The sequence below is a fragment of the Clostridium sp. N3C genome, from assembly GCF_900095445.1.
In the GTDB taxonomy this organism is placed as follows: domain Bacteria; phylum Bacillota; class Clostridia; order Clostridiales; family Clostridiaceae; genus Clostridium_AU.
This window is the reverse complement of sequence record NZ_FMJL01000002.1, coordinates 57,672-173,014: the sequence shown is the minus strand read 5'-3', so window position 1 is coordinate 173,014 and position 115,343 is coordinate 57,672. Positions and strand designations below refer to the sequence as shown.

General features: G+C 32.1%; 111 protein-coding genes, 5 tRNA genes, 4 pseudogenes and 1 other annotated feature (2 of these 121 cut by a window edge). Of the genes and pseudogenes, 16 read left to right on the top strand and 104 right to left on the bottom strand.

Annotated features, from left to right (window positions below):
- From fabF to glyA, 9 genes are all read right to left on the bottom strand, one after another.
- Positions 1-1,150, bottom strand: partial view of a beta-ketoacyl-ACP synthase II gene (gene fabF, locus N3C_RS01605; RefSeq protein ID WP_074364320.1) — the 5' portion only. The gene continues 89 nt to the left of window position 1, outside the view; only the first 1,150 of its 1,239 coding nucleotides appear in the window; it begins with the start codon at positions 1,148-1,150; the stop codon falls past the left edge of the window.
- Positions 1,151-1,165: 15 nt separating this feature from the next.
- Positions 1,166-1,906: a 3-oxoacyl-[acyl-carrier-protein] reductase gene (gene fabG / locus N3C_RS01600; RefSeq protein ID WP_074364319.1), complete on the bottom strand. Its 741-nt coding sequence runs from the start codon at positions 1,904-1,906 to the stop codon at positions 1,166-1,168.
- Between the two features lie 21 nt (positions 1,907-1,927).
- Positions 1,928-2,869, bottom strand: a complete 942-nt coding sequence (gene fabD / locus N3C_RS01595) for an ACP S-malonyltransferase (protein WP_074364318.1) — start codon at positions 2,867-2,869, stop codon at positions 1,928-1,930.
- Entirely contained in the window at positions 2,857-3,813 is a 957-nt protein-coding gene (gene fabK, locus N3C_RS01590; protein WP_074364317.1) for an enoyl-[acyl-carrier-protein] reductase FabK, read from the bottom strand. Before fabK ends, fabD begins: the two co-directional genes overlap by 13 nt.
- A 53-nt stretch (positions 3,814-3,866) precedes the next feature.
- Complete coding sequence (gene acpP / locus N3C_RS01585) at positions 3,867-4,085, bottom strand: acyl carrier protein (protein WP_074364339.1); 219 nt, start codon at positions 4,083-4,085, stop codon at positions 3,867-3,869.
- 17 nt (positions 4,086-4,102) lie between these two features.
- A complete protein-coding gene (locus N3C_RS01580; protein WP_074364316.1) occupies positions 4,103-5,086 on the bottom strand; it encodes a beta-ketoacyl-ACP synthase III in 984 nt (327 codons plus the stop codon).
- Between the two features lies 1 nt (position 5,087).
- Positions 5,088-5,555, bottom strand: coding sequence for a MarR family winged helix-turn-helix transcriptional regulator (locus N3C_RS01575; RefSeq protein WP_074364315.1), 468 nt, complete (start codon positions 5,553-5,555; stop codon positions 5,088-5,090).
- A 165-nt stretch (positions 5,556-5,720) separates the two neighbouring features.
- Positions 5,721-6,224, bottom strand: coding sequence for a flavin reductase family protein (locus N3C_RS01570; RefSeq protein ID WP_074364314.1), 504 nt, complete (start codon positions 6,222-6,224; stop codon positions 5,721-5,723).
- 24 nt (positions 6,225-6,248) lie between these two features.
- Positions 6,249-7,484: a serine hydroxymethyltransferase gene (gene glyA / locus N3C_RS01565; protein ID WP_074364313.1), complete on the bottom strand. Its 1,236-nt coding sequence runs from the start codon at positions 7,482-7,484 to the stop codon at positions 6,249-6,251.
- A gap of 210 nt (positions 7,485-7,694) precedes the next feature.
- Between glyA and N3C_RS01560 the strand changes: the two genes are divergently transcribed.
- Complete coding sequence (locus N3C_RS01560) at positions 7,695-8,474, top strand: threonine/serine exporter family protein (protein ID WP_074364312.1); 780 nt, start codon at positions 7,695-7,697, stop codon at positions 8,472-8,474.
- A complete protein-coding gene (locus N3C_RS01555) occupies positions 8,474-8,914 on the top strand; it encodes a threonine/serine exporter family protein (RefSeq protein WP_074364311.1) in 441 nt (146 codons plus the stop codon). Before N3C_RS01560 ends, N3C_RS01555 begins: the two co-directional genes overlap by 1 nt.
- A 69-nt stretch (positions 8,915-8,983) precedes the next feature.
- Here N3C_RS01555 and N3C_RS01550 read toward each other — a convergent pair whose 3' ends face one another.
- The 15 genes and pseudogenes from N3C_RS01550 to N3C_RS01485 form a co-directional block, all read right to left on the bottom strand.
- The gene (locus N3C_RS01550; protein ID WP_074364338.1) at positions 8,984-9,295 is read right to left on the bottom strand and encodes a Dabb family protein; all 312 of its coding nucleotides are present in this window, start codon (positions 9,293-9,295) and stop codon (positions 8,984-8,986) included.
- 402 nt (positions 9,296-9,697) lie between these two features.
- Entirely contained in the window at positions 9,698-10,807 is a 1,110-nt protein-coding gene (locus N3C_RS01545; RefSeq protein WP_074364310.1) for a Ger(x)C family spore germination protein, read from the bottom strand.
- Positions 10,794-11,894: a GerAB/ArcD/ProY family transporter gene (locus tag N3C_RS01540; RefSeq protein ID WP_074364309.1), complete on the bottom strand. Its 1,101-nt coding sequence runs from the start codon at positions 11,892-11,894 to the stop codon at positions 10,794-10,796. Before N3C_RS01540 ends, N3C_RS01545 begins: the two co-directional genes overlap by 14 nt.
- Positions 11,891-13,384, bottom strand: coding sequence for a spore germination protein (locus N3C_RS01535; RefSeq protein WP_074364308.1), 1,494 nt, complete (start codon positions 13,382-13,384; stop codon positions 11,891-11,893). Before N3C_RS01535 ends, N3C_RS01540 begins: the two co-directional genes overlap by 4 nt.
- A 155-nt stretch (positions 13,385-13,539) precedes the next feature.
- A complete protein-coding gene (locus N3C_RS01530) occupies positions 13,540-15,249 on the bottom strand; it encodes a methyl-accepting chemotaxis protein (RefSeq protein WP_074364307.1) in 1,710 nt (569 codons plus the stop codon).
- A 303-nt stretch (positions 15,250-15,552) separates the two neighbouring features.
- Positions 15,553-17,298: a methyl-accepting chemotaxis protein gene (locus N3C_RS01525; RefSeq protein ID WP_074364306.1), complete on the bottom strand. Its 1,746-nt coding sequence runs from the start codon at positions 17,296-17,298 to the stop codon at positions 15,553-15,555.
- 157 nt (positions 17,299-17,455) lie between these two features.
- Positions 17,456-17,614, bottom strand: coding sequence for a GNAT family N-acetyltransferase (locus tag N3C_RS15200; RefSeq protein ID WP_207648602.1), 159 nt, complete (start codon positions 17,612-17,614; stop codon positions 17,456-17,458).
- A gap of 9 nt (positions 17,615-17,623) precedes the next feature.
- Positions 17,624-17,839 carry a GNAT family N-acetyltransferase gene (locus N3C_RS15195; protein ID WP_278280996.1) on the bottom strand — a complete coding sequence of 72 codons (216 nt, stop codon included), beginning with the start codon at positions 17,837-17,839 and terminating at the stop codon, positions 17,624-17,626.
- 267 nt (positions 17,840-18,106) lie between these two features.
- Positions 18,107-18,673 carry a GNAT family N-acetyltransferase gene (locus N3C_RS01515; protein WP_074364305.1) on the bottom strand — a complete coding sequence of 189 codons (567 nt, stop codon included), beginning with the start codon at positions 18,671-18,673 and terminating at the stop codon, positions 18,107-18,109.
- An 80-nt stretch (positions 18,674-18,753) separates the two neighbouring features.
- Positions 18,754-20,145 carry a DUF6179 domain-containing protein gene (locus N3C_RS01510; protein WP_242944024.1) on the bottom strand — a complete coding sequence of 464 codons (1,392 nt, stop codon included), beginning with the start codon at positions 20,143-20,145 and terminating at the stop codon, positions 18,754-18,756.
- Positions 20,105-20,596 carry a DUF6323 family protein gene (locus N3C_RS01505; protein WP_143312569.1) on the bottom strand — a complete coding sequence of 164 codons (492 nt, stop codon included), beginning with the start codon at positions 20,594-20,596 and terminating at the stop codon, positions 20,105-20,107. Before N3C_RS01505 ends, N3C_RS01510 begins: the two co-directional genes overlap by 41 nt.
- A gap of 228 nt (positions 20,597-20,824) precedes the next feature.
- On the bottom strand, positions 20,825-21,718 hold the full coding sequence (locus N3C_RS01500; RefSeq protein ID WP_074364303.1) for an AraC family transcriptional regulator: 894 nt from the start codon (positions 21,716-21,718) through the stop codon (positions 20,825-20,827).
- 131 nt (positions 21,719-21,849) lie between these two features.
- Positions 21,850-22,176, bottom strand: a pseudogene (locus N3C_RS01495) (YjdF family protein); the annotation flags it as partial.
- Between the two features lie 12 nt (positions 22,177-22,188).
- Positions 22,189-22,824, bottom strand: coding sequence for a GyrI-like domain-containing protein (locus N3C_RS01490; RefSeq protein WP_074364301.1), 636 nt, complete (start codon positions 22,822-22,824; stop codon positions 22,189-22,191).
- A 93-nt stretch (positions 22,825-22,917) separates the two neighbouring features.
- Entirely contained in the window at positions 22,918-23,226 is a 309-nt protein-coding gene (locus tag N3C_RS01485; RefSeq protein WP_278280995.1) for a CPBP family glutamic-type intramembrane protease, read from the bottom strand.
- 345 nt (positions 23,227-23,571) lie between these two features.
- On the opposite strand from N3C_RS01485, the gene N3C_RS01480 reads away from it, so the two are divergent.
- Positions 23,572-24,672 (top strand): ABC transporter ATP-binding protein, encoded by a 1,101-nt coding sequence (locus N3C_RS01480; RefSeq protein ID WP_074364299.1) that lies wholly within the window; start codon positions 23,572-23,574, stop codon positions 24,670-24,672.
- The gene (locus N3C_RS01475) at positions 24,641-25,579 is read left to right on the top strand and encodes an ABC transporter ATP-binding protein (RefSeq protein ID WP_074364298.1); all 939 of its coding nucleotides are present in this window, start codon (positions 24,641-24,643) and stop codon (positions 25,577-25,579) included. The genes N3C_RS01480 and N3C_RS01475 overlap by 32 nt, the downstream gene beginning before the upstream one ends.
- Before the next feature lie 41 nt (positions 25,580-25,620).
- On the opposite strand, the gene N3C_RS01470 is transcribed toward N3C_RS01475, so the two are convergent.
- The 6 genes from N3C_RS01470 to N3C_RS01445 form a co-directional block, all read right to left on the bottom strand.
- Complete coding sequence (locus N3C_RS01470) at positions 25,621-26,322, bottom strand: Crp/Fnr family transcriptional regulator (protein ID WP_074364297.1); 702 nt, start codon at positions 26,320-26,322, stop codon at positions 25,621-25,623.
- 244 nt (positions 26,323-26,566) lie between these two features.
- Positions 26,567-26,908, bottom strand: coding sequence for a hypothetical protein (locus N3C_RS01465; protein ID WP_074364296.1), 342 nt, complete (start codon positions 26,906-26,908; stop codon positions 26,567-26,569).
- A gap of 506 nt (positions 26,909-27,414) precedes the next feature.
- Entirely contained in the window at positions 27,415-27,807 is a 393-nt protein-coding gene (locus N3C_RS01460) for a hypothetical protein (RefSeq protein ID WP_074364295.1), read from the bottom strand.
- A 354-nt stretch (positions 27,808-28,161) separates the two neighbouring features.
- Positions 28,162-28,611, bottom strand: coding sequence for a hypothetical protein (locus tag N3C_RS01455; RefSeq protein WP_074364294.1), 450 nt, complete (start codon positions 28,609-28,611; stop codon positions 28,162-28,164).
- Between the two features lie 12 nt (positions 28,612-28,623).
- Positions 28,624-30,243: a thiamine pyrophosphate-binding protein gene (locus N3C_RS01450; RefSeq protein ID WP_074364293.1), complete on the bottom strand. Its 1,620-nt coding sequence runs from the start codon at positions 30,241-30,243 to the stop codon at positions 28,624-28,626.
- A gap of 470 nt (positions 30,244-30,713) precedes the next feature.
- On the bottom strand, positions 30,714-31,106 hold the full coding sequence (locus N3C_RS01445) for a hypothetical protein (RefSeq protein ID WP_074364292.1): 393 nt from the start codon (positions 31,104-31,106) through the stop codon (positions 30,714-30,716).
- 382 nt (positions 31,107-31,488) lie between these two features.
- On the opposite strand from N3C_RS01445, the gene N3C_RS01440 reads away from it, so the two are divergent.
- Positions 31,489-32,241, top strand: a complete 753-nt coding sequence (locus N3C_RS01440; protein WP_074364291.1) for a glucose 1-dehydrogenase — start codon at positions 31,489-31,491, stop codon at positions 32,239-32,241.
- 93 nt (positions 32,242-32,334) lie between these two features.
- On the opposite strand, the pseudogene N3C_RS15375 reads toward N3C_RS01440, so the two are convergent.
- The 3 genes and pseudogenes from N3C_RS15375 to hisJ all read right to left on the bottom strand — a co-directional run.
- Positions 32,335-32,598: pseudogene (locus N3C_RS15375) on the bottom strand (metal-sensitive transcriptional regulator); the annotation flags it as partial.
- 27 nt (positions 32,599-32,625) lie between these two features.
- Positions 32,626-32,889 (bottom strand): annotated as a pseudogene (locus tag N3C_RS15230) (metal-sensitive transcriptional regulator); the annotation flags it as partial.
- 66 nt (positions 32,890-32,955) lie between these two features.
- Positions 32,956-33,765, bottom strand: coding sequence for a histidinol-phosphatase HisJ (gene hisJ, locus N3C_RS01425; RefSeq protein ID WP_074364290.1), 810 nt, complete (start codon positions 33,763-33,765; stop codon positions 32,956-32,958).
- A gap of 157 nt (positions 33,766-33,922) precedes the next feature.
- On the opposite strand from hisJ, the gene N3C_RS01420 reads away from it, so the two are divergent.
- Positions 33,923-34,339, top strand: a complete 417-nt coding sequence (locus N3C_RS01420) for a hypothetical protein (RefSeq protein WP_074364289.1) — start codon at positions 33,923-33,925, stop codon at positions 34,337-34,339.
- A 372-nt stretch (positions 34,340-34,711) separates the two neighbouring features.
- Here N3C_RS01420 and aspS read toward each other — a convergent pair whose 3' ends face one another.
- The 24 genes and pseudogenes from aspS to hflX all read right to left on the bottom strand — a co-directional run bounded on the left by aspS (position 34,712) and on the right by hflX (position 59,122).
- A complete protein-coding gene (gene aspS / locus N3C_RS01415; protein WP_074364288.1) occupies positions 34,712-36,493 on the bottom strand; it encodes an aspartate--tRNA ligase in 1,782 nt (593 codons plus the stop codon).
- 19 nt (positions 36,494-36,512) lie between these two features.
- A complete protein-coding gene (gene hisS / locus N3C_RS01410; RefSeq protein WP_074364287.1) occupies positions 36,513-37,760 on the bottom strand; it encodes a histidine--tRNA ligase in 1,248 nt (415 codons plus the stop codon).
- Positions 37,761-37,772: 12 nt separating this feature from the next.
- Positions 37,773-39,206 carry a coproporphyrinogen III oxidase gene (locus N3C_RS01405; protein ID WP_074364286.1) on the bottom strand — a complete coding sequence of 478 codons (1,434 nt, stop codon included), beginning with the start codon at positions 39,204-39,206 and terminating at the stop codon, positions 37,773-37,775.
- A gap of 20 nt (positions 39,207-39,226) precedes the next feature.
- The gene (locus N3C_RS01400; protein ID WP_074364285.1) at positions 39,227-39,835 is read right to left on the bottom strand and encodes an MBL fold metallo-hydrolase; all 609 of its coding nucleotides are present in this window, start codon (positions 39,833-39,835) and stop codon (positions 39,227-39,229) included.
- 9 nt (positions 39,836-39,844) lie between these two features.
- Positions 39,845-40,294, bottom strand: a complete 450-nt coding sequence (gene dtd / locus N3C_RS01395; RefSeq protein ID WP_074364284.1) for a D-aminoacyl-tRNA deacylase — start codon at positions 40,292-40,294, stop codon at positions 39,845-39,847.
- Positions 40,295-40,304: 10 nt separating this feature from the next.
- Positions 40,305-42,491: a RelA/SpoT family protein gene (locus N3C_RS01390; RefSeq protein ID WP_074364283.1), complete on the bottom strand. Its 2,187-nt coding sequence runs from the start codon at positions 42,489-42,491 to the stop codon at positions 40,305-40,307.
- A 110-nt stretch (positions 42,492-42,601) separates the two neighbouring features.
- Positions 42,602-43,120 (bottom strand): adenine phosphoribosyltransferase, encoded by a 519-nt coding sequence (locus tag N3C_RS01385; protein ID WP_074364282.1) that lies wholly within the window; start codon positions 43,118-43,120, stop codon positions 42,602-42,604.
- 74 nt (positions 43,121-43,194) lie between these two features.
- The gene (locus N3C_RS01380; RefSeq protein ID WP_074364281.1) at positions 43,195-44,064 is read right to left on the bottom strand and encodes a DHH family phosphoesterase; all 870 of its coding nucleotides are present in this window, start codon (positions 44,062-44,064) and stop codon (positions 43,195-43,197) included.
- A gap of 127 nt (positions 44,065-44,191) precedes the next feature.
- Positions 44,192-45,076: a protein translocase subunit SecF gene (gene secF / locus N3C_RS01375; protein WP_074364280.1), complete on the bottom strand. Its 885-nt coding sequence runs from the start codon at positions 45,074-45,076 to the stop codon at positions 44,192-44,194.
- Between the two features lie 5 nt (positions 45,077-45,081).
- Complete coding sequence (gene secD / locus N3C_RS01370; protein WP_074364279.1) at positions 45,082-46,341, bottom strand: protein translocase subunit SecD; 1,260 nt, start codon at positions 46,339-46,341, stop codon at positions 45,082-45,084.
- A 67-nt stretch (positions 46,342-46,408) separates the two neighbouring features.
- Positions 46,409-47,779, bottom strand: a complete 1,371-nt coding sequence (gene scfB / locus N3C_RS01365; RefSeq protein ID WP_074364278.1) for a thioether cross-link-forming SCIFF peptide maturase — start codon at positions 47,777-47,779, stop codon at positions 46,409-46,411.
- A 161-nt stretch (positions 47,780-47,940) separates the two neighbouring features.
- Complete coding sequence (gene scfA / locus N3C_RS01360) at positions 47,941-48,078, bottom strand: six-cysteine ranthipeptide SCIFF (protein ID WP_074364277.1); 138 nt, start codon at positions 48,076-48,078, stop codon at positions 47,941-47,943.
- 71 nt (positions 48,079-48,149) lie between these two features.
- A complete protein-coding gene (locus N3C_RS01355; RefSeq protein WP_074364276.1) occupies positions 48,150-48,518 on the bottom strand; it encodes a TIGR04086 family membrane protein in 369 nt (122 codons plus the stop codon).
- Positions 48,519-48,583: 65 nt separating this feature from the next.
- Positions 48,584-48,907 (bottom strand): preprotein translocase subunit YajC, encoded by a 324-nt coding sequence (gene yajC / locus N3C_RS01350; RefSeq protein WP_074364275.1) that lies wholly within the window; start codon positions 48,905-48,907, stop codon positions 48,584-48,586.
- A 41-nt stretch (positions 48,908-48,948) separates the two neighbouring features.
- Positions 48,949-50,079, bottom strand: a complete 1,131-nt coding sequence (tgt, locus tag N3C_RS01345) for a tRNA guanosine(34) transglycosylase Tgt (protein WP_074364274.1) — start codon at positions 50,077-50,079, stop codon at positions 48,949-48,951.
- A gap of 45 nt (positions 50,080-50,124) precedes the next feature.
- Positions 50,125-51,150: a tRNA preQ1(34) S-adenosylmethionine ribosyltransferase-isomerase QueA gene (gene queA / locus N3C_RS01340; RefSeq protein WP_074364273.1), complete on the bottom strand. Its 1,026-nt coding sequence runs from the start codon at positions 51,148-51,150 to the stop codon at positions 50,125-50,127.
- A gap of 20 nt (positions 51,151-51,170) precedes the next feature.
- Positions 51,171-52,205, bottom strand: coding sequence for a Holliday junction branch migration DNA helicase RuvB (gene ruvB / locus N3C_RS01335; RefSeq protein ID WP_074364272.1), 1,035 nt, complete (start codon positions 52,203-52,205; stop codon positions 51,171-51,173).
- A 13-nt stretch (positions 52,206-52,218) separates the two neighbouring features.
- On the bottom strand, positions 52,219-52,812 hold the full coding sequence (ruvA, locus tag N3C_RS01330; protein ID WP_074364271.1) for a Holliday junction branch migration protein RuvA: 594 nt from the start codon (positions 52,810-52,812) through the stop codon (positions 52,219-52,221).
- A gap of 103 nt (positions 52,813-52,915) precedes the next feature.
- Positions 52,916-53,515: a hypothetical protein gene (locus tag N3C_RS01325; protein ID WP_074364270.1), complete on the bottom strand. Its 600-nt coding sequence runs from the start codon at positions 53,513-53,515 to the stop codon at positions 52,916-52,918.
- Between the two features lie 446 nt (positions 53,516-53,961).
- Positions 53,962-54,703: pseudogene (locus tag N3C_RS01320) on the bottom strand (YebC/PmpR family DNA-binding transcriptional regulator).
- Between the two features lie 161 nt (positions 54,704-54,864).
- Positions 54,865-55,512: a YigZ family protein gene (locus tag N3C_RS01315; RefSeq protein WP_074364269.1), complete on the bottom strand. Its 648-nt coding sequence runs from the start codon at positions 55,510-55,512 to the stop codon at positions 54,865-54,867.
- Positions 55,513-55,521: 9 nt separating this feature from the next.
- Positions 55,522-56,940: a MocR-like pyridoxine biosynthesis transcription factor PdxR gene (gene pdxR, locus N3C_RS01310; RefSeq protein WP_074364268.1), complete on the bottom strand. Its 1,419-nt coding sequence runs from the start codon at positions 56,938-56,940 to the stop codon at positions 55,522-55,524.
- 69 nt (positions 56,941-57,009) lie between these two features.
- Positions 57,010-57,225 carry a hypothetical protein gene (locus N3C_RS01305; RefSeq protein ID WP_083604382.1) on the bottom strand — a complete coding sequence of 72 codons (216 nt, stop codon included), beginning with the start codon at positions 57,223-57,225 and terminating at the stop codon, positions 57,010-57,012.
- A 100-nt stretch (positions 57,226-57,325) separates the two neighbouring features.
- A complete protein-coding gene (gene hflX / locus N3C_RS01300) occupies positions 57,326-59,122 on the bottom strand; it encodes a GTPase HflX (RefSeq protein ID WP_074364266.1) in 1,797 nt (598 codons plus the stop codon).
- Between the two features lie 121 nt (positions 59,123-59,243).
- On the opposite strand from hflX, the gene hpt reads away from it, so the two are divergent.
- Positions 59,244-59,771, top strand: a complete 528-nt coding sequence (gene hpt / locus N3C_RS01295) for a hypoxanthine phosphoribosyltransferase (RefSeq protein ID WP_074364265.1) — start codon at positions 59,244-59,246, stop codon at positions 59,769-59,771.
- A 63-nt stretch (positions 59,772-59,834) separates the two neighbouring features.
- Here hpt and yunB read toward each other — a convergent pair whose 3' ends face one another.
- On the bottom strand, positions 59,835-60,482 hold the full coding sequence (gene yunB / locus N3C_RS01290) for a sporulation protein YunB (RefSeq protein ID WP_074364264.1): 648 nt from the start codon (positions 60,480-60,482) through the stop codon (positions 59,835-59,837).
- Positions 60,483-60,804: 322 nt separating this feature from the next.
- Here yunB and N3C_RS01285 point away from each other — a divergent pair, with 322 nt between their 5' ends.
- On the top strand, positions 60,805-63,414 hold the full coding sequence (locus tag N3C_RS01285) for a transglycosylase domain-containing protein (protein WP_074364263.1): 2,610 nt from the start codon (positions 60,805-60,807) through the stop codon (positions 63,412-63,414).
- Positions 63,415-63,495: 81 nt separating this feature from the next.
- Here the strand turns inward: N3C_RS01285 and sigF are convergent, their stop codons facing one another.
- The 3 genes from sigF to spoIIAA are packed head-to-tail and all read right to left on the bottom strand — an operon-like array spanning position 63,496 to position 65,041.
- Positions 63,496-64,251, bottom strand: a complete 756-nt coding sequence (gene sigF, locus N3C_RS01280) for an RNA polymerase sporulation sigma factor SigF (protein WP_074364262.1) — start codon at positions 64,249-64,251, stop codon at positions 63,496-63,498.
- A 10-nt stretch (positions 64,252-64,261) separates the two neighbouring features.
- Positions 64,262-64,690: an anti-sigma F factor gene (gene spoIIAB / locus N3C_RS01275; RefSeq protein ID WP_074364261.1), complete on the bottom strand. Its 429-nt coding sequence runs from the start codon at positions 64,688-64,690 to the stop codon at positions 64,262-64,264.
- Between the two features lie 15 nt (positions 64,691-64,705).
- Complete coding sequence (gene spoIIAA, locus N3C_RS01270; protein ID WP_074364260.1) at positions 64,706-65,041, bottom strand: anti-sigma F factor antagonist; 336 nt, start codon at positions 65,039-65,041, stop codon at positions 64,706-64,708.
- A 314-nt stretch (positions 65,042-65,355) separates the two neighbouring features.
- Here spoIIAA and speE point away from each other — a divergent pair, with 314 nt between their 5' ends.
- Entirely contained in the window at positions 65,356-66,183 is an 828-nt protein-coding gene (gene speE / locus N3C_RS01265) for a polyamine aminopropyltransferase (protein ID WP_074364259.1), read from the top strand.
- Positions 66,184-66,280: 97 nt separating this feature from the next.
- On the opposite strand, the gene N3C_RS01260 is transcribed toward speE, so the two are convergent.
- The gene (locus tag N3C_RS01260) at positions 66,281-67,987 is read right to left on the bottom strand and encodes an Eco57I restriction-modification methylase domain-containing protein (RefSeq protein ID WP_074364258.1); all 1,707 of its coding nucleotides are present in this window, start codon (positions 67,985-67,987) and stop codon (positions 66,281-66,283) included.
- Between the two features lie 75 nt (positions 67,988-68,062).
- On the opposite strand from N3C_RS01260, the gene pdaA reads away from it, so the two are divergent.
- Complete coding sequence (gene pdaA / locus N3C_RS01255) at positions 68,063-69,004, top strand: delta-lactam-biosynthetic de-N-acetylase (protein WP_074364257.1); 942 nt, start codon at positions 68,063-68,065, stop codon at positions 69,002-69,004.
- Between the two features lie 70 nt (positions 69,005-69,074).
- On the opposite strand, the gene N3C_RS01250 is transcribed toward pdaA, so the two are convergent.
- The 11 genes from N3C_RS01250 to N3C_RS01200 all read right to left on the bottom strand — a co-directional run bounded on the left by N3C_RS01250 (position 69,075) and on the right by N3C_RS01200 (position 80,345).
- A complete protein-coding gene (locus N3C_RS01250; RefSeq protein WP_074364256.1) occupies positions 69,075-69,728 on the bottom strand; it encodes a cyclodeaminase/cyclohydrolase family protein in 654 nt (217 codons plus the stop codon).
- Positions 69,729-69,769: 41 nt separating this feature from the next.
- The gene (murJ, locus tag N3C_RS01245) at positions 69,770-71,266 is read right to left on the bottom strand and encodes a murein biosynthesis integral membrane protein MurJ (protein WP_074364255.1); all 1,497 of its coding nucleotides are present in this window, start codon (positions 71,264-71,266) and stop codon (positions 69,770-69,772) included.
- Complete coding sequence (locus N3C_RS01240) at positions 71,263-72,459, bottom strand: O-antigen ligase family protein (protein ID WP_074364254.1); 1,197 nt, start codon at positions 72,457-72,459, stop codon at positions 71,263-71,265. The genes murJ and N3C_RS01240 overlap by 4 nt, the downstream gene beginning before the upstream one ends.
- Positions 72,460-72,500: 41 nt before the next feature.
- Positions 72,501-73,523: an LCP family protein gene (locus tag N3C_RS01235; RefSeq protein ID WP_074364253.1), complete on the bottom strand. Its 1,023-nt coding sequence runs from the start codon at positions 73,521-73,523 to the stop codon at positions 72,501-72,503.
- 101 nt (positions 73,524-73,624) lie between these two features.
- The gene (gene galU / locus N3C_RS01230; RefSeq protein WP_074364252.1) at positions 73,625-74,533 is read right to left on the bottom strand and encodes a UTP--glucose-1-phosphate uridylyltransferase GalU; all 909 of its coding nucleotides are present in this window, start codon (positions 74,531-74,533) and stop codon (positions 73,625-73,627) included.
- 26 nt (positions 74,534-74,559) lie between these two features.
- Entirely contained in the window at positions 74,560-75,321 is a 762-nt protein-coding gene (locus N3C_RS01225) for a tyrosine-protein phosphatase (RefSeq protein WP_074364251.1), read from the bottom strand.
- Between the two features lie 19 nt (positions 75,322-75,340).
- The gene (locus tag N3C_RS01220; protein WP_074364250.1) at positions 75,341-76,030 is read right to left on the bottom strand and encodes a CpsD/CapB family tyrosine-protein kinase; all 690 of its coding nucleotides are present in this window, start codon (positions 76,028-76,030) and stop codon (positions 75,341-75,343) included.
- Positions 76,031-76,040: 10 nt separating this feature from the next.
- Positions 76,041-76,712 (bottom strand): YveK family protein, encoded by a 672-nt coding sequence (locus N3C_RS01215; RefSeq protein ID WP_083604381.1) that lies wholly within the window; start codon positions 76,710-76,712, stop codon positions 76,041-76,043.
- On the bottom strand, positions 76,712-77,785 hold the full coding sequence (locus tag N3C_RS01210) for a tetratricopeptide repeat protein (RefSeq protein ID WP_074364249.1): 1,074 nt from the start codon (positions 77,783-77,785) through the stop codon (positions 76,712-76,714). The genes N3C_RS01215 and N3C_RS01210 overlap by 1 nt, the downstream gene beginning before the upstream one ends.
- A 107-nt stretch (positions 77,786-77,892) precedes the next feature.
- A complete protein-coding gene (locus tag N3C_RS01205) occupies positions 77,893-79,626 on the bottom strand; it encodes a phospho-sugar mutase (RefSeq protein ID WP_074364248.1) in 1,734 nt (577 codons plus the stop codon).
- Between the two features lie 110 nt (positions 79,627-79,736).
- Complete coding sequence (locus N3C_RS01200) at positions 79,737-80,345, bottom strand: 50S ribosomal protein L25 (protein WP_074364247.1); 609 nt, start codon at positions 80,343-80,345, stop codon at positions 79,737-79,739.
- A gap of 190 nt (positions 80,346-80,535) precedes the next feature.
- Here N3C_RS01200 and N3C_RS01195 point away from each other — a divergent pair, with 190 nt between their 5' ends.
- A complete protein-coding gene (locus tag N3C_RS01195) occupies positions 80,536-81,996 on the top strand; it encodes an aminotransferase class I/II-fold pyridoxal phosphate-dependent enzyme (protein WP_074364246.1) in 1,461 nt (486 codons plus the stop codon).
- 80 nt (positions 81,997-82,076) lie between these two features.
- On the opposite strand, the gene N3C_RS01190 is transcribed toward N3C_RS01195, so the two are convergent.
- The 13 genes from N3C_RS01190 to ytxC form a co-directional block, all read right to left on the bottom strand.
- The gene (locus N3C_RS01190; protein ID WP_074364245.1) at positions 82,077-84,440 is read right to left on the bottom strand and encodes an endonuclease MutS2; all 2,364 of its coding nucleotides are present in this window, start codon (positions 84,438-84,440) and stop codon (positions 82,077-82,079) included.
- 24 nt (positions 84,441-84,464) lie between these two features.
- Entirely contained in the window at positions 84,465-86,828 is a 2,364-nt protein-coding gene (locus tag N3C_RS01185) for a U32 family peptidase (RefSeq protein WP_242944022.1), read from the bottom strand.
- A gap of 91 nt (positions 86,829-86,919) precedes the next feature.
- Positions 86,920-87,906, bottom strand: coding sequence for a glycosyltransferase family 4 protein (locus N3C_RS01180; RefSeq protein ID WP_074364244.1), 987 nt, complete (start codon positions 87,904-87,906; stop codon positions 86,920-86,922).
- A gap of 215 nt (positions 87,907-88,121) precedes the next feature.
- A complete protein-coding gene (locus N3C_RS01175) occupies positions 88,122-88,724 on the bottom strand; it encodes a cell division protein ZapA (RefSeq protein ID WP_074364243.1) in 603 nt (200 codons plus the stop codon).
- A 129-nt stretch (positions 88,725-88,853) separates the two neighbouring features.
- A complete protein-coding gene (gene pheT, locus N3C_RS01170) occupies positions 88,854-91,229 on the bottom strand; it encodes a phenylalanine--tRNA ligase subunit beta (RefSeq protein ID WP_074364242.1) in 2,376 nt (791 codons plus the stop codon).
- Between the two features lie 28 nt (positions 91,230-91,257).
- On the bottom strand, positions 91,258-92,277 hold the full coding sequence (gene pheS / locus N3C_RS01165) for a phenylalanine--tRNA ligase subunit alpha (RefSeq protein ID WP_074364241.1): 1,020 nt from the start codon (positions 92,275-92,277) through the stop codon (positions 91,258-91,260).
- Positions 92,278-92,324: 47 nt separating this feature from the next.
- Positions 92,325-92,554, bottom strand: a binding site (T-box leader).
- Positions 92,555-92,614: 60 nt separating this feature from the next.
- A complete protein-coding gene (locus N3C_RS01160; RefSeq protein WP_074364240.1) occupies positions 92,615-93,394 on the bottom strand; it encodes a TrmH family RNA methyltransferase in 780 nt (259 codons plus the stop codon).
- A gap of 6 nt (positions 93,395-93,400) precedes the next feature.
- Complete coding sequence (locus tag N3C_RS01155) at positions 93,401-94,072, bottom strand: potassium channel family protein (RefSeq protein ID WP_074364239.1); 672 nt, start codon at positions 94,070-94,072, stop codon at positions 93,401-93,403.
- Between the two features lie 12 nt (positions 94,073-94,084).
- Positions 94,085-95,449, bottom strand: a complete 1,365-nt coding sequence (locus N3C_RS01150; RefSeq protein ID WP_074364238.1) for a TrkH family potassium uptake protein — start codon at positions 95,447-95,449, stop codon at positions 94,085-94,087.
- Between the two features lie 151 nt (positions 95,450-95,600).
- Positions 95,601-95,960 carry a 50S ribosomal protein L20 gene (rplT, locus tag N3C_RS01145; protein ID WP_074364237.1) on the bottom strand — a complete coding sequence of 120 codons (360 nt, stop codon included), beginning with the start codon at positions 95,958-95,960 and terminating at the stop codon, positions 95,601-95,603.
- A 31-nt stretch (positions 95,961-95,991) separates the two neighbouring features.
- A complete protein-coding gene (gene rpmI, locus N3C_RS01140; RefSeq protein WP_074364235.1) occupies positions 95,992-96,189 on the bottom strand; it encodes a 50S ribosomal protein L35 in 198 nt (65 codons plus the stop codon).
- A 20-nt stretch (positions 96,190-96,209) separates the two neighbouring features.
- Positions 96,210-96,731: a translation initiation factor IF-3 gene (infC, locus tag N3C_RS01135; protein ID WP_074364234.1), complete on the bottom strand. Its 522-nt coding sequence runs from the start codon at positions 96,729-96,731 to the stop codon at positions 96,210-96,212.
- Positions 96,732-96,921: 190 nt separating this feature from the next.
- The gene (gene ytxC, locus N3C_RS01130) at positions 96,922-97,815 is read right to left on the bottom strand and encodes a putative sporulation protein YtxC (protein WP_074364232.1); all 894 of its coding nucleotides are present in this window, start codon (positions 97,813-97,815) and stop codon (positions 96,922-96,924) included.
- Positions 97,816-97,987: 172 nt separating this feature from the next.
- Here ytxC and N3C_RS01125 point away from each other — a divergent pair, with 172 nt between their 5' ends.
- Positions 97,988-98,689, top strand: coding sequence for a DUF6873 family GME fold protein (locus N3C_RS01125; protein ID WP_074364226.1), 702 nt, complete (start codon positions 97,988-97,990; stop codon positions 98,687-98,689).
- Between the two features lie 48 nt (positions 98,690-98,737).
- Here N3C_RS01125 and N3C_RS01120 read toward each other — a convergent pair.
- The 8 genes from N3C_RS01120 to N3C_RS01085 form a co-directional block, all read right to left on the bottom strand.
- A tRNA-Cys gene (locus N3C_RS01120) sits at positions 98,738-98,811 on the bottom strand.
- 11 nt (positions 98,812-98,822) lie between these two features.
- Positions 98,823-98,897 (bottom strand) — tRNA-Gly (locus tag N3C_RS01115).
- Positions 98,898-98,902: 5 nt separating this feature from the next.
- Positions 98,903-98,978 (bottom strand) — tRNA-Phe (locus N3C_RS01110).
- A 4-nt stretch (positions 98,979-98,982) separates the two neighbouring features.
- A tRNA-Asp gene (locus N3C_RS01105) sits at positions 98,983-99,059 on the bottom strand.
- Positions 99,060-99,069: 10 nt separating this feature from the next.
- A tRNA-Val gene (locus N3C_RS01100) sits at positions 99,070-99,145 on the bottom strand.
- Between the two features lie 76 nt (positions 99,146-99,221).
- Entirely contained in the window at positions 99,222-100,100 is an 879-nt protein-coding gene (gene hslO, locus N3C_RS01095) for an Hsp33 family molecular chaperone HslO (RefSeq protein WP_074364221.1), read from the bottom strand.
- A gap of 14 nt (positions 100,101-100,114) precedes the next feature.
- The gene (locus N3C_RS01090) at positions 100,115-100,861 is read right to left on the bottom strand and encodes a class I SAM-dependent DNA methyltransferase (RefSeq protein ID WP_074364219.1); all 747 of its coding nucleotides are present in this window, start codon (positions 100,859-100,861) and stop codon (positions 100,115-100,117) included.
- A gap of 65 nt (positions 100,862-100,926) precedes the next feature.
- Positions 100,927-101,181: an alpha/beta-type small acid-soluble spore protein gene (locus N3C_RS01085; RefSeq protein WP_074364217.1), complete on the bottom strand. Its 255-nt coding sequence runs from the start codon at positions 101,179-101,181 to the stop codon at positions 100,927-100,929.
- Positions 101,182-101,527: 346 nt separating this feature from the next.
- On the opposite strand from N3C_RS01085, the gene dapA reads away from it, so the two are divergent.
- A complete protein-coding gene (gene dapA / locus N3C_RS01080) occupies positions 101,528-102,406 on the top strand; it encodes a 4-hydroxy-tetrahydrodipicolinate synthase (protein ID WP_074364216.1) in 879 nt (292 codons plus the stop codon).
- 11 nt (positions 102,407-102,417) lie between these two features.
- The gene (gene dapB / locus N3C_RS01075; RefSeq protein ID WP_074364215.1) at positions 102,418-103,173 is read left to right on the top strand and encodes a 4-hydroxy-tetrahydrodipicolinate reductase; all 756 of its coding nucleotides are present in this window, start codon (positions 102,418-102,420) and stop codon (positions 103,171-103,173) included.
- Between the two features lie 53 nt (positions 103,174-103,226).
- Here the strand turns inward: dapB and N3C_RS01070 are convergent, their stop codons facing one another.
- From N3C_RS01070 to N3C_RS01050, 5 genes are all read right to left on the bottom strand, one after another.
- A complete protein-coding gene (locus tag N3C_RS01070; protein WP_074364214.1) occupies positions 103,227-104,186 on the bottom strand; it encodes an ABC transporter ATP-binding protein in 960 nt (319 codons plus the stop codon).
- Positions 104,179-105,204, bottom strand: a complete 1,026-nt coding sequence (locus N3C_RS01065; protein WP_074364213.1) for an ABC transporter ATP-binding protein — start codon at positions 105,202-105,204, stop codon at positions 104,179-104,181. Before N3C_RS01065 ends, N3C_RS01070 begins: the two co-directional genes overlap by 8 nt.
- 23 nt (positions 105,205-105,227) lie before the next feature.
- Positions 105,228-106,145, bottom strand: coding sequence for an ABC transporter permease (locus N3C_RS01060; RefSeq protein WP_074364212.1), 918 nt, complete (start codon positions 106,143-106,145; stop codon positions 105,228-105,230).
- A gap of 10 nt (positions 106,146-106,155) precedes the next feature.
- Positions 106,156-107,121 (bottom strand): ABC transporter permease, encoded by a 966-nt coding sequence (locus N3C_RS01055; protein ID WP_074364211.1) that lies wholly within the window; start codon positions 107,119-107,121, stop codon positions 106,156-106,158.
- Between the two features lie 280 nt (positions 107,122-107,401).
- Positions 107,402-109,057, bottom strand: a complete 1,656-nt coding sequence (locus tag N3C_RS01050) for a peptide ABC transporter substrate-binding protein (RefSeq protein WP_074364210.1) — start codon at positions 109,055-109,057, stop codon at positions 107,402-107,404.
- A 522-nt stretch (positions 109,058-109,579) separates the two neighbouring features.
- Here N3C_RS01050 and dapD point away from each other — a divergent pair.
- Entirely contained in the window at positions 109,580-110,290 is a 711-nt protein-coding gene (dapD, locus tag N3C_RS01045) for a 2,3,4,5-tetrahydropyridine-2,6-dicarboxylate N-acetyltransferase (RefSeq protein ID WP_074364209.1), read from the top strand.
- Positions 110,291-110,345: 55 nt separating this feature from the next.
- Here dapD and N3C_RS01040 read toward each other — a convergent pair whose 3' ends face one another.
- Both N3C_RS01040 and N3C_RS01035 read right to left on the bottom strand, forming a co-directional pair.
- Positions 110,346-111,017 carry a single-stranded DNA-binding protein gene (locus N3C_RS01040; RefSeq protein WP_074364208.1) on the bottom strand — a complete coding sequence of 224 codons (672 nt, stop codon included), beginning with the start codon at positions 111,015-111,017 and terminating at the stop codon, positions 110,346-110,348.
- Positions 111,018-111,185: 168 nt separating this feature from the next.
- Positions 111,186-111,953: a polysaccharide deacetylase family protein gene (locus tag N3C_RS01035; RefSeq protein ID WP_074364207.1), complete on the bottom strand. Its 768-nt coding sequence runs from the start codon at positions 111,951-111,953 to the stop codon at positions 111,186-111,188.
- A 158-nt stretch (positions 111,954-112,111) separates the two neighbouring features.
- Between N3C_RS01035 and N3C_RS01030 the strand changes: the two genes are divergently transcribed.
- Positions 112,112-112,639 carry a DUF4364 family protein gene (locus N3C_RS01030; protein WP_074364206.1) on the top strand — a complete coding sequence of 176 codons (528 nt, stop codon included), beginning with the start codon at positions 112,112-112,114 and terminating at the stop codon, positions 112,637-112,639.
- Here the strand turns inward: N3C_RS01030 and N3C_RS01025 are convergent.
- The 3 genes from N3C_RS01025 to N3C_RS01015 form a co-directional block, all read right to left on the bottom strand.
- Positions 112,636-113,517 (bottom strand): YncE family protein, encoded by an 882-nt coding sequence (locus N3C_RS01025; RefSeq protein ID WP_074364205.1) that lies wholly within the window; start codon positions 113,515-113,517, stop codon positions 112,636-112,638. The two genes, N3C_RS01030 and N3C_RS01025, sit on opposite strands and share 4 nt — an antisense overlap.
- A 132-nt stretch (positions 113,518-113,649) precedes the next feature.
- Complete coding sequence (locus N3C_RS01020; protein ID WP_074364204.1) at positions 113,650-114,939, bottom strand: bifunctional folylpolyglutamate synthase/dihydrofolate synthase; 1,290 nt, start codon at positions 114,937-114,939, stop codon at positions 113,650-113,652.
- A 7-nt stretch (positions 114,940-114,946) separates the two neighbouring features.
- Positions 114,947-115,343: the 3' portion of a valine--tRNA ligase gene (locus N3C_RS01015; protein ID WP_074364203.1), read on the bottom strand. Its footprint extends 2,249 nt past the window's final position; the window shows 397 of its 2,646 coding nt (coding positions 2,250-2,646); its start codon lies beyond the right edge, outside the window; its stop codon occupies positions 114,947-114,949.

Sequence of the window (115,343 nt, the reverse complement as noted above, 5' to 3'; positions counted from 1 at the left end):
GGCCCACATTAGGTACGTAGTCTAAATCACATTCTTCATCCCTTACCTTTAAACCTATGGTGGGAGGAATAAAATCATCCATAATAGCATTGATGCAAACAATAGCTTCAACAGCACCAGCGGCCCCTAATAAATGACCAGTCATAGATTTTGTAGAGCTAATTGGTATCTTATAAGCCAAGGCTCCAAATACTTTCTTTATAGCTATAGTTTCAAATTTATCGTTATAAGGAGTACTGGTACCATGAGCATTTATGTATGATACTTCATCCTTGCTAACTCCTGCATCCACTAAAGCTAATTCCATAGACCTAGCAGCTCCTTCCCCCTCAGGATCTGGAGAAGTCATATGGTAAGCATCACAGGTTGATGCGTATCCTACAATCTCACATAAAATCTTTGCTCCTCTTTTTAAGGCATGATCCAAGGTTTCCATAACTACTATACCAGCACCTTCTCCAATAACGAAACCATCTCTCTCCTTATCAAAAGGTATAGAAGATCTCTCCAAATCATTCTTGGTACTAAGGGCAGTTAAAGATGTAAAACCTGCTACACCTAAAGGAGTGATGGAAGCCTCTGCACCACCGGCTATCATAACATCTGCAGTACCTTTTTGAAGTATATTAAAAGCTTCACCTATAGCGTTAGTTCCGCTAGCACAGGCAGTAACAACACTGGTGCAAACACCCTTAGCTCCATATCTTATGGCTACATTTCCAGAAGCCATATTAGATATTGCCGTGGGTATAAACAGAGGGGACACTCTTGAAGGCCCCTTGTCAAAAAGCTTTTTGCATTCCTGTTCAATAGTTCCTAGACCTCCAATACCAGAACCTATAAGTACACCGAATTTATATCTATCTACAGTATCTAAATTTAGGTCACTTTGCCTTATAGCTTGTTCAGTAGCCGCTATTGCATATTGACAAAATTTATCCATTCTTTTGCATTCTTTTTTAGCTATATACTGTTCAGGATTAAAGTCTTTTACCTCTGCTGCAATTTTCACCTTAAAATCAGTGGTATCAAAGCCTTTAATGTAATCAATCCCAGATATACCATTTTTGCAATTTTCCCAAAAGCTCTTTACATCATTTCCAATTGGGGTAACAGCCCCCATTCCTGTTATAACCACTCTATTTAACATCCTATCAACCTCTCTTTATACTACCATTCCACCATCTACATGTATTACCTGACCTGTTATATAGGAGGCCTTGTCAGAGGCAAGAAATGCTACTAAATTTGCTACATCATCCGTATTTCCCATTCTCCTTAAAGGAATATTATCCAATATACTTTCCTTAACTTTCTGCGATAATGCTTCTGTCATATCTGTATCTATATATCCTGGTGCCACTGCATTAACAGTAATTCCTCTGGAGCCTAATTCTTTTGCCATAGACTTAGTAAGCCCTATCACTCCTGCTTTTGATGCAGCATAATTAGCCTGACCAACATTCCCTACTACTCCTACTACGGAAGAAATATTAATTATTTTACCACTTTTTTGTTTAAGCATTATTGCGGAAACATGCTTCATACAATTAAAACAACCTTTTAAGTTAGTAGCTATAACACTGTCAAAATCTTCCTCCTTCATTCGTAACATTAAATTATCCTTTGTTATACCTGCATTATTTACTAGTATATCTACGGAGCCAAAGGTATTCTTGGCTGCATTTAAAAGGTATTCTGCCTCATCAAATTTGCTAACATCTGCCTTTACTGCTAAGGCTTTGCCCCCTCTACTTTCTATAATAGATACCAACTCTTGTGCTTCCTTTTCACTACTTCTGTAATTTATTACAATGTTAGCACCTTCTTCTGCCAACTTTAATGCTATAGCCTTCCCAATTCCCCTTCCAGCTCCAGTAACAACAGCACATTTTCCACTTAACATAATTTCCTCCTTAATCAGATACTAGCCATTTATCTTGCTTAATACTTCCAAAGTATTATTAAGAGACTTTATATCCTGTACATTTAAAGCTGTAACTTTTCTATTTATTTTCTTCATAAAACCAGTAAGAGTTTTACCGGGCCCTAATTCTATAAAAACATCAACACCATCTTCTATCATTTTATTTATAATATCTTCCCAAAGCACTGGACTCATTGCTTGTTTCACAAGTAGATCCCTTATTTCGCTCTTATCCTTTATATAATTTCCATGTACATTAGTTAGTACAGGAACTTCCATATCCTTTATATTTACTCCTATTAGCTCTTCTTTTAAATTCTCTGCTGCCTTCTTTAGTAGAGAACTATGAAAAGGCGCACTTACAGGTAAAGGTATGCATTTACCACCTAAATTTGTTAATATCTCAGTAGCCTTAAGCAAAGCATCCTTTTCACCGGCTATAACCACTTGACCAGGGCAATTAAAATTCACTGCTTCAACAACTCCAGCATCGGAGGCGACTTTACAGCTGTCAATTATTTTCTGCCTATCTAATCCAAGTACCGCTGTCATTCCACCTTTTTCAAGGGGTACAGCTTCCTGCATAAACCTGCCTCTTTTTCTAACTAAGGCTACCGCTTCACTAAATTCTAAGACTCCGCTGCAAACTAAAGATGAATATTCACCAAGGCTAAATCCTGCCGTTACATGAGGCCTTACACCATTATGTATTAAAGCTTTCATTGCAGCTATACTTACTGTAAGCACTGCAGGCTGAGTTATTTCTGTAACACTTAATTGTTCTTCACTTCCTTCAAAGCATATTTTAGCCAAATCAAAACCTAAGACCTTATTTGCATTAATAAAAACCTCTTTGCAATCTATAAAATTATCATATAATTCCTTACCCATTCCAGGGTATTGAGAACCCTGTCCTGAAAATATAAATGCTACTTTTGACATAGGCCACCTCTTGCAGCAAATTTACTTATAACTAACTCAGCTTCAGAAAAAATTTCCTCTACAATTTCTCTAGCACTTTGCTCCTTGTTTACTAAGCCTGCAATTTGCCCTGCCATTACAGATCCCATATCTATATCTCCTTCTTTAACTGCTCTTGGTAAAGCTCCTTTACCTAATTCTTCATATTCTTCTAAAGCAACACATTGCCTTTCTAACATTTGAAATTTTCTTGCTAGCTTATTTTTTATCACTCTTACCGGATGGCCTGTAGGTCTTCCAGTAACTACAGTGTCAATATCCTTGGCAGCTAATACTTTTTGCTTATAGTTACTATGAACTGTACATTCTTTAGCCACTAAAAATCTAGTTCCTATTTGTACTCCTTCAGCCCCTAGCATAAAGGCAGCAGCAATTCCTCTACCATCTCCAATGCCTCCTGCAGCTATTACAGGAATATTCACCCCGTTTACTACCTGAGGAACTAAAGCCATAGTGGTAAGTTCACCTATATGACCTCCTGCCTCGCATCCCTCAGCTATTACTGCATCAGCACCGGTTCTCTCCATTCTTATTGCTAATGCTACAGAGGCTACCACTGGAATAACGGTAATACCATTTTCCTTCCACTTGCTAATATACTTACCAGGATTTCCTGCTCCGGTAGTTACAACTTTGACCCCTTCATCACAAACTAATTTAGCCACTTCATCAGCATTGTTACTTAAAAGCATAATATTAACTCCAAAAGGTTTATCTGTTAACTCCTTAGTTTTCCTAATCTCCTGCCTAACCCAATCTACAGGAGCATTGGCTGCTGCAATAATTCCCAAACCTCCAGCATTACTTACCGCCGCTGCTAAGGAACTATCCGCAACCCAAGCCATGCCCCCTTGAAATATAGGGTATTTTATACCTAGAATTTCACATATCTTTGTATGAAACATAACATTCCTCCTACATTCTATGAAGGGCCAATTATTTATCTGACCATATCAATCTACTTCTGGGCTTCAATAAATTCTACAGCATCTTTTACACTCTTTATATCCTCAGCATTTTCTATCTTAATGTTAAAGCTTTCCTCAATTTCAATAACTATTTGAAACAAGTCTAAAGAATCTACTCCTAAATCTTCAAAGGTGGTTTCCAAGGTTATTTCCTCCTCATCAACCCCTAATTGATCAACAATAATCTCCTTAACTTTTTCAAACACCATTTTACATACCTCCATTTTTATTTTTGCCATTTTACAAGGGCAGCCCCAAAGGTTAATCCACCTCCAAAGCCTACCATTATTACATTGTCATTCTTATTTAAAAGACCTTTTTTGTTAAGTTCATCCAGAGCTATCGGTATACTAGCACTAGATGTATTACCATACTTATCTAAATTCACATAGAATTTATTAATATCCACATCTAATTTTTTTGCAGCATAATCAATTATTCTAAAATTAGCTTGGTGAGGAACAATATATTTTACTTCTGATATGTTTATTTCTTCCCTTTGAAGTAATTTTTCTATACTGTCAACCATAACCCCAGTAGCAAATTTAAAAACCTCTCTCCCATCCATAGCAACATAATGATTTTTATCTTGTAAATCATTAGTTTTTATAAAAGGGTTGATTACCGGCAGAGCATGGCTTTGCAAAACTTCACCTTTCTGTCCATCAGATCCTAAAATTATAGTACCTACACCTTTTTTCATGGAAGCACTTAAAACAATAGCACCGGCACCATCACCAAACAATACACAGGTGTTTCTATCCTTCCAATTTACAATCTTGGATAATGTTTCCGCCCCTATAACCAAAATGTGTTTGTAGGGTCCGCTTTTTAAAAGATGAGTCGCTACATTCAGCGCATATATAAAACCTGTGCATGCTGCATTAATGTCAAAGGCCGCAGCCTTTGCAGCACCTAGATTACTTTGAACCAAGCAAGCTGCCGATGGAGTAAAATTATCCGGTGTAGTAGTTGCAACAATTATAAAATCTAATTCTTCAGCACTTATTCCCGCATTTTCTAAAGCTAACTTAGCAGCATAAGTAGCCATTAAGGAAGTATCTTCACCGCTGCTTATTCTTCTTTCTTTTATACCTGTTCTTGTAGTTATCCACTCATCACTAGTATCCACTATCTTTGCCAAATCATCATTAGTTACTATATTTTCTGGAAGGTACTTTCCGGTGCCACTTATATACACTTCTTTCATATCACTTCTCCTCACTGCTACCATTCAAATTATATTTACTCTTAAAAAAGTTATTAAGTTGCTCTAAGGCACTAATTAGAATCTTTTCTTCATCCTCACTTAAACCTTCTATTGTAGCTTTAATCATGTCCTTATGAAACTTCTCATGAAGTCTATAAGCTAATTTTCCACTTTTAGTGAGTTTAACTAAAACAACTCTTCTATCTTCCTCAATTCTCTGTCGCTCTACATAACCTTTTTTTATCAACTTGTTTATTGCTGTAGTTAAGGTTCCCACAGTAATCTTTAAATCTGCAGCTACCTCTGACATACTTCTTGGTTCGTACATTCCAATGGCGTCTATAGTATGTATCTCTGTCACAGAAAGGTCATTAATTTTTCCCTGCTTTAATGCATTCTGTTCAATTTGAAGAATGTCATTAAAAAGCTCTACCAATAATTCATTCAAAACATTAAAACTTTTTTCCATAGTTATAGTAAATTTTCACCTCATCCTGCTTGTTTATCAAATATTTTGAGAATCAAAATATTTATTTTGATATTCAAAGTATATTACAAATCAATACTATTGTCAACCTAGAAAATAAATAAAAAATTCAACCTTGAGGTTGAATTTTTTATTTAAGGATTATATTTACTTTCCTTGATAACAACTAACTATTTCACCATAATAAATAGTATGATAGTCATCATCAATATAAGAGGTATTTACAATATCTTTTCTTAAAAATTCTGGAGACATATCTTGCTTGTAAATAACCTTACATTCAAAATACATACCGCAGTCTGCAATTACTGGTGTATTTACTTCCTTTCCTTCTATAGTAGATATATTAGCTTCTTCAAACTTATTTACATCTCTACCTGATTTAGATCCACATATAGCTAAAGCGTTTTTTAATGTATCTTTCATAGGTATGCTTACTGTAAACTCTCCGCTTTCTTCTATTATATGGTGGGTATGTCTTGACTTTCTAACGAATACTGTAAATATTGGCTTACCCCAAACAAATCCTACATTACCCCAGCTTATTGTCATAGTATTAAGCTCGTCTTTGTTTTTAGTGGTTAAAAAGGCCCCTCTTTTATGAAAGTATTCTATTATATTATCTAAATTTTTTGTGAAATCTACTGACATTAGTACCCTCCTAACTACTTACTTTTATGAATATATAGGAAAATCTCTACATAGTTTTTGAACTTCTTCTTTAATATTGCTTAAATCCTTATCCTTATTCTCAATTACATAATTAATAAAGTAAGCTATCTTCTTCATTTCCTCTTCTTTAAAGCCTCTTGTAGTTACTGAAGGAGTGCCTATTCTTATTCCGCTAGTTACAAAAGGACTTAAGGTTTCAAAAGGAATTGTGTTTTTATTTACAGTTATTCCAACAGAATCTAGAAGCTTTTCTGCATCTTTTCCTGTAATCCCCTTGTTAGTTAAATCTACTAACATCAAATGATTATCTGTACCACCAGATATTAATTTGAAGCCATAGCCTATTAGTTCCTCTGCTAGAACCTTAGCGTTTTTAACTACCTGTTGCATATAGTTCCTATATTCATCACTCATAGCTTCCTTAAAGCAAACTGCCTTTGCTGCAATAGTATGCATTAAAGGTCCTCCCTGCATACCAGGAAATATGGTTTTATCCAAATCCTTTGCATACTTTTCCTTACACAAAATAGCCCCACCTCTAGGACCTCTCAAGGTTTTGTGGGTAGTAGTAGTTACAAAATCTGCATAAGGTACTGGATTAGGATGAAGTCCTGCTGCTACAAGACCAGCAATATGAGCCATATCTACCATAAAATAAGCCCCTACTTCATCAGCAATACTGCGGAACTTTTCAAAGTCTATTATTCTAGGATAAGCACTAGCTCCTGCTACTATCATCTTTGGCTTATGCTGCAATGCAAGCTCTCTTACTGCATCATAATTTATTGTCTCTGTTTCCTTATCTACTTCATAGGAGACGAAATTAAATAATCTTCCAGAAAAATTAACGGGACTTCCATGGGTAAGATGTCCTCCATGGCTTAAATTCATTCCTAACACTGTATCTCCAGGATTTAGCACTGAAAAATACACTGCCATATTAGCCTGGGAACCTGAATGAGGCTGAACATTAGCATGCTCTGCTCCAAAAAGTTCCTTTAATCTTTCCCTTGCTATATCTTCTACTTTATCAACAACTTCACAACCACCATAGTATCTTTTTCCAGGATAACCTTCCGCATATTTATTGGTTAGTGGAGATCCCATTGCTTCCATCACTGCTTTGCTTGTAAAATTTTCAGAAGCAATAAGCTCTATATTATCTTCTTGCCTTTTAGTTTCAGACTGTATTAACTCCAAAATTTCTGAATCTATGGCTTCAATATGCTTATAATTCATTTTTACACTCCTCCTTATCAATTACAAATCATAATTCAATTATAAATATCAATCTATCATTTATCAACAAGTTTTTCCATACAAATTATTAAAAAGCTCTTATTTACATAATAAGTAATTATGCTATACTTAATAAGTTGGAGAATTAGACATTTTAATATTACATATATAAGTTGAAATTATATCATAAATATATAAATAGGTGATGATATGAATAATAAAGATATTAATGCTGTTGTACATATTGCTGTGGAGGCAGGCCGAATCATATTAGAAAACGGCGGTGAAACTTATAGAGTAGAGGATACTATCAATAGAATTTGCACAGCTTTCGGTGTAAGACGGGCAGAGAGCTTTGTTACCCCTACCGGTATTATGATGTCAGTAACAACTATTGATGGAAATACAATTTCCATGGTAAAAAGAATTCAAGTCAGAACTGTAAACTTAGAAAAAATATGCAAAGTCAACGAACTATCAAGAAATATATCTAAATATGTAGACTCTATAGAGGAAATAAATAAAATATTAGAAGAAATAGATTATACCCCAAGATATAGTAACAAAAAGACCATTTTTTATTCTGCCTTAGCTGCCGGTTTCTTTACATTAATCATGGGTGGATCCTTTCAAGATTTTTTCATGGCCTTAATTACAGGCTTTTTTATTAAATCCGCTAGTATATATCTAAAGAATTTACAAATAAGTGAATTTTTCATTAATATAGTTGGTGGCGCTCTTGCCATGTTAATATCTTTAATATTAAATCAAATTGGTCTGGTAGCAAACTTTAACGAATTAGTTATTGGTTCTATTATGCTTCTGGTTCCAGGCTTAGCAATAACCAACGCTATAAGAGATACTATTGCTGGAGATTTAGTGTCCGGTTTAGCTAGAGCCATAGAAGCCTTTTTAGTGGCCATAGGTATTGCTATTGGCAGTGGTATGATACTTGGATTTTGGATTTCTACTTTTGGAGGGGTAAGCTAATGTTACTAGAAACTTTATATTCTATGTTGGCCACTTTAGGTTTTGCAATTATTTTTAATATTAGAGGAAAAAACATACTATTTGCTGCCCTAGGCGGAGGTATAGCTTGGTTTTCTTATTTATTCTTTCAAAAAATAAATTTTAGCATTACCGCAGCAAATTTCATGGCTTCTATTATAATTGCTATCTATTCGGAAGTCATGGCCAGAGTAAATAAAGCTCCAGTTACCGTTTATGTGATATGTTCTCTAATTCCTTTAGTACCAGGCGGTGGTATGTACTATACTATGTTTGAATCTATAACAGGAAGTTTAGACAAGGCCCTAAAACTTGGAGTGGAAACCTTAAGCAGCGCTGGTGCTTTAGCTACAGGAGTCTTACTTATTTCATCTATATCTAGGTTGATTACACAAGCTAAGCAAAAAAGAAAAAGTTGCTAACCTTTCTATCAGCAACTTGAAGTAAAAAATAAAATAATAGAAAAGTAAAGCTCACTTAGTGGGCTTTTATTATTTTATGTTAGTCTCATAATCTGTAACTATTCTTGCGTCTACAACTTTCCTAATAAATCCTGCAACCTTTAAATGCTCTTCATGATTTTGGTATGTATTTAAATCTTTTATACTGTTAAACTCTGAATATAAAACTACATCGTAGGCCTGTTCAGATTCATTAATATTTATACCAACCTCAATATATTTAAGCTCTCTAATTTTATCTTTCAAAGCCTCTAAATCTCTCTTTATTATTTGAGCATTTTCAAGTTTATTTTTCCCTTCTGAAAAATCTTTTAATTTCCACATTACAATATGTTTAATCAAAATTTTCACCTTCCTTTTGCTGTCATTTTCATTATTTGCAACGCTTTCTGTTTTATTTTCCTCCTTACCTTCAACATTGTTATTAGAGACTTTAACAGTTTTCTCTACAGTTTTTTTAGATGTATCAGTAACTTTAACCTCTTTATTTTTAGAACATCCAGCCAAACTTGTGAAAACAAATGCAGTTATAAATAATTTGATAAAAGTTTTTTCATAGCAAATTCTCCTTTTTATGCAATAAATCAATTTTTTTAATAAATTATATTATATAAAAAATTAAATAAAAGTAAATAAATTTATTTTTGTCCCTTCATTCGTCGGAATTCTTTTTTATAAAAAAGGCCGTTGCACAATCAACAAAATCAGTTAATTGTGCAACAGCCCTCTCTTTGTGAATTTATATTATAAGTCTCCCCTTCCAAACCTGTTTATTCTAAAAGAAACATTAACCTTTATTTCTGAATTCATTACCACTTCATTCCAATCCACTCCAGTATCTCTTCCATACTTGGCCGCTGCTATTCTGCCAAGCTCTAGTGCATCAACTTTATGTTCTGTTTTTAATTCCTTTATAAATCCTTCTAATTCCTTCTTCAAATTTTTTGCTATTTTAGCTTCTATTTCCTTCTTTTTTCCTGGTTTATCAATCATCAATAGTTCATAATCATTGGCCACAATTTGGCCAGATAGATTTAGATTTATTATGAACTTATATTTGTCATTTTCCTTATAACATTTAACTTTTCTTTTACTTATAGCAAAAAGACCAATATGCTTATCAGAATCCTTCTGTAAAGTAATAATGCCACTTACATTAGTTTCTCTTAATAAATTAAGATACTTAAGCTTTGGACTGGGTATTACAGTAATCATCTTATCATCCTTAAAAACAGCCATACCTGATATCTCAAATATATTATCCTTAGCTGTAATATATGGAAGCACTAAATTGCGTCCTTCTTCTTCTAATCTAACATAAGCATCAATCAACATATAGTTTTCAGTAAAAAAGTTCATTTCATTTGCATACCTAAGAAGACCTTCGATATAATCCCCTGCAGAAGGATATCCTTCTACTTGAATTTTCAAAATATCCTCTGCTTTACCTTCACATACACATAACAGCGTTGCATCTCTAACATCAGGATTTCTAAAATAGACATCCAAAAGGTCTCTTATTCCATGCTTAGCATAGTTTTCACCTATAACATAGACCTTTTCTAGTCCAAGCAAAATCTTTTTATCCATCCTTCTTTGTCTTTCTTCCCTTAGTTTAGGAATGGTTTCTCCTCTGGTTGTAACATTTATAGACTTTACTTGCTTCTCCGTTACCAAGTACCTAGAAGCAGTAGAAGAACGAATTTCTATTCCTTCTACACTTTTCTCTAGGTCATAGCCTATAGCCGAATCTATGGCTAACTGTTCCACCGCATATCTTTTAACACCTGAAATAAAAAAGGAAAAAGTAAAAATTACAACTACCAAATAAATATATAGCTTATAAATTTTCATTCTTGTCACCTTTTTTAAAGTATATAATTATAGTAATTATGGTTACATATATAAGATTATATACTAAAGTATAGTTTATGGTTTTATTTAAAAATGCTCTCCTGGCTGCTTCATCATGAACTATACTGATTGCAAAGATCATAAGGAAAAACAATAGTAAGCATATCTTTCTAATATCTAGTTTTTTAGAAAAATTACTTATAATATAACTACAACTATAATAATTAGTAATAATGGTTTTAAAAACAATCATAATCCAAATAAACATAAAGAAAAATCTAAAGCTGTTTATAAAAGGGAGATTTATTGCTTCATTTAACAACATAACTGCAAAGTAAGATCTTGTAACTATAGTAGGTCCTACAAAATATATTGTTAGAAAAGTAAAATAAGTGTATATAACAATCATAACAAATACAGATTTTAATGTAGCTTTATTTATAAATACTTTATCTTTATCTTTTACATTAGGATAAAATAGCAACATAACTTCTACGCCAGAATAAGCAAATATTGATCTTACACTTCCATCTATAATTTTCTTTATTCCCGAGCCAAAAATTGGAGATACATTTAGCATTGACCCATCTTTTAAAGCTACTAAAGGTATAAGCAGTAAAATAAACTTTAAATAATACATAAACTCATTTACTCTTCCAATTACTTTTAAACCTAACAATGATCCATAAACAGCTAAAATAAGTACAACTATGGAAATTTTAAAAACACTTAAAAAACTTACTATATATAATATAGATAAACTCATTGCCCCTGTAGTAATACCAATTAGATTTACGAAGAAATGTGCTGAGAATAAAAGGTTTAAAATAGAACCAAAAAAATTACCAAATACCTTCTTACTTATAGACAAAATATTGTCATTTGGAAACTTTTTTGTTATTAAAATTGTTAATAGTGCTATATACAAGGGATAAATTCCCCCAACTGCAGCGGAAATCCATGCATCCTGTCTTGATACTTCAGCTAATCGATTTGGAAGGGCTAAAATTCCTACTCCGAAGATAGCTCCAACTATGATATATGTATATTCCTGATACGTAATTTCATCCTTTCCTACTGTTTTCATTTTTTCTTTCCCCACTTCCAGGACCTATTGCTTTGTTGCCTTATATCGTCCTTATGTGGAACTGAATCCGGTCTATTATTCATTTTCCAAAAAGGAGATCTTACAATACTATCCTTCAAATCTCTATATTTATTTATTGCAAAATAAGGCACTCCAAAGCTTTCTAAGGAAAACAAATGTATAAGCAGAAAAAACCATCCTAAGGCTATTCCAAGAACACCCAGTGTATTTGCAAGAATTAACATTGGAAACCTTATAAATCTCACTGAAAGAGACATTTCATAGTTTGGTGTTACAAAGGAGGCTACAACTGAGATACAAATTATAAATAAGGTTGTAGGACTTACAAACTTTGACTCAACTGCCATGTCACCTACGATAATACCCCCAACTACACTTAAAGTTTGTGCAATTTTACTTGGTAGTCTTAATCCTCCTTCACGTAGAAATTCAATTATAAGCTCCATCAAAAATATCTCAAGAAAAGGGGTAAGAGCTATATCCATTCTCGATTGAATTATAGGTATTAAAAAATTTACTGGTATTAGCTCTGTATTAAACTTAATAATAACTAAATAAGCTGGTGCTGAGGTTATAACTATAAATATGGCTATAAATCTAATTATTCTAAAGGCATTTGTAACGACAAATCTGTCATAATAATCTTCTACTGAATGAAAAAACTCCATAAAGGTGGCTGGCGCCGTTAAAGCCATAGGTGTACCATTAATAAGTATTCCTACTCTTCCTTCCAATATCCTTGATACAACTTTGTCTACTCTCTCTGTTGAGTAAATTTGAGGAAATACTGAATAGGTATTATCCTCTATAAACTTTTCAACAATTCCAGAGCTATTAGCCCTATCCGCATTTACTGATTTTAATCTTTCTCTTACATTATTTACAACATCATCATCAGCTACATCCTTTAAATATACAAGGACTATATCCGACTGAGTTCTTTGACCTAAAGTTATTCTTTCAAAGACTAAATTTTTATCTCTAATAGATCGTCTTATCATACTTATATTTGTACTAATATTTTCAACAAAACTTTCTTTAGGTGCCCTTGCAGCTATTTCAACTGTTGATTCCTCTATCGCTCTATATTCTCCACCTTTTGTATCTACTATAATAAAATTCGGCTGATTATTAACAAATATTATGGAATTACCTCTTTTTACATTAATAATTGCCTCATTGATATCTGACATGATTGTAGTATTACTCATAGCTATATATCTTTTGGCAAGATAATCAGCTAAATTCTCTTTACCATTTATTTCTTCGTCTATATGAAGCATAAGGGGATGCAAAATATCTCTGTCAACTATGTCTTTATTCACTAATCCATCAACATATATAAGAGCTAAATCTACAGGTTCTCCCTTACCTGAAAGAATATGTTTAATAACTAAAAGACTTTCAGCACCTACTTCTCTATTCATAATCTCTATATAACTTTTCAAACTATATTCACTACTAGTCAAAGATAGTCACCTCCCCTATATCTTAGTAGTTTGTATTTACAATTTTTTTATGCAAAAAATAAATACTTTCAAATTTAATCTATCAATTATCACTTCTATTTTTAATTGTATTATGATTGCAATATCCATTAAAAAAATAAAGCCTAGCATTTACGCTAGACTTTAAAAACTTGAGCTAATTCATATAGTTTTTGAGCCAAATCTGCTTGTACTTGTGCTGCGCGGCTTATTTGCTCCATGCCAGTTGTAGTCTCATTTACTCCTGATTTTATATTTTCAGAGTTTTCGCTAGACTTTTGAGATTGCATAGCTAAATCTTCTATTTGAAAGCTTACCTGCTCTACTGTTGCATTTATTTCACCGGACATTGATGCAATATTTTCTGAAACATAAGCATAGAATTCTGCAGCTTCAAAATAATCATTTCCAATGGCTACGAACTTACTAAACTGAGTATTTACATCATCATTTAAGAAATTTAATATTTCAAAACTATTGTCTCTTAAATCCTGGAAGGCTTGACGTACTTCTTCTATAGTAGATTGAATACTAACTACTTCCTCTGCAGTTTGCTCTGCAAGTCTTCTCACTTCATCTGCCACCACTCCAAATCCTTTACCATGTTCCCCGGCTCTGGCCGCTTCTATAGCAGCATTTAAAGCAAGAAGATTAGTTTTTGCGGAGATCTTAGAAATTGGCTCTGCCATTAATTTAATATTATCAACTACTTCTGCCATTTTTAGGGCTTCTAATATACCTGCTTCCTTTGAGCTGTGTATCGCTTTGATTTGCTCATAGGAGGCAATGCTACTTTCTTTAATTTCTATAGCCTTATTTTTAATTGCCTCTGCTTTTTGGCTTCCTTCTAGTGCTTGTTCTGAAAGAACCCTAATGCTCTCATCCACCCCTATTGCACTAGCAGCAATTTCATCTGCACTAGCACTTACTTCTTGAGAAACAGTAGCTATAGAATAAGTTTCTTTTCCCATATCCTCTAAATGGGTTGTAAGCTGCTGAACAGTAGCAGAAAGCTCCTGGCTTCCTAAATTCATTTTCTTAATTGATTCCAAAACTTCATTAATTAACCTTCCAACTTGCCTTTGAGCATCATTTAATGCTCTACCTATCATGCCAAATTCATCTTTTCTTGTCAATGAAATATCTGTGGAAAAATCACCTTTTTTCATTCTATTTGCAAAGTCCTTTATCATATTCAAAGGTACAGTTATATTCTTATTAATTACAATAGTTAAAATAAAAGCAAGAATACATGCTATAATAGTTAATACTGTGAAGAAAATTAGAGAATTTATATATTGAGAATGGTTATCATTTTTCACCTTCTCAGCATCCTTTATATTGTATTCTGACAACTTTTCTAATTTACCTTGAAAAATATTTGTATAACTGTCAAGTTCACTGAGTTTTTGCTTAGCCTCATAAGCTTGTCCATCATCCATTAATTTCATTATTTCTTCTATAGTATTTGAAAAATCTAACCAGCTTTCCTCCAATTCAGGAATTAGCTTTTTTTCATATTGGTCAAGATGAGTTTTCTTAAACTTTTCAAGATTCTCTTGATATTTTACTAAACTTTCCTGAATAGCCTCAAGTCTCGACTGTTTATCATGTACAATACCTTTCCTCAGTATTAGATAATATGTATTGGCTTGTATTGATTGAGCCTCATTTTTATTATCATTAAGCCACTGTATAGCTTTTAAATTATTTTCGTACATAGAGTGTAATTCAGAATTAAGATATGACATGTTCTCATAAGCCCCAAAAGAAATTATAAGAATAAAAAATATAAGAGAAAATGATAGTAAAAAAATTTTGTTTTTAACTCTTAAATTTTGAAACAAATTTAACCCCTCCTATGTAGTCCTAAATTAAGGTGAATGTCGATAAACACTTATATCATTATGCATATCGTCGAATATTCTTACAATATGCATTTTTATTAAAAGCAATCTATTATTAAGTTATTTATTAAATAAAAAATGGCACCTATAAAGGGCCGATATAATAGTTAATCTAAACCGTATTATATTATATCATTAATTCTAATTTTTTCCAGTAGGGAGTTGTATTTTTTTATTCCTAAAATTCTAATCTCTTTATAGACAAATTGATTAAGAAACATAAAATAAAGCCTAGCTATTATGCTAGACTTTAAAAATTTGAACTAATTGGTATAAATTTTGAGCTAAATCTGCTTGTGCTTGTGCTGCATGGGCTATTTGCTCCATAGCCATTGTTGCTTCTCTTACTCCTGATTTTATATTTTCTGAGTTTTCACTAGATTTCAGAGATTGCTTAGCTAGACCTTCTATGGCAGAGCTTACCTGATCCATTGTTGCATTTATTTCACCAGACATTGATGCAATATTTTCTGAAACCTTAGCGTAGAATTCTGCATCTTCAAAATAATCATTTCCAATGGCTACAAAGTTACTAAATTGAGTATTTACATCCTCATTTAAGAAATTTAATATTTCAAAGCTATTGTCTCTTAAATCCCGGAAGGCTTCGCTCACTTCCTGTATAGTAGTTTGAATATTAATTACTGCCTCTGCAGATTGTTCTGCAAGTTTTCTTACCTCTTCTGCTACTACTGCAAATCCTTTCCCTTGTTCCCCAGCTCTAGCCGCTTCTATAGCAGCATTTAAAGCAAGAAGATTGGTTTGCTCTGAAATACTAGAAATAGTATCCGCCATTACCTTAATATTATCAACTACCTCTGCCTTCTTAAGAGCTTCTCTTATTCGAGCATCCTTTGAGCTGTGTATCACTTTAATTTGCTCATAGGAAGCAATGCTACTATCTTTAATTTCTATAGCCTTATTCTTTATTGCTTCTGCTTTTTGACTTCCTTCAAGAGCTTGATCTGAAAGCACCTGAATACTTGCATCTACCTCTTCTGCGCTAGAAGCAATTTCTTCTGCACTAGCACTTACTTCCTGTGAAGCGTTAGCTATAGAATAAGTTTCTCTGCCCATCTCTTCTAACTGTGCTGTAAGCTGCTGAACGGTAGCAGAAAGTTCATGGCTTCCTGAATTCATTTTTTTGATAGATTCAAAAACTTGGCTAATTAAATTTCCTACTTGTTTTTGAGCATCGTTCAACGCTCGTCCTATCATGCCAAATTCATCTTTTCTTGTTAATGAAATATCTGTTGAAAAATCTCCCTTTTTCATTCTATTTGAAAAATCTTTTATTTTATTTAATGGACCAGTTATACTCCTAATAATCATCACAGTCAAAAAAGAAACTAAAAGATATGATAAAACAATTACTAAAGTGAAGATAATAATAAGCTTGTAATATTTAGAATTATTATCATCTTTTACTTTAGCCGCATCCTCTATATTATAATTTGCTAAATCCTGTAACTTTCTTTGAAAAATTTGTACATTACTATCAAGGTCACCAATCTTTTTCTTAGCTTCATTGCTTTGACCATTCATAGCTAGCTTTATTATCTCTTCTCTTGTCCTTGAAAGATCGGACCAGCTTTCCTCTATTCCAGGAATCAATTCTTTTTCATAATCATCCAGTTTGGTTTTCTTATAACTATCTAAGTTATTTTCAAACTTTATTACACTTTCCTTAATTTCCTTAAGTCTTGAACTTTGTTCCTGTTTTAATCCATCATTCATTACAATATAATATGTGTTAGCTTGTATTGAGCTAGCTAAACTTTTATTATCATTAAGCCATTGTATAGCTTGCAAATTATTATCGTATACAAAATTTAATTCAGAATTAAGGTAAGACATCGTTTGGTATGATCTAAGGGAAATTACAAAAATGAAGAAAATAAAAGAAAATGATAATGCGAATATCTTGTTTCTCACCTTTATATTTTTGAACAACTTTAACGCCTCCTTTATAGTCCTGTTTTTAGTCATATAATTCATTATACATATTGTCGAATACCCTTACAATACAATTATTATTAAATATATAGAAATATTATTAATTTTAGTATTATTGAATTGTATGCAAATAAAAACGGCACTTCTTCAGCGCCGTAATACTACTTTATACATATTAAAATATCATTTTTCATTTTTCTCTTGTTAATACCATATTGAAAGCATCGCTCATTTCACCTTCATATTCCAAATCATCTTTATCTATACTCTCTACAACAAAACCTATTTTCTCATATACTCTCTGTGCTCTTGGATTAAAGGCATAAGCTCCTAAAGTCACTTGCTTCAAACTGGTATTTTAAAAAATATAATCAATTATCAGTTTTGTTGTTTCTGTTCCCAAGCCTCGGTTTCTTCCTCTTGCACCAATTAGTATTTTGAAATTCATACTATGTTTGTCCTCATTATATTCGTTTAAAACTACCTCTCCCACCGTAATATTATTATTTTTATCAACTATTGCAAGTTCCAAACGATCAGTTTGAGAATTCCTTGTATTATACCATTCTACAATTGCATCTCAATCAAATACCCCACTACTACCAGTAAATTTCAACACTTCCGGATCCTTTAGACATTCCATCATATACTGAATATCTCCATTTTCAAAGGGACGAAGTATTACCTTCTCTCCTAATAAGGTTGGTTTTTCTCTTAGGTTTATCCTTTTATCACTCCATATTCTATCATATAATATCCTAGTATCAAGTTTTAAGATACTTTGGTATTACAAATCATCTTACCCACTTACTTGCACTGTACCATTAATTTTATATAATGATTAAATTTCAACATTTGACCGCAATAATGAGAATACTATCAAATCAACAACTCCCTGCCCCTTCCAATAGTATCCTTGCCTTATCAATCCCTCTTTATCAAATCCATTTCTTTGTAGCACCTTCTGTGATTTAATATTATCCGGCATCACAAAAGCTTGTACACGATTTATCCCAATATCTCTAAAGAGATACTCTGTCATTGCCTTCACAGTTTTTGTAGCAATTCCTTTTGACCAATAAGATTCATTGAGCCTGTAGCCTATTGTCACCATATTTGTATCAGCAGAATAGTCAAAGATCTCCGCCACCCCAACAATATGGTTAGGTTCATTATTTAGACAGATTCCAAGAAAAATACCCTTTCTTTTATAAAAATCCCTTTCGAAATGTCCTATCATATGTGCCACAGCAACCTTACTCTTTCTCAGCTTTACCGGAGTATATTGAAAGAGATTTTCATTATTATATATTTCAAAAAGACTATCAAGGTCAGAATCTACAATTTTTCTTAATGTTATTTCATCAGTAACAATATAGGGAAATTGATCATATAAATTTTTATTCAACAAATCACATCCTTCACCTGCTAAATTAGTATTAAGCACCTTTCATTATAGTATATATACTATATACGATGATTCTTCAATCAAAATCCTTCAATACCATCCACAATCTTCTTAATTTCCTCTTGCCTCACAACTGGAAGCCCTTTAATATAATTTTCTAAGTACAAGGAAACCGCTCTTTCCTCTTCCGGTAAATCTACTGCTTTAATATCAGATTCAAAGGGGTGTCTCTTAAGCAACGCTGCAATCTCAATATCTCCTAGAGTATTGAACAAAGAAATACATTCCTCTTCCTCCAGTCTTGTATCCAATAATAAATCATCCAGATCATCAAAGGAGTTTACTTTTTCCTTTATAATTTTTAATTTATCAGAGGAATATCTGCAGTTAAGTAATTCCTCTATTAAACTTCTATATTCTTTATCATCCATTTTTGCACTAGATTCAAAATAAATTTTGGGCACTAAATTCGGATCAACTGGCCTTATAAATACTTTATCTAAAGTATTCAACTTAAGTGCAATTTCTATGTTAGAAGCAATCTTTGTTAAACTTCTTTCGATATAATCTTTCAGCGAATGTTCTATAATATTTAACTCTTCAAATATAGACTTCATTGCTATATTAAGAGCTATTATAAGTTCCTTATTATCATATGCTACTAATTTTCTATACAAATACTGAACATCTTTCTTAGAAAGATATAACTCTCTAATGTTAGTATTGGCAAGGGCACATCCTAAGGCTGCTGTTAATACCTGTTCAAAGATATTTATCAATAGTTCAGCATAATCTTTGTCATATCCATAAAGTAACTTATGAATGTTCTCCGGAGCAAAATTCCTACAGAATTCATTCTCAAGATATAGATGGAAAAGATATGTTTGAATATATTCTATCCCAGTCAAATTCTCCACAGTATTGCATAGCTGATAATCAATATTAGCAGGAATATCATGAGCCTCAAACTCTGAGTTGTATTCCTTGAAGAAAACACCAATTCCATTTTCATTAAGTGTGAAATTATAAGAATAATTCAGTGTATCTAACTTATTCTTTTTAGCCATATTATAGAATCTCCTTGCGGCTTTAAATTTAACATTTACTAGCTCTATGCCCCTCTCATAGAGATCAGCTATCTTTACTGTTATTAACTCTGATAGAGCCTTGTCCCGATTCGGTATGGACTTAAGGTATATTCCTATGGTATAGAGAATGGATTTCATAAGACTTTCAGCGGTATCAATTCGTATAGAACTGCTATCCCCCATATTGTACCTCTCGCTTTTATATGCTAAAAGATCAATACATTGTAGCTGTATATTTTCTATATCAGACTTATTTAAAAGCCCGCAACTATGAGCCTCCTGTAAAATTGAAATAAAATAGAATTCCCCAGCCAATTTATTACTATAAATAATATGTTGCTTTTCAATATTGGTCATCATCATTCTCCTCTTCACAATCTGCATATTCTGAATAATTAGCACCATATCCATACCGTAAATTGTGAGCTAGTTTTTCAAGCTCTCGCCCATATAGTAGTTCTAGCGATCCTTGGCATTTACCATCAAAGGCATTTTTCATAAAGGCTATCAGTTCATTATCACTTATCAAATCAAGAGTTTCATTTTTATAATAGTAAAAAATCTCAATTAACTCATTAAGTGTTTCTACGTAATTTGCCTTATAAATATAGGGAGAATCACAAAACTCCTTGATGATTTTCCCAATTACACCACCGCCAAATTCTATACGTCCATTACACTTTAGCGAAAGAGTTCTTGTTTTAACTAATTCCATGGCCTCTTGCAGAGTTAAGCTTAAACCAAATTTAAGAGTGATATCATTACATTTTACAATTTCATCAACAGCATGTTTTTCTATTAATGATGAAGATAAATTCATAATACCAAATGTCAATACTATCACCTCCAAAACAATTCAAATACTTTTATCAATAACTCTTGACATTTTTAATAAATTATGATATGATATAATTGTATATTTATATCATGACGTATATTTTATCATTTAATTTTGCTAAAATCAATACAAAAATAAAAAGCCACCTTTTATATGTAAATATAAAAGGTGGCTTTCCTTATAAATACTCTTAAAAGTAACATATTATATTACTTTACTTATTTATTACTTCCTTTTTACCGGAATCCAAATTGCACTCTGATAATCTGAATCCTTTGTATTACCAGCAGAAGAATACCATTCAACGCTAAATTTGCCTGCCAACTCATACTCAATATTACCAGGCAGCCATTCCTTCCAAATCTGAGTATTTACTGTCTGCATTGACTCTGGCATAGGACCTATGCATTTAAACTCTGCCCAATTTGCTTCCGGAATCTCATAGACATCCATACCTTTTGGAATGTTACCTCCAACATATCTGCCGGCAATCATATAACGGAATTTTCCGTCTTTACCTACATCGTCGATGCAAACCCCAAATTCTCCAATACGGTTATCATAAACTACCTGTTCAATTGCATTTGCTGGTGCATTACCAGCAAACATATTTGCTCCATACTTGTTAAAAATCTCATTCCAGAACTCAGGAATTTCTTTGTAAGCCGTATCAAAAGAAAACTCCCGCGAAAACCCTATTACTTTAAAGGCAGCCTTTTTTTCTACAGTGTAATCCATATTATCTCCTCCCTGAATTATAATACTTACTCTCAGCGGAAGGAAGGTTTTAACATAAGCCTTATTCTTTCGAACTTCTGATGGTGAGGCATTGTGAAAGCAAGTAAAGGCTTTTGTGAAACTTTCTGGTGTTTCATAGCCATACTTAAAAGCAATATCAATAATCTTCTTATCAGTGTTTAAAAGCTCCATTGCTGCTAGGTATAATCTTCTATTTCTGATATACTCTCCAATGGTTAATCCAGTCATTATTTGAAAACCACGCTGAAGATACATCGGTGACATATGAACATGATCTGCTACTTCCTCAGGTCCCTTGACAGTTAGCATCTTATCTTCCATATACTTTATTGCTTCTCTAATTGCAGTTACCCACTCCATCCTTTACTCCATTCCTTCCTTTCTTGCTGATACTATAATTCTAGCAAGAGTGATTGATCTTATCTTGTCATTGAAGAAAATGATTTGTCAGGTTATAACAACATACTTCTCATAGCTTTTTAATTAAAAGACTACCGACCCTTATGTTTAGCTTTTTTCTTATCTTGACGTAGGACAAATTTTTGTTCCTTTTCAAAGTCTTTCTGTAGTCTCCTTTTTATCTTTCTCTCATTTTTACTTTGCTCTAATTGTAGTTTTAAAGCTTGCTGTGCTTTTGCACCAATCCCTTTATTCTCTAATTGCCTTTTGATTTGTCTTTGCATACGCTTGGAATCGATTTTTCCTTCCTTATTTTTATCAATTTTAACCGAAGGACTAAGTTTCAGCTTATGTACGTTTTTAAGCAAGAAATTATATAGCTCATAATCTTTAGGCTCTTCACCAAAGGTTATTTTGCAGACCTCAAACTTTTATTTTGATAATTTAATTGGATGTCTTATTACTGTTTTCCATTTTTCAGGCGGAACTCTTCTAACATCTGACAAATAAATTTCATGGTGCATCCTACTGTCACTAAAATCATTCTTGTAACCCTTTTCAGCTATATAAGCGTCCATCAAAGCAACGGTAGCAGGATCATCATCAAAAGGACCGATATGCATAATTTGAACGCATAACCCCTCATCAATAGTAAGAAATTCTGCCAATGAGCAATCTAGCTTTTTCTTTTTTGTCGCAGTTTCAACAGCCCAGTTAAAATCATCCTCTTTTATAAAATCTGGAAGCCTTATTACAGAAATCCAGTTTAATGCTGATTTATTATTATAGTCAAAACCTTTTACACCCTCCTGCCACCAGAAGCCTTCCAGCGGGGGAACCACATAGTCAAAAAAACCTTCAATTTTGTAGTCGGTCTTATAGCTCATTTTCAGAGTATAGGCAACAGCATATAAAACGCTAACAGCTTGCTTATAAGCTCCCCCTTCTTCGTTGGGATCTCCTTTTCCTCTAACTGCTATATAGTTAACCTTAGGCACATTCACTATTTCCGCTTTGTTCTTAGGCATATAAAATTCTTTATATTCTTTTTTAAAATCAAATGCCATACTTAGTTTTCTCCTCTCTTTTTAAAGTCTAAAATTATTTCATAAGAAAATCTTCACCATCTTGTAGTTCTAATTTTTGTATCTCTATTACTATTATCTATAGTTCCAAACATGCAACACAAAAATTAATATACCATGTACTAACCAGCTTGGAAATATTGAGCCATTAAAGCCTTTCTCATTAAGCCAACCTAAAGTACCAGGAAGAACAGTCAATAGAATTGTAACCATTACTTTTCCAGTAGTTATTCCAAAAGGAATTCCGTGTAATAGTCCGAATAGAAAACCTTGCAAGGTATTACCTAGTAAAAATCCAAACCTTGCTTCAAATCTTTTTAATAAAAATCCTCTAAAGAAAACCTCTTCACAAAATCCTGTGCACAAATATCTATATACTAGTATAGCTGGAATAGCTTTGTAACCTTGTCTGGAAAATCAACTTCCTGCTAAGGTTATACCTTACGAAGTGGTACAAACACACAAACTTACTAAGCTACCATATATTAAAGTTTTATAAATACTCATAACCTTACTCCAAAAACTTCTTAACAAAAGATTCATTTCTTAAATTGTATCACATTAAATAGCAGATATTATCGCAAACCGATAAAACTTGAAGGGTTATTTTGATATTTAATTGCTTTACCATTAAAAAATTGACCTAGATCAATTTATTTTGATTAACTTTGCTATATAATCAATTCTACATTAATTAGAGAATTATAAATTTATAGGAGGCTTCCATAGATGGAAAAGGAGAAGATATTATCAATAAAGGATTTAAACATTTCTTTTAATACCTACGCAGGCAATATTCACGCTATCAGAGGCTTGAATCTAGACTTATACAGAGGCGAAACCCTTGCCATAGTAGGTGAAAGTGGAAGCGGTAAGTCCGTAACTATGAAAGCTGCTATGGGTATAATGAATGATAATGCAAAAGTTACTTCTGGATCAATAAATTTCACTTATTACAAAGATAATAAAAAAGTTGAAGTTGATATATTAAAACTTTCTAAAAAAGATTTACAAAGACAAATTAACGGAAAGCGTATTTCCATGATATTTCAGGATCCTCTAACTTCTCTAAACCCAACTATGAAAATTGGTGCTCAAATAACGGAAGGTATAATTCTTCACGATAAAGTTTCTAAAAAAGAAGCCAGAGAAAGAGCCCTTGAGCTTTTGGAGTTAGTTGGAATTACCGATGCACAACAACGTATGGATAACTATCCCCATCAGCTTTCAGGTGGAATGAAGCAGAGAGTTTGTATTGCCATAGCTCTTGCATGCAAACCGGACTTATTAATATGTGACGAGCCTACTACCGCTTTAGATGTGACTATACAAGCAAAAATACTTGAACTAATAAAAGACCTTCAAAAAAGGCTTAATATTTCTGTTATCTTTATTACCCACGACCTTGGAGTTGTTGCTAAAGTAGCAGACACAGTGGCAGTTATGTATGCTGGAAAAATTATCGAGAAAGGTACTGCAGAAGAAGTATTCTTTGACCCTAAACATCCTTATACTTGGGGACTGCTATCTGCAATGCCAGATCTTGATACAAAGGATCACTGGCTATATACAATACCAGGAACCCCTCCAGACTTATCACAGGAGATTTTAGGAGATGCTTTTGCACCACGAAATGCTTTTGCTTTAGCTATTGATAAGCTTGAAGATCCTCCAATGTTTCAAGTTTCGGACACCCATTATGCCGCAACCTGGCTACTTCATGAATATGCACCAATGATTGATATGCCTATTGAGCTTCGCAGAAGAATTGACAGGATGCTAAAGGAGGTAAAAGATTATGAAAAGCAAAAATCCACTTTTAGAGGTTAAAAATTTACAGCAATATTTTGCTATAAATGCTAATTACACCGTAAAAGCGGTAAACGGTGTTTCTTTTAATATATACCCAGGTGAAACTTATGGTCTTGTAGGCGAATCTGGAAGCGGTAAGTCTACCATAGGCCGCTCTATTATTCGTTTGTATAATCCTACAGAAGGCAGTATAATCTTTGATGGAATAGATATATCTGGTAAGCTTAATGAAAAGGAAAATAAGCATTTGAGAAGCAACATGCAAATGATTTTCCAGGACCCTATGACAAGCCTTCAACCCCGTAGTACAGTATTAGATATTGTAGCAGAAGGTTTAGATATTCATCATCTTTATAAAAATAAAGAGGAAAGGGCAGAAAAAGTGTATAAGGTTCTAGAAAAGGTAGGCTTATCTAAAAGCCATGCCAGCAGATACCCCCATGAGTTTTCTGGCGGTCAAAGACAACGTATAGGAATAGCAAGAGCCCTTATTATGAACCCTAAACTAATAATCGCTGACGAAGCTATAAGTGCTCTTGATGTATCTATTCAAGCACAAATTATTAATTTGTTAAAAAGTATTCAACAGGAGACTAACACTGCCCTGCTTTTTATTGCTCACGATCTTTCAATGGTTAAATATATATCTCAGAGAATTGGAGTGCTTGATTTAGGTTATTTAGTTGAAACAGGCACCACTGAAGAGATATTCTCAAATCCAATCCATCCTTACACAAGATCATTATTATCCGCTATTCCACGTCCAAACCCACTTCTAGAGAAAAATAGGATATCAGAATCCTATAATTATAAAACTAGTGGCATCGATTATTCAAAAGGAAGTAATCAAAATGTAGGCGGTACACATTTTGTTTTAGCTACTGATGAAGAAATTAATAAGTGGACATCAACCTATAACAATTAAATTAGTGATGGGCTATGGACTATTTTAAAGTCCACCGTCCATTACTTAGTTCCAAGAACCCTTTCTAGCGCCTCTCTATTTATTATCTTTATTTTTCTTTGCCCCTCTTGCTTTATCCATCCCTGTTTTTCAAAACTGGTAAGCTTTCTGCTTAAAGTTTCCCTGCTCATTCCCATATGGGAGGCAAGATCCTTCTTACTTATAGCTAAATTAACAAGGTTTTCATCATTAGCCATTGTAAGTAGAGCATTTGCCAATCGATGCTCTACATCTTGAATAGTTAGAGCCTGAATTTGATTTTCTGCCTTTTCAAGTCTTATACTAATTTCTTTTAATATCTTCAAAGCAATACTTGGTCGCCTTTCTATAAAAGTTTCAATTTGCCTTCCATCAATAATACACACGGTAGTTGTCTCTAAAGCTTCAGAATTATTATTTAATGGAGCATGAGTAAACAAAGACAGCTCCCCCATAAATTCACCCGGTCCTAATACTCTTATTATTTGCTCCTTTCCCGACTCCGAAAGTTTCACAACTTTAACCCTACCTTCATTAACTATAAATAACTTCTCTGCCTTATCTCCTTCAAGATATATATTTTCACCTTTTTCATACCTTCTTTGTGTGATGGTACTAGTAACATCAATAGCTTCTTCCGGCGTTAAACTAGCAAATATAGAAACTCTCTCAATACAACTTATACAACCCTTATTTATACAACTAGAACAATTGCGACAATTCATAAGCTATCTCCTTTTTTAGTAAATAATATTTTTCTTTCATTATGGACTTTTTCAGCTATATAAATTCACTATAATAATAGTAGTTTAAAAAGTAGTAATGACCAAATTCCGCTCTAAGCTAATAAATACCATTGTCTATAAGATGTAAAAAAAGCACCCATAAAACAATAGTTCTGAACTACTGTTTAATAGATGCTGTATCCTTATCTAAATTAATATTATTTATAGTAGATTATATTGTTAATTAATGTTTTTTCAATTTTTCTTCCAGTAAACCTATCCTTTTCTTCAACTCTTCAATTTCCTTTTCTACTCCATTCTTTTGTGAGTTTTGATCCTCTTGTAATTGTCCTTGACCAGCGGCAGTTAAAATATTTGTACCAACATTAACAAGAAAATTTCCAAGAGAGTTTTGCTGATTTAAGGTTAAATCATCTAACAAAAGGATACCTATTATAGAAGAAAGTAGCGAAAACTGCTTTGGCGGCAGAGAAAAGAAGAGCTCTACTAAAGGATTTTTAGGGTCATTGTTGCATCCATCATTTAAATTATTATTTAAGCCTCCCTTACTATTTTTACTTACCATCTTTCTTGCTCCTTCATTTGATTAAAATAAATAATAGAGCTAATCATAAAAAATATATCTACAAAAGGCTATATTCTTAATATATGTTCACTTAATTGGTAAGTGATAAAATGAAGCAATAGAATATAAACTCAAGCTAAAAATCCTTCTATACATTTTGGAATATTCATGAATAAACTACTCTTTTTCATAATATAACTACTATATTAAATATTATTCATTATCTACTATGATAATTTAGTAAAAGGGGATTTATTATGTGGGTAATATCATTGCCACAATTTCTATTTCATGTTTTTATTCTAGCATTAGTATTATATGTTATTTTTGTCGAAACACCTAACTTTATATTTGAAGTAATTGATAGAATAAAAAAATAAGGATATACATAAGAACACATCTTATAAATATTTTTTCTCCAGTTTTTATATAAATGTAATTAATTTAAAAAATCCTTATACAAGGAAGTAAAAAAGGAACACCTTCCAAGATGTTCCTTTTTTAACTTAAAATCCTTGAGATTTTAACCATTCTTCAGCTTCTTCTACACTACTGAATACATTAGGAGCCACACCTATTGCTTTTCCAGATCTGTTCATTTGTAATTTTAAAACAGCACTGTCCATTACTAATGCTCCAACAGCCATTCCATGTTCTATGCAGTATACATTGTGAGCATTCATTTCATCCACATTACTTGTCATTTGATAATTTCGTAGGTCACAAAGTTTTGCCCACTTCTTGCCTTCTAATAGAGGAATTACCTTTGTACGATAATCATCATCAAGTCTCTTTACCGCTTCTGCTGTAAATAAGCCTTTATTATGGATTTGATACACCACGTTTCTCTTAGTATCAACTTTGATTTCGTACAATCCTTCCCTGTCCTTAATTATCATTGTTTCATCCCCCTTATAAAGTACATTTTTTAATTTAATAATATTTTTATTTAAACAAATTATAAATTACAGATATATTATACGTTTTTTTTTTATCATTGCCAATATCTTTCTTCAAAATAATACATTTTTAATCTAAAATTAACACTTTAGTTCTTATAATATAATTATATTATTTTATTACATTTAAGTTCCTTTATTACTTTATGGTACATTTTGTAATATTATTAGTGATAAAGAATGCAAATTAACAACCATATTTTTTAAAGAAGATACTAAAAAATTATATGAATAAGCTTAGGGAAGCAAAATAATAAGAGGATAGAGTAAACCTTACCCTATCCCCTTATGTTATTAACTCAATAAGCCAGAATTTATTATCAAATCATTATATTTTTTCACTATTTTCTCACATAAAGCTCTCTTTTCTTCGGTGTAATCATAGTAGCTATTTAATACTGGCATAACTATTATAGCTATAGCTTCGTTTTTGTCAATTATTGGTATTGCATATATGGCCTTAATATTAAAAGCTTTAAAACAAGTAGCATTTCTGCTATCTTTATCAAGATTATTTACATAAATGCTTTTTCTTGTTTCTTTCATTTCTTTAAGTAAAGCATCTTTTTCTATCTCCACAGGAGAAGTTGAATGAAACTTCTTCCACGCCTCTAATCCTATATCATCTGTGTCGTTCTTATATACTGGTACTATAATTTTATCTGTCATCTTATGACAGGCAAATTCATCAGTACCTAATACAGCCTTAAGTTCTGCAAATAGATCATCTAGTACTTTATACATAATTTTCCCCCTTTATTTGCTTTTCATAACATTAACTCTATCAGTATCTATGAACACTTCACTACCATCAGTAATTACTTCAACTACAAGTGGAGAGGTTCTATTGACCATAAGATCTTTTATATCATAAATTTGATTTACTTCTGTTATTTGTACCGTTTCTATACCCATCGCTTCCGTAATTGGCTTAATGCTACCCTGCAAAAAGTGTAATTTTCCAGCACCAGGTCTACCAAAAACTGCAGCAGTACCATTCTTTACAAGAGCCATCATAGAGTTATTTATAATAAAGTAAATAATAGGCATATTATACTCTTTAGCAGTTATTATGTCCATACCATTCATATAGAAGGCACCGTCCCCTACAATTGTAACATAGGTTCGGCTTTTATCAGCTAAATATGAGCCCATAACCCCTGCCACAGCAGTTCCCATGCAGGCATAGTTAATACTTGTTTGGAAGATGACATCTTCTCTAATAGGCATGTACTTAAATGCATAATTAAAAAATTCACCCATATCACAAACTATAGTGCTATTTTTAGGAAGCACCTTAGGGAATTGCTCAAATAGCAATCTCAAAGATACTCCTGTATGGTCTTTTACATAAGGTTTATTCATTTCAGGCTTAACAAAACCAGTTTCCTTCGGAGAAACATTTTCTATAATCTTCACAACTGCTTTTTTTAGATCATAATATACTGATATATCCTCTTTAAAGACCTTATTAAATTCTCTTTTATCCCAATCTATTCTTATAACCTTTCTATCTCTAACAAGGACATCTTTATAATCTCTTGTAGCTGTTTGTCCTAAAGAACTACCTAGAACCAATACACAGTCTAACTGCTCATTTTCTACATACTCTACAGCACCGTCAGCAGTACAGAAACCATAGTTTCCTATATAATAAGGGAAGTCTGTATTTACAACCCCTTTTCCATTTGGTGTAGATATTATACCCCATTGAAGTTTTTCACTTAATTCCTTAACTTCCTTAGATATACCTTTTGCTCCCCTACCAACTAATATTAATCCTTTTTTAGCTTTATTTATTTCTGCTATCGCCTTATCTAAAGCTTCATCGTCATATTCTGCTGCCGGTATTGTTGATTTTATATCAATATTGCCATCAAACTGTCCTAATGGAATGTCCGTTGGTATTACCACCATAACTGGGCCACATGGTGGTGTCATAGCAATATCTATAGCCTTTTGTAATTCTACAAACACTTCCTCTTCTTTAGTAATTTTATATGAATGTTTACATAATACTTTCCCTATTGATACATTGTCAAATTCCTGTATAGCGCCTTTACCGGAATAAGCTTGTCTTACATCACCACTTATGATAAGCATAGGTACTTTATTTCTATTAGCATCAGCTATTCCATTAATACCATTGTTTACGCCTACTCCTCCCGCAAGCAAGCAAACCCCTAATTTATTACTTGTATCTGCATATTTTGATGCTGAATATGTGGCTCCTGCTTCATTTTTAGTAATAATATATTCTATTTTACTGTCATTTAAACTATCATGTATTGCTGCAAAAGTGCTTGCAGGTATACCAAATATATATTTTACTTCATTCTTCTCTAATAATCTTACTATTCCATCAGCTATCCTCATAAAATTTATCCTCCAATATGTTGTCTTTAAAATACTAGTCATTAAATAATAAAGATTAATTATTAAAGGTTATACATACTATAAATTATAAATAATAATTTAGAAAATAAAAAAGAAACACCTTTTCAGATGCTCCTGCTACTATGTGCTATATGCAGTAGGCATTTTGAGCGCTCATCTCATCAACATTACTTATGATATCAATATTAATTCTATATAATCTTACTCATTTTTAATTGCTACCACTCCCCTTATAATGTAATTGATTTAAATTGCTAATAATTAGATATGTATAAAATATCTACTACAGCTATATTATATGTTTTTTTTCAACTGTTGCCAATAATATTTAGTAAAATAATCCATTTTCAATAACATATTATCAATTGCTTTTTTACTTTTATCATATAAAAACATATCAATATTATTATTTTGAAAAAAGGAACACCCTTTCAGATGCTCCTTTTACATTAAAATCCCTGAGATTTTAACCACTTCTCAGCTTCTTCTACACTGCTGAATATATTAGGTTCAAGATTTACTGCTTTTCCTGATCTGCTCATTTGCAATTTTAAAACAGCACTATCCATCACTAACGCCCCTGCAACCATCCCATGTTCTATGCAGTATGCATTATGAGCATTCATTTCATCAACATTACTTGTCATTTGATAATTTCTCAGGTCACAAATTTTTGCCCACTTCTTTCCTTCTAATAGAGGAATTACCTTTGTACGATAGTCATTATCAAGTCTCTTTACCGCTTCTGCTGTAAATAAGCCTTTATTATGGATTTGATACACCACGTTTCTCTTAGTATCAACTTTGATTTCGTACAATCCTTCCCTGTCCTTAATTATCATTGTTTCATCCCCCTTATAAAGTATTTTTTTCTAGGCTTTTTAATATTTAACTATGTATAGAATATCAGGAACTATTATATTATATGACAATTCTAAGCAATTTTCTATATTTTATTATAATTTTTTTACTTTTTAATCATAATTTGATTTTTATCAAATCATGATATTAAAATTCCAATATTGACACCCTGTTTTGTAATCGTTTGTATTGACAAAATATTAACAATGTGTTATAGTTAAATTAATCTAAATAGTCTATATTAATCCAAATTAAATTTTATTAAATATTAATTATTAGTTAATTATGTATCTTTCTACTCTAAACTTTATAAAAAATAACCATCTTAATGGTTTATTTATATTTTAATATGGAGGTATCTATATGAAGCTTTTAGGTAAAGTAGCTATTGTTACAGGCGCAAGTGCAGGTATGGGACGAGCTATAGCTCTTCTATTTGCAAAGGAAGGTGCTTCAGTTGTAGCAGTGGCAAGAAGAAAAGAAAGACTTGATGAACTAGTTGAAATTGCTAAAGAATATGAAGGATCAATATTAGCTTTTCAAGGAGATGTTTCCAAAAAAGAAGATAACGAAAAAATGATAGACTTTGCTGTAGAGAAATTCGGGAAACTAGATATACTGGTGAATAATGCTGGTATAATGGATGAAATGATGCCTGTAGGAGAAGTGGAAGATGAATTATGGAATAAGGTAATGTCTGTAAATTTAAACGGTCCCTTCTATGCTTGCAGAAAAGCTGTTAACTTAATGGTTAACCAGGGAAGCGGAAATATAATTAACGTAGCTTCAATAGGCGGATTAAATGGATGTAAAGCTGGAGCTGCATATACTGCTTCAAAGCATGCTTTATTAGGATTAACTAAAAACATTGCCTTTATGTATGCTGATAAAGGTATAAGATGTAATTCAATTTGTCCCGGTGGCGTATCTACAGAAATTGAAGTTGCAAATCCTAGTCAGATGGGCTTTGCAAGAGCTAAACTGGGTATGGCTAGCATGCCAAGATTCGGTTCTGCTGATGAAATCGCAACTGTTGCTTTATTCCTTGCTTCTGATGACTCTAGCTTCGTTAATGGAGCAGCCATTGTTGCAGATGCTGGTTGGACAGCCTGTTAAATAAATTAGCATTTGACAAAAATAAATATATTAAGACAATCCATGATTTATCTAAAAAAATATAATGACTCCTTATAATTCAGGAGTCATTATTTATTTTAAAAAAGATAACATGGTGGATATTAAGTCATCGATATTCTTGTTTGTAACTTCCTCGTCATCAGTAATTAAACAGCTTTGCGCATAATTTTCTACTAATAAAACCCCTACTTCATTAATATTCTCCCTAACTGAAGCAAACTGAACAAGAATATCCTGGCAACAACTTTCAAATTGAATCATCTTTTCTATGCCTTCTACCTGACCTTGTATTTCTTGAAGCTTTTTAACGATTTCTTCTTTTAAATTTTCAGAGCTAGTTTTTCTTTCCTTAATATTACCGCTTCTTAAAAATAAAAGCAAGGTAGATACAAGTCTCTCCATATTTTTACTGGTATCTTCACTAGTTTCACCAATCATGCAGTTCTTTGCAAAATTCTTAAGAAGCAATGCCCCAGCCTTATTATTTGCTGCTCTAACCGCGGCTATTTGCACAAGGACATCTCTACAGCATACTTCTCCTGACACCATTTTTTCAATCCCTTTTACCTGTCCTTGAATTCTTCTCAGTCTTACCACTATATCTTTTTTTAAATTCTCCTTTTTCATATCTTCCTCCGTTATACCTATACCCCGTATATATTGTATTAATTATATCATTTTACTATGTTTACTTCAACTTACAATTGAAGAGCAGAAGTCTTTTCCCACATCGGAAGCGGAATGAGAATCTGATCCATATACCATCCTAATGTCATATTGCTTTGCTAAGTCCAAAAATACACCAGAAGGATATGTTTCTCCACATCTATTCTTTCTTAAACCAGCAGTGTTGTAATCTATTTCATAATCTCTTGCCTTTATTTCATTTACTATTTCTTCTATCAAATCAATATTCCTGTACTCCAATGGAAAATCCAAATTGAACTTTCTAACTAAAGTAGGATGGCCTATACGTTTAGGTTTAAAAGTACCCAAATCTGCTTTAATGGATTTTAATAAAGTTTCATAGTATTTGCTATAAACCTTATCCACTCCTCCTAGTTTTTCAACCATTCTACCAAATTCTTCAGAACTAAAATCCACTGCTAAATATTCATCCTCAACCTTAAGAAAATGTACTGAAAGGATGGAATCTTCCAAGAAACTTCCATATTTATCAAGTAACTTAGTTATCTTTTTTTCATATCCTTCTACATAATCCACTTCTAAACCAATATTAATTTTAATTTTATCTTTATATTTATTTTTTATAAAATCTAGTTCTTTAAAATATTCTTCAATAACCTCCTCTGTAGGAGAACATTCACTTAAAAATGCAGAATCCATAAAATTTCCTGGCAAAGGCATATGTTCCATAAAGCTTATTTCTTTTAATCCAATTTCCAAAGCTCTATTTACATAAAGATCAAAAGAATCGTCGGTACCATGAGGACAATAAGGTGAATGAATGTGACCATCTTTAAGAATATTTACTGAATTCATAGCTAACTCCTTACTTTAATATAATCTTCTTCACTATTTTATTATAGTATTTTTAAATTTTACAGATATATTTCATAAACATTACATAGAGTTACAGTATTTTCGCTTATGTATAAAATAACAAACCTTAGGAACACTATTTCTAAGGAGGTATAGAATGAAGAGCAAGTTTTTTGTTATACTTTTATATTTTCTTGTTTTAGTATTACTATTATGCTTCGAGATATTAAGAAGTTCTACTCTTGCACTTGAATCCAATAATAAAATTGCAAGCGTATTTAATCCTATAGAAAAAAGAGCTTTTCCTCCTTATGATGCTGTATTTGATAAATATCGTATACCTCATTTTAGAGTATTTTTTTGGGTTCCTAAGAGCGCAAAAGAATTAACGCCATATGCAGATCCTGGTATAAACACCAAAGTTTTGAACCATGGTTCTGTAGAAAATTGGTCTGTGGTTAAAACTAATACTTACAAAGACAATGAACAATTAGTATTTATATATGTACCAAAAAGCTTTGTTATTTTTTATGGAAAAGGCTTTGAAAATGTTATTCATTTAAACTATAAATAATAGAATTCCCTTCAACAATGGCCAAATATGGCAAGGTCACAAAGGGTCTTATAGTTTTATTAAAATAATGTAATGAATTAATCTTCTTCATCCTAATCCACCATTAATAGAGTAAGTTATCTCTATCTGTCCCTACACTCCAATTTTCTCCTTCTCCATTTTATTAATACCGTAACCAATAATATATCTTATTATCTACTGTAGCCTTTCTAAGCTTCTTTAATAATTTCATTACTTTTAAATCAATAAGTATATTTATATAAATTATACCTGTTATTAATACCATGGGGAATAAAAACTTTTGATACATAAAAAAAGTGCCGCTAAAATAGCGACACTCTTATGCTACAATTTCAATAAACTACTATATGTTTATTTATTTTCAGCTATGTTTATACCAAGCTCTGTAAGCTGTTTTTCATCAACTACATTAGGAGCTTCAGTCATTGGATCAAAGGCATTTTGGTTCTTAGGGAATGCTATAACATCCTTTATGTTATCACGGTTAGTTAAGAACATTATCATTCTATCAAAACCAAAGGCTAATCCACCGTGTGGTGGTGGTCCAAACTTGAAGGCCTCTAGTAAGAAACCAAATCTTTCCCATGCGCTTTCTTGAGTAAAACCTAAAACATTAAACATTTTTTCCTGAAGCTTAGTATCGTGAATTCTAATACTTCCGCCGCCTAATTCTTCACCGTTAAGTACTAAGTCATAAGCCTTAGCTCTAACCTTTGATGGATCAGTATCTAAGTATTCAATGTCTTCATCCATAGGCATAGTGAAGGGGTGATGTTCAGCCACATATCGTCCTTCTTCTTCATCATAGGTTACTAATGGGAATTCTGTTATCCAAACAAAGTTAAATTCTTTATTATCTTTTAATATTTCTAGCTTCTTAGCAACTTCTAATCTTAAAGCACCTAGAGCAGTTAATACTATCTTATTTGTATCGGCCACTATAAATACTAAATCTCCTACTTTAGCTCCCATAGCATTTAATATTTCCATAACTTTTTCGTCGCCAAGGAATTTGCTAATAGGTGATTTAACCCCCTCTTCCTTGTAGGCTATCCAAGCTAAGCCCTTTGCTTTATAAGTCTTAACAAATTCACCAAATCTATCTATATCCTTTCTTCCCATAGATGCAGCATTGTCAACCTTTATAGCTCTAACGGATCCCTTATTTTCTATAGCATTTCTAAATACTGCAAAGTCAGTATCCTTTACTATATCTGTTATATCTGTTATTTCCATACCAAATCTTAAATCAGGCTTATCTGAGCCGTACTTTTCCATAGCTTCCTTATATGGCATTCTTCTTATTGGGGTTTGAACATCGTAATTTAATATTTCTTTGAATACCCTTTTAATTAAGCCCTCATTTAAGGTCATAACATCCTCTGCATCTACAAAGGAAAGTTCCATATCTACTTGGGTAAATTCAGGCTGTCTGTTGGCTCTTAAGTCTTCATCTCTAAAACACTTTGTTATTTGGAAGTATCTATCAAAGCCTGATACCATTAAAAGTTGTTTAAAGAGCTGTGGTGACTGTGGAAGAGCATAAAACATTCCCGGATAGTTTCTGCTTGGTACTAGATAGTCTCTTGCTCCTTCCGGTGTACTCTTTGTTAGTACAGGTGTCTCTATTTCTAAAAAGCCATTTTCATCAAGATAATCTCTGATTATCTTAGCGCATTTGTGTCTAACCATAAATATGTTTTGCATATCTGGTCTTCTTAAGTCCAAGTATCTATACTTCATTCTGATATTTTCAGCAGCATCAAGGTTTTCCTTTATATATATTGGTGGTGTTTCAGATTCTGATAGTATCTTAATTTCTTCACCCTTTAATTCAAATTCTCCAGTTTTCATATTTGGATTCACAGATTCTCTTCTTGCAAGTATTCCTGTTACTGCTATACAGTATTCAGACTTAACATTATCAGCCTTTTCAAAGGCTACTTTGTTTATTTCCTCACCAAATACTACTTGAAGTATTCCTGATCTATCTCTTAAATCAACAAATATAAGACCTCCAAGATTTCTTTTTCTTTGAACCCATCCCATAACGGTTAAGCTTTTACCTAAGTTTGCCTCAGTAACATCACCGCAGAGTAAGCTTCTTTTTAATCCATTTAATGTTTCTGCCATCTAGTTTTACCTCCTATTATTATCCGTTGATTATTTCAACTAGTGCATCATAGTCCTCTATATTTATATCAGTAGTGCTTCCGTCTTCCATTTTCTTTAAACGGGCTACCTTTTTCTCTAATTCATCTTCTCCTAATATAAGTGAGTATCTAGTGCCTAATTTATTAGCGTACTTCATCTGAGCCTTTACACTTCTACCCATATGATCGCAATCGCATTTTATTCCTCTTTTTCTCAATTCAAAAGCCATCTTTAATGCTTGGTAGGAGGCTTTTTCTCCCATAGAACCAATATACAATTGTATTTGATCAGGCTTAGGAATCTCTATTCCTGCTGCCTCTAAGGTCATAATAAGACGTTCTAAGCCCATACCGAAGCCTACCGCCGGCATAGAAGGCCCTCCTATTTGCTCTATTAGATAATCATAACGGCCTCCACCACATACTGTTAAATTATAATTTATAATTTCAAATACAGTTTTGCTGTAATAATCTAAACCTCTAACTATATATGGATCTACCTTATAAGGAATACCCATTGCTTCTAAATATCCCTTAAGTTTTTGCATATGATCCTTACAATCATCGCATATGTAATCTAAAATTACTGGTGCTTCCTTAGTTATAACCTTGCAGCTTTCTTCCTTACAATCCAATATTCTCATAGGATTCTTTTCATATCTGCTATTGCAGGTTTTACATAGCTTATCTAAATTTTCCTTTAAATAAGCTTTCAAAGCCTCATTATACTTCTTTCTACATTGCGGACAACCTATGCTATTAATATGAAGTTCTAGGTTTGTCAAACCTAGCTCACTAACAGCTCTCATAGCAAGACTAATTACTTCTGCATCTAAAGATGGAGCTGGAGCTCCAAATACTTCTATACCAAATTGGTGATGTTCTCTGAATCTACCCTTTTGAACATTTTCATAACGGAATACTGGAGTAAAATAAAATAATTTAGTTGGTTGAGCCTCACTATATAAACTACTTTCTACAAAGGCTCTAACGGCAGGAGCTGTACCTTCTGCCTTTAGAGTTATGCTTCTGCCACCCTTGTCTTCAAAAGTATACATCTCCTTTTGAACTACGTCTGTAGTTTCTCCTACCCCTCTTATAAACAACTCCGTTGCTTCGAAGGCAGGAGTTCTTATTTCCCTACAGCCATACTGCTCTGCAATATTCTTTAATTTTCCTTCTACATATTGCCACTTATAAGACTCTTGAGGAAGTACATCTTTTGTACCCTTTTGTGCCTGTATCATATCTAAACCTCCTTAAATCTTGAATGCGGTATCAAGGAGAGCTATTTTTCCATTAATAAGTTCATCTATTCTTTTTACATACTCTCCAACATCTTTTAAATTTGCATACCTTTCAATTCTGTTTTCTTCATGGAAAACAACTTTAGTAGCAGCATCTGCTCCTAAGGCTATAATTGTTTGATTTTCTTCCATGATTTTAATGTTATAAATACATTCTAGGCCCTTTTTAGTATAGCCTATATTCTCCATATTTCCTACCATATTTTTTTGTCTATAAAGATAATAGGGAATCATACCTAGTTCATCAGCGGTTTTTCTTGTATGATTAAACATTTTGTTAAGTTCTTCTATTTCAAGCTTATTTGAATATTCATTATTTACTAAGGCTTCATGAAGCTTAGATGCACGCTTTATAGACATTCCATGAACAGTAAGACTTTCCGGTTTTAGCTTTTCTATTTCCTTGCAAGTATTTTCTATTTCCTCAATACCTTCACCTGGTAGCCCCACTATAATATCCATATTAATATTATCAAAGCCTAAGCTTCTAGCCAAATTATATTTTTCTTTAATGCTATCCACTGTGTGAATTCTGCCTATGGCTTTTAGAGTTTTATCATTCATACTCTGAGGATTTATACTTATTCTTGTAACCTTATACTGCTTCATTGTTAATAGTTTTTCTTCTGTTATACTATCCGGTCTTCCTGCTTCTACTGTAAACTCTTTAACTTTAAAATCCTTCACAAAGGCTTCATATATATTTTTCATAATATAGGAGAATTGAACATTATTAACGGAGGTAGGCGTACCTCCTCCAAAATAAACAGTTTCTATAGATAACTTATTTTCTCTTATATACTTTGACATTGCCCATATCTCTTTATTTAGTGCTTCTAAATAGGCCTCTACTAATTTTTCTTTACCATTAATTCCATTTGCTGCAAAAGAACAATAGGCACATCTAGTAGGACAAAATGGCATTCCAATATATACACTAATATTTCTTTTATCGTTATGAAGATATTCTTCTTGGTTTTTTGCCACTTCATAACATAATTTTGCCTTTTCCTCCGAAGTTTGATAATGCTCCTTATAATAATGGATTACATCACATAATTCATATTCATTTTTAATTAACTTTGCAGCAATTTTTGTCGGCCTAATGCCTATTAAGGTCCCCCAGGGATGAGTAACACCGGTTTTTTGTGCAAAAAAATTATATAGGGCCAATTTTATATTCTCTTTTATGGAGTATTTTTCCTTAATGTTATAGTTATAACTATCTTCTTTACCCTCAATAATAATACTTTCATCATTAATTGTTATTGAATAGTCTATAGAGTCCTCTGTATATTTCACATCCTCATAAGGATAAAAGATCTTAACAATCTGAAAAACATCATATTTATACTTATCATTATTTATGCTTAAATTTATGCTCATTTTATCTCTCCGTTAATCAGTTAAAAAAAAGGATTATATTGTTCTTCTTCACCGATAGTAGTTTCTTCACCATGACCTGGCAACACTGTAGTATTATTAGGTAATACCATTAATTTGGTTTTTATACTATTTACAAGTGTTCTATAATCTCCACCATAAAAATCTGTTCGGCCAATACTCCTATAAAATAAAGTATCACCACTAAACAGCATACCATCTACATAAAAACAAACTCCTCCTGGTGTATGTCCTGGAGTTTTAATGCAAGTTATTTTATTTCTTCCAAGTTCAAATACAGTATCTTCTGTAATAAAATCCTTCAAAGATCCATCATAGTCTTCCATATAAAATAATTCATTATTATTAAAATGTATTAAGTCATAATCTTCTTTTGTCACATATACCGGTACCTTATACTTATTTTTCAAAGCTACTACTGCTCCGGTATGATCAAAGTGACCATGGGTTAGTAAAATGTATTTAGGCTTTGCCTGATTTTCTTCTAAGGCAGCAGTTAATCTCTCCTCATCTCCACCGGGATCAATTATGGCTGTTTCCTTTGAATCTTCGTCAATAACAATATAGCAATTAGTTTCAAGAGGACCTGCTGGAATTCTTAATACTTTCATATAACCCTCCTAAAAATTCTTTTTACTATCTATAAGAAGAGTAACGGGACCATCATTAACTATATTTACTTCCATATTGGCACCAAAAACTCCCGTTTGTACTGTAAGCTCTTCTTTCTTGCACTCCTCTACAAAAGCTTCATACAATTTATTTGCTTCTTCCCCAGAGAGTGCTTCCATAAAATTAGGTCTTCTGCCCTTTCGACAGTCTCCATAAAGAGTAAATTGAGATACTATTAAAAGTTCTCCACCTATATCTTTTAGTGAAAGATTCATTTTTCCCTCACTATCCTCAAAAATTCTTAAATTAATTAATTTATCTTTTGTATATATTATATCTTCCATAGTATCATCTTTAGATATACCTATGAGAACCATAATACCTTTTCCTATTTCACCAACAATAGCTCCACCAACTTTTACGTTGCTACTGGTCACTCTCTGAACTACTGCTCTCATTTTCTCACCTCTAACTTCTCGTTCTGAATACTTCTACCACTCCATCTAATCTTCTAAGTTTTTTCATCAAATCTTTTAACTCTTCTATATCTATAATCTTTAACTTGATATTTATTATAGCATATCCACCCTTTGAAGTTTTTGCGTTCAAAGCATGGAGGTGAATTTTACAATCTGTTATTAGCATCATTATATCAGATAAGATACCATCCCTATCTTCAGCTCTAATTTGTATCTCCGCAATATATCCGTTAGATTTGCTTCCAGTCCAGCTTACTTCAACTATCTTATTATCTGTATCCTGTAAAAGGATTTCTGCATTTTTGCAATCCTTTCTATGAATTGACACTCCTCTTCCCTTTGTAATATAACCAATTATAGGGTCACCAGGTACAGGATTGCAGCATTTTGCAAATCTAACCAAAACATTTGAAAGCCCTTTAACGGTGATGCCATAATCATTAGTTTTCTTACGGGTCTTAGAAGACTTTGCAATTTGCTCTTCGATATTTCTTAATGCGGTAACATTATCTACTGTCCCTTGCTTTTCTTCTTTATAGGCTTCCTTTAGCATTGTAACTACATTAGCTGCTATTAGTCCTCCCATACCAACGGCAGCGTATATATCATCAATAGCATTAAAATGATATTTCTTAAGCAATTTTTCAAGAGCTTCACCTTTGGCAACTTCACCAAAATTAAAACCCTGTCTCTTAGCATCCTTTTCTAGAAGTTCTTTACCCTTACTAATATTTTCATCTCTTTTAGCTCTTTTAAACCAAGCTCTTATTTTGCTTTTAGCTTGATTGCTCTTAGCAATATTTAGCCAATCCATATTAGGACCTTTTGGAGCAGTGGAAGTTAATACTTCTACTATTTGTCCTGTTTTTAAAGGATAATCCAAAGGTACCATCTTTCCATTTACCTTTGCACCAATACAACGATTCCCTATATCTGTATGTATTTTATAAGCAAAATCTATAGGTGTAGCTTCCGCAGGTAAATCTATTACTGCACCCTTAGGGGTAAAAACAAATATTTCATCAGAGAAGAGATCAATTTTAAAGGCTTCCATGAATTCCTCTGCATCGGAAGTTTCCCTCTGCCATTCCAACATATCCCTAAGCCAGGACAATCTCTTATCAATATCGCTTTCATTCATCACGCTGCCCTTTTCTTTATACTTCCAATGGGCTGCTATACCATATTCTGCTGTTTTATGCATTTCAAAAGTTCTTATCTGAATTTCAAAGGGTTTACCCTGAGGGCCTATAACTGTGGAATGAAGTGATTGGTACATGTTAGGTTTAGGCATAGCTATATAATCTTTGAATCTTCCAGGTATAGGCTTATACATAGTATGAACTATACCTAGAGCTGCATAGCAATCCCTAATAGTTTCTACCAAAATTCTTACTGCGGTCAGGTCAAATATTTGATCGATGGTTTTGTTTTTATTCACCATTTTTCGATAAATGCTATAGAAATGCTTTGGTCTACCATCTATTTCAGCTCTAATATTAGATTTAATTAGATTTTCTTGTAACTGCTCTACAATTGATCTAATATAAGCTTCTCTTTCTACTCTTTTTTCTGCAACTTTTTTCACCAAATCATAATATTCTGCTGGATTTATATATCTAAAAGCCAAATCCTCTAGTTCCCATTTTATTTTTGATATTCCAAGTCTATGGGCTAAAGGTGCATATATATCAAAGGTTTCCTTCGCGGTTTCCTTTTGTTTTTCTACAGATCTATATTTTAAAGTTCTCATATTATGAAGTCTGTCTGCTAATTTAATTATAATTACCCTGATGTCTTTTGTCATAGCCAATAACATTTTTCTAACATTATCAGCCTTCTGTTCCTCTTTACTCTTATATTGTATTTTACTAAGCTTAGTAACTCCTTCAACAAGATCTGCTACCTCAACGTTAAATTCTCTTTTTACATCTTCGTAGGTATATTGAGTATCTTCAACAACATCATGGAGCAGCCCTGCTGCTATAGTATTACTGTCCATGCCCATTTCAGCTAAAATACAAGCAACTTCTGTAGGATGAGTAACATAAGGTTCCCCGGATTCTCTTTTTTGTTCCTTATGGGCTTCATTGGCAAAATTATACGCTTTTTCAATGATCTCCATATTCGCATTTGCACAATTTTTATCAACAATATCTAATAATTTCTGCAGCATAAGGTTACTCTCCTCTGTTATAAACTTTCCTTTAAAGTCAATGGCTGGTTAGTCAACCAGCCATCATTTTTTTCTATTATATAATAATGAGTACTTTTTTTCAATTATTTTTAAACATCATATTGAACAAGTGAATTTATATTGTATTTCTGAAGTTTATCTCTTCCTTTTAATTCTGTCAACTCTATTACAAATTCCATGGCTGCTACTTCTCCACCAGCTAACTCAACTAATTTTGCTACAGATTCAATAGTACCGCCAGTAGCCAAGAGATCATCTACTACAGCTACTCTCTGTCCTGGCTTTATAGAATCCTTGTGTATTTCTAGACAATCACTACCATATTCCAAATCGTATTCAATCTTTACAGTGTCATAAGGTAATTTTCCATTTTTTCTTACAGGAACAAAACCTACACCGAGAGCATAAGCCACTGGAACACCAAATATAAAACCTCTAGCCTCTGGACCTACAATTAAATCGATATTTTTATCCTTTAAGTCTTCAACTATTGCATCGATTGCATATTTTAATCCTTCAGCATCTTGTATTAAGGTAGTAACATCTTTAAAACTAATACCTTCCTTTGGAAACCCTTCAATAACTCTTATTTTACTTTTCAAATCCATTCTTATTCCCCCAAAATTATATTTATATATAGTAAAGTTATGTTTCTGTAAAGGAAACTATAAAATAAACCTTACTAATAAGCAATTAGTTCATTATCAAACTTACAAACTTCCTTGATTAAATATTTAGCTATTTGCTCAGCTCTATATCCGTCATTGGTGGTAAATAATTCCACTGCAATTTTCGCATTGTCCATTTTACCAATAACATTAGTAGTGGGTGTTATACTCCTTGCCAGTTTATATACACTTTCTACTGATATTCCATCTATATTATGCACTTTCAGCAGGGCCTTGATACCATAATTTCTAGTCTTACTAATTTGCTTAAGACCATCCACTACGAAAATTTCATTTTCATCTATAATAGGCTTTTCGGAAGCTAATGTACCTATTAATACCAAGTCTCTATATTTTGCAGCATACTTCATTTCGTAATACATAGAGAGGGCTTGTGCTAGCTTATAGCTTAAACCACTATTGGACAGTTCTTTAAATTTATATAAACAATCCTTTTGGTTTGGATTAATGGTTATAGTCTTTGTATCTTGAATATCATTACTATTATTTAAAACCACTATATCTATACCCATACCATTACAAAGTTCCAATTGAGAAGGAGACTGCACATCGCATCCAACAGTAATTACAAGCTTAGCTCCTAAAAAGTTTATATGATTCTTGATAGTGTCAGTAACTAATGTTTCCTCTTTACTATCTTGGATATAATACTCCACATCTGCATTTAAATATTTAAAAAGCAAAAAAATCAAAGAGACTCCGCAGATAGCATCGGCATTGCAGGCTCCGTATATGACAATTTTCTCTCTTTCATTAATAGCTTTAACTGTCCTTTCCAACGCTTTACTCATATCCTTCAAAAAAAAGGGATTATATGTAGATAAAAAGTTAGGATAATTAAAAGCCTCCAAAAACCTAGACATAATTAACCCTCCAATAATTATAGAAAACACTATTATTATATAAGATAATTGGGTTTTTGACAATTTATTTTCGAAGAAAAAAAGAGAAACCTCAAATAGGCTTCTCTGAAGGTGCCTTTTCATACTATTATGCAGTAGCCACCTTTTTCTTTTTACTTATATTCTTAAATATTACCCATAAAGGACTTGCTATGAATATTGAAGAATATGTACCAGCTATCACTCCTGCAATTATAGGAAGAGAAAACTCTCTAACAGAGGGGACAAAAATATACACCGCTGTGATAGTTAACAAGGTAGTTAATGAGGTATTAATAGATCTCCTCATTGATTCATTTATACTTATATCAGCTATCTCAGCAACAGTTTTTCCTCTAAGTTTTTTGGAATTTTCTCTTATTCTATCAAATATAACTATAGTATCATTAATGGAATAACCAACTATGGTTAATATTGCAGCAATGAAAGATGCATTAACTGATATACGAAGGACTGCATATAAGCTTATTGTTATAAGTACATCATGTATAAGAGCAATGATGGCAGCTAATCCAAATTTAAGATCTTTAAATCTGAATCTTATGTATATCAGCATAAATAATGCTGCTACTAAAAGAGCTACAAGAGCATTACGTGTTGTCTCTTTTCCAATAGATGCATCTATATGCTTTACATCTACTAAGGCAGTATCATCTAAACTATATTTTTCTTTTATTTCATTAAATAACTCTGTTGCTTTTTCATTATCTAATTGATTAGATTGTATTTCTATCTGAGTTTCATTTACTGTTCTTGATGGAGTTCCTGTTGAATATTTATTTATTATGTTATCTATTTCTGCCTTATCTGCAGTTTTACTTGCTTCTCCTAGCTCTATTCTAACTACAGTTCCACCACTAAAGTCTACACCTGTATTTAATCCCTTATTTAATATAAAAAATATTAACCCTATGGCTATCAGAGTAAGAGAAATTCCGAACCATAGCTTTGTTTTTTCAACAACTTTCAGCATGTGCATTACCCCCTCTTTACTCCGAAGTATGATGTTTTATTTAAGAACCCGGCATTATAGGCCATATTTATTAAAGTCTTTGTTACAGTTATTGCAGTGAACATACTGATAACTACACCTATGGTTAGGGTTAAAGCAAAACCTTTAACACCACCGGTACCTATGCTAAATAAAGCGATAGCTGCAATAATTGTAGTTATGTTAGAGTCTATAATTGAGCTCATAGCCCTATTAAAGCCTGCATCTATAGAAGACTTTACAGATTTCCCCTTTTTCAATTCTTCCTTAATTCTTTCAAAAATCAAAACATTGGCGTCTACAGCTATACCTATTGTTAATATCAAGCCTGCTATACCTGGTAAAGTTAATACTACGCCAAATACAACAAAGGCTAACAATACCAATAAAATGAAAACAGTTAAAGCTAAATCTGCTAACAAACCTGGTACTCTATAGAAAATAAGCATAAATAAGAATACTAAGATAATTCCTACAGCTCCTGCCTTTAAACTTTGTGGTATAGCGGCGTCACCAATTGTTGGTCCTACTGTATTAGTTTCAACATTTTTTAAGGTAACTGGTAATGCACCAGACTTAATAATACTTGCTAACTTTTCAGCTTCTTCATAGGAGCTCATACCAGTAATACTTGCTTCTCCATTTGTTATATGAGCCTGAACCACTGGAGCAGAAACTACTTCATCATCCATTTTAATTGATATGATTTTTCCAATATATTTTTCTGTGGCATCTGCGAATTTCTGCTTACCTGAATCATTTAATTGAAGACTTACTACTGGTTGATTCAAACTATCCATCATTACTGATGCATCCTTAACATCAGATCCAGTTATAACTACTGTTCCGTCTTCCGCTTCAAAGACAAGCTCTCCTGCTTTACTTAGCATTTCAACCATTTCATTTGAATCATACTGTCCAGGGATCTCTACTCTGATTCTGTTATTACCTTCCTTAGCGATAACGGTTTCTGAAACCCCTAAGTTATTAATTCTCTCTTCAAGTACAACCATTGTTCTATCAACGGCATTTTCATCGCTGGATTGTGACGTTGCTTCTAATAATATGCTAACACCACCTTGTAAATCCAAACCTCTTTTTAAAACCTCGCCAAAGGATTGTACTCTGTAACCTGCAACATCAGGGCTACCGAACATACCTAAAACAGCAAAGGATCCTATTAATAAAACACAAATGATAAAGATTACAACACTAGTTGCTTTTGTTCTCTTCTTTTTTATCTTCATCTTTCTCCCCCTCTGAACGCTTCATAGGATTAATTATATTACTCAAGAAATTTTTAGTCAATAACTGTTAATTGTATTGTTTTTCTTCATAAGCACATTTGAGTGCAATAGCACATTCCAAACGTTTCTTTGTTATCTTACATCCTAGCTCATAGGGTATATGGATATCCTTATTAAAGTTATAATTATTAGCTTGACATCCTCCACTGCAGTAGAATCTTGCCCAACAACCTCTGCAATTTGGTTTATTATATATGTGAGCAGTCTTAAATTCATGAGATAATTCTTCATTAAAGCCCTCTTGGAAAAGATTACCTAACTTAAAATCTTGGTTTCCTACAAATTGGTGGCATGGATAAATATCTCCTTCTGGAGTTACAGCCACATATTCATGTCCTGCTCCACATCCACTTATTCTTTTATATACACAAGGTCCACCATTTAAATCTATGGCAAAATGATAGAATTTAAATTCTTTATCTGTGCCTATTCTTTCTTTCATATCTGCTACTAGTTTATCATAAGAATCAAAGATTACTTCCAAATCCTCTTCTCTCAATGAAAGGGGATCATTATCTGGTAAAACTACTGGTTCAATAGAAATCTCCTTAAAGCCTTCATTAGCTAAAGCAATTACATCCTTATAGAAATCTGTGTTATTTCTAGTAAAGGTTCCTCTAGCATAGTATTGCTTGTTCTTATCACGACGTTCCACCATCTTCTTTATTTTAGGAAGTATGCTATCATAACTACCGCTACCATCATATCTAACTCTGACCTTATCGTTTACTTCCTTTCTTCCATCTATAGACAATACTATATTCCCCATATTTTTATCTATATATTCCATTATTTCATCTGTTAATAAAGTAGCATTGGTGGTCATAGTGAATCTTATATTTTTATTGTATATCTTTTCCTGCTCCTTTGCATATTCAACGATTTCCTTAATGGTATCAAAGGCTAACAAAGGTTCTCCACCAAAAAGGTCTATTTCTATATTTTTTCTAGGACCTGAATTTTTTATTACAAAGTCTACTGCTTTTTTACCAACTTCAGGACTCATTAACATTCTACGTCCCTTGTATTCCCCTTCTTCTGCAAAGCAATATTTACACTTTAAATTACAGTCATGAGCTATATTAAGACACATAGCTTTAATGAAAGACTTTGATTTATCATTTAATGCTATATCTTCGTATCTATCACCTGAATAAAGCATTTCTTCATCTATAAGATGTTGTAATTCAGCAAAGGCTTCTTCAAGCTCTTCCTTCTTGTATTTATCACTGAGTTTTTTTATAGTTTCCTCTTTATTTGGTATATTATCTTCATCTAAAATATCATAAATAAGCTCGTCTACTATATGAACGCATCCTGAATTTACGTCCACTACATAGTAGTCTTCTCCTTGAATAAACTTATGTATTAGAGCCAAAGTTACATCCTCCTAACAAAATAATGTATATAGCATTGTATAATATTGCTTACAAAAACTATTTATGAACAAATAAAATGTGCAACAAAAAGGTTGCACATGAAATAAGCAGTAACCAAAGGGAGTTAAATCCCTTCTATTGTTACTGCCGTCTCATGATTCTAGTTTTCACATGCTAAATTAGCAACGGTGCAAGAAGTCTTGCAAGCTGACTGACAGGAATTAGTACATTCTTTGCAACCAGGCTTTGCTAAACTATTTTTTAAACTTGCTTTATTCACTGTTCTTATATGTTTCACCTTCTAGCCCTCCATTCCAAAAAACACTTCAATTACATTATAACACATAAACTTGTTTAAATAAAGTATTTCTATATATTAATACCAAGCATACCTGATAAAGCCCCTACTAAAATAGCTATTAACAATCTTAACAACTCTGTAGTTCCAAAAGAAAAGTTCTTAAAAAGCAAGGCAGATAATATGTATATTAGTGACATGTACAAAACAGCTACTAATATACCTACAAGCCAACCATTCCTATTATTTTTTCTTGCTGAATAAATAGCTCCATATACAACACTAAGACAGGTAGCAACTACATAATATACAGAAATAAATTGAGTGCTTACCTCTTTAAAAGTCATAATAATACTAAATACTACAAGCAATACAATAGTTATTAAAACAGCTCTAAAAACCCCCATGGAAACCTTTGTAAAGAAAGCTCTTTGCTCCATGAATAAACACCTCCTATCTAATAATTATCTATGTAGATGGAAGGTGTTTTAGTACTAGTATAAACTTATTTCTTAACTTTTTTATTCTCGTTTTTTTCTTCTGTTTTGCTTTCTATCTTACTTTCATTAATTACATGAGAAATTCCTTGCTTTGAAAGCTTAATTCTAGCTCTATCTGGGCCAGTTTGAAGCAATATGTAATCCTCTTCTATACTAGTGATTTTACCAATTATACCACCCTTAGTCATTATTTCATCATTTAGCTTCAATGAATTAATCATTGCGTTATATTTTTTCTTCCTTCTATTTTCAGGAATAAAGACCAAGAGATAAAACATAGCAAGCATTAACACTACTGATAGAATCAATGCTCCTAAATCTCCTCCCATTGTTTCATCCTCCTTAATATAAAATTTTTATCTAATTAATTCTAGCCCTTTTGGCTAAATTGTTCAACCATTTTATCCTTAAATTTATAAAATTCATCATTCTCTATGGCCTTTCTTATGTCTTCCATCAATTTATTATAAAAATATAAATTATGTAGTACACATAAGCGCATAGCTAACATTTCCTTAGCTTTAAATAGATGTCTTATATAAGCTCTACTATAGTGTCGACAGGCTGGACATTCACAGCCTTCATCTATAGGTTTTGAATCCAGCTCGTATTTTGCATTCATAAGATTTATCTTTCCAAATTGGGTAAATACATGGCCATGTCTACCGTTTCGTGCTGGCAGTACACAGTCAAAAAAGTCCACACCTCTGGCAACCCCTTCTAAAATATTAATAGGAGTTCCTACCCCCATTAGGTATACCGGCTTATCTTCCGGTAAATTAGGCACTACTGCATCTATAATTCTATACATTTCCTCATGAGTTTCTCCTACCGCTAGGCCACCAATAGCATAACCGTCAAGATTTAATTTTGCTATTTCCTTTGCATGGGCTATTCTTATATCCTCGTAAACTCCACCTTGATTTATACCAAAAAGCATCTGCTTTTTATTGATGGTAGTGTCAAGAGAGTTTAATCGATTCATTTCGTCTATGCATCTATGTAACCATCGGGTAGTTCTTTCTACAGACCTTTCCACATAATCTCTAGGAGATGGATTAGGAATACATTCATCAAAAGCCATAGCAATGGTTGAAGCTAAATTGCTTTGAATTCTCATGCTTTCCTCAGGGCCCATGAAAATTCTTTTCCCATCGATATGAGAATTAAAATATACCCCTTCTTCTTCTATCTTTCTAATACCAGCTAGAGAAAACACTTGGAAACCACCGGAATCTGTAAGTATTGGTCTATCCCAATTCATAAATTTATGAAGTCCTCCCAACTTATGAACCACTTCATCTCCCGGTCGTAGATGTAAGTGATAAGTGTTTGAAAGCTCCACCTGACAGCCTATTTCCTTTAGATCCATAGAAGATACAGCCCCTTTAATTGCTGCAAGGGTACCTACATTCATAAATACTGGTGTTTGAATAGTACCATGTACCGTCGTAAAGGTTCCTCTTTTTGCCTTTCCTTCTTTTTTTAATATTTTAAACATACAAATCACATCCTTTGTTAATGAATGTATTTTTACTTAATAGCTTTATTTTATAAACATAGCATCTCCAAAGCTAAAGAATCTAAATCTCTCTTCTATAGCCTTATTGTATGCCCTCATTATATTATCTTTGCCAGCTAAGGCGCTTACCAACATAATCAAAGTAGATTCAGGTAAATGAAAATTAGTTATCAAGGAATCCACTATTTTAAATTTATAGCCTGGATATATAAAAATATCCGTCCATCCACTTTTAGCAGTTAGGTATCCATCGTTGTCTGCTACACTTTCTAAGGTTCTGCAGGAAGTGGTTCCTACAGCAATAACTCTTCCACCATTTCTTTTGGCATTATTTATTTTATTACAGTTTTCTTCATCTAAAATGTAAAACTCTGAATGCATTTTATGTTCTTCAATGGTATCTACCTTCACAGGCCTAAAGGTACCTAAGCCTACATGTAGTGTGACATAAGCTATTTGAACACCCTTCTTTTCAATGCGCTCTAATAGTTCCTTAGTGAAATGTAAACCTGCAGTAGGTGCTGCTGCAGAACCGGGATTCTTAGAATATACCGTTTGATATCTTTCCTTATCCTCTAGTTTTTCAGTTATATATGGAGGAAGGGGCATTTGGCCTAATTCATCCAATACTTCCTCAAAAATACCATCATAATAAAACTCAATTATTCTATTACCTTCTTCTAATATATCCACTACTTTAGCCTTAAGCTTTCCATCACCAAAAACAAATTCAGTACCAATCTTTGCTCTTTTTCCAGGCTTAACAAGACTTTCCCACTTATCTCCTTCTATTCTTTTCAGAAGAAGAAATTCTATTTTACCTCCTGAACCAGCTTTTTCACCAATCAATCTAGCTGGCATTACTCTTGTATCATTAAGTACTAGACAATCCCCTTCCTTCAAATACTGGATAATATTTTTAAATACTGTTTCTTCTATTTCTCCAGTATTTTTGTCCAAAACCATAAGCCTTGATTCATCTCTTTTTTTCAAAGGATGTTGAGCAATTAATTCCTTTGGTAAATCAAAATAAAAATCCTCTACTTTCACATCTAACACCTCTTTAGTAATTATTCCTTGTCAAACAAAGGTAATTGTTCTATATTATCTTTAATTCTACTTCGTTTTGTATGTTTATAAGCCTTATCCGTTGCTACCCTACCTCTTGGAGTTCGTATAATAAAGCCCTTTTGAAGTAAATAAGGCTCATATACATCCTCAATAGTGTCCAACTCTTCACCAATAAAATAGGATAAGGTTTCTATACCTACTGGTCCACCAGAAAAATTATCTATAATAGCCTCTAATATGCGGTTATCTACCCTGTCAAAGCCTTCTTCATCTACTTCCAATAACTCTAAGGCTTCTTTTGCATCTTTTAGATTAATTATATTTTCTCCCTTTACTTGAGAATAATCCCTAACCCTCTTTAAGAGTCTATTTGCTATTCTAGGGGTTCCTCTTGACCTTCTAGCAATCTCAAAGGCACTTTCATCAGTAATTTCACAACCGAGCACCGCTGCAGATCTAACAACTATTTCCTTCAATTCCTCGCTACTATAGTATTCCATGGCGCACAAAACTCCAAACCTATCCCTTAAGGGAGAAGTTAGTAACCCCACCCTAGTAGTAGCGCCTATTAGTGTAAAGTTAGGCAAATCCAAACGGATGGATTTAGCTGCTGCGCCCTTCCCAATTACTATATCTAGAGCATAATCCTCCATGGCTGGATATAAAATTTCCTCTACACTTCTATTTAGTCTATGAATTTCGTCTATAAATAAAACATCCTTACTATTTAAATTAGTTAATATAGCAGCTAAATCACCTGCTCTTTCAATAGCTGGTCCTGAGGTTACTTTTAAATTGCCCCCCATTTCCTTAGCTATAATATTTGCCAGGGTAGTTTTACCTAAACCTGGTGGTCCATATAAAAGCACGTGATCTAAAGCTTCATTTCTCTCCTGAGCTGCCTTTATAAAAACTTTAAGCTTATCCACTACTTTTCTTTGACCTATATATTCATCAAGACTTTGAGGTCGCAAGCTATATTCAGAATTACTCTCTTCTATAAAAGCCATTGATGATAGAATTCTTTCCTCCATTATCAAAATCCTTTCAATTCATTAGTTGTCTTAAAGCATCTTTTATTACGGTTTCAAGAGAAGCAGTTACATCAATATTTTTTAGCACCGCTACCGCTTCTTTTTCAGAGTATCCTAAGGAAATCAAAGCTTCCAACGCATCACTAAATGATGAATTTTGCTCTTTGCTATCTACACATATGCCCTCTTCGTTAATTACACATAGCTTTTTCATTTTATCCTGAAGTTCTAATATAATTCTTTGGGCGATCTTTTTTCCTACTCCTGGAGCTCTGCACAAAGCTTTCTCATCTCCAGTAGCAATAGAATATTGCAAAGTTTCCACATCTAAAATAGATTGAATGGACAGCGCAGCCTTAGCTCCCACCCCATTAATATTTATTAATAATAGGAACATCTCCAGTTCATCTCTAGAACTAAAGCCATAAAGACCGATAAAATCTTCTCTAACCATTTGATATGTATATAATAATACCTCTTCATCTATTTTAGGAAGCTTAGTTAATGTACTACCGGGGACAAATATTTTATATCCTATTCCATTGTTCTCAATAACTACATAATCCTTATAAAAGCCTTTATATTCCCCTTTTATGTATTCATACATAAACCTTCCTCCTTAATTATATCTATCATATAATACTTTACCATCGGTAAAGGAATAATTCAACAATAAACCCTTAGCATATAATGCTAAGGGTTTATTGAGGCTATGAACAAATAGCCATTAATTCATCTAAAGCCTCTTCCTTATTTCCATATTCATACTTAAATTCCTTAAGGCTTTCTTGAACACCTTCCGGTAGAGTTTCTAAAGTTCTATTTATTATATCCTCTTCCGGTTTCTCAATTAAAAGATTACCATAATTATCACACTTAAATACTGCTACAAATTCTTGATCTGTAACACCTATATAATACTTACCTGGAATATAAGAAGTATTTTTTACAAATACTATTTTATTATTTTTTTCTTCTACGTATTGAAAATTGTTTTTTCCATAATACTCTTTAACTTTATTTAAAGTTATTTCTCCAGATATTAATTTTTTTAGCTCTTGATAAGAAACTTCAAACTTATTAATTTCACTATCATTCTTCCGAAGCTTTAATATAACCTTAGAGTTTTCTGAAAGCTTTTCTTCAGATTCACTATTACTTGATAAAACCTCTACATTTTCATTAGATTTACTAATTTTTTTATTTGTAAATTTCATAGCTATATTAAAACTAATAGCAAAAAGTAAAATAACACTTAAAGCAAAGATTATAAAATAATCTGATTTACTAAATGATTTGCTAAATCTCATAATATCACTCCTTTCCATACCAAAGAGTAAATGAAGTTATTATAAGTAACACCGAAAAGCATCTTTGGTAATACTTGAACATATTAATTCCTTAGTGATATTATGGACATTTTTACCTAATTTTATACTTTATATTGTCAAAAATTTACCTTATATAAACTATTGCTCCATATTCTCTATAGAATATAGCAAATCTTCATCTAAATCTACGTCAAAATATCAATTTTCAATCTTGCTTAAATCTTTATAAAGAACTTTATTTAGCATATTATTAAAACAAAAAATCACTCTTCCAGTTACTTTTCTACAACCTTCAGAGTGATTATTGAAAAATTATTATCCAAATAATTAACTTTTTACATTCACCTTAGTTCTTTTAGTATTTAAGACCTATATCATCATGAACTAAAAATGAATTTTAAAAATCCTTCAAAAGCTTAAAACTATTAACCTTCCCAACCTTCTGGGAAATCAGCGTTGTGGTAAACATCTTGAACGTCATCATCATCTTCCAAAGCATCCAGCATTTTTTTGGAACTTAGCAGCAGTTTCTTCATCAATTGCTGTATATGTATCAGGAACCATCTTAACTTCTGCTTCTAAGAATTCTAAGCCTTTAGCTTCTAAAGCTTCTCTTACTGTACCGAAGTCTTCTGGTGATGTGGTAATAACGAATACTTCTTCTTCAGTAGCAAAATCTTCTGCTCCTGCTTCTAAAGCTTCCATAATCAATTCATCTTCATCAAGGTCATCAGTTTTCTCTATAACGATTTGTCCCTTTTTCTGGAACATGAAAGATACGCAACCTGTAGCACCCATATTTCCACCAAATTTAGTGAAAGCATGTCTCACATTACCAGCACTTCTATTTTTATTATCAGTTAACACATTAACTATAACTGCTATTCCAGAAGGTCCATAACCTTCATAAACTATTTCTTCATAGTTTACAGCATCATCTTCACCAGAGCTCTTTTTAATAACTCTGTTAATAGTATCTAGAGGCATATTATTTGCTTTTGCTTTAGCTATTACATCCTTTAATTTAGGATTGGTATCAGGATTTGGTCCACCATTTTTAACTGCTATAGTTAATTCCTTACCTAACTTTGTAAATATCTTTCCTTTTTTTGCATCAGTTTTGCTTTTTTTAGCTTGAATATTATGCCATTTTGAATGTCCGGACATTATGTACTCCTCCTAAAAAACATAATTATAACTATAACTATAACTATCACAATTTTTTAAAGAAAATCTTGAAATATTATATCATATAAATAAAATAAACTTCAACTGTCATCATGATAATATTGGCAAATGGTAAATATAAATAGCAAATTCTCAGTCAGCTATAAATCGATTAAGAATTTATTGTTTTCCTTAAAATAAATATCTTCCTTTTGATCTAGCAAGGTAAATTTATTATTGGCAATATCCATTAAGGTCTCTCTAATCTCCTCTAATTTTTCCTTTTCACAAATTATTGTGAGTTCAACCATATCGGAGTACTCAATATTGTCAATTTGCCAATTATTTTTACTAAATGTATATTGTATTTTTCCTAACATATCATAATCAATTTTAATCCTCAGCATAACAGCTTTAACTTTTTCCACTATACTGGCTTCTTTTACAGCCATAGCAGCAGCTTTTGAATAAGCTCTAACTAACCCAGAAGCTCCTAATAGCACTCCTCCAAAATATCTAGTTACAACTATAACCGTGTCTGTAAGATTATTTCTTTTAATAACTTCTAATACCGGTATTCCGCCAGTTCCTTGAGGCTCTCCATCATCACTATATCTTTGAATTGAACAATTAGCTCCAATGATATAAGCATAAACATTATGCCTTGCCTCTCTGTGCTCTGCCTTTATGCTATTAATAAAATCTCTAGCTTCATCTTCATTAGATACTCTAGCAATACTTCCAATAAATATAGACTTTTTTTCTTCAAATTCTGCGGAAGCTTGTCCTTTTACAGTTCTATACTCCATATCCTACTCCTATTGCTTATATTTTTTTAAAATTGTGGCTATTCTCCTTAAGCCCTCTTCTATTTGCTTTTCATCTGTTTGAGAAAAACCTATTCTAAAATATCTGCTTCCCTCTGATATATTTTTATAGAAAATAGAGCCAGGAGTTATTAGCACAAAATCTTTTTTACATAATTGAAATAAATCATGGGATTTTATATTTACATTATCCTTTAATTTTAAATACAAATTCATACCTCCGCCTGGACTCTCCTGTTCAATAAAATCACTTAAATATTCTTCTATTTTATTAGTCATATATGTATATCTTCCTAAGTAAATTTTATTAAGCTTTTCAATATACTCTCTCCAATATCCTGAATTAATATATAGCTCTAACGCTCTTTGCATTAGGCTAGATGTAGCTATATCAGAATTTATTTTTGCATTTTGAATTTTCTCTCTAAATTCAGGTGGTGCTATTAAATAACCCAGTCGAATACCTGGCAAAAAAATCTTTGAAAAACTTTTAATGTAAATTACTCTATTATTTTGATCCAATTGTTTAAAACTTTTATATATTATATTGGTGTCGTAAATAAGTTCAGATAAATAGTCATCTTCTATGATGTAAAAATCATATATGCTAGCCAGATTAAGAATTTTCTTTTTCTTTTCTTCAGAATAGGTTGCACCGGTAGGATTCTGAAAATAACTCATTAAATAGAGAAACTTTATTTTATTTTTTCTTAGTATGTTCTCCAGTTTCTCAATATTGATGCCATCCATTTCTATTTCCACTTCGTGGATATTAGCTCTTCTCCAATTAAAAACTGCTAAAGCACCACTATAAGTAGGCTTTTCAATTACCACTCCTTCTTGATTATTAATTAAGGCCTTTGTTACAATATCTAAGCCTTGCTGAGCTCCTGAAACAATTAAAACATCATCAGCTCTCATAGAATTATTCCAAAAGTTTTCCACTATACTCTTTCTTAAGCCTTCATAACCAAGCAACTCTTGATAAATAAGAGCTTTTGTCCCATCCCGCTCCAGCACCTTATTTATAACATCTTTAAAAACTTCTACAGAAAATAAAGTAGTACTAGCAGTTTCTCCAGTAAAGTCTATATATTTTCCCAATTTCTCTGTGGTTATCTTTTTAAATAAATCCTTATATATTTTCTTAATATTTCTACCACCATCAATTTTCTTAACAAAGGTGCCGCTTCCAATTTTCTGAATCACATATCCATCATCCTGAAGTTTTTTATAGGCGCTAATAACAGTGGCCTTATTAACTTTAAGTTCATTAGCCAAAACTCTTATAGTTGGTAATTTAAAACCATCCTTCAACCTATTTTCATCTATTAACTTTTTTATTTCATTATATATTTGAATGTATTTAGGAACTTCTGTTTCCTTTATCTTTATACCTAAACTACTCATAATTTCATCACATAACTTAATATTATTTTCATATATAATTATAGCAATAAATTGTCTATACACAACTATTTAGTAATTAACCATTTTAAAGTTAAAATTTTCTATATTACCACAGTTACTACATTTATATATATGATTGCAGTAAACATTATTTTCGATAGGCATATCCGCACTATATGGTCCTAAATAATCTTCTACCCTACCATTATCTACTAATAATTCTGAGCAATTAGAGCAACGATAGTTTAAATTATACATAGCATTACATACAGGACATACCTTCATAATATCACTCCCTAGAACTTAATTATTCGCTTCATAATGATAACTAATCATTTTATATTATTGCCTAAAGTTATAAAAATATAAGAAGGCTAAAACCTTCTTATATTATGTATTCCTTGGTCTTATTTTTAACTTCTTCATCTATCATAGCTTCAATATATATTCCATCTTCCCTATACTCTTCTAAAGTAATGTTAGCATTTCTATGCAAATATGCTGCAGTGGCACTATAACTATATGGGATTAAAAAGGTTTCTTTGGACAATTTTTCTGGCAAATGCTTAGAGATAAGCTCCAGTAATTTATCTAAATTAGTAGTTTCCTTGGCAGAAATCTCAATAACATCTAAATATTGCTCGGTATTTATATAATTATCTTTCAATGCCTTTAGGTAGGATGGTTCAACCTTATCCATCTTGTTTAGTGCCATTATTTTAGGTATATCAATGGCATTTAACTCTGTTAATACCTTTTCCACCGTTTCAATTTGCTCCCTAACTTCCGGTGAGGAACAATCTACAACGTGTACCAATAAATCAGAATAAATTACCTCTTCTAAAGTTGATTTAAAAGCTTCTACAAGATCATGAGGAAGCTTTCTTACAAACCCAACAGTATCGGTGAGAGTTATAGTTCTGTTATCCTTTAAACTTAAAGCCCTTGTGGTAGTATCTAAAGTTGCAAAAAGCATATCTGCTTCCAACACCTTTTCTTTTCCATAAGCTTCCTTAGGTAAGGCTATATCACATAGTACATTTCTCAGTGTTGACTTACCCGCATTTGTATATCCTACTAGGGAAACCTTTGGAACTTTTTCCTTGTTTCTTTTTTCCCTTTGTACTTCTCTTACTTTTTGAATTTTTTCTAATTCCCTTTTCAAATCATATATCTGCTCTTTTATATGTCTTCTGTCTGTCTCCAGTTTCTTTTCTCCTGGTCCTCTAGTACCTATACCTCCACCGGTTCTAGATAATACTGCGCCTAAACCGGTAAGTCTTGGAAGCCTATATTTTAGTTGAGCCAATTCTACCTGAATTTTAGCCTCTTTTGACTTTGCTCTTCTAGCAAATATATCTAAAATTAAGGTTGTTCTATCTATAACCTTAACACCCAAGTTTTCCTCTAGATTCCTAACCTGAGAACCGGAAAGTTCATCATCAAAAATCACTACATTAGCTCCTACAGCTTGAACAAGCATAGCTATTTCTTTTACTTTACCGCTACCTATATAAAACACCGGATCTATTTTTGACCTTTTTTGAAAAACTTGATTTACTACAGTTACCTCACAGGCTAAAGCCAATTCATGTAATTCCTGTAGACTTTCCTCTGTATCACAGCCTACTAATACAGCTCTTTCACCATCATCTTCTTTTATATTATTTTCTGCCATTGCTTGCTCTATTACTTTTATTCTATCTAAGAAGTTATAGTTAATGGTTTGCTCTATAGTTAATTCATCCGTTAGAGTAAAGGTTAATCTATCATCTGTTATATCACAAAAACCAAGAGTTATCATTGGAGTTTTTCCCTCTTGAACAGATATTGCAGCTATACAATCCAATTTAAGTCTAATAAGAGCAGAAGTATCTAAAGCTGATAATCTAGAAATTCCATTGGGATGAGTATGTATAATTCTTATGCCAGACAATCTTCTTTCTTTGATATCTATAATAGGCATATCAACGCTGCTACTATCCCCAATACAAACAGCTTTTATATTTCCTTTTCTATCTATGGCAATGCTAATTTCTCTGCCTAAAGCTAAAGTTAATCTATGTATTTTAGTGATAATATCTTCAGTGACAATCTCATCTCTGGCTACTTTTACATCATATATTTCCTCTAATTCATCCAATATTAACTTTTTTACTCCTTCAATGTTGCCATATATCAAAATCATCACTCCTCAATAAGTTTAAGCTGTCTTCTATATCTATACTTGACAACTTCCAATTAATTTTATACTATAAAAACAATATTGTAAATAAGACATTGGTTGAACTTAGGAGGAGAAAATGGAAGAAAAAAGTAGGAATATATTAATATCCGAAGATCAAATTAAAGCTAGAATTAAAGAATTAGGCGCCAATATAGAACAGGACTACAAAGACAAAAAATTATATGTTCTATCTTTATTAAGAGGAAGTTTCATTTTTACTGCTGATTTAGTTAGAGCCATAGATCTTCCTGTAAAAATCGGTTTCATGACAACTTCCAGCTATGGTGACAGTGAAGAAAGCTCTGGAAATGTTAAGATTGTAAATGATCTACCAGATGATATAACAGGCTATGACGTATTAGTAGTAGACGATATAATTGATACTGGAATAACAATGAAATTTGTTATGGAATATGTACAATCTAAAGGTGCCAATTCAGTAAAATCTTGTTCTCTTCTAGATAAGCCAGATAGAAGAGCTGTAGATGTAACTCCAGATTTTTGCGGCTTTACCATACCTGATGTTTTTGTAGTAGGTTATGGTTTAAATTATGGTGATTATTATAGAAATGTACCTTATATTTTTAACTGGGAAGAAAAATAAAAACTTAAATAAAAAAAGAAATTCAGTCATAGCACTGAATTTCTTTTGCTTTATTTTTCAAATCTATTTATTAGGCAATGAAAAACCGGCGGTATTCATATCTAAGTTAATTGCATTATCAGGAATCTTTCCTACAATTATAGTCTCGCATATGGGTACTTGATGGGTAATTTCAATTTCATTATTGTTTGAAGGTAAAGTCATTCGGATTTTAGTCTTTACTTCTACAAATATTCTATGTCTTGTTTGATTAATGCCAGCACTTTCAAAGGTGGAGATATATTTTGTTTCAATGTAACCAATAGGTTTCATTTTTACTGTAATATTAGGCCCGAAGCCTGATAAAATATTATTTTTAGCTACATAGCTAAAAGGTATGTCTAAACCTACCTGTCCCATCTTTTTCAGTTCATTTTGAGCAGTTAATGCTACATCACAAGCAATTTCATTTAATTTCATAGTATCTGCTTTTAGCATTACAATATTTCCTTCATTATCCTTTTCTACTTTAATTATTTCATCATAATTAAAATCATCCCCAAATTCTTTTATTATGCAATTATTAATTGTTACTGCAGCCTTTGCCCTCATTTCACCATCAGCTATTGCTAGTAATGTAGGCATAATACTTTTATCCATTAGAAAAACAAAAATATTTACTAAAATCAGCAAAATAATTAATATAATGGCAAGTTGCCGTTTAAACTTCAAGAACACACCTCCAGTAATTGCTAATTATTGTTATTTTTCTTTCATTGTTTTATAATAGAATAAAGATAATCATTTATATGTTTAGGGTATACATTCTAGAAAAGCTAAATAGGTGAGCTTGTTTAGAATGCATAAGATATTTTAGGAATGTATCAAATTATTTTTATAAAATCAACGTACTTAATATATACAATAATTTATATGCATCTATTTATTCAGGAATACTTTAAAGACATATATGCGAAAATTCATTTTTTTGCATACTTGTGTTATAATACTTTAGAATTGGCAAGAATAAAGCTATGTATTTTTAGGAGGAACTATGAAAACTAATAAAACTAAAAAAACTAAGAAAAAAAAGCAAAGTAAGCTTAGAAGATTTATCAAATATTTTTTTATAACATTTTTAATTTTAGGCTTAATAGGCACTGTTGGATTAGCTGGTGTAATAGTAGCTATGATAAAAACTACGCCAGAACTAGATCTCAATAGCATACTAGTTTTAGATGAACCATCAGTACTTTATGACAGCCAAGGACAACTTATGGACGAAGCTCCTACTTTATTAAAACGTGAGACTGTTTCAATAAAAGATATACCGGATAATTTAAAATATGCCTTTATTAGTATAGAAGATGAGCGTTTTCTATCACATCATGGTATAGACTATAAAAGACTTCTTGGTATAATTTACACAAATGCTAAGAAAATTATTACTAACGAAAGCGGTTTACAAGGTGCTTCTACTATTACCCAACAGCTAATCAAAAACACTATATTAACAAATGAGATTAGTGTAAAACGTAAAGTACAAGAAATGTATTTAGCAGTACAGTTGGAAAAAGCTTTAAGTAAAGATGAAATATTAGAAGCCTATCTAAATACCATAAATTTAGGTGGTAATGTTTATGGAGTGCAAAAAGCATCAGAAATGTACTTTAACAAAAAAAATTTAAATGAATTAACCCTTATTGAATGTGCCTATTTAGCTGGAGTTACTCAACATCCATATAAGTATTCCGTTTTTACTGACTATGCCAAGGAACATCCTAAGGCCTATATTACAAGAACGAAAAACGTAATTGGAAAAATGAAGGAAAATGGGCATATCACTGAAACAGAATATAAGCAAGCAATTAATGACTTAGATTCTGGTAAACTACAGGAATCTTTTAAACTTAACCAAACTACTAATGTTTCAAATAAATTGAAATATGAATGGTTCTCTAGACCAGCTATGGAACAGGTAAAAAATGATTTAATGAAGGCTTATAATTATACTTCTGAAGATGTTGAAAAATTACTTATGTATGGTGGTCTTCAAATATATACAACCATGGATAGAAACTTACAGGATCAAGCTCAAAAAATTATTGATGATTCTAAGTACTATGGTTCAAAGCAATCTGGTGACATTAGTGATCCTAATAATGTAGTACAACCTCAAGCTTCTGCTGTAATAATGGACTATCGTACAGGCGAAGTAAAAATTATTATAGGCGGTCGTGGAAACCAACCAGCTAATTCCTACAATAGAGCTACTTCAAACTCTTTTAGAAGGGCTGTAGGTTCTACAATAAAACCACTAACGGTGTACTCACCAGCTATTGATACAAAACAAATAACCGGTGGGAGCGTAATAGAAGACTCTCCACTATCTCCAGAATTGCAAAAAAAATACAATAATTATAATCCTCAAAATGCAACAAAAGGTTACTATAGAGGTTATGTTACATTAAAGGAAGCTATAACAAGATCTATAAATCTGGTAGCGGTGAAATTAGAAGATCAAATAGGCTTAAAGACCGGTGCAGAATATGGTGAAAAGTTTGGTTTAACTTTATCCGAAAGAGATAAATCCAGCATAGCTGCACTATCCCTTGGTCAAATTGATGGTGCTACTTCAATGCAAATGGCTGCAGCCTATGGTACCTTTGGAAATAATGGTGTATATACTTCTCCAATCCTATATACTAAGGTAGTAGATAAAACTGGAAAAGTTTTATTAGAAAACAAGGCTGCCACTAGAAAGGTATTATCGCCTCAAGCTTCATATATTATGTACGATTTGCTTAAGGGACCAGTTTACGACGCAGGCGGTACTGCAACTAGAGCTAATGATGCTATGGGAAATATGCCTATTGCAGGTAAAACCGGTTCTTCATCAGATTATAAAGATCTTTGGTTCTGTGGTCTAACACCTTATTACAGCGGTGCAGTTTGGATAGGTAATGATAAACCCGCTTCATTAAGTGGTATAAGTAGTAATACTTCAGCACAAATACTTGGTGAGATTATGGCAGTTGCACACAAGGGCTTAGAAGTAACGGATATCGCTCAACCTCAAGGTATTGTTAAAGCAACGGTGTGTGCGGATTCAGGATTATTACCTACAGAATTATGTACCCATGATCAAAGAGGTAGTCGTTTAGTTACAACCTACTTTATTGAAGGTACTGTTCCTACAAAGACCTGCGATGTTCATGTTGAAGCTAGTATAAATGCAAGCACTGGCAAATTAGCCAATGCAAATACTCCTAATAGTTTAATAGTTAAAAAAGTATTTATTACACGAAACTATACACCTAGTGTAAATTTACAGGATCAGGCTTATGTACTACCTGCATCATATGACAATATTCAAGCACCATCTTCCATAAACCCAAATGATAATAATAACAACAATAATATCGACAGCAATGCTAACAACAATAACAATAACAATAATAATAACAGCAACAATAATAATATTATTAATAACCCAGATCCTTCACAATTACAACAGAATAATCCAGTTCCAAATCCGCCACCTCCTGGTAATGGCAATAATGGTACTAATGGTAATAATGGTAATAATAGCAATATTAATGGTGATAATAAATCAAATGACAATACAACCACAGACCCTAATCAAGAACCAACTGATAATTAATATAAAAAATTCTAGGGCGAAGCTAAAATTAGCTTCGCCCTAGAATTTTATAAAATATTGATACAAACACATAAATATTTTTTATTCTTCAAGTTTTTCTTTAATTTGCTTCAATACCCTTTTTTCAATTCGTGAAACTTGTACTTGACTAATTCCAAGCATTTTTGCCACTTGTATTTGTGTCTTATCTTTAAAATATCTCAACATTATAATTTGCCTTGCCTTCACGTCAAGGCTTCCTATAGCTTCTTTTAATGCTAACCTATCTATTACTTCTTTATCTTCATCACTTTTCTCAGTAAGTTTATCTATTAAGAGTACAGGCGAACCATCATCTTGATGAATGGTATCATAAAGATAATGCATACCCTGTAGAGATTCTGAAGCCATTAAAACCTCTTCTTTCTTTATTCCGGAATACTCTGATAATTCTTCAATTGTAGGGGCTCTATTCAATTTTTTTGTTAATTTTTCCTTATCATAATGTAACTTACGAGCTAAATTCTTAACATTTCTGCTAACTTTAATAATACCATCATCACGAAAAAATCTTTTTATCTCACCTATTATCATTGGTACTGCATAAGTAGAAAACTTTACATTATAAGATGGATCAAAATTATTTACTGCTTTCACCAGGCCAATAGAACCTATTTGAAAAATATCCTCATATTCATATCCACGATTTAAAAATTTCTTACTTATGGATGATACTAAAGGTAAATTCATTTCTATGACCTTATTTAAAGCCTCTTTATCTCCTGATCTTGCAAGTTGTATAAGTTCCAAATTATCATCGTAGTTATAGCTCTCCTTCTTTACAACTTCTCCTTCCATACTTCTCCACCTAACTTAAAGATTTAAATACTTTTTTCATTGTAACTTTAGTGCCTTTAGCTAGCTTAGAATCAACCTGCAAGCTGTCCATAAAGGTCTCCATAACGGTAAATCCCATTCCAGATCTCTCTAAATCCGGTCTTGATGTATATAAAGGTTGCATAGCCTGTTCTACATTCTCTATACCTTTACCTTCATCGCTTACAACTATAGTCACTTCATTTCCCTTTATTGAAGCCTCAATAACAACGGTGCCATCTTTATTCTCATAACCATGAATAATAGCATTAGTTACTGCTTCAGATACAGCAGTTTTTATATCTGTAACCTCTTCTATTGTTGGATCTAACTGAGATACAAAAGCAGCAACTGCAACTCTAGCGAAACTCTCATTCTCTGACTTGCTCTGAAATTCAATCTTTATCTTGTTTTCGTACATAACAATCCCCCCAATTTAGAACTTATTAACAGCTTCTTCCACACTATCAAATACTTTTATAATTTTAAACATACCTGATAACTCAAATACTCTTTTAATAGAATCCTTAACCTCTGTCACACAAACAGAACCATTCTTTGCAACTAACTTCTTATACCTACCAATAACTACACCAATACCTGAACTATCCATGAAAGTAACACCGGAAAAATTCATTATTAGCTTAGTTACCTTTTCTCTTTCCAGTCTATCATCTATTTTATTTCGCACCTCCGCTGCACTGTGATGATCCAACTCCCCTACTAATTGAACGATTAATTTGTCATCCTTATTTTCAAATTTAATATACATAATTTCCGCTCCTTAGGAGCAGTTTCCCCCCTTTGTTTTGTAATTTTATAAATATATCTTAGCATTTGAGTATATGTATAGATTTCAACTTACTATTATATGCCAAGTTGTACATTTATAGTATTCTACTTATGAGCAAAAATTCCTTCTAAATTTTGGAAATATTTGCGTACATTATATTATTATACCAATAATTATTACTTTTTATACATTAGAAATCAAATTAGTATTAGCTAAAAGTATTGAGACTGTCAAAATTTATGTTATAATTTAACTTGAATTCAAAACAATAATTGCTAAAGGAGGATTTTTTAATGGAAATGTGGTTAAAAGAAGGGCAGATAGAAAATTCTGCTATGACCTATAAAGTTAAGGAAACCCTTGTAAGAAGGAAAACAGAATATCAGGACTTAGCCATATTAGATACATATGATTTTGGGAGAATGCTTGTGTTAGATGGTATAGTACAGACATCTATTAAAGATGAATATGTATACCATGAGATGATAACTCATATTCCATTAAACACTCATCCTAATCCTAAAAAGGTTTTGGTAGTAGGAGGTGGTGATGGTGGAGCTATAAGAGAAATCTTAAAACACCCTTCCGTTGAAAAGGCTGTTTTATGTGAAATTGATGGTGCAGTTATAGAGGAATGTAAAAAGTATCTTCCAGAAATAAGCTATGCATTAGAAGATCCAAGATGCGAAGTTTTTATTGGTGATGGAATAAAATATGTTCATGAACATAAGAATGAATTTGATGTAATAATAGTAGATTCTACTGATCCTTTTGGTGCTGCTGAAGGTTTATTTGGAGGAAGCTTCTACAAGGAAATTTACGAATGTTTAACTGAGGATGGTATTTTTGTTGCTCAAACAGAAACTCCTTTCTACCTTCCTGAAGTAGTAAAAAAAGTATTTAATGATGCAAAAGCTATTTTCCCAGTGACTAAACTGTTCATGGCTGCTATACCAACATATCCCAGTGGTTATTGGAGCTTTACTATAGGTTCAAAAAAATATGACCCTGAGAACATAGATCTAACTAATAAAATTAAACTTGATACAAAATATTATACAGAGAAACTTCATAAAGCTGCTTTTGTTCTACCTAAATTTATTGAAGATCTTACAAGATAATTAAAATGTAACTAGAATCTATAAATGAAGGTGCTGTTGCACAATTAACTGATTTTGCTTGATTGTGCAACAGCACCTTTTTATATATAGTTTAAAATCAACCTTTAAACTCTTCTATATACTTTATTTCTTTTTCACTGAACCGAAAGTATTCAAACAAGTTAACGTCTATATTTATATCTTCCGTAGGAATATATAATCTATTTAAATTATTAGGATAATATTCATATAATTTCCCACCTAATTTTTTTGCAAAACTCTTAAAATAAATCTCATAAATTTTACTGTTCAATACCTTTTTTATAAATTCATAACTTATGACTTCCTCTTCCTGTAATACTAAGCAATAAACATCGGCACTAAAGTAATTACCTTTATCTACCACAAACCTATTGTCAGCACTCTTGAATGGAAAAATAATTTTTTCTCTTTCAAATAAGCTACTATCTCTACCCCATTGAAGCTCATACCATTTTCTTTTCCCTTGTCTACATTCCCGTCTTTTCATTAATCTATCTTTATAATTTTCCATAAATTTTATGGCGTAAGGATGACTACTCTCATTTTTTATAAAATTTGAATATATTATATACTGCTGCGCCTTTATTTCTTTGTCTATAGATATGGAACTACTCTTTATCCATGGTCTTAATAATTCCTTTTCTATATTGTGCTTCAAAACAAGTTCTTCCGTTACAATAAAAGCCTTATCACAACCTGTAATAATCCCCTGATAACTGTTGCATATTTCTCCTAAGGTCTTGCTACACCTTTGCTCAATTTTACTTATAATATTCAAAACCATCTCATTCTGCAACTTCCAAGGATCAGCATTTAAACTCACTGTAGCTACAGTAAATGTGTTAAAAGTCCATTGCTGGAATTTATATTTACCTTCTTTTGAAGTGTTAGACTTGCTTACAATAATATTTCTAGAAGGCTCACTACCTAAAAAGATTATTGCCGGGTCTATACCTGCATTTTTAAACGGCCTATTTCCATAAAAATCCACAATTTTATGTATATTGCTCTCACTTAGCATATAGGCTCTTAGCTTTGCGCCACTGAGAGCTTCCATAAAATATCTAGAAGTAATCAAAGTTATTTTATAATTCTCATAAACGCTTTCTAAGGACTTTTTAAAAAAACAATAAGATAAATCTCCCTTATCATTTAATATATCTTTATATAATTCTCGTATCTTCTTTGCATATTCTTTATCTAAAAATTTAGTACCAACATAGGGAGGATTTCCAATAATAATGTGAAACTTATCTTCTAAATCATCTGTTAGAAAATCTTTATTGATTAGATTATTCTCGTTAAAATATTCTGCCCTTTCGTATAATTCAATAGCTAATATTTTCAAAGCAGTGGTATCTATATCTATACCATATAGGTTGTTGTCTAATATATGCTTATCCAAATTACTAAGATTTAGGTTTAAACCATAGCTTTTATTAATTAGGTCTAAATTATTCATATATATTTCTTTTAGTTTATCAAATACCATGAGAAGTATATTACCACACCCGCAACTAGGATCTAAAACTTTAATAAAGGGATTTTTAATTACCTCTTCCTCAATAGTATTGTTAATCATGTAATTAACAATTTCTTTAGGTGTATATACCACACCTTTTTTACTATCTGCTATTTTTTCTGCATAGTAGTCTCCAAAGGAATCTTCTTCTTTCATTCCTAAGAAAAATTTACATCTTTTAATAATATTTTTTTTACATATACTATCCTTAGAACTTAAAATTTCTTTATATAAGTTATCTATACTTTCGTGAAAACTCAAACTAATCCTCCCCCAAGTATATTAATTTTACTGTCATTTTATCCATCATTATAACACAGAAAAGGAAGTGCTTAAATGAACAAATGCTTAATATCTAATTTACTAAGTCTTTTTCTAGTTGCTTCCACCTGTTTCCCAAAACCTTATGTATCAGTCCTAGCTCAGTGCAATAAAAATAATAAAGACCAATCTGCTCAAGCAGAAGACTTAGAGCCTATTTTTATAAACGACGAACTAGAGGAATATAAAAACTGCGAGGAAGAAGATAATAGTGTTATTAGGAAGAAGTTACTTATAGACTCAAATTATAAACATCTCAGCACAAAGGAACATTCTTGGTTTTTTAAACCTAATAATAAAGGTCTTCCTCCAGAGGAACCTGAAGAAGTAATTGAATTACTAAAAAATAACGAAGGATACTATCTAGGAAATACAAAGGAAAAAGAACTCTATTTAACTTTTGACGAAGGTTATGAGAACGGCTATACCAATGACATTTTAGACATACTAAAAAAACATAATGTTAAAGCTGCTTTCTTTGTTGTAAAACCTTACTTAAAAAGCAATCCGGATATAGTAAAACGTATGGCAGATGAAGGACATTTAGTTTGTAATCACTCTGCTCATCACCCCTCTATGGCTAAAATAACAGATTTTGAAAAGTTTAAAAAGGAGCTTGGTGAAGTAGAAGAATTGTATAAGGAAATTACAGGTAAAGATATGCCTAAGTATTTTCGACCTCCTATGGGTAGATACAGCGAACTTTCTCTACATTACACCAAGGAACTAGGCTATAAGTCTATATTCTGGAGTTTGGCCTATTTCGACTGGGATCCTAAAAAACAACCAAACCCAGAGGAAGCAAAAAAGAAGCTATTGCAAAGAACTCACAATGGCTCAATTATTTTACTCCATGCTGTATCAAAAACAAATAAAAACATATTAGACGATTTATTAACTACCTGGAAGGAACAAGGTTACAGTTTTAAGACTTTAGATCAACTGTCTATGAACTAGAAATAAGAAAGTATAGGGAAGGCTTTTCACCAATCTTACTAATACGAAAAACCTTCCCTATATTTAAAAATTAATTCTTTTTATATCCCATAATCTTCTCATATACTATATTCATAATTTCATTTTTTAGATTTTCTGCTTTAAATACTAAGGCTATACTTTCATTTTCCACTTCCTTATACTTTTCATCCTTAAGAGCTTTATAATTTATCATTACATTTAGCATACAGCTCTCTACAGCCGAATAAGCTAACATAGCAGAAACTCCTGCATCAGAAATAACATTTGAATTACCAAATTTAGCTGCTGTAAGAATGTGTTCCATCAATTCTACGGTTTCTTTCATTAAGCTATAAGGTACCATCATAGCATTATATAAACCCTCTGAAATCATTTTTCTTCTATGTTCTTTCTCTTCATCACTGTTTTTTGGCAGCCTATAGCTTTCCATCAAAGTTGAAAAGGCTTCTCCATCTTTATTTATAAATTTCTGAAAGTCCTGTAACTTTAATGTAGAGTACTCCAAAGCTTTTTCAACATTCTCTTGTTCTTCCTTATTTAAATTATCATAGCCTTTCTTGCCAATGGTAAGATTAAATACCATAGAGTTTAAGGCTGCAGACAGCGCAGATGCTAATGCCGCTGCTCCACCACCACCAGGTACTGCACTGCTGGACGCTAATTTTGCTAAAAAATCACTTATTTGATCCTTCTCAAATCCCATTTTTAATCCTCCATAAACATTCAATTTTCATATATAATTTATTATTTTTTAAGAAGCTCTTTAAAATCTCTAAACCTTAATATATATAAAGATGCAAAATATGTTAATAGACCTAAGAAAAAGCTTACTATTATCAGTAAAAATGAAGATTTTATGTAATTCATTATTATGTTAATCAAACCAATCATAATTAAGTTCGCTACTATAATTTTAACAATTTTAGTTTTCTTTTCCAAAATTATTTTAGTTTCTTTCTTTAGTTGATAATAAAAAATTAAACAGGATCCTGTTACCGCTAAAGAATTTCCCAACGCTAAGCCTGGAGCTCCTAAGATTTTTAAAAATATGGGAGCAAAAATAAAGTTCAAACCAATACATATAATAGAATTAAAGGCGGCAATATTTGCTTTGTTAACTGAGAAAAAGGCTCTGCTTATTAAATCTCTAATACCGTAAAAAATAATAGTTGGAATATAATATTTTAACACCGCTGCCGTTTGTAAAACCTCTGAATAACCAAAATTTCCACGCATTAGATAAACAGATATAACAGACTCACCTAATAGGAATAAAGCTGATGCTGCAGGCACTGTTAGCATCAATATTACAATAATACCCTTAGATAATTCCTCATTAAATTCATCATAGTTATCCCTATTAAGAAGTTTACCTAATTTAGGGTACACAATTAAAATGATAGCCTGACCAATTACTTCATACACCAGCATGTTTATTTTATTTGCATATTCAACAGAAGATATTCCTCCCTGTGGTAGCTTTCCTGCATAAAACCTAAGAATAAATATGTTAATTTGAGCTAAGGAAGTAGAAAATATTATAGGCACTACATTTCTAAACAGTAATTTTACTTCTTCCTGTCTAAAATACAAAACCGGTCTATACTTATAACCTAATTTAATATATCTTGGCACCAATACAAGAAGCATCATTAAAAAACCTATAGCAGTAAATACACCGAATCCTATTAAGCCATAAAAGTTTATAAATATAAGTAAATATATTATATTAATAATATTAGGCGATATAGGTCCAAAGGCCACTTCGGTGAAATGATTATGATTCTGTAAAACCCCTGATAATACACTTTGTGCTCCAATAAATACTACTGAGATAATCATTACCCTAAACATAAAAATAGCTTGCTGCAAGGAATAATTATCTTTAGCTATAGTTGGGGCTAAAATGATAACGATGTTCTTTGCAAAAATTCCGCAGATCAAAACAACTATTGCCGCTACTATTGTAATTATAGTAATCATATTATTAATAAAATAATTATTTTCTTCCTTGCTTTTGCTAATTAACATAGAATTAAATAAAGGTATAAAAGCATTAGTAATACCATAACTAATGCTTATGAGTAACATTGTACTTCCAAGGGCAAAGGTATAAATATCATTTTCTATAGAAAGACCAAAATTGCTGGCAATTAATGCATCTCTTATCAAGCCGAAAACTTTACCTATAATTATTATGATCATAACTTTTAAGGTACTGTTAAATGAAATTTTCTTCATATCTTATTTTCCTTTTTCTTTGATAGTATAGTTAAAGGTATTACATTCATAATAAAATAGAAATTCATAACTTTAGGCAAAAGTATAATATTATCAAAGATACTCATAATCCAAAATAGTACATTTACTATTGTGATAGCTATGCAAATATTTCTGATCCTTCCACTGCTGGATTTTACAGCCTTTATTGAATTAAATAATATAAAAATCATCAATAAAATAAACGGAATAAAGCCAACTATTCCAAGTTCACTTAAAAACTTTAAATATATGTTATGAGTATGATATATATCAGGATTGTATTGATACTGAGGATACCTTTGGTAATATTCTTTAAAAACCGCTTCAAAATTACCTATCGCCACACCTATTATAGGATGATCTTTAAACACTAACCAGGCTATTTTATAAATTTGACTCCTGCCAGCATCACCTGTGTTAAGCCTTTCCTTCACAAAAGGTGTTTGCAATAATACAATGAATGCTGGAATAAAAATATATAATAACTTTCGTATATAGAAAACAGAAATAATTATACCCCCTAATCCCATAGCCAATAAAGCATTCCTTGATCCTGTAAAAATAATGCTTAAAAAGATCATCACCAACTCTAATATATAGAATATCTTTTTCTTTTTATTTTTCTCATCCCACATAAGGATCAATAATGGAAAAAACAGTATCACCAAATATCCCCCATATATATTTGGATTTCCTGTAGTTGCTTCTATTCTTAATAGTCCATTCACATCTTCGAAACCAAAGCCATGAACTTTTTCATAAAATCCAATTAACAGTACAATAAATGCAGGATAATATATAAGTTTTACCAACTTCTCTTTGTAAAATTCTGTATTACACTCAAATCTAAATATAAAGAAAAGTCCTGTTATAAGCCCAAATCTTAATGTCTCTTTTAGAACCAAAAGCACACTTGTACAATAAGTAATAGAAAGCATCATTAAACAAGTAATTATTAACATCAATAAAGAAACCGGTTCTTTTATAAAGTGGATAAAGTTTTCTTTAAATGCTTTCAACTTGTTTCTGTCCCTAAGAACATACAATAAGTAAAATAATAATACAAGTAATAACATTACCTCAGTAATAGGATACTTCCAATTGAGCCTAGATGGCACTAGAGGAAATAATACTATGTACAAAATAAAACTATAATAAAACAACTTTTTCATGGTTATATCCCCTATCAAAATATTTAATATCTTTTATATCATTAATTTAGCACTTTTTCATCATAATCTTCTTCATATATAAACTTATGAAGGACTTCTAAATTCTTATTTCTATCCCAGCCAAGGAAGTATTCATTTCTTATATATATAACATTATCTTCCAAAGGCAATCTGAATTGCTCTACCTTATTCACACCATTTAAGGTAATTTCTTTTGCAAGGCTAATTATTTCTTTCTTTTCTAAACTAGTTTCAACGTAAGGTAAGATTTCACTTATGATTTCCATCATTTTCGTAACATCCTGTTTAGTTATTTTATTAAATATTTCCGTTAAAACATTTCTTTGTCTTAATGTCCTATCAAAATCTCTATTGCCTACATAACGTATTCTACAATAACCTAAAGTCTGTCTGCCATTTAATAATTGCTTTCCTGCCTTAGTGACTAAAGGAGGATTACTGTCATTTTGAAGCTTTGAAAGTTCTCTAATATAATTATTCATTACTGGTATCTCCGCCTCTTTAACCTCTACTTCAACACCTCCTATAACATCTACTACCTTTTCCATTCCGCTAAAATCTACCTTTATATAATCTCTAACATTAGTTTTAAAATTTTCATTAATTACCTTAGTAGTCAATGGTGCTCCACCATATCCATAACTTTGATTTATTCTATCAGTATTTAAGCCTTCCATCGTTCCTCTGCCTTCCATGGTTACAACCATATCTCTCATTATAGAGCTAAGCTTTAACTTTTTATGTTTTTTATCTATAGTGGCAACAATCATTGTATCACAACGGGCAAAATCCTCAGGATGTCTTGCATCAATACCTAATAGCAAAATATTAATATAATCATCTTTAACTCCTTGATTTTCTTCTGTATAAACTTGTTCGTCTATACCCAGTTCTTTTTCATCTTCTGGCAATGGAGTATACTTAACCTTATCTAATTGCTTCATTGCCATATAGTAAGTTCCTCCTGCAGCAATAGCTAATAAAGATATAAAAGTTATTGCCACTATTAGGATAACTTTTGTTTTTCTCCTTAACTTTCTCATTATTTATCTATCCCCTTTTTATTACCTTTAATTATATCTTATAAGTTGAGTGATTTAAACAAAAAATAAACCAGCTTTACCCCGGTTTATTTTTCAATCCTTTATTTTATTGTATTTATTTCATCATATAATCCCTTAAATCTGCCATCCTCTCTTAACTCTAGCAGATATTTCATAAATGGATATTTTAAATCATCCCTCTTTAATGCAAATTCAACACTTGCTTGTAAGAAACCTAATTTGTCACCCACGTCATATCTGCGTCCCTCAAAATTATAGGCATACATAGCTTCATGTTGTATTAAAGTTTTTAATGCATCTGTTAATTGAATTTCTCCACCTTTTCCTGGTTTAGTATCACTTAATATATCAAATATTTGAGGAGTAATTATGTATCTTCCTAAAATAGCAATATTTGATGGAGCTTCTTCTACTTTAGGCTTTTCAATTAAATCCTTAACTTTATACACTCTATCTTCTATATGCATACCTTTAATAATGCCATATTTAGAAACATCCTCTTCTAAAACCGGCTGTACACCTAAGATACTTGTTTTATACTCATCATAGCAATCAATAAGTTGTTTTAAACAGGGCACCTCACTATCAACTACATCATCACCTAGCATTACAGCAAAGGGTTCTCTTCCAACAAAGGTTTTTGCACAATTTATAGCATGTCCAAGCCCCTTAGGTTCCTTCTGCCTAATGTAATATATATTTGCCATGTTTGATATTTCTTGCGCCATTTGAAGCAGTTCTTCTTTTCCACTGCATTCTAATTCCTTTTCTAATTCTACAGACTTATCAAAATGATCCTCAATAGCTCTCTTATTTCTTCCTGTTATAATCAAGATTTCTTCAATACCAGAAGCCACCGCTTCTTCAATTATATATTGAATAGTTGGTTTGTCTACAATTGGTAGCATTTCTTTTGGTTGAGCCTTTGTAGCAGGTAGAAATCTTGTACCTAGACCTGCTGCGGGAATAACTGCCTTTCTTACCTTCACTTAATGTACCTCCTTTTGAAAAGTTATTATTTTCTTAGAAAAAAACTAAAAAAGCTTTTTTTCTTTTTTTCACTTTTTATATCCAAAACTTCAACTTCTTCACCTTGGAGTATTTTTTTCTCGTTATACTTAATCCAATTGAAAAGTTCAGGATTAATGTCTTCTATTTTCTGTAGGCCTTCTTTAATATCAGAATTTCTTCTACTATTATTATGACCATCACTTCCAACTATATGAATAAGATTTCTAGCCACAAGTTTTTCCGCAAATTTCTTTATGTTTGTACCATATTGACCACAAAGACTACCTGCATTAAGCTGTGCTAAGTTCCCTTGCTCTATCAAGCTTACAAGAAGATCCGGTTCTTTCATGATTCTCAAATTACGTTCTGGATGGGCTAATACAGGTATAGCCCCTAATAATCTCAATTCATAAAAAACCTTTTCTGTATAGATTGGAAACTCCATCATTGGTAATTCAATTAATAAATATCTATTAAAATTATATCCCCAAATTCTATTATCATTATACAATCTTGGTAATTCAGGATCAATGTATATCTCTAATCCAGGAATTATTTCTATATTTTCAAAAGCATCTTTAACAAGTTTAAGTTTCTCTTTATAAGTTTCTAGACTTATTTCAGATTCTTCTGTAATAAAATGTGGAGTAGCACATAGATACTCCACACCTTGCTTTAAAGAATTATTAATCATTTCTTTTGTCATTTCAATATTAGATGATCCATCATCAACTCCAGGTAATACATGACAATGAAAATCTATCATAACATCCCATCCCTAGCTTCTAATTTTCTTCTTTATAATAAGTGGTATAGTATTTGCCATAATAATAATGTTCTGATTTTTCAGGAACTTTATTTAGTACAACACCTAATATTTTTGCTCCAACCTTATCCAATAGCTCCTTAGTCTTTACTAATCCAATTTTTTCTGTAGTACCATAACTTGAAACTATTAAAGTGCCCTCAGCAATGGTTGATAAAATCTGAGCATCTGTTACGGCTATCACTGGTGGAGCATCGATTAACACCATGTCATATGCCTTAGTAAGCTCACCTAAAAGATGTTTCATTCTTTTTGTACCTAAAAGTTCAGCAGGATTAGGTGGTATTGGTCCACTAGTTAATGCACTTAAATTAGGAACTTTAGTACTTAATACCACATCATTGAAAGAGTTTTTTTCTTGTATTAATAGGTTTGTTAATCCTTCCGTATTAGGCAATCCCAGCTTTTTATGTACTGTAGGTCTTCTTAAGTCACAATCAACTACCAATACACTTTTACCACTTTGAGCTATGGTAATTGCCAAATTAATCAAAACGGTACTTTTTCCCTCACTAGGTACTGATGATGTTACTACAATACTTGATAATGAGTCATCTAAACCTGAAAACTGTATATTAGTTCTTAATGTTCTAAAAGCTTCTGCTGCTCTAGACTTAGGGTTCTTAAAAGCTACTAAATTCTTTACCATATGCTCACCTCTATTTTTCTCCCTCTACCATTGGAATTATTCCTATAACCGGAACCCCTATTAATTTTTCTACATCCTCTTGAGTTTTTACTGTATTATCTAAGTACTCAAGTAAGAAAGCTATTCCCACAGAAACCATAAGACCTATAAAAAATGCTATAAGCATATTTAACACAGGTTTTGGACTAGATGGTGAAGTAGGCACTAAAGCATCGTCCAAGATGTGAACACCATCTTCATTTAAATAATCTTTACTAGTTTTTTTTAGAGAATAAGCTAACTGATTTGCAATACGGGCAGCGGTTTCGGCGTTATCTGATTCAACAGTTAAGGTTAATAACTGGCTATCACCTTCAGGAGTAGCTGAAATCATTGACTTTATTTCTTCTACTGAATATTCTAGGTCTAGCTTGTCTTTAACATCTTCTATAACGGTTCTAGAAACAGCAATGGTACTGTAGGTTTTCACCAACTTCTGATACATCATTATATCATTGTAATTATACGAGGTGCTTTGACCATTTTCGTTTTTACCTATTATAACGGAAATATCGGCCTTATATTTAGGTTCAATAATTAAATAGCTAAATATAGCACTAACAACAGTACTTAAGATTGTAATAATAAATATTATCATGAATCGTTTCTTTAATATATTTATATACTCCTTAATTTCCATCATTAACTCCCTCCTTCTAAGATTTTCTCAATATCTTTTAGAACTTCATCCTCCCTATCAATTTTTTTTGCAATTTCCAAATGAATTTTAGCTTGTTTTATGTCTCCAATATTGATATAACACATAATTAAGTTAGTACAAACCTCTACTGAACGGGTAACTTCAAAAACCTTTCTAAAATAGGTTATAGCAGTATTAAAATCACCTAAACAGGCATAATTTAATCCCAGTTCATTATAGAGATCTAATATATCCTTATCTATTGCAATTGCCTCATTTAAATAGTATATAGCCTTATGATTAGCTCCCAGGTTTCTATAAGCAATAGCTATATAATAATAGAGAAAAGCATCTTTCTCCATCTCTTCTAATAAGGGTAAAAGTAATTTTAAAGCATATTCAGGATTAGTCTTAACATTTTCTTTACCCTTTTCAAAATCTGCTAGAAGCTTTAGTTTTTCATTATACTCTGACACTTCTGCTTCTGACTTACCACCATAGCTATAATATAAATTTAAACTATTTAAAGCATCAACATATTTTCCTTCTTCATTATACAATAGACTTTCATAAAAAAAAGCCATAGGAAACTTCAGTTCTTTACCATAGTCTAGAAGCTCATTGAATTCATCCAAATAAGTTTTGTTGCTTTTCAAACTAGTGTTCAAACACCAAAGCATCTTATTATAAATATCTTCATCTATGTTTGTAATAAACAATCCTCTAAGTAACACATAACTTTCTAAGTAATCATTATTTTTAACGTAATCTGCTATAATTGCTTTTACTGTTAAAGAACACCAATCATTTGTTTTTATAATTTTCTTATATGTAGTAACATATCTAAATCCTTCATCACAACCAATAACATAATACATTCCTTCTACAAAATATTTTACAGGAATCTCCTCTAAGTTGTTATTTAACTTTATTTCATCAATTATCTTATTTGCTCTTATTGGTAAATATACGCTATCTTCTACTGAAACATTAAATATTTTTTGTAAAACATCTTTATTTATATCTAAAAAAATAAAATTTGAAAGTTTTGATGATAATAAGCTTCTATTTAACATATTCCTCCACATTAGTACATTTTTTTAAGTATCCTTAAATATAATAATTGATAATAAGGAAATTGTAAAGCTAATTATATAAAACTTTACAATTTCCAAAAAACTCTTTATATATTGCAGGCCTTTTCAATCAATGACATTACTATAGTTTTAAATTCTTCGATCTTTTGGTCTGCGTCTTTTAATGAATCTCCTACTACTGATAAGTATACTTTCATTTTTGGTTCTGTACCGGATGGTCTAACAACAAACCAAGAACCATCATTTAAAACAAACTTTAACACATTTGAAGTAGGAAGATCAATTTCCTTTTCTGTATTATTAACAAAATCTGTTTCCTTACTTAATTTATAATCAAACTTCTTATCAATCTTAACTCCATTAAGTTCTTGTCCCATGGAATTTCTAAGATAATCTAAGGCCTTAGCTATCTTTTCTTGTCCTTCTTTACCCTGAAGTTCTATGGAAACTAGATTTTCTTTATAATAACCATATTTATCATATAAATCTAATAATGCTTCATATAAAGATAAGCCCTTTGACTTATAATATAAAGTCATTTCACAGATTAACATTGAAGCTATTACTGCATCCTTATCTCTTACAAAGTCTCCTGATAAATAGCCGTAGCTTTCTTCAAAACCAAATAGGTAAGTGGATTCTTTAGTAGTCTCATATTCCTTAATTTTTTCACCTATATACTTGAATCCTGTTAACACGTCTAGTAGTTTAACGCCATAATCTGCTACAATATTTCTTACCATTTCTGTAGTAACTATAGTTTTTATTACCACACCATTATTTGGCAACTTATTTGCTTCCTTCAATGAAGATAAAATATAATGAGTTAGCAATACGCCGGTTTGATTTCCAGTAAGAACCTTATAGTCACCATTGCTTGTTTTTACTACTACACCTATTCTATCGCAGTCAGGATCTGTACCAAAAATTATATCTGGTTGAATTTCCTTAGCCATATCTAAAGCAATAGCAAATACCTTTGGATCCTCTGGATTTGGATAAGGCGCTGTTGGGAAATTACCATCTGGCATTTCTTGTTCCTTAACCACATGTACTCCTGTATAACCAAGTTCCTTTAACACTCTTCTTACAGGTATATTACCACTACCATGAATAGGAGTATAAATTATTTTAAGGTCTTTAGCCATCTCTTTAACAAGATCTTTTCTAATAGTTAGATCTTTAACTTTACTATAATATACCTTGTCAACATCTTCTCCTATAATTTGAACCTTTGAATTATCAATAGCAGTTTGTAAATTTTCCTTCTTTATTTTTTCAAAGCTGTCTACTTTTTCTATGTAGGACAATATTTCTTTTGCAGCTTTGTCAGTAACTTGCCCTCCGTCTTCACCATATACTTTATATCCATTATACTGCTTTGGATTGTGGGAAGCGGTTATTACTATACCACCTTTGCAATTCTTCTCCCTTACTGCGAAAGAAAGCATAGGAGTTGGTCTCAAACTTTCAAAAAGATATACTTTTACATCATTTGCACTAAGGATTTCAGCAGCAGTTTCTGCAAATTCCCTCGACATATTTCTTGAATCATGAGCAATTACTACAGAAGCTTCCTTTCCGTATTTGCTCTTTAAATAGTCAGCAAAACCTTGAGTAGCTTTACCAACAGTATAAATATTCATTCTGTTAGAGCCAGCACCAATAACGCCTCTAAGTCCACCGGTACCAAACTCTAAGTCTTTATAAAATCTATCTTCTATTTCTTTTTCATCTTTGATCGCTAGCAATTCTCCCTTAGTCTTTTCATCGATAAATGGAGAATTAACCCACTGATCATACTTCTCTTTAAAATGCATTATATCCCTCCTATTACATTCTAATACTATATTATACTATAAATTCGCAAAAACAAAAGACTTATTATAGAAAATTGGCGTAGTTCATAATAAAGAACTACGCCAATATATTATTCTTTTTCTACATTTTCTTCCGTTGTATCTGAAATTTCCTCATCTGAAAGTGGTACATTTGTGTTAGCACCTGTAACGGTAGCTATAACTGTATTAATATCTTCCATAAATGTAATATCACTAGCTACCTCTAAATTACTTAACCTATAAGACTCACCATATTTTAAATTTCTAAGATCCGCACTTATATATTTAGGCAAATCTTTAACCTTTCCTTGTACTTTAACGCTGGACTTTTCTTTTTGAAGTATGCAACCCTTCTGAGACACTTTTTCTTCATTTATGAAATGTATTGGTATCTCAGCCTGAACAGTTTTGTCCTCGTGCACATTTTCTAAATCAATATGTAATATTTTATGAGTTACTGGATCTTTTTGGATTTCTTTTATTATGGCCTGGTGAGTAGTACCGTTTATATTTATACTCTTTACTCCGTGCTCACCCTCTTTTAAAATTTCTCTATTAAGTTCTAGTTCGGAAATTTCAAATAATAAATTGTTGAATTTTTCACCATATAGAACTCCTGGAATTTTCCCATTTCTTCTAACCTTACCGGCAGCATGGGTACAATCCTTTGTTCTTACATTGCAGTTTAAAACACCCATAAATCTTACCTCCTCCCCTATCATTCTTCCCAGTAGTTTGATTAATATTCCTATTTCTATACAATTTTTTCTATGATAATTAAAATTTCTTATATATCCAATAAGATTGACCCTTCATATAATATAGTGTTTCTATAGATTCTCTAAATAATAACTTATGATTTTAAAGTAAAGAAAGGGTTGGATTAAAGTGTATAAGTTAAATCAAAATAAAACGCCCTTATTTAGCGCACTTTTAGAATATGTTAATAAAGGTATAATTCCTTTTCATGTACCTGGACACAAGAATGGAGTAGGGATTGAAAAGGAATTTAAAGAGTTCTTAGGTGATAATGTATTTAAAATAGATTTAACTTTATTAAAGATGGTTGACAGCTTACATCATCCCACGGGAGTTATCAAGGAAGCTCAAGAATTAGCCGCTGATGCTTATGGTTCCGACGCCTGTTTTTTTTCCATTCAAGGTACAACAGCAGCAGTACAAGCAATGATTCTATCTGTTGTTAGTGAAGGAGAAAAGATCATAATTCCTAGAAATGTTCATAAATCCGTTACCACTGGTATAATAATGTCTGGTGCTATTCCAATTTATATGAAACCAGAATTTAACAAAAGACTAGGTATAGCCCAAGGAGTTACTCCAGAAACTGTAGCTGAAACACTTGCAAAGCATACTGACGCCAAAGCTGTGCTAATTATTAATCCAACTTATTATGGAGTAGCTACAGATATAAAAAAAATCACAGAAATAGTTCATAGCTATAATAAGCTATTAATAGTAGATGAAGCTCACGGTCCTCATCTTAACTTCCATGAAAAGCTACCTATTTCAGCTATGGAAGCCGGTGCGGATATGTGTGCCCAAAGCACCCATAAAATTATAGGCTCCTTAACTCAAAGTTCTCTCCTTCATATGAAAAAAGAAAGGATTGATGTAAGAAAGGTTCAACAGGTTCTTAATTTAATTCAAACTACTTCACCTTCTTATATTTTGATGGCCTCTTTAGACTGTGCTAGAAAGCAAATTGCCTTAGAGGGAAAAAGACTTCTTGATAAAGCTATAGAATTATCAGACTACGCTAGAAAAGAAATAAATAAAATAAAGGGCTTCTATTGTTTTGGTACAGAAATTATTGGTGAGCCCGGAGTTTTTGCTATAGATCCCACCAAAATCACTATAAGTTGCAGAGACTTAGGAATTACAGGCTACCAATTAGACAATATTTTAGCTGAAAAGTATGATATTTTAGTGGAACTATCTGATTTATATAACATTCTTGCTGTAGGTTCCTTTGGAGATACAAAAGAAAGCATAGATAAATTAATCAATGCACTTAAAGAAATAAGTTTAGAGTATAAAAATCAAAAGAATAGACAGCCAGATTTTTTAGATATTCCAGCTATACCCAAGGCCTATTTAACTCCCCGTCAAGCCTTTATTTCAAAAAAAACTTCCATTAGTTTAAAGCAAAGTACTGGAAGGATAAGCGGTGAATTTTTAATGGTCTATCCTCCAGGAATACCAATACTTTGTCCTGGAGAAGTTATTACAAAAGATATTATTGAATATACAGAAGAATTAAAAGCAGCAGGTTTATATGTACAGGGAACTGAAGATACTAGTATTGAAAATATAAAGGTAATTAATTAAAAATAAAAAAATCATAAAAGAAATGCATTAAAAAAGCTTATTCTTAACTTACTAAGAATAAGCTTAATCTTTAATATTTTCTATTTAAGGGTTACAATAGTTGCTCCGCTACCACCTTCAGAGTATTCACCTAAACGAAAGCTTTTTACATGCTGATGTCCTTTTAACAAATCAGCTACTGCCTTTCTCAATACTCCAGTGCCTTTACCATGAATTATTGTAACTTCATTTAGACCAGCCATATAAGCTTCGTCAAGATACTTATCTACATTATATATAGCCTCTTCTGCATCTAACCCTCTTAAATCTATGGATGTAGAAACACTTCTTAAATTAAGTTTAACTTCCCTCTTTGTATTTACTTTCTTAGGACTGGACTGCTTATCTTCAACTTCCCTCAAATCTTCTATATTAACAGTTATTTTCATAATACCAGCCTGCACTTGAAGATCACCTTTAGGGTCGGGAGTAGTTAATACAATTACCTTTTGATTTAATTTTGCTAATAACACTTCTTGCCCTGGCACTACTTTAGTTAATTTTTTGCCTTTTTCTTCTTCTTTTTCACTTAAATTATTTTCAATACTTTCAATTTTATTTTTCAACTTCTTTCTCTGGGCTTCAATCTTGCTTCTAATATCACTATCATATCCCATTCTCTCAAGTTCTCGGATATTCTTAGCAATTTCATCCGCCTCTTCCTTAGCAGCCTTTATAATTGATTTTGCCTCTCTTTGAGCATTATGCATAATATTATCTTTATTCTTTTCTAAACTATGAAGTTTCTTCTCATACTTTTCCTTAAGCATAGCAGCTTCTGCTTTTAAAGAAGCAGCCTCTCTAGCATTATTCTCTGCTTCAATGCTTCTCTTTTGAAGATTCATAATCAAATCCTCAAAAATTAAAGCATTGCTAGATACATTAGCTTTAGCTGCTTCAATTATTTTTTCACTTAAACCTAATCGTTTTGATATTTCAAAGGCATTAGACTTTCCTGGAACACCAATAAGAAGTCTATAAGTAGGCTTTAGAGTTTCTACATCAAACTCCACGGAAGCATTTTCTACATGAGGTGTATTTAAAGCATAGGCTTTTAACTCACTGTAATGAGTAGTAGCTAGTATCCTGCTTCCCCTTTCTCTTAAATTCTCCAATATAGCCACAGCTAGGGCAGCTCCCTCAACAGGGTCTGTACCAGCACCTAATTCATCAAACAATATAAGGCTTTTAGCTGTAGCTTTATCCATAATATAAACAATATTCTTCATATGTGACGAAAAAGTAGATAGACTTTGCTCTATACTTTGTTCATCTCCAATATCTGCAAATATGTTATCAAAATAGCTAACAGCTGAACCTTCCTTTGCCGGAATCAATAATCCACTCATAGCCATAATATGAAGAAGTCCTACAGTTTTTAGTGTAACTGTTTTTCCACCTGTATTAGGACCAGTTATAATCAATGAAGTCTTTTCTCCACCTAGGTAAATTGTACTTGGTACCACTAGCTCTGGGTCTATAAGTGGGTGCCTTCCCTCTATTATATGAAAACTTCCGTCCTCCTTTATTACCGGACAAGCCCCCCTTATCTGGCTAGCATATTTAGCCTTTGAGAAAATAAAATCTAGCTCCCATACAATTTTGCTATTGCTTTTTATGACAGTGATATTAGTATAAACCTTTCTGGAAAGCTGGGCCAAGATTCTTTGGATCTCAGCCTTTTCTTTAAGCACAAGCTCTCGAATTTCATTATTAAGTTCAACTAAACTCATAGGTTCAATAAAAAGAGTGGCTCCGCTAGAACTTTGATCATGAACTATACCTGGTACAGCACCCTTATGTTCTGATTTTACCGGTATTACATATCTATCACCACGGATAGTATATAAACTTTCTTGTAAATACTTAGAATACTTTCTAACTAAATCATTTACCCTTTCTCTTACAGAGCCGTTTTTATTCCTTAACTCTCTTCTAATAGAAAATAATGTCTCACTAGCCCTATCACTGATTTCCTCTTCATCAACTAAGCAATTAAAAATATCATCTTCCAATCTTTTTAGAGAAACTAAACCTTGGCATAAATCCTCTAACACAGGAAAGGCTTCCTCATCCTCTTTGCGTGCTATGTATTCCTTAAAGCTTCTGGATACTTTTAATAAGCCACCAATTCTATATAGCTGCACTGAGCTTAAATCAGCCCCCTTTTCCGCCCTACTAATAGCATCTCTTACATCATAAATACCTTCAAAGGGCGGTGAACCTTTTTTTCCTAATAACTCTAAGGCCTCTCTTGTTTCCTCCAATCTTTCTCTAATCTCATAAACACTGTCATAAGGTTTTAGTTCATCAATGATTTCCTTAGCTGCAGAAGTTTGAGTATATGTTTTTATCTTTTCTTTTATTTTGGTAAATTCCAATACTATTAATGATCTATCCTCCATTGCTTACCAACTCCCAATTTTGATTTACTCTACTCCCCTTTTGTAGTGCCCTCTAGTAAATTCTTTTAATTCTAAGTTTTTATTATCTAATATAGCCTTGGCTATATTGTAAGTCTCCTCATAACTTTCATCTATAAAATCATATCTAAAATGAGTTACGCCTATATCCTTTAAATCTTTTTCATAGGATGTTAAATCTAAAGGTAGGCTGTTATAAATATGACTTCTACAGTAAATATCATTTCTTATTACAAATTCCATGCCCATTCTATCCCTTAGTGTAAAGCTTCCTCTGCAATGAAGTTTGCAATTGCTTTCTTTGCTTCTGCCTCCCAAAACGCTACCGGCTGCACAATATTCACTTGCCATAAGCTCAATTTTTCCGTAAACCAAAGCTTGCACCGGCAAATCCTTTGGCAAAACCTTTACTATATCTTTTATTTCGCTACGATTTAATTCTACGCTTAAGGGAGACAAAGCACAATATTTATTCATAAAATGAAAAGCTTCGCTGTTAAATATATTTAACTTATAATCTCCAATACAAGGAATTTTCTCATGAAAATAATTAATCATTCCTAAATTAGCAGTAATAATACCTTTTATTCTTGTCATATTTTCATCAACATACTTTATAATAGTCTTTTCCTCAGCTCGCGCTATATTAGGTAGCTTTAAATATATATTAGGAATGTTGCACTTGAATATTTCCCTTCTATCTAAATATCGGCTAGCCATATCTATAGCTACAAATTTTACTCCTAAATCCTCTATAGCTCTTAATTGCTCGTTAGATGAAACTACAAAAAGTTTCTCTGGTATATCCATCTTCTTATTTATGCTATTATAGCCTTTCCAAGAGCTAATTTTATAACATTCATCCATATCTACTTCTATATCTTCCCCAGGCTCTTGAGAAATAAGCATATTAAGTAGATTTCTTCTAACTTCATTTATGGAAGCAGCACTTATATAACCTTCTTCAAACAGAGTAAAGATTATTTCATCAATTTCAAAAGGTGTATTTCCTGTCTTTCTTAATTTATCTTCAATAAAATCTTTTGATAGAGGATTCTTTAGGGGCTTCTCTACTATCGCGCCTTCACAGCAATACTTCTTTCCCTTGTATATAGTGTTTATACATAACGGTTTACCTAGAGAAAACTCTACTGAAATATTTATAGGTATTTTTCTTGTATACTTATCCCTATAAGACTTTCTAATTTCTTCATTTAATTTTATATCATTAGTCTTATATATAAGATCTCCTTTTTTATAAATGGTAGGCCACATTTGAACTTTATCGCCTTTTTTTGCAGACAATACTTCCTTCCCTTTAAGGGTTATCTTGCTTATGGTAGTTCCCTTATCGCCTACTCTAATGCCGTCTCCATTATTCACATCACTGTAGAGCTCCACTATTTTACTATCTATAGCTTTTCCTAATATAAGACCTGTATTTTTAGGATAGTTATAAGCCATCATATCTCTACCAGCATTTCCCCAAAAATAGCCTTTTGAAAACCCTTCTCTATTAAATAACTGAAGAAGTTTTTTCTCCTCCTCACCACTGTCACTTATTCTTTTACTTTGTACATATTCGTCTATAACTTTCCTATAGGATGCTACCACACCGGCTACATATTCTGGCTTTTTCAAACGACCCTCTATTTTAAAAGAAGTAACTCCACTATCAATTATTTCATTGATATTAGAAATAGTACAAATATCTTTAGGACTTAACAAAAAACCCTGTTTCCTTTCACCACTTTCCTTATCTAAAAGATCATAAGGTAACCTGCAGGGCTGGGCACACCTTCCTCTATTTCCACTTCTTCCTCCTATCATACTACTCATAAGACATTGTCCTGAATAGCAAACACATAGTGCTCCATGTATAAACACTTCCGTTTCAACTACTGAGGAAATATCTTTAACTTCCTCAATAGATAATTCTCTAGCCAGAACTATTCGCTTAAATCCATGCTCCTTTAGAAAAAGGCTAGTAGATACATTGTGTACTGACATCTGAGTAGATGCATGAATTTCTAAAACAGGAAAAGAATTTAATAATTTATTTCCTAGTCCTATATCTTGAATAATCACTCCGTCCACACCAATTTTATAAAGCTCCTTTATGTAATCCAAAGCTTCCCATAATTCTTTCTCTTTAATTAGTGTATTTATAGTAATATAGACTTTTACATCATATCCATGACAATATTTCACCGCTTCAGCTATATCTTCTAAAGTAAAGTTTTTAGCATATGCACGGGCAGAAAACTTACTTCCTCCTAAATATACAGCATCTGCCCCATTATTTACTGCAGCATATAAACATTCCATATCTCCTGTAGGTGCTAAAAGCTCTATGTTCCTAAACATCATTTTCATCTCTCCATTTAGAATTATGAATTTTCCTTTGTTTGCCTAACAATAAAGGTATTATACAATAAAAAAGTGGCCAATGCCACTTTTTCTACAGCAATGTTTTATAGCTTTCATATAATTTTTTAGCATACTTATCCCAAGTAAACTTTTCTCTAATTAAATTTTTAAACTTACTATCTTTTTTAGCCTTTATTCCATTCTTTACAGCTTCATATATACTAGCCTCATCATAGGGATCACAATATAAAGCTCCATCCTTAAAATATTCGTAAGCACTACTTTGATTAGTGGACACAATTTTACAGCCACTGGCGGCAGCCTCTAAAGATGACATACCGCTTGTTTCTATAAAACTTGGCTGTACATGAAGACTAGCAAATCGGTATGCGTTATAAATATTATAGCTATCTACAAAACCTAAATGCAAAGTTCCTTTATACTTCAAACAAGAATCTAAATAATCCCTATCCTTGATGTTACCAATAAGCACTAAGGGTATATTAAGCTCATTGCAAATCTTAGCTAAAACAAGTTGATTTTTCATAACGCATATTCTTCCTACACAAAGGACATATTTATCTAAATGGTATCTATCCTTCAAACTATATAAAGGGGTTTCTTCACTTATTACATCTACACCATTGTATATCACCTCATAGTTACCCTTAGGATAAATTTGATTTTTTAATAAATCCGCCTCCATACAACTGTTAGGATATATTACTTTACAGCCCTTTACTATCTCTTTTCTATAAGTATTGCAACGTTCCCATAGTTTCAAATATTCAACATTATTAATATATTTATAGTATAAGGTTCTATCCCAATACAAAGGTGATAGAACTATATTTTTTTTGTAACTTTTAGCTATCTTATAATATTTATAAGTCTCTCCCATACTAGATATATTAAATAAATGTATAATATCAAAAGAAGAAAAATCTGTTACATCCCCTGCATTTATATAGGCCTCTACCCCTAACTTTTTTAAATACTCAACGGTTTTTAACATTTGCATTGAGTCTCCTCCAAAGTTTCTAATATAATCGCTTCTTATGCACATTAGAACTCTCATACTAATCCTCCTGATTCTTTATAGCTTGTAATATACCTATGCGGACATAGCCACAGTTATTCTCATTGTATAGTAAAGGTTTTCATAAAGACTTTTTTAGAATATTATTAAGTTAAATATGAAAAAATAATAGGTTACATTTCTTATTAAGAAATGTAACCTATTTTAAGTATAAGTTATACTGATTTAAATATTAAAAAAACAATAATCCATCACTATTTAATTTTCTCGTGGTTTATTAGCGGATTACTCATCTTTTTAATTTTAGCAAGGTTTATTTGATTTTCTACCAATTCCTGTTCAAGGTAATTTATCTTATACCTAGCACTTCGGAGCTGAAACTTAAGTTCCTTGTTTTCCGCCTTATTTTTCTCAAAGCTATTTTTGGTATTTTTCAACTCCTCTTTCAGCTTTTCAACTTCCTCTTTCAATCTAGCAAGTTCTTCATCCTTAGCCTTTAAGTTTTCATCAACTTTACTGTCATTTAATTTTTGCAAAAGCTCTGAGTTTTCGCCCTGTACTCTAGCCACCAATTCTTTAAGGGCAGCAATTTGCTCTTCATAATCCTTCTCCTTGGCTTTAAGGTTTCTTATCTCTTCATTTAATCCTTTATAAGAAACTTCGCACTTAAAAAGGTCGTCCACTACATTCACTGCAGTAAGGACTGCAGCCGCCGTTCCACTTAATTTTGGATTGCTCTCCATAATAGTCTTCATTTTCTTATCTACATAATCCGCTACTTTTTTTAAGTACTCGTCGTTCTCTTCGCCCTTTAAATTGTAGTCTACGTCATTGATACTTACGGTAACAATATTCATGCAAACACCTTCTTAGATACTTTAGTTAAAATCCTTATATATATTTTAACATATATTCTTTTTTAAATAAATGAAGAAAATGCATAATTACTTGATTTTCTTACGGAATTATGCATTTTCTCTCCTTATCTATCTAAGTTGTGCTCCAAGTTTGTATTCTAAGGTTTTTAATATTTTATTATGAACCTTATTTACTTCATTATCTGTAAGGGTTTTATTTTCTTGTCTATATACAATGGCATAGGCTATAGACTTTTTACCCTCTGGAATCTGTTCACCTTTATAAATATCAAAAAGTTTTACAGCTTCAACCATTGAACCTCCCTGCTTTATAATTATATCCTGTATTTCCTGTACAAGGATACTATCATCTACTAAGATAGCTATATCTCTAGTAACTGCAGGATATTTAGGTAGAGGCTTATATTTTTTATCCATTTTTGCATGGGCATATAAAATATCTAGATTCAATTCTGCCACATAAGCAGGAATATCCAATCCAAACTTGTCACATACATCAGGATGAACTTCTCCTAAAACACCAACTTTTTCATTTTTAATCATTAGGGCAGCAGTTTTTCCTGGATGAAATACTGGATTATCACTTTCTCTCACAAAACTATATTTTTCTACTCCTAGAACCTCTAGTAGGTTTTCTACAACACCTTTTAGATCAAAATAATCACATTCTCCATAGATTCCGGCAGTAAGAATATTTCTTTCCTCTGGCAATAATTCATTTTTCAAAGGAATATATACTCTACCAATTTCAAAAAGTCTTGCCACTTCATTATTTCTAGCGTAGTTACGTCCCAAACTTTCCATTATAGAAGGTATAGTAGTAGTTCTCATAACACTATAATCTTCTCCTAATGGATTTTTAATCTTCACAGTATTTCTAAGTTCACTATCTACTGGTAAATTTATCTTATCAAAGGCCTTTGGACTAATGAAAGCATAGCTTATGGATTGATTTAATCCGGAAGCTAACATAGTATTTAGCACTGTATCATCCATATGTTGTCTTTCTGTTTTTCCACCCTTTTCAGAAACTGTATTAATAATTGTTGAAGGCAATTTATCGTATCCGTATATTCTAACTATTTCTTCAGCTATATCCTCTTTAATATTAATATCAATCCTAAAGGTAGGTACTGTTATTTCTAATAGAGTTCCATTAATAGTAGTATAAAGCTCTAATCTATCTAAATACTGCTTCATTTCCTCTGCAGTCATATCTGTTCCTAAAAACTTATTAACCCATAGGCTATCAACGGTAAGAGTTTTCTCCTTAACAGGCTTTTCATAAACATCTATTGTACCTTCTACAACCTTTCCAGCATTCAACTTTTCTACTAGATAGCAAACTCTATCTAAAGCTATCTGGGCCATATTAGGATCTAGGTCCTTTTCAAATCTTGAGGAAGCCTCTGTTCTTAGTCCTAACTTTTGAGCTGATACTCTTATATTAGCACCATCAAAATTTGCACATTCAAATATAACTTCAGTTGTATCTTCTTTAATTTCAGAGTCTAATCCACCCATTAAGCCAGCAAGGCCGATAATTTTTTTATCATCCTTTATACAAAGAACATCACTACTAAGCTCTCTTTCAATTTCATCTAGGGTAGTAAACTTTTCACCCTGACTAGCTCTTTCTACAACTATCTTACCTGAAGTTATTTCTCTCCTGTCATAAGCGTGCATTGGCTGACCTAGCTCCAACATAACAAAGTTTGTTATATCAACTATGTTATTTATAGGTCTTACTCCTGCATCCATAAGTCTTTCCTGCATCCATTGTGGAGAAGGTTCTATTTTTACATCAACTACTGCCCTAGCCATAAATCTTTTGCATAGTTCATCCTTAACTTCAACTTTAACAAAATCAGATACATTCTTTTCCTTACAAGGAGTATAATTTGTTTCTGGCATCTTATACTTTGTTCCTAAAGTTGCAGCAGTTTCTCTAGCCATACCTACTATACTTAAACAATCCGGTCTATTGGATGTTATTTCAAAATCTATTATAGGATTGTCTAATCCTAGTACTGTTTTAATATCTACACCGATAGGAGTATCCTCAGGTAAGATCATAAGACCATGAATTTCCTTATCACCAGCAATGCCTAATTCTTCTTCGGAACACATCATACCGTTGGAAACAACTCCTCTAAGCTTTCCTTTTTTAATTTTTACTCCTCCAGGCAATGATGAACCATGTAAAGCTACAGGCACTATATCATTTTCTTTCATATTATTAGCCCCTGTTACTATTTGAAGAAGTTCTTCCTTTCCAATATCTAACTGACATATAACTAATTTTTCTGCATCAGGATGAGGCTCAATCTTCATGATCTTTCCTGTTACTACATTTTGAATCTCATCACCGGCAGTTACAACTTCTTCAACCTTTGATCCACTCAATGTTAAAGCATCCGCTAAATCTTTTGCATCTATATTAACATCTACATAATCTTTCAACCACTTAACTGGTACTTTCATTACTGTAACACCTCCATATGCACATTAATTAAAATTGATTTAAAAATCTCATATCACTTTCATACAACAATCTTATATCATCAAGGCCGTACTTTAGCATAACTATTCTATCTACTCCCATACCAAAGGCAAAACCGCTGTACACTTCAGGATCTATACCACCCTTTCTCAACACTTCTGGATGAACCATACCACAACCCCAAAGTTCAATCCATCCACTACCTTTGCAAACTTTACATCCTTCACCATGACATACAAAGCAAGTTGCATCCATCTCTGCTGATGGTTCAGTAAATGGGAAATGATGTGGTCTAAACTTTGTTTTTATATTATCTCCAAACATTTTCTTAACAAAGGTATCCAAAGTACCTTTTAAGTCTGCAAAAGTAATGCCCTTATCTACTACAAGTCCTTCCATCTGATAAAAAATAGGTGAATGAGTTGCATCTACTGCATCGGACCTATAAACCTTACCAGGAGATATCATCTTTATAGGTGGTTTAGTGTTTTCCATAACTCTAACCTGTACTGGTGAAGTTTGAGTTCTTAATACCACATTATCATTTATATAAAAGGTATCCTGTTCACTTCTAGCAGGATGGTTTTTAGGTATGTTTAAGGCTTCAAAATTATAATAATCCAGCTCTACTTCAGGACCATCTTCAATGGTAAAGCCCATAGAAATAAAAATCTCCTTCATTCTTTCTAAAGTTGCATCTAAAGGATGCCTCTTTCCTATGAAGTTTCTCTTTCCAGGTATGGATATATCTATTACATCATTTTTTAACTTTTCTTCTCTTTCTTTTGTCTTTATTGCAGAAATAGAATCCTTTAATGCATTTTCGATAGCATTTCTAACTTCATTTGCCACCTTACCTACTATAGGTCTTTCCTCTGGGCTTAAAGCTCCCATTCCTCTTAAAATAAGAGTTAGCTCTCCCTTTTTTCCAAGATATTTTACACGGACTGCCTCTAATTCGCTGCTACTAGTAGACTTTTCAATTTCCGATAAAGCTTCAGTCTTAATAGCTTCTAATTTTTCCTTCATTGTACTTCCCCTTTCATAATTTATAAGCAAAATAAAAAACCGCCCCAAAAAGGGACGGAAAATCCGCGGTACCACCCTAATTAACAGTATCTTATATACTGTTCACTTGGTTAAAGTTATCGGTTTTAACCGCCAAATGCTACGATTAAGACGCTTAATTTTCACATTTGGAACTCCGGAGTGAACTTCACTATATTAGTCCCAAAAAAGGCTTTCAGTCATGGCCTTTTCTCCCTGGTGGTTTTCATATAGCTACTTTCTCCATCAAAGTACACTATGTATTTGTAAAAATTGTGCTTGCTCATTATTATAACTATTGTTAATAATAATTTCAACTTTATTTTAAATTTTGTCTTAACACTTCATAGAGCATTACTGATGCCGCTACTGATACATTAAGAGATTCTGCCCCGCCAGGCATAGGAATTTTAACCTTTATATCTGCCATGGCTTCAACTTTATCACTAATACCATTACCTTCATTACCTACTGCTATTATTATTTTATCCCCATACTTTACATCATAAAAGTTATCTTCTGCTTTTAGGGAGCTTGCTACTAGCTTATAGCCCTGACTTAACAATTGAGAAACTAACTCTAAGTTTTTATCCTCAATTATAGGTAGGTAGAAAATAGAACCCATAGTAGATCTTAATGTCTTTTCATTATATGGATCTACCGTTCCTAAGCTATATATTACTGCTTTAGCTCCTACTGCATGGGCTGTTCTAATGATTGTACCCATGTTTCCAGGGTCTTGCACCTTATCTGTAAGCACAATTAGACCTTCAGAAAAATCACACTGCTGTTGAGCTTTACTTATTACAGCAGCCATTCCCTGCGGATTTTCTGTACTGCATATATCACGAAACAAATTATCTTTTACAATATACTTATCCTTTAAATTTACTGACTCCAAAAAGCTCATATATTTCTCCGCCTGAGTTTCTGACACCAAAAGACAATCTACCTTTGCATGAGCTTTAAAAGCTTCTTCCACAAATCTAAAGCCTTCAATAAAAAATTTTTGATAGTTGTCTCTATATTTTCTTTCTTTCAATTTTTTAATTTCTTTTATCAACTTATTATCTTTACTCTGTATAAAGTCCACGGCCATTTCCCCTCATCTATTTATCTTCTTATTCATACTTTCAATTTTGCTCAAATTATCTGAGTTTCCTATAGCTACAATAATATCTCCTTCTTCTATTAAATCTTCCCCAGCAGGAGCAACTTTTACTTTATTGCCCTTTTTTATAGCCATTATGTTTATTCCATATTTAGCCCTTATATTCAGCTGCATAAGGGTCTTATCATTCCAATCTTTAGGTGGTAATATTTCTGCTATGCTATAATCCGGTGACAGTTCAATATAATCTAAAATATTAGTAGAAATCAAATTATGGGCCACTCTCACACCCATATCTTTTTCCGGAAGTACCACCCTATCTGCTCCAATCTTATATAAAATCTTAGCATGGAGTTCATTATGTGCTTTTGCCACAATATATCCTACACCCATTTCCTTTAGTAGCAAAGTAATCATAGTACTAGCCTGTATATTAGAACCTATTGTAACCACAGCTATATCGAAATTCTTGACACCTATACTTTTAAGTGCACTCTCTTCTGTAGCATCTAACTGTATAGCATGAGTAACGCTTTCAGAAATTTCTTGAATAACATCCTCTTCTTTATCTATAGCTAATACGTCATGCCCTAAAGAATATAAGGTTTTTGCCACAGAAGTACCAAAGCGACCTAAACCTATTACTACATATTGTGTCTTTTCCATAACAATACACCTCTAACCTATAAGTATTTTGCCTTCCGGATATCTTATAAGATTTTTCTTTTTATTTTTACCTAATGATAATGCCACTGTCAATGGTCCAACTCTGCCGATATACATTAATATTATAATCAATACCTTACCAAGGCTACTTAAATGAGGTGTTAGCCCTAAACTTAAACCTGCTGTTGTTAAAGCAGAAGTAGCCTCAAAAAATAGACATTCTAAACTAAAGGCTGAATTACTTTCTATTATAGATAGTAGTACCGTAGCCAAAATAATCAAGGAAAAGCCTAAGGTTGCAATTATAAAGGACTTTAATACCTGCTCTTTTGAAACTCTTTTCTTAAAGATTTCTGTTTCCTCTTTACCTTTTATTGTGCAAACTATTGTCATTATTATAATTGTTACTGTAGTAATTTTTATACCTCCAGCAGTAGACCCTGAAGAACCTCCAATAAACATTAGTATTATAGTTAACAACCTGGAAGCAGGCTTCATATCCGCTGTTATTATAGTACTCATTCCTGCAGTTCTGTGGCTAACTGAAGCAAAGAATGAATTGATTATTTTATCTACCATAGACATATCCTTTAAAGTTAGAGGATTATTACACTCTAATATGTAAATAAAAAAGGCTCCTCCAAATATTAGAATCAATGTTCCGATTATTACCACCTTTGAGTGTAAAGATAATTTCCTTGAAACCTTATAATTATATATATCGGCCCAAACAAGAAAACCTAACCCTCCTACAATTATTAGTATAGTAAGAGTTACTATAACAATAGGATTCTCCCTCCATCCTATTAAGCTTATAAAAGGGCTATCTACAGTACCAAATAAATCAAATCCTCCATTGCAAAAGGCGGAAATAGAATGCCAAAAGCTATAATAAATACCTTTTGACAAGCCAAAGCTTGGAATAAACTGCGTGGATAAAACTAATGCACCTATAGTCTCTATAATAAATGTAAAGGACAATATGTACTTTTCCATCTTAACTAAACCTTGCAAATTAAAAGTATTCATTGATTCTTGAAGTACTAATCTATCTCTAAGGGTTATTTTCTTGCCTAAAATAATAGCTAACATGGTTGCAAAGGACATAAATCCAATACCTCCGATTTGCACCAGTATTATTATAAGGGTTTTACCAAAATAACTCCAATAACTCCCGGTATCTAAATTCACAAAACCTGTAACACAAAGGGAAGATGTAGCTGTAAATAGACTATCAATAAAAGATGTAAATTGTCCCTTTGCTGAAGAAATTGGAAGTGATAATAAGAGAGCACCAATAAGAATTAAGGTAACAAATCCCAGGCAAAGAATTTGCACAGGACTAAGTTTTCTACCTTTTTTTTCACTTAAATTCACAAGCTCACCTCAATTCAGCTAACTTATAACAACTAGCAAAAATGAATATTGATACTCAATATTATATCCTTACTTTTCTACAATATCTAACAATATCCTTTAAAAATTTAAGAAAAAAATAAATGCGGCCTTATGCCGCATTTAATATATGTTATGCATTTAATTGTGCTTTTGCAACCTGAACTAATTCTGCAAATGCCTTTGGATCGTTAATTGCTATTTCTGATAACATCTTTCTGTTTATATCTATTCCTGCTAACTTAATTCCATTCATGAATTTAGAATAAGATAAACCATTTTGTCTAGTAGCAGCATTGATTCTTGCTATCCATAACTTTCTGAAATCTCTCTTCTTAAGCTTTCTTCCAACATAAGCATTTCTTAATGCTCTTATTACGCTTTCATTAGCAGTCTTAAATAGCTTGCTCTTTCCACCATAGTATCCCTTTGCAAGCTTCAATATTTTCTTATGTTTCTTACGTGCATTCATTGCTCTCTTAACTCTTGCCATTTTCTTTACCTCCTTCTATCGCTACGCTATATTATAGATATGGTAACAATTTCTTCATTACTTTTTCTTGTGCAGCTGATACATATGCTGTTTTTCTTAAATTTCTCTTTCTCTTTGAACTCTTTTTAGTCAATATATGACTCTTAAAAGCCTTAGCTCTCTTTAATTTTCCTGATCCTGTCTTCTTGAATCTTTTTGCAGCACCTTTATGAGTTTTCATTTTTGGCATGTTATTTCCTCCTCCCAAGTTTACGCTCTTTTTGGAGCTAATATTAATATCATATTCCTTCCTTCTAGTTTAGCGGCTTTCTCAACTACAGATACATCTTGAAGCTTTTCTACAAATTTATCCAGTATACTTTTACCGATATATGCATAGTCAGCTTCTCTTCCTCTAAATCTTACTGTAACTTTAACTTTATCTTCATCAAGAAGGAATTTTTTAGCTTGATTTGCTTTAATGGTTATGTCATGATCCTCAATACTAGGACTTAGTCTAATCTCCTTAACATTAACTACCTTCTGCTTTTTTCTGGCTTCCTTTTCCTTTTTTGTCTGTTCATAAAGGAATTTGCCATAGTCCATTATTTTGCATACCGGCGGATTAGCACCTGGAGATATTAATACCAAATCCTTATCCTTCTCTTCAGCAATTCTTAGAGCTTCGGAATTTGACATTATACCAAGCATTTCTCCGTCTTCATTAATTACCCTTAACTCTTTTTCTTTGATTTCCTCGTTAATAAGATAATTTTTATTAATAATTTTCACCTCCGGATTAGTTTAGAGCCACTTATTTATCTCCAGATAATCCTTCAATAAAAAAAGCGGCACAAAGCCGCTTCATATCCTAACATATTACGTGACCTTACTAGCGATGCTGTAAGGTGAGAAACGGCTGTCTCTACTTGACACGTAACATTATACTATCTATATTTTACCTTGTCAATATAGATTTTTATTAAACTCTAATAACTCCTATACCGGATTTACAAAGTTCACATTCTTTGCAAATGTTTACTCTATCAGTAAACACATTATTTATTGTATCTATAAGCTCTTTATTTCTACAGTTTTCTAAACCATGAATATTGATAATTTTAGGTGCATTAGTTATTAGTCCACTTATTATTAAATCCTCCAAATTATTTTCTGTAATTTTTTCTCCAGATAGCTCATTGAGAAACTCTCCAAGCATATCATTGCCCTCTTTATCTCTAATAGAGTACTTTCCATTAGAATCTATTATTATATTTACTACATCTACTTTACTATCTTGAATTTCCACAAAGTATTTAAGCAGTTTTATAAATTCACTGTATTCCTTTTCAACCATATATTTTTCTACCACTTTATCTACAATAAATTCAATGTCTTCTCTTAATTCTCTCATCCTAAAAGTTATAAAACCATTTATATTGATTTCATCATTTTCTTCTATGCAGGAAATAATTTTATTGATTATATTGTTCTTTCTATTCATACAATAAATGGTGTAGTCATCTATATTTAATTCCTCACCTTTAAGCATCCTCATACTCAAAATTTCTATATCTCTTATTTCATCAGGTTTAAGAAAGAAATATGTGTCATTTAAAAAATTTAACATATCTCTATCATAAAACTCACAAATAGCTATTTTGTAAAGTATATTTGCCATATATAAATTAAAGGTATCAACTATTTTCTCATTATACTCATCTTCACTACAAAATATTTTTATAAATTGCATATCACCTACTATGCTTTCAGAAAAACCAATAAAAATGCCTTTAGTCTTAAGATATTCTTTTAGTTCATTGATTTCCCCTATTAAGTCCCTTTTTCCCTCGTATACTACCGTCAAAAGCAACATCTGTCTCACTCCCTTCTTAAATTAGTATGTGTTTATTAACAGTGACTATACACGAAAATTAATACAATAATCGACAGGTTGCTATAAAGGTTTTGACATAACTTCTTTTTAATTTTAAAATTATGTATGTCAATTTTTTTAAGGAATATATAACTAAAGGGAGGAGATCAAGATAAAACACTGCTTAGTTGACAGCAGAATATCAGAGGTTGAACTTAAGGAATTACATAAACTAGGATTGGAAGTACTATTATGCCCAAAATGTGATAATCTTTACGATGCCATTAGCAGTCATCCTGATATTCAAGTTTTTGCATTAAATAAAAATCATTTAATTGTGCAAAATCAAATTGATGGAGATTTATTAGAGCAATTTGAAGCCTTAGGTAAAAAAATACATTTTTCAAAAAACACACTATTTAATAAATATCCATATGATATAATATTAAATTGCTTTATATTAGGTGAATTATTCATTCATAACTTAAAATACACTGATAATAAAATTATTGAACTACTGCCAGATGGAATAAAAAAAATAAATGTTAATCAAGGATATTCAAAATGTTCCACCGCTATAGTTAATGATAATGCTATTATCACCAGTGATCCAAGTATTGCAAAGGCTTTATCCCTTGAAAAAGTTGACGTTCTTTTTCTTCCTCCAGGGGACATTATTCTGGAAGGTATGAATTATGGTTTTATCGGAGGAACTTGCGGTTTATTAGACGAAAATAACATAGCTTTCTTTGGAAATTTGGATAAGTATATGTACGGTACTGAAGTTAAAAACTTCTTAAAGAAACATAAAGTTACTTGGCATTGTTTATCTAATTGTAAATTAATAGACAGGGGTAGTTTACTTATGATTTAAAACATTAACTATAAAAAAAGACACATCAAAGATGTGTCTTTTTCTTTATGGAGGCGCCACCCAGATTCGAACTGGGGATGAGGGTGTTGCAGACCCGTGCCTTACCACTTGGCTATAGCGCCATATAAAATTTTGGAGCGGAAGACGGGACTCGAACCCGCAACTTTCACCTTGGCAAGGTGACACTCTACCATTGAGTCACTCCCGCATATTTGGTGGCCAGACCAGGAATCGAACCAGGGACACGAGGATTTTCAGTCCTCTGCTCTACCGACTGAGCTATCTGGCCAAAATGGCGACCCAGAAGGGACTCGAACCCTCGACCTCCGGCGTGACAGGCCGGCACTCTAACCAACTGAGCCACTGGGCCATTAATTTAGTGGTGGGCACAACAGGGCTCGAACCTGTGACCCTCTGCTTGTAAGGCAGATGCTCTCCCAGCTGAGCTATGCGCCCACTAGTCCTGACGACAAGTATAATTATAAAGGCACTTGTTTATATTGTCAAGACTTTTATTAAATAAAATTTAAAACTATTGATTATTTAAAATTGATCCTATATCTTCCTTGGTGAAAAGATAGGATTTATTACAGAAATTGCATTTAATTTCTTCTGTGCCGCCTTCCTCATATATTTCTTCTAAATCTTTTTTACCTATACTAATTAAGGCTTTTTCTACCTTTTCTCTACTGCAATCACATTTAAAATATGGTTCTCTATGTTCCATAATCTTTATGGACATATCTTCAAATAGATCCTTCATAATAGTTTCTATATCTTTCCCACTATCAAGCTGAGAACTAATTGACTGCATTTCCTGTAATCTATAGGTAACTAAATCTGCTACTAAATCACTAGCTCCCGGCATCATTTGTATTATAAAACCACCTGAGGATCTTATTGACAAATCGTTATCTACAAGAACACCTATTCCCACCGCTGTTGGTGTTTGTTCTGACTGAGTAAAATAATAACTTAAATCGTCACCAATTTCTCCTGTTACTATAGGTATTTGACCTACATAAGGTTCTCTTAGTCCAATATCCTTAATTATAGTAAGCATACCATTGGTACCAATGGCTCCTCCTACATCCAGTTTACCTTGTGCATTTGAAGGTAAATCTACTTGTGGATTTCCTATGTATCCCTTCACTCTACCATCAGGGTATGCTGTTACTACAACACTACCAGCAGGTCCTCCTCCATTTATTTGAAGTGTTAACACATCCTTATCATTTTTAAACATTGAAGCCATCATAGCTCCACTAGTAAGCATTCTTCCTAAAGCTGCTGCCGCTGTGGCACTGCATTCATGTATTTTTACAGCTTCATTTACCAAATTAGTAGTAGAAGTGGCCACAAATCTAACAGCTCCTTCTGCTGCAGTTCCTATAATTAGTACATCTTTCATTTTATCCTTCTCCCCTATTGAATATTTCTCCTAATAAAATATGTTATTCTCTCTGTAGTAGCACTTACAGAACTATCGGTATAGTTGTCCAATTTATTTATAATAGATAATCCGGCGCCTTTTAAAGCCTCATCTATCTCAACTTCACTATAGATTCTCTCCACATGAACTTCATCAAATCTTTCATACAAATCATCCTCTTTTATAAAGAAAGTAAGATACATTTCCAATATATTATCTTCTAAAGTATTTTCCCATATATAGACTATATCTTCCTCATTATAAGTAAAGGTATTATTACCTAAAATATTTTTTAACTTATAGTCACTATTTATATCGAATACAAACATACCTTGTTCTTTTAGGTGGTTGCGGATACATATAAAGAATTTTTGTAATTCTCCCTCTTCCGTTAGGTAATTAGTACAATCCAAAGAGCAAGTGATTAAATCAAATTTTCTATTTAAATTAAGCTCTTTCATATCTTGTTTTACAAATTTAGCCCTTTGTTTTTTATTCCTAAATTTATTTTCAGCTATTATAAGCATATCCTCTGATAAATCAACGCACCAGTTATTATTAAAAAAGGGAGCGATATTTATGGCTAAATTGCCAGTACCGCAACCAAGATCTAAGTAATCATCTTTTTTATTGCTAAAATTATTATATTTATCTAATATAAAGTTGCTCCAAGCTACATAATCTATATCTTCATATATTAAACTATCATATATTTCTGCGAATTTATTATAAGCATGCATCCAATCCCCCCTAAAAACTATATCATCTCATTATTTTATATTCAATAAAAGTATTAGTCAACAAACTATTTACTTTTAGATAGGATCTCTTCGTTAGTTGGAAGATTCAGATTCTTTTTTCGTTTAGTCATTAATCCTCCTATTCTTCCTGTTTCTTCTGCGGATAATCCGCTCCAACCATACTTATCCACCTTTTCTTTTAAACCTAATTCTTCTGCAATCTCATACTTGATTTGCTCTCTTAGCTTTTCAGCTTCTGTAAGTTCCTTATTAGCTTTCAATTTTGCTTTTATTACTTTCTTAAGCGGTGTTTTTCCCATTGCAATTCCCTCCCTTACATCTCAGCTATTATTTTCTACTAATAAAACTACTATTATACATCTTTCTATTGAAATATTTTTATATTAAGTATTTAATTTTCTTAAGTAAATCTATATAATAGTAATATATATAGAGTTCCATAGTTAAAAGGAAACTTATACATTGGTATAAAGCCAGTGTTTTCAGCGTTTTTTCACCTATGTATAAGTTAATAGTTAAAGTAGGAATTCTATATATAAACTGCATAATTATACATCATTCTGTTATAATGAATGAATACTATAATAAATTGTGCGGTTTCCTTTCTTGAACTATTGTACTAATATAATAAAGTGAGGGATCAGTATGAGTATTTTTAAAGGAAGCGGCGTAGCAATTATCACACCTTTTAATGAAAATGGTGTTAATTTCGAAAAACTAGGAGAATTAATAGAAGCTCAAATAAAAGGCGGCACTGACGCTATAATTATATGTGGTACTACCGGCGAAGCTTCCACTATGACAGAAAGTGAAAAGAATGACACTATTAAATTCACCGTTGATGTGGTAAATAAACGAATTCCTGTTATTGCAGGCACCGGTGGAAACAACACTAGCACTTCAGTACAAATGAGCACCTGGGCAGAATCTATCGGTGTAGATGGCCTTTTGGTTATTACTCCTTATTATAATAGAACTACTCAAAAAGGCTTAGTTGCCCACTTTGGAGAAATAGCTAGTAATGTAAAAATACCTTTAATTCTTTACAATGTACCATCAAGAACCGGTATGAATTTATTACCATCTACTATTTTAGAATTAACTAAATACAAAAACATTGTTGCTGTTAAAGAGGCCAGTGGAAATATAAGTCAAGTAGCTAAAATCAAAGAACTCTGTGGTGATAGAATCGATATTTATTCCGGTAACGACGATCAAATTGTACCAGTATTATCTTTAGGCGGAGCAGGAGTTATATCAGTAGCTGCTAACATTATTCCAAAAGAAATACATGATATGTGTTATGAATATTTTAATGGAAACGTAAAAAGATCTTTAGAGTTACAATTAAAGTATCTATCTTTAATTAATGCGCTCTTCATTGAAAACAATCCAATACCTATAAAACAGGCTATGAATCTTATGGGTATGGAAGTTGGATCAGTAAGACTTCCTCTTGTAGATATGAGTGAAAATAATGAAGCAATATTAAGAGATGAACTTAGGAAACATGGGCTTATTTAACGGAGGTTATTATGATAAAAATTATTCTAAACGGTTGTAACGGTAGAATGGGAAAAACTATATCAGAACTGGCTAAAGGATATAACAACTTACAAATAGTAGCCGGTATTGATAAATATATTGATGGAGAAACTAAATCTTTCCCTGTTTACACTGAAATATCAGATTTTACTGGAGCTTGCGATGTAGTATTAGATTTCTCTAGTCCTAAATCCTTACCAAACTTAACAAAATATTGTAAAGAAAGAAATATTCCATTAGTACTTTGTACTACAGGTTATAATAAAGAAGAACTAAAAGAAATTGAAGCACTAAGCAAAGAAATTCCAGTATTTCATTCTGGAAATATGTCATTAGGCATAAATATTTTAAGTAATGTGCTTAAAAAGATATCACCAATCCTCTTTAAGGATTATGATATAGAAATTATTGAAAAGCACCATAATCAAAAGGTGGATGCTCCTAGTGGAACCGCATTACTTTTAGCTGACAGCATTAAATCATCCTTAAAAGAAGAAGTAAATTATGTATATGGCCGTGAAGGTCTTAAAAAGAGAGATAAAGAAGAAATTGGTATTCATGCTATAAGAGGTGGTTCTATAGTTGGCGAACATGAAATTATTTTCGCCGGTAAAGGAGAAACAATAGAATTGAAGCATACAGCACTTTCTAGAGATGTTTTTGCTTCTGGAGCTTTAAGAGCCTGCGAATTTATGGCTGGTAAAGGACCCGGTCTTTATGATATGGATAATGTAATCAACGGATAAACCTTTTAGCTTTTATTAAAAAAGCCTGCTGACTAAAAGTCAGCAGGCTAATTTTATTTGAATAAATGACAAGCAACATAATGGTCTGGTTGAACTTCCTTCATTTCAGGAGCTTTTTCAAAACATTCAGGTTTAGCATACTTACATCTTGATGCAAATCTACAACCTGGTTTTGGATTGATTGGGCTTGGAACATCCCCCTCTAACATAATTCTCTGTCTAGAACTTTCAATCTGAGGATCTGGGATTGGAATTGCTGACATCAATGCTTGTGTATATGGATGTAATGGTTTCTGATATAACTCATTACTTTCAGCTAATTCCATCATGTTACCAAGATACATTACTCCTACTTTATCGGAAATATGTCTAACCATTGATAAATCGTGAGCAATAAACAAATAAGTTAAACCTAACTTCTGCTGTAGCTCTATAAGCAAGTTAATAACCTGAGCCTGTATAGAAACATCAAGGGCAGATATAGGTTCATCACAGACAATAAACTTTGGTTCTACTGCCAAAGCTCTAGCTATACCTATACGCTGTCTTTGACCACCTGAAAATTCATGAGGAAATCTGGAAGCATGTTCTTTATTTAAACCAACAAGCTCCAATAGTTCATGAATTCTCTCAGTTCTCTTTTGACCAGTATATAATTTGTGTATATCTATACCTTCTGCAATAATATCTCCAACAGTCATACGAGGGTCCAAAGATGCATAAGGATCCTGAAAGATCATTTGAACTTCTTTAGCAAATTCTTTTCTTTGCTTTGCATTCTTTTTTTCAACCTTTTTGCCCTCAAAATATATATCCCCGCTAGTAGCTTCATAAAGTCCTATAACAGTTCTTCCACAGGTTGTTTTTCCACAACCGGATTCACCTACAAGACCTAAAGTTTCACCTTTATTAATTTTAAAACTAACACCATCTACCGCTTTTAAGATCTTGCCGCTACCAACATTAAAATATTTTTTTAAATCCTTTACTTCAACCAATACTTCCTTAGACATTTTGCAATCCTCCTTTTTTTAGAGGTGGCTCTACCTTAGGTGCATTTGGATGCATCAACCAGCAATTAGCTTTATGTGTTTGTGACAAGGTTGTTTCCTCAGGCATAGCTTCCTTACATATAGGCATTGCATACTGACAACGTGCTGCAAAAGGACATCCTACCGGTGGTTTTAATAAATCCGGTGGTGTTCCAGGAATTGAATACAACTTGGATTTATGTTCTGTATCTAGAGTAGGAACAGAATTTAATAAAGCCCAAGTGTATGGATGTTTTGCTTCATAAAAAATCTCATCAGTAGTACCTCTTTCTACTACTTTCCCTGCATACATAACCTGTATTTTATGAGCAACCTTTGCTACCACACCTAAATCATGAGTTATTAATATAATAGCTGTACCTAATTTTTCTTGAAGCTCAGCCATAAGCTCCATGATTTGAGCCTGAATTGTTACATCCAAAGCAGTGGTAGGTTCATCTGCTATTAAGAGTTTAGGATTGCAAGCAAGAGCTATAGCAATCATAACTCTTTGTCTCATACCACCAGAAAACTCAAAAGGATACTGATTTACTCTTTCTTCAGCGTTAGGTATATTAACTAACTTTAGCATTCTTACAGCTTCCTTTAGAGCTTCTTCCTTTTTCAATCCACGATGTATCATCAAAACTTCTGCTATTTGCTTTCCTATTTTCATAGTTGGATTTAGAGATGTCATAGGATCTTGGAAGATCATACTAACATCTCCACCCCTATAGCTTTGAAGTTGTTTTTTGTTAAATTCCAATATATTTTTACCATTAAATAATATTTTTGAATCCTTTTTTATTTCAGCAGGTGGTTCTGCCAAAAGACGCATAATAGACTTTGCAGTGATACTTTTTCCACAACCGGATTCTCCAACTATAGCTAAAGTCTCACCTTCCTCTACGTCAAAAGACACTCCACGTACTGCTTGCACTTCACCAGCATATGTGTGAAAGGAAACTCTTAAGTCTTTAACTTCAAGAATTTTTGACATTAACTTACCTCCTTCTATTATAATTACTGTCTCATTTTAGGATCAAGAGCGTCTCTTAAACCATCGCCTAGCAAGTTAAAGGCTAGCATAGTTATACTAATAGCTATAGCTGGAATCCATAGCTGATAAGGATAAAAATCCATTACGTTTTGGCCAGCACTAACCATTGCACCCCAACTTGTTTCCGGTGGCTGTATTCCTAATCCTACGAAGCTTAAAAAGGCCTCTGCAAATATAAAGGATGGTATATCAAATGTTATATAAACAATAATAACACCGATTGTGTTTGGAATCATATGTTTTAGTATTATTCTCATAGGACTTGCTCCTAAAGTTCTAGCTGCCATAACATACTCTGATTCCTTTAACTGTAAAACCTGTCCTCTAACCATTCTTGCCATACCTGTCCATGCAGTTACACAAAGAGCCAACAACAAAGAAACCATTCCTGAGCCTAATATAACAGAAAATAATATAACTACAATCAAATATGGTATACTATTTAAAACTTCAACTATTCTCATCATTATATTATCAACTTTACCACCAAAATATCCACTAATACCACCATAAATACATCCAATTATAACTTCAAGAAGAGTAGCAATTACTGCTATGGACAAAGATACTCTTCCACCAATCCATAATCTAGAAAACATATCTCTTCCTAAGTTATCAGTACCAAACCAATATTCATTACTTGGTTTTTGATTAGCAAGCTTTAAACTTTGCTCTTGATAATTCTTTCCTGATATAGCAGGTCCAAATAACACAAGAAAAGCTAATACTATTAATACCACTAAGGATACCATAGCTACTTTATTCTTTTTTAATCTTCTCCAAGCGTCCTGCCAATATGTTAAGTTTGGTCGAACTATCAAATCCATTTCATCTTTATTTATTCCAACTATTTTAAATTTATCTTTGCTCAATTCTGCCATACTTACCCTCCTATTTGCTTCCTTCTAGCTTTATTCTTGGATCTATCAAAGAATAGGCAATATCAACTACAAGCAGAGAAATTATATATAAGGCCGAAAAGAATATAGTTAATCCCATTATAATATTGTAATCATTTTGGTTAATTGCATTAATCAAAGAGTTTCCTAAGCCTGGAACAGCAAATATTCTTTCAATTACAATAGTTCCTGTTACAATAGTTGCTATTTGAGGTCCTAAGATGGTTATTATTGGTAATATAGCATTTCTTAAAATATGCTTAACAGCAATGCCAAATTGAGACAAGCCTTTAGCCTTTGCAGTTAATATATAATCCTGATTTATAACATCCAAAACTGATGCTCTCATATATCTAGCATAGGTTGCAATACTACTAAAACTTAATGCTATCGTTGGAAGTATTGTGTACTTAAATCTTTGACCTACTGGAGTATACTTATCATACCAAAGAGCCGTTGGAATAATATCATTTTTTCCTAACCAAGAATGTCCAACCCAAGTTTGAAGTAAAGCTGCTAAAACGAAACTAGGTATGGATACCCCTATTATAGCTATAAACATAATAAAATAATCTGCAACGGTATTTCTTTTAAAAGCTGCTATAATACCAAGAACTAAACCTACCACAAGTCCAAATGCAACAGCTTGAAGTCCTATTCTAGCAGATGCAGGGAAAAATTCCTGTATCTTATCAGTTGCATTTTCTCCTGGTGTTATTAAAGAATCGCCCATGTCACCTTTAAGCAAGTTTTGCATATATTTAATATAGCGCTCCACTAAAGGTCTATCAAATCCATACTTTCGCTCCAACTGTACAATAACCTCTTCAGGCAATCTTTTTTCACCAGTACGAACTGGATTACCTGGCTTACTGTTCATTAAAAAGAATGTTGCTGTAATTATAACCCATAGAGTTAGAATCATGATTCCAATTCTTTTTAAGATGTACTTTACCATAATCTTCCCCCTAACTTCCCATAAATTTAATTTATAAAAATTATGAGATTATTTTTGTTGTAAAAACATAAAAATTAGTGCTTGTACTCTTCTTGAGAATAATATATAAAAAAATGTGTAGGTCTTATATTTAAACCCACCTACACATAATATCAGTTTTCGACCCAATTTTCAATATAATATTATTTACAATCATAATTTTTTATAATATTTTAAAAAATTTAAATTGCTGCATATTTGCAGCAATTTAAATTTTTATTAGTAATTAATTGACTATTAATTATTCGATATAAGCCCATCTTAACTGGTAAGTTCCGCCAAAGTTAGGTAGCTGTAATCCCTTAACATATGGCTGTTGGAAAGACTTCTTATCTTTGTAGAATAAAGGTGCTATTGCAGCATCTTCAATCACTTGTTTTTCCATTTCAGCAAATATTTCTAATCTCTTAGCTGTATCAGTTTCATTTTGAACTTTCTTTAGTAATTCTTCGTATTTTTCATTTACCCATTTACCATTGTTGTTACCATTGTCTTTGCCAAATAAATCTAAGAATGTCATAGGATCATTATAGTCAGCGCCCCAACCGGACATTGCTATATCAAACTGTTGGCTCTGAACCTTAGTTAAGTAATCTGAGAAATCAGCAGCAGGAAGTATTTCAACTTTTACTCCCAACTTTTTCTGCCATTGATCTTGGAAGTATTCTGAATTCTTCTTTGTTTCTGCGTCACTTGCCTGTGGTAAATATCTAAATGTATGTTTAGCTGGATCTGGATCTAAGCCTGCTTCTTTTAATCCTTCAACTAAAAGAGCTTTAGGATCATTATATTTTTCCTGTAGAGCCTTTAAAGGTTCTTTTACCTTACTTCTATATTCGTTATCACCAATTAAAAGCTCCTGTGGTACCAATCCATAAGCTGGTATACCTCTCTTGTAAACAGATTCTGTGTACTCTTCTCTGTCTAAAGCTAGTGAAAGCGCAAGTCTAACCTTTGCATTTGTTAATGCTTTATTATCTTTTCCTTCAGTGTTGAATACCATATAGAAGGATGATGGATCTACACCTTCAATTAAATTGTACTTACCATTTTTAGCTTCTTCTGTCATTTTAGTTAGATACTCACCTGTAGCGGAAGTTGCATCTAACTTACCAGACTTGAATTGTTCATAAGCTGTTTTTATTTCCTCAATTTGTAGAAGATCTACTTGTTCTAGTTTAATATTTGATGCATTGTAGTATTTATCATTCTTCTTTAATACTACCTTTGCTCCCTTTTGCCATTGATCAACTACAAAAGGACCGCAGTATACTAATTGAGATGCATCTGTACCATATTCGCTTCCCTGTGCTTTTACTATATCTTCTCTCTGAGGAGATAGTCCTGGGAAAGCAACGATTTGTTCAAAATAAGGAACTGCTCTATCTAAAGTAACAACTAAAGTTTTATCGTCAGTAGCTTTAATACCTACTTCGTCAATGTTTGCTTGACCAGCATAGTACTTTTCAGCATTTTTTACTGGGAATAGGAAGAATGAATATCCAGCTCCTGTGTTAGGATCTAACAATCTCTTCCATGCAAATTCAAAATCCTTAGCAGTAACTGGCTTTCCATCAGACCAATTTAAATCTCTTAATTTAAATGTCCAAGTTAAGCCGTCTTCGCTAACTTCATAGCTTTCAGCTGCTCCTTTTTCTGGAACATCATTGTTATTAACAAGAAGTGTTTCTTGAGTGTTCTGGAGAACACTAAAGGATACCTGGTCTGTAGCTAGAACTGAGTCCAAAGTCTTCAAAGCACCATCTCTAAGAACTAATTTTTGTTCTCTTTTGTTGCTAGCATTGTTTTTATTATCTGTTTTGCCAGCACATCCTGCTAGTAATGTAGTTGCAGTCATGATTGCAGCTGTTACTAGCACTAAAGTTTTTTTCTTCATGATAATTTCCCCCTTTTAAGAATCATTAATTAAACAATAAGCTATGTATCTTATTATTTATCAATCTTGCAAGTATTATTATTTATTAAATAATTTTTCTTTATAAATAAATAATAACTACTAGCAATTTGATGTTTTTAATATTAACACACAATTAATATATTGTCAATTAATTTATACCTTTATTAAATTATTTTTCTTTTAATATTTCTTAGATATTTTTAACGATATATCATTTTCATAAATTTATATTATTATACTAATTTCGCCATTCAATCTTACTAAGTGTTTGACAATAATTTCAAAGGGATAATTAATCAGTATTAACTATAATAGCTTAAGCACTTAATATTGATAGGAAGATTATTATCAGCAAAGCTTATAGCTTCCCCCTAATGTAATACACATTTCTTAAAAGCAAATAATTTTTTAGTAGCCAAAGAAGGTCTTTTATCATATTTTAATTCATATAATCCCCTGTTACCTATACCAAGCAAATTCTTTTAAGAAAGGGTTGATTGTATGAAATATGATTTCAATGATCCTTATGGAATAGCTCGCTACATAAAGGAATCAAAGAAATCTACTCCAGTTAAAGTCTATTTGCATGGTGATCTATCAAAATGTGATTTTGGAAATATAGACGTTTATGGCTCACCTAACTTTTACTTACTTTTTGGTGAAGCCTCAGAAATAATTGATTTTATTAATAAATATAAAAGTAAAATAATTAAGTATAGATTAGAAAATGATAGAAGAAATTCTGCAATACCCTTGTTAGATCTACTTTCTATAGACGCAAGAATAGAACCAGGAGCAATAATAAGGGATAATGTTCATATAGGTAAAAATACAGTTATAATGATGGGTGCTGTAATAAATATTGGTGCAGAAATTGGAGATGATACTATGATAGATATGAATGCTGTAGTAGGTGCAAGAGGAAAATTAGGAAAAAGAGTACACTTAGGAGCGGGGGCGGTAGTTGCTGGAGTTCTAGAGCCTCCAAGCAAAAGTCCCTGCATCATTGGAGATGATGTGCTAATAGGAGCTAATTCAGTAATACTAGAAGGAGTAAAAATAGGATCCGGATCTGTAGTAGCAGCAGGTTCTGTAGTAACAGAAGATGTTCCTGCTGGAGTGGTAGTAGCGGGAATACCTGCTAAAATCATTAAATACGTTGACAATAAAACAAGGAATAAAACTCAGCTTTTAGAAGATTTAAGAAAATAACCTAAGTTAAATATAAAAATTGAGGGCTCTCTATCACTGGAGGCCCTCATCTTATTTAACCAATATCTTCTTGATTATCATTTTCTTCATTGCTTGTAACTTCAGTATCCTTGTTAACTTTTTCCATTTTTGATATAGAAACTTCATAGGCTATCTTTTTTATAACCTCTTCTTCAGAGACTTTTTTCTGATATTCTCTACTCTGAAGTCTACCCCATATTCTAATATTATCTCCTACATTTAAAGTCTGACAAAATCTAGAATTTCTTCCCCAAGCTATAGTTGGTATGTAGTCAGATTTATTGTAGGCCCTATTCACTGCAAGCAGCATATCTGCAATTTCTCTTCCAAAAGGAGTAGTTCTATAAACCGGTGGCTTGCATATGAAACCATCTAAAAATATTTGATTTGGATTTTTGCTTTTTTCATAGCATGGTTCAACATTTCTTGCAAACACTGTTAGAATTAATCTGTTAGACCCATCTATAAACTTATTATAAGATCGAAGCTGTCCCTCTACAATAATCTCACTGCCTATCTTTAATTCCATACCAGTTAAAAGTCTTTCGGAAATAGTAACAGATAAAACATCTTTAGTTTCACTTAGTCTTGGTACTTCGAGATTGAATATATAAAACCCCTCTCCATACATTTCATGGCTAAAGACTAAATCAGAGACAACCTTCCCTTCTAAGTAAATTTTGTTGTTTAGCATTAAATTGTCCATCTAAACCCCTCTCTCTCCCTTGGTTTTATTTTTCTTCTACAAAAGATTATTATTCATTTGTAATTGATAATATTACAAATTTCACATAAATTTATAATTGTAGTTTTATATATAAATTACTATAATTTGTACCATACCATTATAATACAATTTTACTCTATATTGCAATTATTTATTGTAAATTTGTTTTCCATTATGATCTATCATAAAATCCGATTTATATATAAGTTCTGACACAGTTACCATTGAATAGCCTTCTTTTTTAAAATATTCAATAATTCTAGGCAAGGTTTTTGTCGTATATCGACCATCATTGTGGAACAAAATTATAGAACCGGGTTTAGTTTTTTTAACAACCCTATTAAATTCTATCTCCTCTCCTTGCGCCTTCCAGTCAATACTATCAACATCCCATTGTATACAATAGCGATTTGTACTTTCAACAGTCTCAATTATTAAATCATTATAAACACCACTAGGACATCTAAATAAGGTGGTACCCTGACCGGTAATTTTTTTTATTTTGGAATCTAGCGCTTCTATTTCTTTAAGAAGTTCACTTCTACTTATACTATTCATATCCGGATGAGTGTTAGTATGATTACCAATTTCATGACCCTTCTCATGTAAAATCTTAAGTTTTTCCGGATTATGATCCACCCATGTACCTACAAGAAAAAAGGTTGCTTTTACATTATATTTGTCTAGAATTTCAATAATCTCATCGGTATTATCCTTTGGCCAGCTAGCATCAAAAGTTATAGCTATCTTTTTTTCCTTAGTATCTACAGAGTAAATAGGAAGCTTTCTTTTTTTTGATACAAATACACCTTTGCTATCCACTGTCATAGTAAAAATAGCTATAAGAGCTACTAATAGCAATGCCCCTTTGGTAAATGTTTTCTTAAGCTTTTCTTTTTTTATAATGATAATCAAATTTTCACCTCCTACAAAGTTATTCAGTAGATTATATTCCGTAAAATAAATATTATGAAGTTAAAATAAAATAAAGACAACTTTTTCAGCTGCCCTAATTTATGATATAATACATTTGAAATGCATATTTAATCATTTTTTCAGGAGGATGACCTTTTATGTTAGATGACATAAATCAGTTAGCAGAAAGTAAACTAATATTATTATATATATTAGATAGAATTGGGATGCATATTACTAGAAACCAACTTACAGAAATAGTTCTAGAAAATAATTTAGTAAATTACTTTCTGTTACAACAATACATAACGGAGCTACAAAATTCCAATTTTATAGAAACTATTAATAAAGATAAAAGCAAAGTCTTGTCCCTAACAGAACAAGGAAAAAAAGTTCTTTCACTATTTGTTTCTAGAATACCAAAAGATATAGTAGAAAAAATAGAGAAATATATTAACGAAAAAATCAATAATATTAAAAAAGAGATTTCTTTGCATGCAGATTATACTATTGAGAAAAACAATGCCTTTATAGTAAATTTGAGAGCTCAAGAAGATGAAATAACCCTCATTGATATTAAGGTCAACGTACCTTCCAAAAAACATGCCATAGATTTATGTCAAAATTGGAAATCTAATTCTTCAAAAATTTATAATGACATCATGAAAACCCTATTAGAATATTAATAAAAAGTCATATCTGTAGGTTCCTTTCCTATGGATATAGACTTTTTTTCATCCTTTTTTCCATCATAAATAATTAATCTGGATCCGTAATTATCTCCTACAAATATATATCTTCCCTTCTTTTTTATACATCTGGGCAGTCCACCAACAAAAACTTTTTTAATAAACTTTCTTCTTTCTAAATCAAGTATATAAATGCAGCCTTCACTAAAACTAGCCACGTATATTATATTTCCCTGAAAGCAAAAATCAATAGGGTTAAAACCAGCTGATATTTTTCCTACAGAAGAAAGAGTTTTTGTGCTAATTATGTTTACATAACCACAACAGTTATGACCTAAGTAACTTTCACAAAGATAAATATAATTATTATCCTCTGAAAAGAAAGCCTTAGTAGGATAGCAGCCTACGGTGATATTTTTTATTAGTTCCTTATTACTGCAATTTAATATAGAAAGAGTGCTATTTTCCATATTGGTGACCGCAATTAAATCCAATTGGTAATTTATATCTATACTATGAGGCAAGTTACCAATGGGCACTTCCTCCACAATCCGTTTATTCTCTAAATCAAAAACTATCAAATTATTACTTTCTCCACATACAACTATAGCCTCATTTCTATATACCGCCACATCATTACAATTTCCACCAATATAATACTCCTCTATTACTTTTCCAGACATAACATCTATTATTGATAGGCTGCTGTTATAGCTATTTGCAGTAATAATACTATCTTTCCATTTACATAAACCATGGGGACCATACCTTTCATTGATCTGTGCAATTCTAATACACTGCTCTTCCTCAAGATTATTAAGATTTATTTGAGATAAAGTATCGGAACCAGTGTTGCAAACATATAAATAATTCATTAACGATCACTCCAATTGCACCATAGCAATATTTAATCTCTTACAAGTATACTATGAGACTTTTCCATAAGTTGACCTACTGATTGCAAAAAAAAGCGACTATTATAACGGTCTATAATAATCGCTTTTTCTTTAATTTACATTTTTAATAATTTTTCTCATATCTCCTATCATATAAAGGGAACCACATATCACTAGCAAATCCTCTTTACTACACAGAGACATAGCATATTTTACCGCCTCTTCATAGCTATTCATTGCCAAAGCTTCAGGATTGTATTTTATTATTCTATCTCTTAGTTTCTCTGCTGATTCACCTCTGAAACTATTAGGAGTTACAGCAATGACTTTATCTGCTTTAGGTGTAATAACCGCCAGCATATCCTCTAGTTGCTTATCTTCTAATATACCGATTATTAGATATAATCTTTTATACTTAAAATAAATATCAATACTTTGTGCTAATTTTTCTATGCCATCTATGTTATGAGCACCGTCTAAAAGTACATAAGGATTGGTGCTCATTATCTCCATGCGGCCTTTCCAAGTTACCTTTTTAAGACCTTCATAAATAGCCTGCTCACTGATGGTTACCCCTAAGTCCCTAAGAACCTCTATAGTATGAATAACTACTGCACAGTTGTAAATTTGCACTTTTCCTAAAAGAGCTAAGGCTACAGTATAAATTGATTTTTCTGTGATGATTTTAACCACTTGATAGTTATCTTCTATTTTCAATAGTTCTGTACTATCTTCCTTAACCACAATAAGTTTACTGTTTTTCTCAAACGCTACCCTCTCTATAACAGAGGAAGCCTTCTTTTGCTGAGGATATGACACCACTGGCACCTTTTCTTTTATAATACCAGCCTTCTCCCAAGCTATTTCCTCAATACTGTTACCTAATAGAGCCATATGATCATAACTTATAGAAGTTATAACACTAACCAAAGGTATTATTATATTGGTAGGATCTAATCTTCCTCCTAGACCAACCTCAATAACAGCATAATCTATATTTTCTTCCTTGAAATACAAAAACATAGCTGCAGTAATAATTTCAAATTCAGTGGGAGTATCCTTTCCTATAGGGTCTATAACCCTTTCAGCTTCCGCTACTTTAGACATTACTTGGCAGAGTCTTTCTTTTGGAATATTGCAGCCATTGATTTGAATTCTTTCTTCAAATTCCTCAAGGTAGGGGGATGTAAACATCCCCACCTTATAACCCTGAGCCATTAGAATACTCGAAATCATTGCCGTTGTTGATCCTTTACCGTTAGTTCCAGCGATGTGTATACATTTTAAGGAAAGCTGCGGCTCTCCTAATTTCTTTAATAGTTTCTTAATCCTATCTAAGCCCTTACCGCTATTAAACCTACTGCGATTGTGTATATAATCCATAGTCTCTTTATAATTCATATAGCACCTAGCCTAAGCTTTCAATTCTTTCTAATACAGCCTTTAGCATTTCCTTGTACTTCTCGCCCTTTTGCTTTTCCTCTTCAACTACTTTTTGAGGAGCCTTGCTTACAAAACTTGCATTTGATAGCTTTTTCTCTACTCTATCTATTTCTGATAATAGTTTTTCCTTTTCCTTACTCAATCTTTCTAATTCTTTTTCTCTGTCAATTAGGTCAAATAAAGGCATGAATAGCTCTGCACCTTCTGTAACTACAGATACAGAATTTTTAGGAATATCCTTTTTATCTTCTATTATAGTCATATCGCTAACTGAAGCTAACTTTTCAAAATATATTGTTCCTGCCTTAAAGGCACTAAGAGCTTCTTCCTTAACATATGCCAATAAGCTTGCTTTTTTAGAA

Excerpts from the sequence above, each read along its gene's own strand:
- fabG (WP_074364319.1), bottom strand. The coding sequence starts at position 1,906 with ATGTTAAGTGGAAAATGTGCTGTTGTTACTGGAGCTGGAAGGGGAATT.
- fabD (WP_074364318.1), bottom strand. The coding sequence starts at position 2,869 with ATGTCAAAAGTAGCATTTATATTTTCAGGACAGGGTTCTCAATACCCT.
- fabK (WP_074364317.1), bottom strand. The coding sequence starts at position 3,813 with ATGTTTCATACAAAGATATGTGAAATTCTAGGTATAAAATACCCTATA.
- acpP (WP_074364339.1), bottom strand. The coding sequence starts at position 4,085 with ATGGTGTTTGAAAAAGTTAAGGAGATTATTGTTGATCAATTAGGGGTT.
- N3C_RS01580 (WP_074364316.1), bottom strand. The coding sequence starts at position 5,086 with ATGAAAGAAGTGTATATAAGTGGCACCGGAAAGTACCTTCCAGAAAAT.
- N3C_RS01575 (WP_074364315.1), bottom strand. The coding sequence starts at position 5,555 with ATGGAAAAAAGTTTTAATGTTTTGAATGAATTATTGGTAGAGCTTTTT.
- N3C_RS01570 (WP_074364314.1), bottom strand. The coding sequence starts at position 6,224 with ATGTCAGTAGATTTCACAAAAAATTTAGATAATATAATAGAATACTTT.
- glyA (WP_074364313.1), bottom strand. The coding sequence starts at position 7,484 with ATGAATTATAAGCATATTGAAGCCATAGATTCAGAAATTTTGGAGTTA.
- N3C_RS01560 (WP_074364312.1), top strand. The coding sequence starts at position 7,695 with ATGAATAATAAAGATATTAATGCTGTTGTACATATTGCTGTGGAGGCA.
- N3C_RS01555 (WP_074364311.1), top strand. The coding sequence starts at position 8,474 with ATGTTACTAGAAACTTTATATTCTATGTTGGCCACTTTAGGTTTTGCA.
- N3C_RS01545 (WP_074364310.1), bottom strand. The coding sequence starts at position 10,807 with ATGAAAATTTATAAGCTATATATTTATTTGGTAGTTGTAATTTTTACT.
- N3C_RS01540 (WP_074364309.1), bottom strand. The coding sequence starts at position 11,894 with ATGAAAACAGTAGGAAAGGATGAAATTACGTATCAGGAATATACATAT.
- N3C_RS01525 (WP_074364306.1), bottom strand. The coding sequence starts at position 17,298 with ATGACTAAAAACAGGACTATAAAGGAGGCGTTAAAGTTGTTCAAAAAT.
- N3C_RS01510 (WP_242944024.1), bottom strand. The coding sequence starts at position 20,145 with ATGCAGATTGTGAAGAGGAGAATGATGATGACCAATATTGAAAAGCAA.
- N3C_RS01500 (WP_074364303.1), bottom strand. The coding sequence starts at position 21,718 with ATGGAGTGGGTAACTGCAATTAGAGAAGCAATAAAGTATATGGAAGAT.
- N3C_RS01490 (WP_074364301.1), bottom strand. The coding sequence starts at position 22,824 with ATGGCATTTGATTTTAAAAAAGAATATAAAGAATTTTATATGCCTAAG.
- N3C_RS01480 (WP_074364299.1), top strand. The coding sequence starts at position 23,572 with ATGGAAAAGGAGAAGATATTATCAATAAAGGATTTAAACATTTCTTTT.
- N3C_RS01475 (WP_074364298.1), top strand. The coding sequence starts at position 24,641 with ATGAAAAGCAAAAATCCACTTTTAGAGGTTAAAAATTTACAGCAATAT.
- N3C_RS01470 (WP_074364297.1), bottom strand. The coding sequence starts at position 26,322 with ATGAATTGTCGCAATTGTTCTAGTTGTATAAATAAGGGTTGTATAAGT.
- N3C_RS01465 (WP_074364296.1), bottom strand. The coding sequence starts at position 26,908 with ATGGTAAGTAAAAATAGTAAGGGAGGCTTAAATAATAATTTAAATGAT.
- N3C_RS01460 (WP_074364295.1), bottom strand. The coding sequence starts at position 27,807 with ATGATAATTAAGGACAGGGAAGGATTGTACGAAATCAAAGTTGATACT.
- N3C_RS01455 (WP_074364294.1), bottom strand. The coding sequence starts at position 28,611 with ATGTATAAAGTACTAGATGATCTATTTGCAGAACTTAAGGCTGTATTA.
- N3C_RS01450 (WP_074364293.1), bottom strand. The coding sequence starts at position 30,243 with ATGAGGATAGCTGATGGAATAGTAAGATTATTAGAGAAGAATGAAGTA.
- N3C_RS01445 (WP_074364292.1), bottom strand. The coding sequence starts at position 31,106 with ATGATAATTAAGGACAGGGAAGGATTGTACGAAATCAAAGTTGATACT.
- N3C_RS01440 (WP_074364291.1), top strand. The coding sequence starts at position 31,489 with ATGAAGCTTTTAGGTAAAGTAGCTATTGTTACAGGCGCAAGTGCAGGT.
- hisJ (WP_074364290.1), bottom strand. The coding sequence starts at position 33,765 with ATGAATTCAGTAAATATTCTTAAAGATGGTCACATTCATTCACCTTAT.
- N3C_RS01420 (WP_074364289.1), top strand. The coding sequence starts at position 33,923 with ATGAAGAGCAAGTTTTTTGTTATACTTTTATATTTTCTTGTTTTAGTA.
- aspS (WP_074364288.1), bottom strand. The coding sequence starts at position 36,493 with ATGGCAGAAACATTAAATGGATTAAAAAGAAGCTTACTCTGCGGTGAT.
- hisS (WP_074364287.1), bottom strand. The coding sequence starts at position 37,760 with ATGATACAGGCACAAAAGGGTACAAAAGATGTACTTCCTCAAGAGTCT.
- N3C_RS01405 (WP_074364286.1), bottom strand. The coding sequence starts at position 39,206 with ATGAGCATAAATTTAAGCATAAATAATGATAAGTATAAATATGATGTT.
- N3C_RS01400 (WP_074364285.1), bottom strand. The coding sequence starts at position 39,835 with ATGAAAGTATTAAGAATTCCAGCAGGTCCTCTTGAAACTAATTGCTAT.
- dtd (WP_074364284.1), bottom strand. The coding sequence starts at position 40,294 with ATGAGAGCAGTAGTTCAGAGAGTGACCAGTAGCAACGTAAAAGTTGGT.
- N3C_RS01390 (WP_074364283.1), bottom strand. The coding sequence starts at position 42,491 with ATGCTGCAGAAATTATTAGATATTGTTGATAAAAATTGTGCAAATGCG.
- N3C_RS01385 (WP_074364282.1), bottom strand. The coding sequence starts at position 43,120 with ATGGATTTGAAAAGTAAAATAAGAGTTATTGAAGGGTTTCCAAAGGAA.
- N3C_RS01380 (WP_074364281.1), bottom strand. The coding sequence starts at position 44,064 with ATGTCTAGGTTTTTGGAGGCTTTTAATTATCCTAACTTTTTATCTACA.
- secF (WP_074364280.1), bottom strand. The coding sequence starts at position 45,076 with ATGCTGAAAGTTGTTGAAAAAACAAAGCTATGGTTCGGAATTTCTCTT.
- secD (WP_074364279.1), bottom strand. The coding sequence starts at position 46,341 with ATGAAGATAAAAAAGAAGAGAACAAAAGCAACTAGTGTTGTAATCTTT.
- N3C_RS01355 (WP_074364276.1), bottom strand. The coding sequence starts at position 48,518 with ATGGAGCAAAGAGCTTTCTTTACAAAGGTTTCCATGGGGGTTTTTAGA.
- yajC (WP_074364275.1), bottom strand. The coding sequence starts at position 48,907 with ATGGGAGGAGATTTAGGAGCATTGATTCTATCAGTAGTGTTAATGCTT.
- tgt (WP_074364274.1), bottom strand. The coding sequence starts at position 50,079 with ATGTTTAAAATATTAAAAAAAGAAGGAAAGGCAAAAAGAGGAACCTTT.
- ruvB (WP_074364272.1), bottom strand. The coding sequence starts at position 52,205 with ATGGAGGAAAGAATTCTATCATCAATGGCTTTTATAGAAGAGAGTAAT.
- ruvA (WP_074364271.1), bottom strand. The coding sequence starts at position 52,812 with ATGTATGAATACATAAAAGGGGAATATAAAGGCTTTTATAAGGATTAT.
- N3C_RS01325 (WP_074364270.1), bottom strand. The coding sequence starts at position 53,515 with ATGAGATTTAGCAAATCATTTAGTAAATCAGATTATTTTATAATCTTT.
- N3C_RS01315 (WP_074364269.1), bottom strand. The coding sequence starts at position 55,512 with ATGGAGTATAGAACTGTAAAAGGACAAGCTTCCGCAGAATTTGAAGAA.
- pdxR (WP_074364268.1), bottom strand. The coding sequence starts at position 56,940 with ATGAGTAGTTTAGGTATAAAGATAAAGGAAACAGAAGTTCCTAAATAC.
- N3C_RS01305 (WP_083604382.1), bottom strand. The coding sequence starts at position 57,225 with ATGAAGGTATGTCCTGTATGTAATGCTATGTATAATTTAAACTATCGT.
- hpt (WP_074364265.1), top strand. The coding sequence starts at position 59,244 with ATGGAAGAAAAAAGTAGGAATATATTAATATCCGAAGATCAAATTAAA.
- N3C_RS01285 (WP_074364263.1), top strand. The coding sequence starts at position 60,805 with ATGAAAACTAATAAAACTAAAAAAACTAAGAAAAAAAAGCAAAGTAAG.
- sigF (WP_074364262.1), bottom strand. The coding sequence starts at position 64,251 with ATGGAAGGAGAAGTTGTAAAGAAGGAGAGCTATAACTACGATGATAAT.
- spoIIAB (WP_074364261.1), bottom strand. The coding sequence starts at position 64,690 with ATGTACGAAAACAAGATAAAGATTGAATTTCAGAGCAAGTCAGAGAAT.
- spoIIAA (WP_074364260.1), bottom strand. The coding sequence starts at position 65,041 with ATGTATATTAAATTTGAAAATAAGGATGACAAATTAATCGTTCAATTA.
- speE (WP_074364259.1), top strand. The coding sequence starts at position 65,356 with ATGGAAATGTGGTTAAAAGAAGGGCAGATAGAAAATTCTGCTATGACC.
- pdaA (WP_074364257.1), top strand. The coding sequence starts at position 68,063 with ATGAACAAATGCTTAATATCTAATTTACTAAGTCTTTTTCTAGTTGCT.
- N3C_RS01250 (WP_074364256.1), bottom strand. The coding sequence starts at position 69,728 with ATGGGATTTGAGAAGGATCAAATAAGTGATTTTTTAGCAAAATTAGCG.
- murJ (WP_074364255.1), bottom strand. The coding sequence starts at position 71,266 with ATGAAGAAAATTTCATTTAACAGTACCTTAAAAGTTATGATCATAATA.
- N3C_RS01240 (WP_074364254.1), bottom strand. The coding sequence starts at position 72,459 with ATGAAAAAGTTGTTTTATTATAGTTTTATTTTGTACATAGTATTATTT.
- N3C_RS01235 (WP_074364253.1), bottom strand. The coding sequence starts at position 73,523 with ATGAGAAAGTTAAGGAGAAAAACAAAAGTTATCCTAATAGTGGCAATA.
- N3C_RS01225 (WP_074364251.1), bottom strand. The coding sequence starts at position 75,321 with ATGATAGATTTTCATTGTCATGTATTACCTGGAGTTGATGATGGATCA.
- N3C_RS01220 (WP_074364250.1), bottom strand. The coding sequence starts at position 76,030 with ATGGTAAAGAATTTAGTAGCTTTTAAGAACCCTAAGTCTAGAGCAGCA.
- N3C_RS01215 (WP_083604381.1), bottom strand. The coding sequence starts at position 76,712 with ATGATGGAAATTAAGGAGTATATAAATATATTAAAGAAACGATTCATG.
- N3C_RS01210 (WP_074364249.1), bottom strand. The coding sequence starts at position 77,785 with ATGTTAAATAGAAGCTTATTATCATCAAAACTTTCAAATTTTATTTTT.
- N3C_RS01205 (WP_074364248.1), bottom strand. The coding sequence starts at position 79,626 with ATGCATTTTAAAGAGAAGTATGATCAGTGGGTTAATTCTCCATTTATC.
- N3C_RS01200 (WP_074364247.1), bottom strand. The coding sequence starts at position 80,345 with ATGGGTGTTTTAAACTGCAATGTAAGAACAAAGGATTGTACCCATGCT.
- N3C_RS01190 (WP_074364245.1), bottom strand. The coding sequence starts at position 84,440 with ATGGAGGATAGATCATTAATAGTATTGGAATTTACCAAAATAAAAGAA.
- N3C_RS01185 (WP_242944022.1), bottom strand. The coding sequence starts at position 86,828 with ATGATGTTTAGGAACATAGAGCTTTTAGCACCTACAGGAGATATGGAA.
- N3C_RS01180 (WP_074364244.1), bottom strand. The coding sequence starts at position 87,906 with ATGAGAGTTCTAATGTGCATAAGAAGCGATTATATTAGAAACTTTGGA.
- N3C_RS01175 (WP_074364243.1), bottom strand. The coding sequence starts at position 88,724 with ATGAATATTGTTACCGTAAGTATCAATGACGTAGACTACAATTTAAAG.
- pheT (WP_074364242.1), bottom strand. The coding sequence starts at position 91,229 with ATGAAAGTACCAGTTAAGTGGTTGAAAGATTATGTAGATGTTAATATA.
- pheS (WP_074364241.1), bottom strand. The coding sequence starts at position 92,277 with ATGAAGGAAAAATTAGAAGCTATTAAGACTGAAGCTTTATCGGAAATT.
- N3C_RS01160 (WP_074364240.1), bottom strand. The coding sequence starts at position 93,394 with ATGGCCGTGGACTTTATACAGAGTAAAGATAATAAGTTGATAAAAGAA.
- N3C_RS01155 (WP_074364239.1), bottom strand. The coding sequence starts at position 94,072 with ATGGAAAAGACACAATATGTAGTAATAGGTTTAGGTCGCTTTGGTACT.
- rplT (WP_074364237.1), bottom strand. The coding sequence starts at position 95,960 with ATGGCAAGAGTTAAGAGAGCAATGAATGCACGTAAGAAACATAAGAAA.
- rpmI (WP_074364235.1), bottom strand. The coding sequence starts at position 96,189 with ATGCCAAAAATGAAAACTCATAAAGGTGCTGCAAAAAGATTCAAGAAG.
- ytxC (WP_074364232.1), bottom strand. The coding sequence starts at position 97,815 with ATGTTGCTTTTGACGGTAGTATACGAGGGAAAAAGGGACTTAATAGGG.
- hslO (WP_074364221.1), bottom strand. The coding sequence starts at position 100,100 with ATGAAAGATGTACTAATTATAGGAACTGCAGCAGAAGGAGCTGTTAGA.
- N3C_RS01090 (WP_074364219.1), bottom strand. The coding sequence starts at position 100,861 with ATGCATGCTTATAATAAATTCGCAGAAATATATGATAGTTTAATATAT.
- N3C_RS01085 (WP_074364217.1), bottom strand. The coding sequence starts at position 101,181 with ATGGGAAAAACACCGCTTAAGAAAGTAATAAAAGCAAAATTGAAAGCT.
- dapA (WP_074364216.1), top strand. The coding sequence starts at position 101,528 with ATGAGTATTTTTAAAGGAAGCGGCGTAGCAATTATCACACCTTTTAAT.
- dapB (WP_074364215.1), top strand. The coding sequence starts at position 102,418 with ATGATAAAAATTATTCTAAACGGTTGTAACGGTAGAATGGGAAAAACT.
- N3C_RS01070 (WP_074364214.1), bottom strand. The coding sequence starts at position 104,186 with ATGTCTAAGGAAGTATTGGTTGAAGTAAAGGATTTAAAAAAATATTTT.
- N3C_RS01065 (WP_074364213.1), bottom strand. The coding sequence starts at position 105,204 with ATGTCAAAAATTCTTGAAGTTAAAGACTTAAGAGTTTCCTTTCACACA.
- N3C_RS01060 (WP_074364212.1), bottom strand. The coding sequence starts at position 106,145 with ATGGCAGAATTGAGCAAAGATAAATTTAAAATAGTTGGAATAAATAAA.
- N3C_RS01055 (WP_074364211.1), bottom strand. The coding sequence starts at position 107,121 with ATGGTAAAGTACATCTTAAAAAGAATTGGAATCATGATTCTAACTCTA.
- N3C_RS01050 (WP_074364210.1), bottom strand. The coding sequence starts at position 109,057 with ATGAAGAAAAAAACTTTAGTGCTAGTAACAGCTGCAATCATGACTGCA.
- dapD (WP_074364209.1), top strand. The coding sequence starts at position 109,580 with ATGAAATATGATTTCAATGATCCTTATGGAATAGCTCGCTACATAAAG.
- N3C_RS01040 (WP_074364208.1), bottom strand. The coding sequence starts at position 111,017 with ATGGACAATTTAATGCTAAACAACAAAATTTACTTAGAAGGGAAGGTT.
- N3C_RS01030 (WP_074364206.1), top strand. The coding sequence starts at position 112,112 with ATGTTAGATGACATAAATCAGTTAGCAGAAAGTAAACTAATATTATTA.
- N3C_RS01025 (WP_074364205.1), bottom strand. The coding sequence starts at position 113,517 with ATGAATTATTTATATGTTTGCAACACTGGTTCCGATACTTTATCTCAA.
- N3C_RS01020 (WP_074364204.1), bottom strand. The coding sequence starts at position 114,939 with ATGAATTATAAAGAGACTATGGATTATATACACAATCGCAGTAGGTTT.